112 protein-coding genes, 1 tRNA gene, 1 riboswitch and 1 other annotated feature (1 of these 115 only partly in view) are annotated in these 111,628 nt (G+C 65.6%); of the genes, 51 read left to right on the top strand and 62 right to left on the bottom strand.

Annotated features, from left to right (window positions below):
- Both rpoD and BES08_RS34595 read right to left on the bottom strand, forming a co-directional pair.
- Positions 1-720, bottom strand: the 5' portion of a protein-coding gene (gene rpoD, locus BES08_RS16710; RefSeq protein ID WP_036526135.1) for an RNA polymerase sigma factor RpoD. The gene continues 1,320 nt to the left of window position 1, outside the view; 720 of the gene's 2,040 nt are visible here — the first part of the coding sequence; it begins with the start codon at positions 718-720; the stop codon falls past the left edge of the window.
- A 359-nt stretch (positions 721-1,079) separates the two neighbouring features.
- On the bottom strand, positions 1,080-1,757 hold the full coding sequence (locus BES08_RS34595; RefSeq protein WP_069708985.1) for a cold-shock protein: 678 nt from the start codon (positions 1,755-1,757) through the stop codon (positions 1,080-1,082).
- A gap of 390 nt (positions 1,758-2,147) precedes the next feature.
- Positions 2,148-2,392: riboswitch (cobalamin riboswitch) on the top strand.
- Positions 2,393-2,563: 171 nt separating this feature from the next.
- Between BES08_RS34595 and BES08_RS16700 the strand changes: the two genes are divergently transcribed.
- Entirely contained in the window at positions 2,564-4,606 is a 2,043-nt protein-coding gene (locus BES08_RS16700; protein ID WP_069709313.1) for a TonB-dependent receptor, read from the top strand.
- Positions 4,607-4,850: 244 nt separating this feature from the next.
- On the opposite strand, the gene BES08_RS16695 is transcribed toward BES08_RS16700, so the two are convergent.
- The gene (locus BES08_RS16695; RefSeq protein WP_069708984.1) at positions 4,851-5,300 is read right to left on the bottom strand and encodes an Rrf2 family transcriptional regulator; all 450 of its coding nucleotides are present in this window, start codon (positions 5,298-5,300) and stop codon (positions 4,851-4,853) included.
- Positions 5,301-5,386: 86 nt separating this feature from the next.
- Between BES08_RS16695 and BES08_RS16690 the strand changes: the two genes are divergently transcribed.
- Positions 5,387-6,166 (top strand): class I SAM-dependent methyltransferase, encoded by a 780-nt coding sequence (locus tag BES08_RS16690; protein ID WP_069709312.1) that lies wholly within the window; start codon positions 5,387-5,389, stop codon positions 6,164-6,166.
- 143 nt (positions 6,167-6,309) lie between these two features.
- Here BES08_RS16690 and BES08_RS16685 read toward each other — a convergent pair whose 3' ends face one another.
- The 5 genes from BES08_RS16685 to BES08_RS16665 form a co-directional block, all read right to left on the bottom strand.
- A complete protein-coding gene (locus BES08_RS16685) occupies positions 6,310-9,444 on the bottom strand; it encodes an efflux RND transporter permease subunit (protein ID WP_069708983.1) in 3,135 nt (1,044 codons plus the stop codon).
- A 4-nt stretch (positions 9,445-9,448) separates the two neighbouring features.
- Positions 9,449-10,585 carry an efflux RND transporter periplasmic adaptor subunit gene (locus BES08_RS16680; RefSeq protein WP_069708982.1) on the bottom strand — a complete coding sequence of 379 codons (1,137 nt, stop codon included), beginning with the start codon at positions 10,583-10,585 and terminating at the stop codon, positions 9,449-9,451.
- Complete coding sequence (locus BES08_RS16675; protein WP_069708981.1) at positions 10,582-11,898, bottom strand: TolC family protein; 1,317 nt, start codon at positions 11,896-11,898, stop codon at positions 10,582-10,584. Before BES08_RS16675 ends, BES08_RS16680 begins: the two co-directional genes overlap by 4 nt.
- 1,375 nt (positions 11,899-13,273) lie before the next feature.
- Entirely contained in the window at positions 13,274-13,489 is a 216-nt protein-coding gene (locus tag BES08_RS16670; RefSeq protein WP_008832911.1) for a hypothetical protein, read from the bottom strand.
- Positions 13,490-13,554: 65 nt separating this feature from the next.
- The gene (locus BES08_RS16665; protein ID WP_036526131.1) at positions 13,555-13,761 is read right to left on the bottom strand and encodes a cold-shock protein; all 207 of its coding nucleotides are present in this window, start codon (positions 13,759-13,761) and stop codon (positions 13,555-13,557) included.
- Between the two features lie 227 nt (positions 13,762-13,988).
- Between BES08_RS16665 and BES08_RS16660 the strand changes: the two genes are divergently transcribed.
- Complete coding sequence (locus BES08_RS16660) at positions 13,989-14,420, top strand: acyl-CoA thioesterase (protein WP_069709311.1); 432 nt, start codon at positions 13,989-13,991, stop codon at positions 14,418-14,420.
- On the opposite strand, the gene BES08_RS16655 is transcribed toward BES08_RS16660, so the two are convergent.
- Positions 14,412-15,236 (bottom strand): transglutaminase-like domain-containing protein, encoded by an 825-nt coding sequence (locus BES08_RS16655; protein WP_069708980.1) that lies wholly within the window; start codon positions 15,234-15,236, stop codon positions 14,412-14,414. The genes BES08_RS16660 and BES08_RS16655 overlap by 9 nt on opposite strands.
- Positions 15,230-15,496 (bottom strand): antitoxin Xre/MbcA/ParS toxin-binding domain-containing protein, encoded by a 267-nt coding sequence (locus tag BES08_RS16650; RefSeq protein WP_069708979.1) that lies wholly within the window; start codon positions 15,494-15,496, stop codon positions 15,230-15,232. The genes BES08_RS16655 and BES08_RS16650 overlap by 7 nt, the downstream gene beginning before the upstream one ends.
- On the opposite strand from BES08_RS16650, the gene BES08_RS16645 reads away from it, so the two are divergent.
- On the top strand, positions 15,480-15,725 hold the full coding sequence (locus BES08_RS16645) for a hypothetical protein (RefSeq protein ID WP_156799894.1): 246 nt from the start codon (positions 15,480-15,482) through the stop codon (positions 15,723-15,725). The genes BES08_RS16650 and BES08_RS16645 overlap by 17 nt on opposite strands.
- Positions 15,726-15,808: 83 nt before the next feature.
- Here the strand turns inward: BES08_RS16645 and BES08_RS33660 are convergent, their stop codons facing one another.
- Positions 15,809-15,982, bottom strand: coding sequence for a hypothetical protein (locus BES08_RS33660; RefSeq protein ID WP_008827804.1), 174 nt, complete (start codon positions 15,980-15,982; stop codon positions 15,809-15,811).
- A 308-nt stretch (positions 15,983-16,290) separates the two neighbouring features.
- Here BES08_RS33660 and infA point away from each other — a divergent pair, with 308 nt between their 5' ends.
- The 3 genes from infA (at position 16,291) to BES08_RS16635 (ending at position 19,138) form a co-directional block, all read left to right on the top strand.
- On the top strand, positions 16,291-16,560 hold the full coding sequence (gene infA / locus BES08_RS16640; RefSeq protein WP_036526130.1) for a translation initiation factor IF-1: 270 nt from the start codon (positions 16,291-16,293) through the stop codon (positions 16,558-16,560).
- Between the two features lie 29 nt (positions 16,561-16,589).
- Positions 16,590-16,736 carry a hypothetical protein gene (locus BES08_RS32985; RefSeq protein ID WP_156799893.1) on the top strand — a complete coding sequence of 49 codons (147 nt, stop codon included), beginning with the start codon at positions 16,590-16,592 and terminating at the stop codon, positions 16,734-16,736.
- A 1,151-nt stretch (positions 16,737-17,887) separates the two neighbouring features.
- Positions 17,888-19,138, top strand: a complete 1,251-nt coding sequence (locus BES08_RS16635) for a tyrosine-type recombinase/integrase (protein WP_069708977.1) — start codon at positions 17,888-17,890, stop codon at positions 19,136-19,138.
- Here BES08_RS16635 and BES08_RS16630 read toward each other — a convergent pair.
- A complete protein-coding gene (locus tag BES08_RS16630; protein WP_069708976.1) occupies positions 19,135-19,686 on the bottom strand; it encodes a hypothetical protein in 552 nt (183 codons plus the stop codon). The genes BES08_RS16635 and BES08_RS16630 overlap by 4 nt on opposite strands.
- Positions 19,687-19,926: 240 nt before the next feature.
- Here BES08_RS16630 and BES08_RS32980 point away from each other — a divergent pair, with 240 nt between their 5' ends.
- The 3 genes from BES08_RS32980 to BES08_RS32975 all read left to right on the top strand — a co-directional run bounded on the left by BES08_RS32980 (position 19,927) and on the right by BES08_RS32975 (position 21,696).
- A complete protein-coding gene (locus BES08_RS32980; protein WP_156799892.1) occupies positions 19,927-20,565 on the top strand; it encodes a hypothetical protein in 639 nt (212 codons plus the stop codon).
- A gap of 55 nt (positions 20,566-20,620) precedes the next feature.
- Positions 20,621-20,812, top strand: coding sequence for a helix-turn-helix domain-containing protein (locus tag BES08_RS31885; protein ID WP_083274720.1), 192 nt, complete (start codon positions 20,621-20,623; stop codon positions 20,810-20,812).
- A gap of 251 nt (positions 20,813-21,063) precedes the next feature.
- A complete protein-coding gene (locus tag BES08_RS32975) occupies positions 21,064-21,696 on the top strand; it encodes a hypothetical protein (protein ID WP_156799891.1) in 633 nt (210 codons plus the stop codon).
- Between the two features lie 255 nt (positions 21,697-21,951).
- On the opposite strand, the gene BES08_RS34720 is transcribed toward BES08_RS32975, so the two are convergent.
- The 5 genes from BES08_RS34720 to BES08_RS16615 all read right to left on the bottom strand — a co-directional run bounded on the left by BES08_RS34720 (position 21,952) and on the right by BES08_RS16615 (position 24,887).
- Positions 21,952-22,362 carry an HNH endonuclease signature motif containing protein gene (locus tag BES08_RS34720; protein WP_156799890.1) on the bottom strand — a complete coding sequence of 137 codons (411 nt, stop codon included), beginning with the start codon at positions 22,360-22,362 and terminating at the stop codon, positions 21,952-21,954.
- On the bottom strand, positions 22,245-23,066 hold the full coding sequence (locus BES08_RS16620; protein WP_069709282.1) for an IS5 family transposase: 822 nt from the start codon (positions 23,064-23,066) through the stop codon (positions 22,245-22,247). The genes BES08_RS34720 and BES08_RS16620 overlap by 118 nt, the downstream gene beginning before the upstream one ends.
- 95 nt (positions 23,067-23,161) lie before the next feature.
- Positions 23,162-23,995, bottom strand: a complete 834-nt coding sequence (locus BES08_RS32970; RefSeq protein WP_156799889.1) for a hypothetical protein — start codon at positions 23,993-23,995, stop codon at positions 23,162-23,164.
- Positions 23,996-24,048: 53 nt separating this feature from the next.
- Positions 24,049-24,492, bottom strand: a complete 444-nt coding sequence (locus tag BES08_RS31875; RefSeq protein WP_197524401.1) for a DUF262 domain-containing protein — start codon at positions 24,490-24,492, stop codon at positions 24,049-24,051.
- Positions 24,493-24,796: 304 nt separating this feature from the next.
- A tRNA-Ser gene (locus tag BES08_RS16615) sits at positions 24,797-24,887 on the bottom strand.
- A 78-nt stretch (positions 24,888-24,965) separates the two neighbouring features.
- On the opposite strand from BES08_RS16615, the gene BES08_RS16610 reads away from it, so the two are divergent.
- On the top strand, positions 24,966-25,946 hold the full coding sequence (locus BES08_RS16610) for a peptidylprolyl isomerase (RefSeq protein ID WP_069708974.1): 981 nt from the start codon (positions 24,966-24,968) through the stop codon (positions 25,944-25,946).
- On the top strand, positions 25,943-26,269 hold the full coding sequence (locus BES08_RS16605; RefSeq protein ID WP_069708973.1) for a DUF1905 domain-containing protein: 327 nt from the start codon (positions 25,943-25,945) through the stop codon (positions 26,267-26,269). The genes BES08_RS16610 and BES08_RS16605 overlap by 4 nt, the downstream gene beginning before the upstream one ends.
- A gap of 71 nt (positions 26,270-26,340) precedes the next feature.
- On the opposite strand, the gene BES08_RS16600 is transcribed toward BES08_RS16605, so the two are convergent.
- Positions 26,341-28,434 carry a RelA/SpoT family protein gene (locus BES08_RS16600; protein ID WP_036526026.1) on the bottom strand — a complete coding sequence of 698 codons (2,094 nt, stop codon included), beginning with the start codon at positions 28,432-28,434 and terminating at the stop codon, positions 26,341-26,343.
- A gap of 316 nt (positions 28,435-28,750) precedes the next feature.
- Between BES08_RS16600 and BES08_RS16595 the strand changes: the two genes are divergently transcribed.
- From BES08_RS16595 to BES08_RS16570, 6 genes are all read left to right on the top strand, one after another.
- Positions 28,751-29,215, top strand: a complete 465-nt coding sequence (locus BES08_RS16595) for a PilZ domain-containing protein (RefSeq protein WP_197524400.1) — start codon at positions 28,751-28,753, stop codon at positions 29,213-29,215.
- Positions 29,216-29,325: 110 nt separating this feature from the next.
- Complete coding sequence (gene rutB, locus BES08_RS16590; RefSeq protein WP_069708971.1) at positions 29,326-30,054, top strand: pyrimidine utilization protein B; 729 nt, start codon at positions 29,326-29,328, stop codon at positions 30,052-30,054.
- Positions 30,055-30,056: 2 nt separating this feature from the next.
- Complete coding sequence (gene rutC, locus BES08_RS16585) at positions 30,057-30,440, top strand: pyrimidine utilization protein C (RefSeq protein ID WP_008827797.1); 384 nt, start codon at positions 30,057-30,059, stop codon at positions 30,438-30,440.
- A 220-nt stretch (positions 30,441-30,660) separates the two neighbouring features.
- Complete coding sequence (gene rutD, locus BES08_RS16580; protein ID WP_069708970.1) at positions 30,661-31,443, top strand: pyrimidine utilization protein D; 783 nt, start codon at positions 30,661-30,663, stop codon at positions 31,441-31,443.
- 3 nt (positions 31,444-31,446) lie between these two features.
- Entirely contained in the window at positions 31,447-32,517 is a 1,071-nt protein-coding gene (gene rutA / locus BES08_RS16575; protein ID WP_069708969.1) for a pyrimidine utilization protein A, read from the top strand.
- A 530-nt stretch (positions 32,518-33,047) separates the two neighbouring features.
- Positions 33,048-33,923, top strand: coding sequence for a helix-turn-helix transcriptional regulator (locus BES08_RS16570; RefSeq protein ID WP_231958059.1), 876 nt, complete (start codon positions 33,048-33,050; stop codon positions 33,921-33,923).
- A 155-nt stretch (positions 33,924-34,078) separates the two neighbouring features.
- Here BES08_RS16570 and BES08_RS16565 read toward each other — a convergent pair whose 3' ends face one another.
- The 5 genes from BES08_RS16565 to tsaD form a co-directional block, all read right to left on the bottom strand.
- Positions 34,079-34,702, bottom strand: coding sequence for a helix-hairpin-helix domain-containing protein (locus tag BES08_RS16565; protein WP_051586858.1), 624 nt, complete (start codon positions 34,700-34,702; stop codon positions 34,079-34,081).
- A 154-nt stretch (positions 34,703-34,856) separates the two neighbouring features.
- On the bottom strand, positions 34,857-35,579 hold the full coding sequence (locus BES08_RS16560) for an OmpA family protein (RefSeq protein WP_069708967.1): 723 nt from the start codon (positions 35,577-35,579) through the stop codon (positions 34,857-34,859).
- 31 nt (positions 35,580-35,610) lie between these two features.
- Positions 35,611-37,164, bottom strand: a complete 1,554-nt coding sequence (locus tag BES08_RS16555) for a lipopolysaccharide biosynthesis protein (RefSeq protein WP_069708966.1) — start codon at positions 37,162-37,164, stop codon at positions 35,611-35,613.
- On the bottom strand, positions 37,161-38,159 hold the full coding sequence (locus BES08_RS16550) for an NAD(P)H-dependent glycerol-3-phosphate dehydrogenase (protein WP_069708965.1): 999 nt from the start codon (positions 38,157-38,159) through the stop codon (positions 37,161-37,163). Before BES08_RS16550 ends, BES08_RS16555 begins: the two co-directional genes overlap by 4 nt.
- Positions 38,156-39,190: a tRNA (adenosine(37)-N6)-threonylcarbamoyltransferase complex transferase subunit TsaD gene (tsaD, locus tag BES08_RS16545; RefSeq protein ID WP_008830278.1), complete on the bottom strand. Its 1,035-nt coding sequence runs from the start codon at positions 39,188-39,190 to the stop codon at positions 38,156-38,158. The genes BES08_RS16550 and tsaD overlap by 4 nt, the downstream gene beginning before the upstream one ends.
- Positions 39,191-39,234: 44 nt before the next feature.
- Here tsaD and hemC point away from each other — a divergent pair, with 44 nt between their 5' ends.
- The 3 genes from hemC (at position 39,235) to BES08_RS16530 (ending at position 41,924) form a co-directional block, all read left to right on the top strand.
- Complete coding sequence (gene hemC, locus BES08_RS16540; protein WP_069708964.1) at positions 39,235-40,185, top strand: hydroxymethylbilane synthase; 951 nt, start codon at positions 39,235-39,237, stop codon at positions 40,183-40,185.
- Positions 40,186-40,311: 126 nt separating this feature from the next.
- Positions 40,312-41,022: a uroporphyrinogen-III synthase gene (locus BES08_RS16535; protein ID WP_069708963.1), complete on the top strand. Its 711-nt coding sequence runs from the start codon at positions 40,312-40,314 to the stop codon at positions 41,020-41,022.
- On the top strand, positions 41,022-41,924 hold the full coding sequence (locus BES08_RS16530) for an MICOS complex subunit MIC60 (protein WP_069708962.1): 903 nt from the start codon (positions 41,022-41,024) through the stop codon (positions 41,922-41,924). Before BES08_RS16535 ends, BES08_RS16530 begins: the two co-directional genes overlap by 1 nt.
- Positions 41,925-42,069: 145 nt before the next feature.
- Here BES08_RS16530 and BES08_RS16525 read toward each other — a convergent pair whose 3' ends face one another.
- Together BES08_RS16525 and argS are read right to left on the bottom strand one after the other, a co-directional pair.
- Positions 42,070-42,861 (bottom strand): SPOR domain-containing protein, encoded by a 792-nt coding sequence (locus tag BES08_RS16525; RefSeq protein WP_069708961.1) that lies wholly within the window; start codon positions 42,859-42,861, stop codon positions 42,070-42,072.
- A 3-nt stretch (positions 42,862-42,864) separates the two neighbouring features.
- Positions 42,865-44,613, bottom strand: a complete 1,749-nt coding sequence (argS, locus tag BES08_RS16520) for an arginine--tRNA ligase (RefSeq protein ID WP_069708960.1) — start codon at positions 44,611-44,613, stop codon at positions 42,865-42,867.
- A 472-nt stretch (positions 44,614-45,085) separates the two neighbouring features.
- On the opposite strand from argS, the gene miaB reads away from it, so the two are divergent.
- Complete coding sequence (gene miaB / locus BES08_RS16515; protein WP_069708959.1) at positions 45,086-46,432, top strand: tRNA (N6-isopentenyl adenosine(37)-C2)-methylthiotransferase MiaB; 1,347 nt, start codon at positions 45,086-45,088, stop codon at positions 46,430-46,432.
- Complete coding sequence (locus BES08_RS16510) at positions 46,429-47,121, top strand: alpha/beta fold hydrolase (RefSeq protein WP_069708958.1); 693 nt, start codon at positions 46,429-46,431, stop codon at positions 47,119-47,121. Before miaB ends, BES08_RS16510 begins: the two co-directional genes overlap by 4 nt.
- 79 nt (positions 47,122-47,200) lie before the next feature.
- On the opposite strand, the gene BES08_RS16505 is transcribed toward BES08_RS16510, so the two are convergent.
- On the bottom strand, positions 47,201-47,692 hold the full coding sequence (locus BES08_RS16505; protein ID WP_069708957.1) for an RcnB family protein: 492 nt from the start codon (positions 47,690-47,692) through the stop codon (positions 47,201-47,203).
- A gap of 268 nt (positions 47,693-47,960) precedes the next feature.
- On the opposite strand from BES08_RS16505, the gene BES08_RS16500 reads away from it, so the two are divergent.
- Positions 47,961-48,980, top strand: coding sequence for a PhoH family protein (locus BES08_RS16500; protein ID WP_036525997.1), 1,020 nt, complete (start codon positions 47,961-47,963; stop codon positions 48,978-48,980).
- A 122-nt stretch (positions 48,981-49,102) separates the two neighbouring features.
- On the opposite strand, the gene BES08_RS16495 is transcribed toward BES08_RS16500, so the two are convergent.
- The 4 genes from BES08_RS16495 to ybeY form a co-directional block, all read right to left on the bottom strand.
- Positions 49,103-49,825, bottom strand: coding sequence for a DUF2059 domain-containing protein (locus BES08_RS16495; protein ID WP_008831115.1), 723 nt, complete (start codon positions 49,823-49,825; stop codon positions 49,103-49,105).
- A gap of 225 nt (positions 49,826-50,050) precedes the next feature.
- Positions 50,051-50,935 carry a LysR substrate-binding domain-containing protein gene (locus tag BES08_RS16490; RefSeq protein WP_172705104.1) on the bottom strand — a complete coding sequence of 295 codons (885 nt, stop codon included), beginning with the start codon at positions 50,933-50,935 and terminating at the stop codon, positions 50,051-50,053.
- A 55-nt stretch (positions 50,936-50,990) separates the two neighbouring features.
- Entirely contained in the window at positions 50,991-51,908 is a 918-nt protein-coding gene (locus tag BES08_RS16485) for a hemolysin family protein (RefSeq protein ID WP_008831117.1), read from the bottom strand.
- Positions 51,909-51,915: 7 nt separating this feature from the next.
- Entirely contained in the window at positions 51,916-52,422 is a 507-nt protein-coding gene (gene ybeY, locus BES08_RS16480) for an rRNA maturation RNase YbeY (RefSeq protein WP_069708956.1), read from the bottom strand.
- 266 nt (positions 52,423-52,688) lie between these two features.
- On the opposite strand from ybeY, the gene BES08_RS16475 reads away from it, so the two are divergent.
- The 5 genes from BES08_RS16475 to BES08_RS16455 are packed head-to-tail and all read left to right on the top strand — an operon-like array spanning position 52,689 to position 57,136.
- Positions 52,689-53,852, top strand: a complete 1,164-nt coding sequence (locus BES08_RS16475; protein WP_069708955.1) for an aminotransferase class I/II-fold pyridoxal phosphate-dependent enzyme — start codon at positions 52,689-52,691, stop codon at positions 53,850-53,852.
- Positions 53,849-54,460, top strand: a complete 612-nt coding sequence (locus BES08_RS16470; RefSeq protein WP_069708954.1) for an alpha/beta fold hydrolase — start codon at positions 53,849-53,851, stop codon at positions 54,458-54,460. The genes BES08_RS16475 and BES08_RS16470 overlap by 4 nt, the downstream gene beginning before the upstream one ends.
- Positions 54,457-55,242, top strand: a complete 786-nt coding sequence (locus BES08_RS16465) for a methyltransferase domain-containing protein (RefSeq protein ID WP_069708953.1) — start codon at positions 54,457-54,459, stop codon at positions 55,240-55,242. Before BES08_RS16470 ends, BES08_RS16465 begins: the two co-directional genes overlap by 4 nt.
- Positions 55,239-55,871: a dethiobiotin synthase gene (bioD, locus tag BES08_RS16460; protein WP_069708952.1), complete on the top strand. Its 633-nt coding sequence runs from the start codon at positions 55,239-55,241 to the stop codon at positions 55,869-55,871. Before BES08_RS16465 ends, bioD begins: the two co-directional genes overlap by 4 nt.
- A complete protein-coding gene (locus BES08_RS16455; protein ID WP_069708951.1) occupies positions 55,868-57,136 on the top strand; it encodes an adenosylmethionine--8-amino-7-oxononanoate transaminase in 1,269 nt (422 codons plus the stop codon). Before bioD ends, BES08_RS16455 begins: the two co-directional genes overlap by 4 nt.
- A gap of 44 nt (positions 57,137-57,180) precedes the next feature.
- On the opposite strand, the gene tnpA is transcribed toward BES08_RS16455, so the two are convergent.
- The gene (gene tnpA / locus BES08_RS16450; protein ID WP_036530815.1) at positions 57,181-57,600 is read right to left on the bottom strand and encodes an IS200/IS605 family transposase; all 420 of its coding nucleotides are present in this window, start codon (positions 57,598-57,600) and stop codon (positions 57,181-57,183) included.
- A 418-nt stretch (positions 57,601-58,018) separates the two neighbouring features.
- Here tnpA and BES08_RS16445 point away from each other — a divergent pair, with 418 nt between their 5' ends.
- Entirely contained in the window at positions 58,019-60,193 is a 2,175-nt protein-coding gene (locus BES08_RS16445) for a TonB-dependent siderophore receptor (RefSeq protein WP_069708950.1), read from the top strand.
- A 149-nt stretch (positions 60,194-60,342) separates the two neighbouring features.
- Here the strand turns inward: BES08_RS16445 and BES08_RS16440 are convergent, their stop codons facing one another.
- The 3 genes from BES08_RS16440 to BES08_RS16430 all read right to left on the bottom strand — a co-directional run bounded on the left by BES08_RS16440 (position 60,343) and on the right by BES08_RS16430 (position 63,258).
- On the bottom strand, positions 60,343-61,380 hold the full coding sequence (locus BES08_RS16440; protein WP_069708949.1) for a DUF7064 domain-containing protein: 1,038 nt from the start codon (positions 61,378-61,380) through the stop codon (positions 60,343-60,345).
- A gap of 197 nt (positions 61,381-61,577) precedes the next feature.
- The gene (gene map, locus BES08_RS16435; RefSeq protein ID WP_008831600.1) at positions 61,578-62,408 is read right to left on the bottom strand and encodes a type I methionyl aminopeptidase; all 831 of its coding nucleotides are present in this window, start codon (positions 62,406-62,408) and stop codon (positions 61,578-61,580) included.
- A gap of 37 nt (positions 62,409-62,445) precedes the next feature.
- Positions 62,446-63,258, bottom strand: coding sequence for a DUF4163 domain-containing protein (locus BES08_RS16430; RefSeq protein ID WP_008831601.1), 813 nt, complete (start codon positions 63,256-63,258; stop codon positions 62,446-62,448).
- A 64-nt stretch (positions 63,259-63,322) separates the two neighbouring features.
- On the opposite strand from BES08_RS16430, the gene BES08_RS16425 reads away from it, so the two are divergent.
- The 4 genes from BES08_RS16425 (at position 63,323) to BES08_RS16410 (ending at position 67,747) form a co-directional block, all read left to right on the top strand.
- The gene (locus BES08_RS16425; protein ID WP_069708948.1) at positions 63,323-64,705 is read left to right on the top strand and encodes a leucyl aminopeptidase family protein; all 1,383 of its coding nucleotides are present in this window, start codon (positions 63,323-63,325) and stop codon (positions 64,703-64,705) included.
- Positions 64,706-64,807: 102 nt separating this feature from the next.
- Positions 64,808-65,113 carry an SH3 domain-containing protein gene (locus tag BES08_RS16420; protein WP_036525990.1) on the top strand — a complete coding sequence of 102 codons (306 nt, stop codon included), beginning with the start codon at positions 64,808-64,810 and terminating at the stop codon, positions 65,111-65,113.
- A complete protein-coding gene (gene argC, locus BES08_RS16415; protein WP_069708947.1) occupies positions 65,110-66,033 on the top strand; it encodes an N-acetyl-gamma-glutamyl-phosphate reductase in 924 nt (307 codons plus the stop codon). The genes BES08_RS16420 and argC overlap by 4 nt, the downstream gene beginning before the upstream one ends.
- Positions 66,034-66,114: 81 nt before the next feature.
- Positions 66,115-66,170 (top strand) — a sequence feature (sul1 is cis-regulatory element that is thought to sense ions involved in sulfur or methionine metabolism; They are found in Alphaproteobacteria).
- Between the two features lie 74 nt (positions 66,171-66,244).
- On the top strand, positions 66,245-67,747 hold the full coding sequence (locus BES08_RS16410; RefSeq protein ID WP_069708946.1) for a SulP family inorganic anion transporter: 1,503 nt from the start codon (positions 66,245-66,247) through the stop codon (positions 67,745-67,747).
- A 136-nt stretch (positions 67,748-67,883) separates the two neighbouring features.
- On the opposite strand, the gene BES08_RS16405 is transcribed toward BES08_RS16410, so the two are convergent.
- The 6 genes from BES08_RS16405 to BES08_RS16380 all read right to left on the bottom strand — a co-directional run bounded on the left by BES08_RS16405 (position 67,884) and on the right by BES08_RS16380 (position 73,857).
- On the bottom strand, positions 67,884-68,270 hold the full coding sequence (locus BES08_RS16405) for a DUF1801 domain-containing protein (protein ID WP_069708945.1): 387 nt from the start codon (positions 68,268-68,270) through the stop codon (positions 67,884-67,886).
- On the bottom strand, positions 68,267-68,899 hold the full coding sequence (locus BES08_RS16400; RefSeq protein WP_069708944.1) for a lysozyme: 633 nt from the start codon (positions 68,897-68,899) through the stop codon (positions 68,267-68,269). Before BES08_RS16400 ends, BES08_RS16405 begins: the two co-directional genes overlap by 4 nt.
- Before the next feature lie 285 nt (positions 68,900-69,184).
- Complete coding sequence (gene glnA / locus BES08_RS16395) at positions 69,185-70,594, bottom strand: type I glutamate--ammonia ligase (protein ID WP_008832115.1); 1,410 nt, start codon at positions 70,592-70,594, stop codon at positions 69,185-69,187.
- A gap of 106 nt (positions 70,595-70,700) precedes the next feature.
- The gene (locus BES08_RS16390; protein WP_008832116.1) at positions 70,701-71,039 is read right to left on the bottom strand and encodes a P-II family nitrogen regulator; all 339 of its coding nucleotides are present in this window, start codon (positions 71,037-71,039) and stop codon (positions 70,701-70,703) included.
- A 490-nt stretch (positions 71,040-71,529) separates the two neighbouring features.
- Complete coding sequence (locus tag BES08_RS16385; protein WP_069708943.1) at positions 71,530-72,363, bottom strand: arginyltransferase; 834 nt, start codon at positions 72,361-72,363, stop codon at positions 71,530-71,532.
- A gap of 237 nt (positions 72,364-72,600) precedes the next feature.
- A complete protein-coding gene (locus BES08_RS16380; protein WP_008832118.1) occupies positions 72,601-73,857 on the bottom strand; it encodes a threonine ammonia-lyase in 1,257 nt (418 codons plus the stop codon).
- Positions 73,858-74,075: 218 nt separating this feature from the next.
- Here BES08_RS16380 and BES08_RS16375 point away from each other — a divergent pair, with 218 nt between their 5' ends.
- Both BES08_RS16375 and BES08_RS16370 read left to right on the top strand, forming a co-directional pair.
- Positions 74,076-75,011 (top strand): NAD(P)-dependent oxidoreductase, encoded by a 936-nt coding sequence (locus BES08_RS16375; protein WP_069708942.1) that lies wholly within the window; start codon positions 74,076-74,078, stop codon positions 75,009-75,011.
- The gene (locus BES08_RS16370) at positions 75,008-76,699 is read left to right on the top strand and encodes an amidohydrolase (protein WP_069708941.1); all 1,692 of its coding nucleotides are present in this window, start codon (positions 75,008-75,010) and stop codon (positions 76,697-76,699) included. Before BES08_RS16375 ends, BES08_RS16370 begins: the two co-directional genes overlap by 4 nt.
- Positions 76,700-76,702: 3 nt before the next feature.
- Here the strand turns inward: BES08_RS16370 and BES08_RS16365 are convergent, their stop codons facing one another.
- From BES08_RS16365 to nagZ, 8 genes are all read right to left on the bottom strand, one after another.
- Entirely contained in the window at positions 76,703-77,017 is a 315-nt protein-coding gene (locus BES08_RS16365; protein WP_069709310.1) for a type II toxin-antitoxin system RelE/ParE family toxin, read from the bottom strand.
- Positions 77,018-77,030: 13 nt separating this feature from the next.
- Positions 77,031-77,276, bottom strand: coding sequence for a ribbon-helix-helix domain-containing protein (locus BES08_RS16360; RefSeq protein ID WP_069709309.1), 246 nt, complete (start codon positions 77,274-77,276; stop codon positions 77,031-77,033).
- A gap of 88 nt (positions 77,277-77,364) precedes the next feature.
- Positions 77,365-78,195: a twin-arginine translocase subunit TatC gene (gene tatC / locus BES08_RS16355; RefSeq protein ID WP_069708940.1), complete on the bottom strand. Its 831-nt coding sequence runs from the start codon at positions 78,193-78,195 to the stop codon at positions 77,365-77,367.
- A 22-nt stretch (positions 78,196-78,217) separates the two neighbouring features.
- Positions 78,218-78,631, bottom strand: a complete 414-nt coding sequence (tatB, locus tag BES08_RS16350) for a Sec-independent protein translocase protein TatB (RefSeq protein WP_008829338.1) — start codon at positions 78,629-78,631, stop codon at positions 78,218-78,220.
- Between the two features lie 20 nt (positions 78,632-78,651).
- Positions 78,652-78,894: a twin-arginine translocase TatA/TatE family subunit gene (locus BES08_RS16345; protein WP_008829337.1), complete on the bottom strand. Its 243-nt coding sequence runs from the start codon at positions 78,892-78,894 to the stop codon at positions 78,652-78,654.
- Between the two features lie 109 nt (positions 78,895-79,003).
- The gene (scpB, locus tag BES08_RS16340; protein WP_069708939.1) at positions 79,004-79,633 is read right to left on the bottom strand and encodes an SMC-Scp complex subunit ScpB; all 630 of its coding nucleotides are present in this window, start codon (positions 79,631-79,633) and stop codon (positions 79,004-79,006) included.
- The gene (locus tag BES08_RS16335; RefSeq protein ID WP_069708938.1) at positions 79,630-80,433 is read right to left on the bottom strand and encodes a segregation and condensation protein A; all 804 of its coding nucleotides are present in this window, start codon (positions 80,431-80,433) and stop codon (positions 79,630-79,632) included. Before BES08_RS16335 ends, scpB begins: the two co-directional genes overlap by 4 nt.
- 1 nt (position 80,434) lies before the next feature.
- A complete protein-coding gene (gene nagZ / locus BES08_RS16330) occupies positions 80,435-81,445 on the bottom strand; it encodes a beta-N-acetylhexosaminidase (RefSeq protein ID WP_008829334.1) in 1,011 nt (336 codons plus the stop codon).
- 194 nt (positions 81,446-81,639) lie between these two features.
- Between nagZ and BES08_RS16325 the strand changes: the two genes are divergently transcribed.
- Together BES08_RS16325 and BES08_RS16320 are read left to right on the top strand one after the other, a co-directional pair.
- Positions 81,640-82,041 (top strand): metallopeptidase family protein, encoded by a 402-nt coding sequence (locus BES08_RS16325; RefSeq protein WP_069708937.1) that lies wholly within the window; start codon positions 81,640-81,642, stop codon positions 82,039-82,041.
- 68 nt (positions 82,042-82,109) lie between these two features.
- Positions 82,110-83,870: a bifunctional metallophosphatase/5'-nucleotidase gene (locus BES08_RS16320; RefSeq protein ID WP_036525973.1), complete on the top strand. Its 1,761-nt coding sequence runs from the start codon at positions 82,110-82,112 to the stop codon at positions 83,868-83,870.
- 42 nt (positions 83,871-83,912) lie between these two features.
- Here BES08_RS16320 and BES08_RS16315 read toward each other — a convergent pair whose 3' ends face one another.
- Positions 83,913-84,584 carry a glutathione S-transferase family protein gene (locus BES08_RS16315; protein ID WP_008829331.1) on the bottom strand — a complete coding sequence of 224 codons (672 nt, stop codon included), beginning with the start codon at positions 84,582-84,584 and terminating at the stop codon, positions 83,913-83,915.
- 175 nt (positions 84,585-84,759) lie between these two features.
- On the opposite strand from BES08_RS16315, the gene BES08_RS16310 reads away from it, so the two are divergent.
- Positions 84,760-85,146, top strand: coding sequence for a VOC family protein (locus tag BES08_RS16310; protein WP_008829330.1), 387 nt, complete (start codon positions 84,760-84,762; stop codon positions 85,144-85,146).
- A gap of 141 nt (positions 85,147-85,287) precedes the next feature.
- Here BES08_RS16310 and BES08_RS16305 read toward each other — a convergent pair whose 3' ends face one another.
- Positions 85,288-86,232 (bottom strand): acyl-CoA thioesterase, encoded by a 945-nt coding sequence (locus BES08_RS16305; RefSeq protein WP_008829329.1) that lies wholly within the window; start codon positions 86,230-86,232, stop codon positions 85,288-85,290.
- Positions 86,233-86,364: 132 nt separating this feature from the next.
- Between BES08_RS16305 and BES08_RS16300 the strand changes: the two genes are divergently transcribed.
- Positions 86,365-86,994, top strand: coding sequence for a LysE family translocator (locus BES08_RS16300; RefSeq protein ID WP_069708936.1), 630 nt, complete (start codon positions 86,365-86,367; stop codon positions 86,992-86,994).
- A gap of 3 nt (positions 86,995-86,997) precedes the next feature.
- Here the strand turns inward: BES08_RS16300 and BES08_RS16295 are convergent, their stop codons facing one another.
- The 4 genes from BES08_RS16295 to metX all read right to left on the bottom strand — a co-directional run bounded on the left by BES08_RS16295 (position 86,998) and on the right by metX (position 89,923).
- Positions 86,998-87,687, bottom strand: a complete 690-nt coding sequence (locus BES08_RS16295) for a hypothetical protein (protein WP_083274717.1) — start codon at positions 87,685-87,687, stop codon at positions 86,998-87,000.
- 87 nt (positions 87,688-87,774) lie between these two features.
- Positions 87,775-88,386 carry a methionine biosynthesis protein MetW gene (gene metW / locus BES08_RS16290; protein WP_008829326.1) on the bottom strand — a complete coding sequence of 204 codons (612 nt, stop codon included), beginning with the start codon at positions 88,384-88,386 and terminating at the stop codon, positions 87,775-87,777.
- Positions 88,383-88,817, bottom strand: coding sequence for a GNAT family N-acetyltransferase (locus BES08_RS16285; RefSeq protein ID WP_069708934.1), 435 nt, complete (start codon positions 88,815-88,817; stop codon positions 88,383-88,385). The genes metW and BES08_RS16285 overlap by 4 nt, the downstream gene beginning before the upstream one ends.
- The gene (gene metX / locus BES08_RS16280) at positions 88,814-89,923 is read right to left on the bottom strand and encodes a homoserine O-acetyltransferase MetX (RefSeq protein ID WP_008829992.1); all 1,110 of its coding nucleotides are present in this window, start codon (positions 89,921-89,923) and stop codon (positions 88,814-88,816) included. The genes BES08_RS16285 and metX overlap by 4 nt, the downstream gene beginning before the upstream one ends.
- Positions 89,924-89,980: 57 nt before the next feature.
- On the opposite strand from metX, the gene hisC reads away from it, so the two are divergent.
- The 3 genes from hisC to BES08_RS16265 all read left to right on the top strand — a co-directional run bounded on the left by hisC (position 89,981) and on the right by BES08_RS16265 (position 92,913).
- Complete coding sequence (hisC, locus tag BES08_RS16275) at positions 89,981-91,108, top strand: histidinol-phosphate transaminase (protein WP_083274716.1); 1,128 nt, start codon at positions 89,981-89,983, stop codon at positions 91,106-91,108.
- Positions 91,105-92,019: a prephenate/arogenate dehydrogenase family protein gene (locus BES08_RS16270; RefSeq protein ID WP_069708933.1), complete on the top strand. Its 915-nt coding sequence runs from the start codon at positions 91,105-91,107 to the stop codon at positions 92,017-92,019. Before hisC ends, BES08_RS16270 begins: the two co-directional genes overlap by 4 nt.
- 114 nt (positions 92,020-92,133) lie before the next feature.
- Positions 92,134-92,913: a transglutaminase-like domain-containing protein gene (locus tag BES08_RS16265; RefSeq protein ID WP_069708932.1), complete on the top strand. Its 780-nt coding sequence runs from the start codon at positions 92,134-92,136 to the stop codon at positions 92,911-92,913.
- Here the strand turns inward: BES08_RS16265 and BES08_RS16260 are convergent.
- From BES08_RS16260 to ftsE, 4 genes are read right to left on the bottom strand one after another with little or no spacing between them, the layout of a single operon-like run.
- Positions 92,910-93,614: a lysophospholipid acyltransferase family protein gene (locus BES08_RS16260; protein WP_008829996.1), complete on the bottom strand. Its 705-nt coding sequence runs from the start codon at positions 93,612-93,614 to the stop codon at positions 92,910-92,912. The two genes, BES08_RS16265 and BES08_RS16260, sit on opposite strands and share 4 nt — an antisense overlap.
- Complete coding sequence (locus tag BES08_RS16255) at positions 93,611-94,150, bottom strand: YdcF family protein (RefSeq protein ID WP_008829997.1); 540 nt, start codon at positions 94,148-94,150, stop codon at positions 93,611-93,613. Before BES08_RS16255 ends, BES08_RS16260 begins: the two co-directional genes overlap by 4 nt.
- Positions 94,151-94,181: 31 nt before the next feature.
- Entirely contained in the window at positions 94,182-95,102 is a 921-nt protein-coding gene (locus BES08_RS16250) for a cell division protein FtsX (protein ID WP_036525963.1), read from the bottom strand.
- On the bottom strand, positions 95,099-95,812 hold the full coding sequence (gene ftsE, locus BES08_RS16245) for a cell division ATP-binding protein FtsE (RefSeq protein WP_008829999.1): 714 nt from the start codon (positions 95,810-95,812) through the stop codon (positions 95,099-95,101). Before ftsE ends, BES08_RS16250 begins: the two co-directional genes overlap by 4 nt.
- A gap of 150 nt (positions 95,813-95,962) precedes the next feature.
- Between ftsE and BES08_RS16240 the strand changes: the two genes are divergently transcribed.
- The 4 genes from BES08_RS16240 to BES08_RS16225 all read left to right on the top strand — a co-directional run bounded on the left by BES08_RS16240 (position 95,963) and on the right by BES08_RS16225 (position 101,065).
- The gene (locus BES08_RS16240) at positions 95,963-96,835 is read left to right on the top strand and encodes an MJ0042-type zinc finger domain-containing protein (RefSeq protein ID WP_069709307.1); all 873 of its coding nucleotides are present in this window, start codon (positions 95,963-95,965) and stop codon (positions 96,833-96,835) included.
- A 164-nt stretch (positions 96,836-96,999) separates the two neighbouring features.
- The gene (locus tag BES08_RS16235) at positions 97,000-98,265 is read left to right on the top strand and encodes an outer membrane beta-barrel protein (protein ID WP_069708931.1); all 1,266 of its coding nucleotides are present in this window, start codon (positions 97,000-97,002) and stop codon (positions 98,263-98,265) included.
- Complete coding sequence (locus BES08_RS16230) at positions 98,262-99,377, top strand: cell wall hydrolase (RefSeq protein ID WP_231958057.1); 1,116 nt, start codon at positions 98,262-98,264, stop codon at positions 99,375-99,377. The genes BES08_RS16235 and BES08_RS16230 overlap by 4 nt, the downstream gene beginning before the upstream one ends.
- A gap of 5 nt (positions 99,378-99,382) precedes the next feature.
- A complete protein-coding gene (locus tag BES08_RS16225; protein ID WP_069708930.1) occupies positions 99,383-101,065 on the top strand; it encodes an ABC transporter ATP-binding protein in 1,683 nt (560 codons plus the stop codon).
- A gap of 103 nt (positions 101,066-101,168) precedes the next feature.
- Here BES08_RS16225 and BES08_RS16220 read toward each other — a convergent pair whose 3' ends face one another.
- Positions 101,169-101,762 carry a polysaccharide biosynthesis/export family protein gene (locus BES08_RS16220; protein ID WP_069708929.1) on the bottom strand — a complete coding sequence of 198 codons (594 nt, stop codon included), beginning with the start codon at positions 101,760-101,762 and terminating at the stop codon, positions 101,169-101,171.
- Between the two features lie 260 nt (positions 101,763-102,022).
- Between BES08_RS16220 and BES08_RS16215 the strand changes: the two genes are divergently transcribed.
- Genes BES08_RS16215 through BES08_RS16205 form a run of 3 tightly spaced genes read left to right on the top strand, consistent with a single transcriptional unit; the run spans position 102,023 to position 106,773 of the window.
- Positions 102,023-104,176 carry a GumC family protein gene (locus BES08_RS16215; RefSeq protein WP_069708928.1) on the top strand — a complete coding sequence of 718 codons (2,154 nt, stop codon included), beginning with the start codon at positions 102,023-102,025 and terminating at the stop codon, positions 104,174-104,176.
- Complete coding sequence (locus BES08_RS16210) at positions 104,169-105,311, top strand: glycosyltransferase (protein ID WP_008830006.1); 1,143 nt, start codon at positions 104,169-104,171, stop codon at positions 105,309-105,311. The genes BES08_RS16215 and BES08_RS16210 overlap by 8 nt, the downstream gene beginning before the upstream one ends.
- 13 nt (positions 105,312-105,324) lie before the next feature.
- Positions 105,325-106,773 (top strand): O-antigen ligase family protein, encoded by a 1,449-nt coding sequence (locus BES08_RS16205; RefSeq protein WP_069708927.1) that lies wholly within the window; start codon positions 105,325-105,327, stop codon positions 106,771-106,773.
- 5 nt (positions 106,774-106,778) lie between these two features.
- Here the strand turns inward: BES08_RS16205 and BES08_RS16200 are convergent, their stop codons facing one another.
- Entirely contained in the window at positions 106,779-108,266 is a 1,488-nt protein-coding gene (locus tag BES08_RS16200) for a lipopolysaccharide biosynthesis protein (protein WP_069708926.1), read from the bottom strand.
- Positions 108,267-108,353: 87 nt separating this feature from the next.
- Between BES08_RS16200 and BES08_RS16195 the strand changes: the two genes are divergently transcribed.
- Positions 108,354-109,352, top strand: coding sequence for a polysaccharide pyruvyl transferase family protein (locus BES08_RS16195; protein WP_069708925.1), 999 nt, complete (start codon positions 108,354-108,356; stop codon positions 109,350-109,352).
- 8 nt (positions 109,353-109,360) lie between these two features.
- On the opposite strand, the gene BES08_RS16190 is transcribed toward BES08_RS16195, so the two are convergent.
- Both BES08_RS16190 and BES08_RS16185 read right to left on the bottom strand, forming a co-directional pair.
- Complete coding sequence (locus BES08_RS16190) at positions 109,361-110,500, bottom strand: acyltransferase family protein (RefSeq protein WP_069708924.1); 1,140 nt, start codon at positions 110,498-110,500, stop codon at positions 109,361-109,363.
- Between the two features lie 36 nt (positions 110,501-110,536).
- Positions 110,537-111,628 (bottom strand): glycosyltransferase family 4 protein, encoded by a 1,092-nt coding sequence (locus tag BES08_RS16185; protein ID WP_069708923.1) that lies wholly within the window; start codon positions 111,626-111,628, stop codon positions 110,537-110,539.

Here is a 111,628-nt window from a genome sequence, read left to right as displayed (position 1 = left end):
GACTTCCTCCGAGTTGTCCTCGCCGGAATCGTCATCGTCCTTGAAGGAAGGCCCGGCGGTGGCAGCGGAAATCTCGCCGTCGCCATCGCCCTCACCGTTTTCGGCCAAATTTTCGGGCTGCGGCTCCTTGGAGAGCATCGCGTCGAGATCGAGGATCTCGCGAAGCTGCATGTCGCCGTTGTTGAGCGCTTCGGACCAGCCGATGATCGCATGGAAGGTCATGGGGCTTTCGCAAAGCCCCATGATCATCATGTCGCGGCCGGCTTCGATGCGCTTGGCGATGGCAGCCTCGCCCTCGCGGCTGAGCATCTCGGCCGCGCCCATCTCCTGCAGGTACATGCGGACCGGGTCGTCGGAACGGGCGAGCGTGTCCGCCTTGCGGGTCTCGCCGGGGCGGCGCCGGGAATTGCCTTCGTCGAACCCGGTATCCGAACCGGAATCGTCATCGCCGCCATCGACGGCTTCCACGCCGTCTTCCTGCTCACCGTCCTCATCGTCATCATCGTCGTTCTCGACGATCTTGACGCCCATTTCCGAGATCGCGGCCATGATGTCCTCGATCTGATCGGTGGTCATCTGGTCCTGCGGCAGCGCGGCATTCAACTCCTTGACCGTGATGACGCCCTGGCTTTTGGCGCGCGCGATGAACCGCTGGACCGAACCCTTGTCCAGGTCGAGAAGAGGAGAGTCGTTGTCGCCGCTGCGATCGTCGTTAGTCATGCAATCCGTTGTCGTTATTGGCCTTTTCATGACGATGGTGACGCCAGGACAAGGCTAGGTTCTCAGATCATCAGCCTGATGATGCCGGTGAAGGGCGGCCTACAGGCAGGGATGAACCACTTCAGGTCTAAGGTTCAAGCAATGCGGCCGGACATCGGTTCCAGGAGGAAGCTGGTCCGCCCGCATGCTGCACGTTCGAATCAAGGAAACACGTCCCTCGTCCCGCAGTCGGCCTGTCGAAGGCAGCTTTGATCAAGGCCTTCGACATAAGCCGCTCGATGTCCGTCGCCGATCGCGATGCGATCGAGGAAAGCCCGAGATGAGGCCATGACCTCCTGCGGCAGCCATGGCCAGATCAGTCAGCGCTGGACCAGATTCACGGCCGACGCCTTGCCCCGGCGATCGATCTCGATTTCGAATTCGAGTTGATCGCCTTCCGAAAGGCCATGCAGACCGGAGCGCTCGACGGCGCTGATATGCACGAACGCATCAGGCTGACCGTCATCGCGGACGATGAAGCCGAAGCCCTTCATGCTATTGAAGAACTTGACGGTGCCGGTGGCCTTCTCGCCAGTGGACTGATTCTGAACAGGTGCGGCACTTCGCTCGCGACGTTCGGCAACGATGACCTCGCCCACGATGGTCAGTTCGGAAGCGGAAATCTTGCCGCCTCGCTCGACCAGCTGGAATTCCAGCTGCTGACCTTCCGCCAGCGTTTCGAGGCCGGCGGACTGCACGGCGCTGATGTGCACGAATGCATCGTCGCCGCCGCCTTCAAGCTGGATGAAGCCGAAACCCTTGTCGGGGTTGAAGAACTTGACCGTCCCACGGCCCTGACCGACAACCTGGCCCGGGCCGCCGCGCGAACCGCCACCGCCACCGCCAAAACCGCCGCCTCGCGATCCGCCGAAGCCGCCACGCTGGCCGCCACCGAAGCGGTCACCACCGCCAAAGCGATCGTTGCCGCCGCTCCAACGATCATCGCCGCCGCCGAACCGGTCGCGACCTTGGCCGCGATTTCCCCTGTCGAATGTCATCTTTTAAGTACCTTAAGCTAAGTCCGAGAAACCTATCCTCGCGAGTGAACGTAGCACGCAAGGCCGCAGAACCCGTTTCAGGGTGCAGGATGAAAGGCGATAGCAGCGCAACGACGTCTTGGCGACCAGAGTTCTGCGATCGGCTGCGATGCATGGCACGGAGGCGACTTTAGCACAGCGATGACCGAAATTTCACGCAATTCGACAATCGATCCGGCCGCCGCCGACCCTTGCCACGCGCTCGGAAGCAAATTTTGCTCCCCGGAGCGGCCCGTTAGCCCTGGCATCGCTAGTCGGGAGTTCAGGATACAGGCCGTACCTGGACGCCATACAGACAGGCTTGTGCCGTGAAACCGTTTGAGATAGCGCGCCATATCTGCCCTTCATTGGTGCAGACAAGATCGCGCTGGTGCCTCGAAAGAGGCTTAAAAGGGAACACGGTGAGAAGGCATGCCCTTCGAATCCGAGGCTGTCCCTGCAACTGTAAGCGGTGAGCGCGATGCATATGTGCGGTGGGGCAAAGGTTCCTGCCGCCAGTCACTGGGCCGGACGCTGCAACATGCGAGGCCTGGGAAGGCCTTGCATCGTCGCATTGACCCGTGAGCCAGGAGACCTGCCTGCGTCTGGTCGCTCATGCCGTGGTCCAGGGGGTGGCCAAGGCCCGGAATCATTCCGTTCGAGCGACGAACCAGCGGTGGAGGCCGCATCGGTTCGCGCAGACGGTCGCCCGCGGCGTCCGACCGCCGGCGCGCGTCGACCGTCTTGATGGCGGCAAGCCTCCCACCCAGTCGCAGGCGTCGGGGGGAATGATGATGAATTTGATGAAAAGCGCTGCGCTGGTGCGCATCGTGGCAGGCACCGCAATGGCGCTGGCGACGATGCCCGCCTGCGCCGAAGAGGCATCCGCCGGCGGCGCGGATGGCGGTTCCGGCGAAATCGTGGTGTTCGGACGCGGCGAGGCCAAGATCGGCACCGCCCATGCCGCCAGCGAGGGCAGCGTCGGCGGTTCCGACCTGCTGGTCCGTCCGCTTCTGCGGGTCGCCGAACTGCTTGAGGCGGTGCCCGGCATGGTAGCGGCGCAGCATTCGGGCAGCGGCAAGGCCAACCAGTACTTCCTGCGCGGCTTCAACCTCGATCACGGCACCGACTTCACGACTTATATAGATGGCGTGCAGATGAACCTGCGCAGCCACGGGCATGGCCAAGGCTATCTCGATCTCAACGGCCTGATCCCCGAGATCGTCGCCCGCGAAGACTTCCGCAAGGGGCCGTACCGCGCAGATGGCGGCGACTTTGCACTGGCCGGCGCGGCCTACATGACGACCATCGATGGGTTCGACCGCCCGTGGATCTCGGTAGAGGGTGGATCGTACAAGTCGGGGCGGCTGGCCGCCGGTGGCAACATCAAGGATGTGGCGGGTGGCAGTCTCACGCTGGTGGGGCAGGCCAAGCGCTATGATGGTCCCTGGCAGGAGGCCGAGCATCTGCGGCATTACTCCGGCTTTGCGAAGTACATCGCGTCCGCTGGCGAAGGCACCGTCGAAGCATCGCTCCACGCCTACCACGCCACTTGGCGGCCGACCGAGCAGATCCCCGAGCGGATCATCGGCAGTGCGCTGTGCCCTGACGAATTCTGCTCCCCCGATCCTTCGGCGCGTGGCCGCACAACGCGCTTCGTCGGCAACGTCGCGGTGCGACAGCCGAACTGGAGCGCTAATGTCTATGCCCAGTACTACGACTGGAACATGTATTCGAACCCAACTTATGCCGATCCGGACAGCACCAGCGCGCAGATCGACCAGTTCGACAAGCGCTGGGTCGTGGGTGTCACCGCGCGCAAGCAATGGGCTTTGGGCTCGACGCTGCAACTGAGCATTGGCACTGAAAACCGCTACGATCACATCGGCAACGTCGGGGTGAATCGTACCGAAACCCGCGCCTTTTTGTCCTCGTTGGGTCGATATCACGTCGAGGAACTGTCCGGCGCGCTCTATGGCGAAGCGACCTGGAAGCCGGTGCCCGGCCTCAGGCTAACCGGAGGCCTGCGAGGCGACTATTACCACTACGCCGTCCGCGCGCGCGACGCCATGGCGACCGAACTGGGAACCGGCAGCGGACACGATTCGATCGTCTCACCCAAGGTATCGGCAGCCTACGAGATCGTCCCGCAGTTCGAAGTCTATGCCAACTGGGGCCGCGGCTTCCATTCCAACGACGTGCGCGGTGCGGTGAACGTGGAATCGCCCGTGCCCGTTCTGGTGCGCGGCACTGGCAAGGAACTTGGCGGGCGCCTGCAACTGGGCACCGTCTCACTGACCGCGACGTACTGGTGGCTCGACGTGGGCAGCGAACTGCGCTTCGTCGGCGATTCCAACGCGGTGGAGCCGACCGGCGCCAGCAAGCGTCATGGCTACGAGGTGGTCGGGTTCTGGCGCCCGCTGCCGTGGCTGGCGCTCGACGGCAGCTATGTCGCCAGCCACTCGCGCTACGACAACGGAGATCGCATTCCCAACGCGGTCGAGAACGCGGTCTCCGCCGGCGCGGCGATCGTGCTCGATCCGTGGGAGGCGAGCGTGCGCGTCCGGCATCTCGGCCCCTACCCGCTGATCGAGGACAACTCGCTGCGCGACAAAGGCAGCACGATCGTAAACGCCCGCGCCGCATGGAAGGGCCGCAAGATCGAGATCTACGGTGAGGTGCTGAACATCTTCGACAGCCACGACAAGGATATCGCCTATTACTACGAATCCTACATCCCGGCGTTCGACACCAATGGCCCGGTCGAAGGACGTCTCAGCCGCGTGATCGAACCACGCACGTTCAAGATCGGCGCACGCTACACGTTCTGATCACCAGCCACGCCCTGTCCCGTCATTCGACGGGATAGAGCGTCGGTTGCCGCTTATCCGGGCCATGATCCGGGGATGCGTGCTACGCTTCGTGTACATCTACACCGTACCGCAAGAAGCGACGAGCGAGACCATAAGCGACATTGAGGCCTGTCTTGCGGCTGGCGCATGCAACCCGCCAACTGGCCTCAGCCTGCCGCTGGACCGGATCGTGGGGCGCATGCAGGGTTGGAAGAAAGGCCGATCAGGCTGAATGTGCACTCGCCATCTCGGAAGCGCTGCGCGCATCAAAGGTTCGGCCCAGGTCAGCGAGCTTCACAGCACCCAGCCGGGCGACCAGCAAAGCCTCCGCCTCCGAAAGCGCCTCCGCCAGCGCCTCGTTGACAGCCGCCTCAACCGCGCAATCAGGATTGGAATGCTCGCTGCCGATAGCAAAGATGCGTGGTCCTCCTACCGCTCGATGTACGTCGAGGAGCGACACGGTCTCCAAGTCTGCCGCGATGGCCCAACCGCCACCATGCCCTTTTTCCGAGCGCACATACCCTGCCTCGCGCAGACCAGCCATCGTGCGTCGGACGACAACGGGATTGGTTCCCAGCATCTCTGCGATAGTTTCGGACGTCATTGCCCCCTCATGCCGCGCCATATGGAGCAGCACGTGGAGCATTCGCGAAAGGCGACTGTCATTACGCATATTTCGATTCTTCGCATTCCAGCCGGATTGGCAAGCATCATGTTTCACGATACTTATTATGTTACATGATTCGTGGAGCGTTCGAAATGCGAGAGTTCGAGAACCCTGATCACTGGGATGCTGCCGCTCGGCACTATGAGAAGACTGCGCACCCCTTCACTGCTCGCTATGCCGAGGCGGCGGTTGCGAGAATATCCCTCGGGTCCGACAGCCACGTGCTGGACATAGCCGCAGGCACCGGTGCTTTGGCACTGGCTGCCGCGCGAACAGGCGCGAAGGTGCTGGCAACAGACTTTTCTCCAGGCATGGTCGCTCGTATCGCCGCCACCGGTCACCCCAATGTCGAGGCCAAGACAATGGATGGGCAAAACCTTGCGCTCCCAGACGGAGGGTTCGACGCCGTCTTCTCGATCTTCGGGGTCATCATGTTTCCCGACTGGCGCAAGGGGTTGGCCGAAATGGCCCGCGTTACGCGCCCTGGCGGCCACGGCATCGTGGCAACCTGGCAACAACGCGGTGCCGCGACCTTTCTTCTGCTCGGAGATATCCGTCGAAAGCTCTTCCCCGGCCGTGATGGCATGGCAATGCCGGAAGCCGTCGGCGTCCTCAGCGATCCGGGGAACTTCGCTCGCGAAATGATCCTTGCGGGCTATCGCGATCCCCGGATCGAGCCAGTGACGCATGATTATGAGCTCGACGTCGGGGCACTCGACGATCCCGATACATTGTTCGGCATGTCGCCCGACTGGACGAGCCTCAATGATGGGGAAAAGGCAGAAGTTATTACCGAGGTCAGGCAGATGGCGGGCGAACGCTCCGTATTGCCGATCCCTTCAACCGCGCTGATCGTGGTCGCTCAGCGTTGATATGCCGGGATCGTGCGCGACTGGTCGGGATTGGAGAGCGCCGTACTCGACCCTTTTCGGGGGTCCAGCGATCAAGCTCCGCCATACAGATGTATGGCCATCGGCAGTTGCTAGTGCAGCGAGGGCCAAGCGAAGACTGAAGATCAAATATCTGCATGCTTCTCCTGCCTCTTCTCTTCTCCGGAGAGCCAGAGCAGGGACATCGGCAGCAGCAGGAGCATGAATGCGGTGGCGGAGATGATGCCGCCCACGATCACGCAGGCGAATGGTCGCTGCGTTTCGGAACCGATGCCGGTGGAGAGCGCCGCCGGCAGCAGGCCCAAACCGGCCATCAGCGCCGTCATAAGGATCGGCCGCAGGCGGTCGATGGCGCCTTCAAGCACGGCCACGCGATAGGCATCGCCGTTCTCGTAGCGGTGCGTGATGTGCTCCAGCATGACGACACCGTTCTGCACCGATATGCCCGCCACGGCGATGAAGCCGACCGCTGCGGACACCGACATGTGGAGCCCCGCCATCGCCAGCGCCGTGACGCCGCCGACCGTGGTGAAAGGCACCATCGCAAGGATCAGCAAGGCGGAGCGCACCGAGCGGAATGCACCGAAAAGCAGGATGAAGATGCCGAACAGCGCGATCGGCACGATCACCTCCAGACGCTGCATGGCGCGCTGCTGGTTTTCGAACTGGCCGCCCCAGGTCATCTGGTAACCCGACGGCAACTTGATCTTGTCCTTCACCGCCTTCTGCGCATCGACCACGAAGCTGCCCTGGTCGCGCCCGTCGACGTTGGCCTTGATCGCCACGTTGCGACTGCCGTTCTCGCGGCTGATGCGCGATGCACCGACCTGAACCGAGACTTGCGCGATTTCACCCAGCGAGATCGTGCCGCCCTGTGGCAGCGGCACCTGTAGATGCGAGAGATCATCCACCGCGTTGCGCTGATCCGGGGCAAAGCGCACGACGATGTCGAAGTTGCGATCCGCTTCGTACGCGGTGCCGACCGTCGCGCCGCCGAAGGCGGTGGCGATGGCGGTGTTGGCATCGTCTGCGTTGAGGCCGTAACGAGCCATCGCATCCCGGTCGAGCACGGCGCGCACTTCGGTCTGGCCGCCAATCTTCACGGCATCCACGTCCGACGCGCCCGGCACCGCAGCCACCACCCGCGCGGTCTGCTCGCCCAGTTGCTCCAGCACGTTGAGGTCCGGCCCGGTGATCTTCACCGAGATTTCGCCCTTCACGCCCGAAAGGCTTTCCTCGACGCTGTCTTCGATCACCTGGCTGAAATTGGTGGGTACGCCGGGGATCTTGTCCACCTGCTTGCGCATGTCATCCTCAAGCGCGGCCTTCGAGCCGAACTTGGAACGCCATTCGCTGCGCGGCTTGAGGTCGATCAGCATCTGCAGGCTGGACGGTCCCTTGGGGTCGGTCCCGTCGTCCGGGCGGCCGGTCTCGGAGCCGACATGCGCTACTTCCGGGTAGGAAAGCATGATTGCGCGCACACGCTTCTCGACCTTGCGCGTGGTCTCCATCGAGGCCGAGGGCGTGAGCTGGACGGTGAGCCAGATGTTGCCTTCGTCCAGCTTGGGCAGGAACTCAGAACCCAGACGCGGGATCATCAGGAAGGCCAGCACCAGCGCCAGCCCGGAGGCCACAACCACCGCCTTGGTGCGCGGCAGCGCTTTCTCCACCGTGCTGCGATACCCATCGCGCAGACGGTCCATCCAGACGATGTGCTTTTCCGCCATGTCGTAGCGTTCGACAAGGAAGCTCAGCACCGCCGGCAGGAACGAAAGCGTCAGCACCAGCGCCGCGCCCAGCGCAAAGGACAGCGTCAGTGCAACCGGCGAGAACATCTTCCCTTCCACGCGCTGGAAGGTGAAGATCGGCACGAAGGCCATGATGATGATGGCCTTGGAGAACAGGATCGGCCGCGCCAGGTTGGCCACCGTGTTGCGCAGCACCTGGTTGCGCCGGATTCTGTCCGGCTGCACGCCCCCGTGCCGCGCCGCTTCCAGCGACAGCGCGACCATCAGCGCCTCCACCAGCACAACGGCAGAGTCGATGATGATGCCGAAGTCCACCGCGCCCATCGAGATCAGGTTGGCGGGCACGTTCACCGTATTGAGGCCCGCGAAGGCCGCCAGCAGTGCCAGCGGAATGATCGCCGCGACGACCAGCGCCGCGCGCCAGTTGCGCAGGAACACCAGCAGCAACACCGTCACCAGAGTGGCGCCGACGACGAGGTTTTCCGCCACCGTCTCCACGGTCTTGTCGAGCAGCTTGGTGCGCTGGTAGGTCGCGCGGATCTGGATCGGCGGCTTGCCCGTGCGCTTCGCATCGGCCTGGAACTGCGCGTTCATCTTGTCCACCGCGTCGCGCACGCCCTGCACCACCACGGCGGCGTTCTGGCGCTTGACCATGGTGACGATGCCTTCGCTGACATCGTCCTTGTGGTCGTAGGCAACCATGCCGCTGCGTTCGGGCGTGCCGATCTGCACGTCGCCCAGATCGCGCACGCGCACGGTATTGCCGTTCTGCGCGCGGACCACGGTATTGCCGACATCGTCGATCGACTTGTAGAGGCCTACCCCACGTACCACGACGACTTCGTCGCCGCGCGGGATCACGCCGCCGCCAACGTTTGAGTTCGCCTTGCCCACGGCGGTCTGCACGTCGGCCACGGTGACGCCGTAGCGCTTGAGCAGATCGGGGCGGACGAGGATCTGGTACTGCTTGATGCTGCCGCCGAAGCTGGTGACATCTGCCACGCCAGGCACCATGCGCAGCGTCGGACGTACCACGAAGTCCTGAATCGCGCGCGCTTCGTAGAGCGGCATGTCCGCCGGCTTGTCCAGCACGTAGCGATAGACTTCGCCGACCGCGGTGGACAGCGGCGCCAGACTGGGCGTTACGCCGGCGGGCAAATTGGCGTCCCGCAGCTTTTCCAGCACCTGCGAGCGGGCGAAGTAATCGTCCGTGCCGTCGTTGAAGATCAACGTGACCACTGACAGCCCGGTGATCGAGACCGAGCGGATGTCGTTCACGCCCGGCGTACCCGCCAGCGCGCGCTCGATCGGCAGCGAGATGGACCGCTCCATCTCCTCCGGCGCCTGCCCGGCCTGCTGGCTGATGACCACGACCTGCACGTCCTGCACGTCGGGGAAAGCCTCGATCGGCAGGCTCATCACCGCGCGGCCGCCGACGATGATCAGGGCCACGACCATGACGATCACGAAGATCCGCTTCTCGACGACGAAGCGGGCCAGTCTTTCCAACATCGGATCAGCCCCCGGAAAGCTGGGCGTTGAGCAGCAGCGCACCTTCGCCGACGATCCGTTCGCCGTTGCGGATGCCGGACGTCACGTAGGAGAAGCTGTCTCCGCGTTCGCCCACTTCCACCAGAACGCGGCGGAAGCGACCGGGCGCCTCCACGCGGAAGATGTAGTTCTTCATGCCGGATTCGAAGATCGCGGCATTGGGAACCTTGATCGCGCGGCGGCCGTCGTCAGTGACGAGGCGCGCACGGGCGTACATCTCGGGCTTGAGCGCGAGGTCGGGATTGCCGACTTCGGCGCGCACCTGCACACGGCGCGTGGCCGGGTCTACCGCGAGGCCGATCTGCGTGATCTTGCCGGTAAAGCGGCGGCCGGGCCAGGCCGGTACGTCGAATTCCACCGCCTCGCCGATGCGTGCGCGGCTGCTCGACGCCTCGGGAACGTCGAGGAACAGCCACAAGGTGCGCGGGTTGGACACGGTGTAGAGCGGGGTCTGTCCGGCGCCGACCTGCTGGCCGGGATTGATCTGGCGGTCGATGACGTAGCCGCTGACCGAACTGGTCAGCGCCAGCGCATCGCCCGCGCCGCTCCCCAGGTTGCGCAGGCGCAGGCGCGCACGCTCCAGTTCGGCCCCGGCCCCGGCGGCATCGGCCTGCGCGCCTTCGAGATCGCGGCGGGAGATCGCGCCCCCGTCGAACAGCATGTGCGAGCGGGCCATCTCGCGCGCCTTGCGAGTGCTTTCGGCCTGGGCGGTGAGCAGATCGGCGCGCGCCTGGCCGAGATCGGGCGCATCGAGATAGGCCAGTGCCTGCCCGGCCTTCACCCCTTGGCCGATGTCGGCCAGAACCTGCGTCACCCGCCCGGCCACCGGCGCGCCGACGCGGCTGGTCTGCGATTCGTCGAGTGCAAGACGCGCGTTCATGTCGGCCGAGATCGGCAGCGGGCTGGTGGTGGCGGTGACGATCTGCACGGTGTCGAGTTCGGCCGAGCCCGGCGCATAGCTGATGAGGTCGGGCGACTTGCTCGGCGCGGCGGCGGGCGGCGCATCGGACTGGCCGCAGCCGGCAAGCGGGGCGGTCAGGGCGGTGGCCAGCAGGGCTGCGCCAAAGGCTCGGCCAAATGCTGCGGGGGCAGAAGCCCTCATCGATCGTCTCCGGTGGTTTCGCCAGTGGTTTCGGCAGCCTGAAGCTGCGCGATGGCATGGGCTTCGTCGGCACGAGCATCGACCGCGCCAAGTTCTACGGCCCGCAGCGAGCGGCGGGCATCGAGCAGTTCGAGCAGCGACGTCGCCCCGTTGGTATAGGCGAATTCGGCGACGCCCGCGGCATCGCGCGCGGCGGGCAGTTGCCGTTCCTCGATCTCACGGCGTCGTTCGCTGGCCTGGGAAAGCGACTGGCGGGCGATGGTGATCTCGGCCGTTGCCACGGCCGCCGCCTTGCGCGCCTCCGCCTCGGCCTGGACCAGCGCGGTGCCGGCGGCGTCCACTTCGCCGCTGTAGCGGTTGCGCACCGGCAACGGCACGGAAACGCCCACGCCGACGCTGCTGCCGACGCCGAGGTCGTCCATAGCGTGTTCGTACTGCATGCTGACGGTCACGTCGGGATGGCGCAGCGCATGCGCGCCGTCGAGGCTGCGCCGGGCCGCCTCGACGCGCGACTGCGCCGCCAACACGTCCGGACGACGCAAGGCCAGAAGGTCCGCTGGCTCCGTACTGGCGGCGGCGGGCACATCGACCCATTCACCGCCTGTAGCAATGTCGGGCGCATCCCGTTCCCGTCCGATCAGGGTGGCGAGGCCGAGCCGCGCCACCTGCAGCGCGATCGCCGCCTGCTGCGCGTCGGTCTTCGCGCGGGAGGCTTCAACCGCCTGACGCGACAGGTCCCCGCGCGAGATCGAGCCCGCGTGCTCCTGCGTATGCGCCATGTGCTGGCTGTCGGCATAGCTGGCCGCAATCGCCGAAAGGATGGCGCTACGCTGCTCTGCCGCCTTGAGGTCGAAATAGGCGCCGTACACGGCCTCGCGCATGTCGCGCCGCGCGCTGGCTAGGTCGCCTGCCGCGGCATCGATCAACGCACGCGCTTCGCCGGTCCGGGCCTGCCGCTTGCCGCCGCGCTCCAGCGGCAGGTCGATGCCGACGACGGTGTCCGCCACCGAATCCAGGGGGCGCCTGCCGATCCGCCCCGGACGCAGCTGCACCGCGCTGAGATTGAGGTTCGGGTTGGGCGCGGTATCCGCGATCCGCAGGTTGGCCTGCGCAGTCTTCAACGCCAGCCGGGACCGGATCACATCGATGTTGTCGGTCTCGGCAGCGGCCATCGCCGCGTCGAGACTGAACGCGGTCTGCTGCGACGGAGCGGGCGATGCTGCAAGTGCGATGGGGGTGATGAACGGCAGCGGTGCAAGGCAGGTCAGTGCGCATGCCAGCCACCGCTCACGAACGACCTTGAACGGCGTCATGAACGATGAGTGTCCCTCGGATTTGCGCGGGATTTATCGGCTTCGAAAGACAAGTTCCAGCGAAGTCTGCACCGATCTGCATGAAGATTTCGTAATCTTTTGGCAATGCAGCATACACCCTCCATTTTCCCGCCTGGAGAATACTTGAAATTCAGCCCCGCCAGGCAATTGTCCCCTCTGACAACATTCCACAAGGCAATGCACATGTCATCGCGTTACCGACCGATGCCGGCAAAGCGGATGCAATTCTTGCAGGCATGAAGCTATCCGATTGCCGGCACACGCAAAATGCGCATTTTACGCGGTTTTCGAACTGCCCAAGCGGTGGTGGCCGGCGGAGACGTAGCGGAAATGGCGCAGATCGCTGCCTGGTGAGCCGGTGGCAGCACGACCCAGCCAATCACCTCCGCCTGTCCGGGACCGCCGCGGATTGTGGAAAAGGAGGGGAGCTTTTTTCCCTCTAACCATGAGAGGGATAGCCCATAGCCTGACTTAGGTGGATGCTCGCTACCGCTTCGGTCAGGATGAGGTCGTGCCCGTTGCCGACCGCTTGCGCATGGCCACCCGTGCACCAGTGCGCACGAATGACTGTATTCATGACTGCTGCGTGGAAAGAGCATCAATACGGCTGAGATGCATATAACGCGGAGCTCACCGCCGCGCGCACGAGATTGGAAAAAGGCTTTCTGTAAAGGTTTGCGCGACTATCTTCGCAAGAATGCAGGCGAGACCGTCACAAGCATCAATCTTGAGAACCCCATGGCGGCTGCCAGTGATCAAGACCTGCGCGCGACCTTCAAGGAATGACTCTTCGGGGACCAAACGGCGTAAAAGATGAGTTCCTCTTCGCCGCAAACGCCCAAAATCTCCGCAAACTGCCAAGTTGATCCCGGTCCCCGCGCAGGCGATGCCCGGCTGAGCGCCCGAGCCCGACTGACCTCTCGTTCAAACCCCGAACTACGCGATGCCATTTTCAACACTATCGATCGACTGCGGAGATGCAGCTATGCGTCCCGTTGTGGACGTTAAACGACCTCCACTTGCGATGCTCTGGTGCAGTCCATCCGCTTTCCTGTCCTGCAGGCCCAAAAATGACCCAAAAGAGACTGGCGGCTTTAAATTGAAGACGGCGAACATGTGCCATTATCGAGATGGCAATACGGACCCCACCTCTTCAAGAATGCGGCAGCCGGCTAGAACACCTTCGCCACCGGCATTGATCGACGTCTATATTTTTTCCGAAAGACGGCGCGCGCGACTGGCACAGCGCTTCGTCCGCTGGAGATTTCATCAGACGATTATCGCCCCGACCATGGCAAGCACACGCCATTCACCAAGAATTCGTGCAGGCTGATCATACGGAAATATAATACTGTTACTGACCGTTGACTTCTGCGACATCGGGAACGCTTTCACCGATGTGCAAGGCTTTCACTTTCCGAGCATCCTCGGTTTTCTGAGCGCGATCAGCCAGTTCGGTCCATGCAGACACCGCGCGCAGGCAGCGGTCTCGCACTTGAGGGAGTCTTGCGGCATCGGCCGCAATCGTCTGGAGATCGGCTTGCTCGCGATAAAATGCCAGCGACGACATAAATGTACTCCTGCCTCCGGCGGAAGATTGGCGAACCTTCGTAAAGGTCCGCCAATCCAGTTTGTTCAGGCCGACTGGAGATTGACGGCCGAAGTCTTGCCGCGACGGTCGGTTTCCAGTTCGTAGGACACGCGCTGATCCTTGTTCAGGGTGCGCATGCCTGCGCGTTCGACCGCGCTGATGTGAACGAAGGCGTCATCGCCGCCCGTTTCGGGAGCGATGAAACCGAAGCCCTTATCGGCGTTGAAGAATTTTACGGTGCCGGTGATCATATGGGTATCCTTTGCCCAATGCAGTATGACGGGCATGCGCCAACAGCGGCACATCCCGGCTTCGTGAGGCTAGTAAAGGACAAAGGGGAGCCTTGGCGGCCCAATATCCGTCGCAGGCGACGTTTCAGCCCGGCTCTTGTAGGCGCATCTGAAAAAATAGATAGGCTGAATTGGAATCTCGTCCAAAAACGAATCCGGAATGTCATAGCTATGTGATAGATAGCATCATGAATTCCGCGCAAATGCACAGTTGTCCCTTGAAGATCGAGATCGACCACATCGACTTCATGGGGCACGTCAATAATTCTATATATTTGCAATGGGTGCAGGCAGCCGTCATCGAACATTGGCAGAGAGTGGCATCGCCTGCCGCCGTTGCAGCTTATTTATGGATCGCGCTCAAACATGAGATCACGTACCGCAAACCGGCATTCCTTCGCGACCAGCTGACGGCCAATGTAGTGCTGGAGCAGGTCCGCCGGGAGAGCGCATTCTACGAAACGACGATCCGGCGCGGCAGCGAAGTGATTGCCGAGGTGAAATCGCGCTGGTGCTGCGTCGATGCGGTGTCGCAGCGTCCGGTCCGGGTGACAGCCGCCGTAATGGCATGCTTCTTTCCTGGAGCCTCCGAGGAGCAAGCCGCTCCAGCGTCAAGATGAAGCGAGGCCCAATCTGTCTTCGTCCGTGTAGATGTCGAACCGGGAAAGTGTGACGGGTCCGAAGGTCATCGTCAGCGCCGCATCGGCTGCGTCACGTCCTCGCGCCATCAATATTCGCCCGCTGCGAGGGCGGTTGTGCCTTGCATCGAAGACATACCAGCGATCGCCCAGCCACACTTCGAACCAGGCCGAAAAATCCATGTCTCCCAGCGGCTTTAACAAGTCCATGTCGCCGAGATAGCCGGTGCAGTAGCGTGCAGGCAGGTTCATACAGCGGCACAGCGTGATCGCCAGATGCGCGAAATCGCGGCAGACACCTTCGCGCTCCTCGAACACATCCCACGCTGTCTTTGTCGACCTTGCCTTCATGTAGTCGAAGCGGATGTGACGATGTACAAAATCCACGATGGCCTGGACCAATGCCCAACCCGGCGGGGTGCTGCCGAACAGGTCCCACGCCATTTCGCTCAGGCGATCCGTTTCGCAATAACGGCTGGCCAGAAGGTAGAGCATGACATCGTCCGGCAAAGCCTCGATCGCTGATTGCGAGGCTTCCGGTTCGACCGGATCGGGGTCGAAATCATCCTCGATGACGAAGCCGCAGGACAGCGTCAGGCCGCCGGTCGGAATGGTGAGACGGGTACAGATGTTGCCGAAGCTATCGACGTAATCATAGATCGGGACGTCAGGCATCGTGAACAGTCGCTGCGGCGTGCGCAGATCCTTGTTGCGCGAAGAATGGACGCTCAGATGCGCCAGCATCGGCACAGACTGTTCGCATGTGAAGGCTATATCGTAACCCGCGCGGATCAGCATGCGGGCTTCAGGTCCGCAAGGGCGCGCTCCACCCGGTTCAGGCCCTCCGCTGATTCCACGGCGAGATCAAGCGGTCGCCCGCCAAGCTTGCCGCAAGCCGTGTTGAGATAGGCGATAGCCTCGTCCCGGCCTCCAAATGTTTCGAGCGCCAGCTTCGTCACCTGCCCCTGGCGGCTCGCCGCATCAGGGGCTAGCTTCGGGCGATCCGACCATCGCATTTTCGCGCGAGCCGGCGGGGCGGGTTTGTCTTCGCTTTCCATTCAGGATTTCCTATTGATACGGGCGTATCCGACGCGCAGCGACCTTCCGGAGCAGATTGGTTACCTGCAGCTGGCCGATGAGAGAGGCGCTTGCCATCTCAAGCATGGTCCCTTCGTGATCGGGACCGGGGCCGCGAAGAAAATCCCGCGCCGCCACCCGACCCCCGAGAAGAGCGAACGCGAGATCGGCTATTTCGCTGCGCCGCAAGAAGATCGGATCATCTCTTGAAATCCGGCTCCATTGGCGTCCGCACGTCGGGATGCCCGCCGAGCGCGACCTTGGGCGGGCCAAGTGATTTGGCGACGACCAGTTCATGACCATTGCGGGTAAGCTGAGACACCCATGTCCTGTCGCAGCCGGGCGATCCTGGTTTCATAGTGGCGGACCAGATCGAACCGCGCCCCGGCATCACGGCTGCCCTTGCTGCGGCTGGCGAATTCCATCAGCGCAATCTGATGATGATAAAGTAGCTGATTGAGGTCCATGCAGACTCTCCTTTTGCGGGAGCGCGCTTGGTCTCTCAGTCACCGATGTGCAAAAATGGCCGGCAATATTTACCTTCTACAGGATTTCACGCCGATCGGCGAGTGCATTACCTGAATTGAGGATATATTTAAAAATCCGCACCCTCATTGAAAAATCGATTTTTGTATGTATATGGACATCGCTGCGTCGTTTTTGACGAATTTTCGCCTGCATCGCGCAGGTGTTTTTCAGACATCAGCCTGGCTCTCATGACCGCCGTTTTGCGCATGCATGTCGGCGGGTGCCCTCGTATTCGGGATAGCATGGATTGGCCAAGGAAGAATTACTGACGATGGAAGGTTTTATCGAGGAAATCCTCCCCGATGGGCGCTTCGCGGTTCTGCTCGACAACGAGCACAAGATCATCGCCTACACGGCGGGCAAGATGCGCAAGTTTCGCATCCGCTCGGTGGTGGGAGATCGGGTGCATGTCGAAATGACGCCTTACGATCTTTCGAAGGGCCGAATCGTGTTTCGTGAAAAGACGCCGGGACAAGGCGGAGGGCCGCCAAGACGGCGCAGCGGATTTAGAAGATAAATGCGGAAAAGTCCGCACCACAGGAAAACATGCATATCAATATCCAAGGCGCGCAAAAGCGCCCCGAAAATACCATCTACCATCCAGCGGCCGGGCATAATGGACTGATCCGGTTGCCCTCGGGTCTTCTGAGCCGGGATCATTTGCAGCGTCTCGTCGCCGCAATGGTCGATTGATCAGACCCTCCCCGATCTCAATCGGGGATGAGTTACGGCTTGCGGGCGAACCGGATCACATGGCGAAAGCCTTTGTTGTTCGCCCGCGCCCTAACCGGCGTCCCAGTTGTTGATCGGCGTGCGAAAAGGAACCCCGTTAGCGGGGTGATCGGCGTCCAACGGGCCCCTCATTTCGATGGTTTAGACCACTGGATCACGGCAGTCTGGTTTTCCAGACTGCGAGATCGAGATATTAGTGGTGGAAACATTATGCTGTAGAAATGCAGCGCCCGCCGGCTCATCTGTCGGCGGGCGCATTCATTCAGGCTGCCGCGCGCTGCATCATCGCCCGACCGTCATAGGCCTCAAGGACCAACTCTTCACCGTAGCAGCCAAGGACACTGGCAATGCTGCTTGTGAATGCGACCTCGCCCGGTTGCTATGACTGCGACCCCGTCTGCCGCGACACCCGCAATCCAGCCGCTTCGACCACACGATTGATCTCGACCGCATCCTCATCCCCGGCGACAAGAGCGGCGTGGAACTCATCAAGCCGGTTGATCGCTCGACGCGCACGATTAGCAGCCACGAACATCGCCGCCTCGTCTGCTCATGCGTCCAGGTCTGAATGGCGCCGACCGCGGCGGCTGACTGTGCTTGCTGCGACATACTGCTTCCTTTCGGGAAGCAGACCGGTCAGTCGGCCGGCCCCGAAGGCTCTCATCCTGGAAGACCTCGATCGGCCCGATGGCGATGGAGCGTGGCGGATCGGACGCGAAGTGCATCGAGGCGTCCGCATTGGTTCGCGCTTGGCCCTTTCCAGCCCCATGGTGCGCAAGGATGCGCAAGGGCGCCCAATGCGCGGTGTGGGACCGAAGTGGAGAGCGGCTATCTCAGCCTTCCCGCATTTCCCATGTTTTTCAGATGATTGGTTCGGATCAGTTGGCGGAGCGGGAGTCCGCCAAACTATAATCCATCTTCAATCCGGTTTGTCCAATATATCTCTGAATTTTACTGTTTTTATGAGAACCGCCTCCTTAGCGCGTCCGGACGCATCCCATTGCGTTCCCATAAAACCACGCTACTATCGGGGAACGTTTTTGGGAACGCCATGCTCGTGACGCCATTGGACTGATCGTTAGGCAGGTTCGATTCCCCGACAGGGAGCCACAATGCCCAAAAAACTTAGCAACGCGCTCACACCCTTGGCGGTGAAGAATGCAAAGCCAGGCCGCCATGCTGATGGGGGCGGATTGCATTTGCTGGTTAAGGAGAGCGGGGCCCGCTCTTGGGTCTACCGTTTCATGCTCAATGGGAAGTCACGCGACGTAGGGCTTGGCCCGGCTGGAACGGGCGGCATTTCCTTGTCGCACGCTCGCGACGCTCGCGACGCGCTTCGCCTGAAAGTGAAGGCTGGGATTGACCCCATTGAGGAGCGCCAACGGGAGGCTAATGAGGCCCTTGCGGCGTCTCAGGCCGCTCAGGTAGCCGGAATGACGTTCAGGGCCGTTGCCGAGGCGCATATTGCCGCCAACGAGGGCAGCTGGCGCAATGATAAGCACCGTCAACAATGGCGCAATACGCTCGCAACCTATGCATACCCGGTCATGGGCGATTTACCTGTTGCCGACATTGGCACAGCCCACGTGCTGAAAATCCTTGAGCCGATTTGGCAGGACAAGCCAGAGACTGCGAGCCGGGTTAGAGGTCGAATAGAAATCGTGCTCGATGCTGCGAAAGCTCGGGGCTATCGAGTGGGCGAAAACCCGGCGCGCTGGCGAGGCCATATCGGACAAATTCTTCCCGCTCGTGCGCGCCTAACGCGCGGTCACCATAAGGCGCTGCCCTATGGCGAAATTCCCGGATTTGTCGAAAGCCTACGTAAGCGTGCCGCTATGGCAGCATCAGCACTGGAATTTGTCATACTGACAGCAACTCGCACGAGCGAGGTGTTGAGCGGGACATGGGCCGAGGTCGATTTGGAGAGAGGCGTCTGGACGATACCAGCCGCACGCATGAAAGCTGGGAAGGAACACCGAGTTCCCCTAACTTCCCGGGCGACTGACATACTGAAGGAATCCAAACTAGCAGAGTCGGAATGGCTTTTCACGGGCGATAGAGGTGGAAAACTATCCGGCATGGCGATGAACATGCTGCTTCGCCGGATGGGAACCGATGTGACCGTTCACGGCTTCCGGTCAGGATTTCGCGATTGGGCCGCAGAAAGCACTGCCTACTCTCACGAAGTTTGCGAGATGGCATTGGCACATGTGATCGGCAACAAGGCGGAAGCGGCCTATCGGCGCGGCGACCTGTTCGAAAAGCGACGCCGTTTGATGACGGATTGGGCAGCGTATTGTGCATCGCCCTTGCGTGCCGATAGTAATGTCATCGCGATACGAAGTGCCGACCTAACGCCCTAGTCTGGGGTGATTTCGCGTGTTTCGGCAGTTGAATATTCCTCGTTGGATGCTTCGCGCGCAGCAGCATCACTAGCGAAGCGCACGGCATCATTTACGGCGCTTTCAGCTTCTTGTGCAGCAACGATGGCGGCGCGCGATGCGTCGTCATCCGACGGATATTTCTCCAACGATCGCGGTTTGGGCGTCCCTCGTTGTCCTTGGTCTTGATCCCAATCAGACCAATCAGAAGTGGAAGTGGGTTGAGGCAGCGAATGCTCCGCTATCGCCTCCTGACGGACCACATCATTGGCCTTTGGCCCGCTGAAGAAAACTAGGTAAGCTAGAACGAGTGCCCCGACGGCTAAAAGCCCCCAGAGATACTTCACAGCAAAAAAGGCAATGGCCGCCGAGATACCCGACGCAATCCACCCGAGGCCAAAACCAAAAAGAAACCCATATACCGATGCGCAGTAAAACCAGCCGCCGAGGAATATGATGATGGCCGACAACCCGCCTAAGAGATTGCCAACGCCAAAATACAGCTCGCCCTCTGTTGTCGCCCCGCTCATTTATCCCTCACGATCCCCGGCTTGGAGCCGGGTGGTTCGTAACGTGCGAGCACGGGGCAGCACGCCTCCCGTATTTCCTACGAGAGGTCTTTTATTCCGGGAGCCGCCCGACAAGAGCGGTTCCGTGCTCAGCACATCATTGTGCGCCACTAAGGCTTACGAGACCCGAGCGGCATGACCGCTATGGCATGAGATCGCGTACTATGCGAGCCCAATCCAATCATTCAGCAAGGGTATGCCGTGACCGATTCCGCTCCCGATCAATTGGCAGCCCTGCGCGAAAATTTAGTCGGGTGCGCTGACAAATACCTAAATGGCGATTTGCCAGCCCAACGGCTGGCCGTCGCAAATGCTCTCGTGAATGTCGCGCAGTACCTTGAGGCCCACGACTTCCCGCCAGACGCCCTGTTGCCAATCCTACGCCCTGCCGTCGCCCTGGTGGCGCGAGAGAACAATGCGCTAGACCAGATGTTCGTTCAGCGATCGCGTAACGGCAGGCCCGGCAATACGAACGAAGAATTTTTGCGCTTTGGCATCCTTGCGGGTTTCGCGAATGCCTGGCTTCAAATGCACAAGGACGATGGCCGCACCCAATCCGTCAAGCTTACCGCTGCCGCTCGCAAAATGAGCGGCGGCTGGTTCGGTCAAGTCAGCCGAGCAAAACTTGAAACTGCGCGTGAGATCGTCAGTCGAGAGCCGAAAGATCATCTGGCCGTAGAGACCGCGCGGTGGTTCGATAGTTTTTTCAACCACGCACTTGCTGTGCTGGGGCCAAACCAAGCTTTTCCTCTGATGGTCCGCCATTTTAGCGATCATCCTGCGGGGCGCGTCATGGATATCTTGAAAACCCCTCCTGTTTCGCCGACCGGCGAAGGATGAAAATCGTCCTGCAACGTCCGAGTAATCACGCTCATGACCTTGCGAGGATGAGAGTATGCAAACACCAATTGCCGTCACTATCCCCGAAGCCGTTCGGCTCTCCGGAATCAGTCGCACAGCGATTTACGAGGCGCTTGCTCGAGGCGATATCTCAGCGCGGAAGGCGGGTCGGCGGACGCTAATCGGCTACGACGAGCTTCAAACATTCCTGACGAGCCTCCCGCAATATCGATCGGGGCGCGGGTAACATCCCAGAAGCCAATAGCCTCGCCTTGCAAGCGCCCAAAACGAAAATTCGAGACGACTAATCCTCACTTTGAAATTTTCGTTGCTCCTCGTTGTCTTGAAGAAGCTGCCCGTAAACCGCGACATCCGCTGCTTCGCAGTGCTTCGGCGAGCAACACTACTCTTAAGTAGTACCGCGCGGACGCGCGAGGGTCAGGTGAGAATCTTCTAGACAAAATCCGAAATCATCTGATCCATTGGGAATTTTAGAACATGCCCAGTCTATCTTTTATATCGATCGAAAGCGGAGTTCCGATAAAAAAACTCAAACATTTGGCACGATATGGCCTTGATGCTGATGCACTCGATTTTGAAATCGATCGAAATCATCAAAAGGCGATCGACGATTTGCGCGGAAAACGGCTTTCAGCTTACGTTCTCGCATACGCATACGTGTGTAAGATCAACGAATCTTTGGATAGCTACGCGCGGCTCGACGATTTGACCGAAATTGCAGGCGTCAGAGGGTTCGAGATCTCTGGCGAATTATCAGCAATTTCTTGGCGATCCATTCGAAGTGAAAAACTTCTTGGCGCAAAGCAATGGATAGATCGATCGAGTGCTCCTGCTAACATTGGATGGGATCTGCCCGCGCTGGAGCGAATATCAGGATGGTGTAAAACAGTTATATGCAACTCGCAGTTCGATAGCGTAGACTACAGATACTTATCTGTCCGACTTCTAGCATCATTGCCCCTGAATGACATGCCGGACTATCCGAAGAAAGTTCAAACGAGTATAAATCGATTAAAATTTTCGGGAATTCTCGACGGGTGGTGGCGGCCTGACAAAGATATTTCAGGCAAGTCGAGCGATATGTTTTTCCGACCGCAGTTTGATCTCTAGTTTCTCAGCGCATAGCGGCTTCAAGAAACTGAAACACCTAATCGTAATATCTTACTGTTCAGCAGTATAGATTACCGATCAGCTGCTTTTGCAGCGCGGGAGCGTTGACCGGCAAGCGGACCCCTCCCCGGGCAGCGTAGCGCAGGAGGCGTCCGCTTCGTCAATTACACGGAAAATTCCGCTATTTCTGTTGTACCTACAAAGACGACGTCTTAGAGGTAGCTTTCACTAGGATGCAATTACCATGCTTCTAGATCAAACATCGGCTTGAGCAAAACCGCGCTTGGCGCCATTCTCCTTATAAGTCGTATTGCAGTACGGATGAGCGACCTGAGCGTTGCCGGAATGAGCCCCCCCACCATCTGCCTTGCGTTCAATATGGTCAGTAGTGATTGAATTTCTGTGGAGGAGCCCGCCACATATTCCACAGCGCGCTCCATTTTGGGTAAGCTCGCTGACGAATGCCGCGGACTTTGTGCTTGTGCTAAAACTCCGTTTGCCGCTGCTATTTTCTCTTAGTGTCTGATTCAAAATTGCGGGCGTGGCAATCAGGGCCTTGCGATGCGGCGAGCATATAGCTGGATGGATGCGATAAAGAGCCAAGCTGTGGCGGACGCGATGGTTTCCTCGAAGTCCTTTGCCAGACGCCGGTTGCGGCTCAGCCATGCGAGCGTTCTTTCGACGACCCATCGTCGCGGCAAGACCTCGAAGCCCTTGGCAGTATCGGACCGTTTGATGATTTCGACGGTCCACTTTCCGATCCGGCGCAGGGCCTCCCTGAGCTTGTTTCCGGCATAGCCGCCGTCTGCAAACACGTGACGCAGCCAGGGGAAGCGCCTGACGATTTCTCCAAGGACCAGCGGTGCCCCGTCCCGGTCCTGAATGTCGGCGGCGTGCACAACGGCATGGACAAGATTTCCATCGGTGTCGGTCAGGATGTGCCGTTTGCGTCCTTTGATCTTCTTCGCTGCATCGTAACCGCACAGGCCACCGCTTTCGGTCGTCTTGACCGACTGGCTGTCGATCACGCCAGCGCTGGGAGAAGCCTCTCGCCCATCAGCTTCTCGGGCCATCATCAACAAGGTGTGGTTTATCGTCAGCCACAGCCCGTTGTCTCGCCACAAGTAGAACCAATGCCGCACGCTCGACACCGGCGGAAAGCAAGGCGGCAGCATCCGCCATGGCAGGCCTCCGCGCAGTAGGTACAGAATTGCCTCGACGATGCGTCGTAATGGCCATTTGCGGGGCCGTCCGACACGAGACGCAGGTGGAAGCAATGGCTCCAGCAGCGCCCACTCGGCATCCGTCAAATCGCTTGGCAAAGCTAGCCCTCTTCGCGCATGAAGGGCGCGAGTGGTATCGGTCCACATCGTTGAATCCATGGTAGTTTTTGGCGAAACCCATGAATCAATGACAGGCCAAAGCGTCAAGCTAACTTGCTGATACCACTCAACTTATTTTCCGATCAGGCTCTTACTGGTGCAGGAGCGGCAAAAAACCGGAAGCGATTATCACCAGCCATCTCTGTAATAATCTCGGCAGCCTCTTTACCAGCCCACAGCCCTTCCAAAGCCAGCGTCATAAAATCCTCCAAAGCGGGCCGACTTCGATGACCCGCCCCCAAATTTTTGACGATCAAAGTGAACGCCTCTTTGCGAGCGACCAAAAAGTCTTCGAAGGATCGCCGGACGCGAGTGAATTCATCTAATTTCCCTCTCCCAGCGAGCTTTTCAAAGGTTTGGAGTGCCGCGAGGAAAGCAACTGGCTGAAAAGCCCCACCCCGAGTGTAGAAATATATTAACGGATGAAGACCAAGAGAACCGGGCGACGTGGTGGTTATTCGCTCCAATCGCCTCCGGACTTTATGAAGAAACTCAACAGTTTTTGCCCCGTCGTTATCGTCTATCAACGGATCTTTAAGACCAATTCCATTTACCAAATTAACAAGTTCGAAAATGAACGGCAAAGAACTGTAGCCTCTTCCCCCAACTTGAACATCAGAGGTTTTGATGGGCGCACCGCCCATTGGCGGTAAATAAAGGGCATCATGAATGAACTTTCCCGAATTTTCGATTTCCTGCTGGATATCGCTGGAAAACTCGCTCCAGTATTTGTGACCTGCACCTGCGCGGCTGATAGCGCGCGTGGCGATCGCTGTTGCCGATCGCCGCCCCCTCAATATCCGCTTCTCAATAGGATCAACGGGGCTGGGCGCTTGATTGATCTTGAAGAATGAGTTTTCTGCCCCGAGTGCATCGCCAGCAGGAACCCACTGCGCCACAAACGAATTAGAGTTCATCATCCCTACGCGTTCGCGGATTTTTTCATTAGAAAACAGAGTTTTGCTAGAATCTACATATGAGGCGAAGGTGCCAATATTAGATTCGACCAGCTTTCTTGTTTGTTCAGCGAGCTTTTTTGCTCTTCGGGTATTTGGTTTTGGAAGTAGTTAAGTGAGCGTGATTTATCGCCATAATCGTCATAAATCCACGCCAATAGCGCGCTTAGTCGGTGAGCACCGTCAATTACAAATACGTACTGCCCGGACCGCCAAAGAATAATTGCAGGAATTAGGTCACCATCGAGAAACGCAGCGATCAAATCAACGATCTTTTGCGCCGTCCAATTGCTAGTTTCGCGCTGGAAATCGGGTTTCCTTAAACTCCCTGCAAAAAAATCCTCCCGAAGCCTACCCATACCGATTGTTCCGATGGGCGTGCCTTTATATGGCGTAGTAGGTGCGGCGAAATCCTCGCGTGGAATCAATGCGTCCAGATTTACGCCGTTGGCAGCCATGCCTTCGTTCTCCAATGAGCAGTTACCTAATTTCAGGCATAGCTCAGCCCCCATCTCTCGGAAAGCGGGATCACCAGGGCGGGAAAACTTTGAAAAATTGGTTTTGTCGCAAAGGTCGCGATGGACCCAGGTTCACGCGATTGCGCTCGAACCATCCCCCCCGCCCCCAGGCAAAAATCTCAAAAAAGAAGGTTCCAGATCGCTCGGCTAGAACAAATCGATTGTCTAGCAACATCGTTATCGGGGAGCGGTTATGGGAACCGGGCTTCGATTCTCAATTTAATCGTTCTATTTCAACGACAGTTGGCGGAGCGGGAGGGATTCGAACCCTCGATACGCTTTTGGCGTATACTCACTTTCCAGGCGAGCGCCTTCGACCACTCGGCCACCGCTCCGCATGCACTGGTAAGGAGGCCGCCACTAACGAGTCCCGCGGGGTTTCGCAAGCGGTGTGGTGATGGCATGAAGCCTTCATGCGCACTTTCTTTTCCGCCGTCGCACTTGCCGCTCTTGCCACGCCTTCGCTGGCGGCCGGGGACAAGCCGGTCACGCCCAATGACGTCGTCGATACCGCTCCCGCTTCCGACTGGCAGCGTATCGCGCCGGGCGACCTGATGGTCATGGATCTTGCGCCCGACGCCAAGGGCGGGTCGCGCCGCGTGGTGATACAGTTGATGCCAGCGCCGTTCTCGCAAGGGTGGGTCGGGAACATCCGCAAGCTGGTGGCCGCGCACTGGTTCGACGGGATCGCAGTCGTGCGAGTGCAGGACAACTATGTCGTGCAGTGGGGCGATCCCGATGGCGAGACGCCGGGCAAGGCAAAGGCTTTGCCTGCGGGATTGGCGAAGCCAACCGAGAAGGGCTACGTAACGCCGCTCGACGAAAGGTTGCGATCGAGCTTCATGCAGCGCAGCGCGCAAGAGCCCGGACAACCTGCGACGATCCCAACCAATCCGGATTCCTATCTGCGCAACGGCCTGACGCTGTTCGATCACGGCTGGCCCATCGCGGCAGATGGCCGCACAGGCTGGCCCGTCCACTGCTACGGCATGGTCGGCGTTGGCCGCAATCTCTCACCCGATACCGGCACCGGCGCCGAACTCTACACCGTGATCGGACAAGCGCCGCGTCAGCTGGACCGCAACATCGCACTCGTCGGGCGGATCATCGCGGGGATGGAGCACCTGTCGTCGCTACCGCGCGGTACAGGTGCGCTGGGCTTCTATGAAACGCCTGAAGAGCGCACGCCGATCGTCTCCGTGCGGATGGGCAGCGACCTGGCGGACCTGCCTGCCTACGAATACCTCTCCACCGAGAGCGCGAGCTTCGCCGCCTACGTCGACAAGCGCGCGAACCGGAAGGACAGCTTCTACATCCAGCCCGCGGGCGGGGTGGACGTCTGCAATGCACCCGTGCCGATCCGGCCCGTGAAGCAGGACGCGACGAAGCCATGAGCGCACACAGCGAGCACCTGCGGCACGCCGGCCGTCTGTGGCGCTGGACCGGAGGGGCGAATAACGGCACCTGGCACTTCCTCACCATCGATGGCGCGGCGGGCGAGACGCTGTCCGGCACGGCGATCATGCGCAAGCTGGAAGGCACCGCGCGCGGGTTCGGCTCGCTCAAGGTCAAGGCGCGGATCGGCGCGACCGAGTTCGCAACCTCGGTGTTTCCGAGCAAGTCCGACGGCGGCTGGCTGCTGCCGGTGAAGGCCGCCGTGCGCAAGGCCGAAGGGATCGGAGAAGGCGATGACGTCGAGGTTTCGCTGACGTTCTGAGGGAGTAGCCCCCTCCACCACCCGCTACGCGGGCGGTCCCCCTCCCCGAGCAAGCTCGGGGAGGAATTTGGTCAGATGCGTTCAGCGTCGGCCACCGCTTCGCTGGCGCGCAGGGCGCCGACGATGCGGGTGAGGTGCGCGAGGTCGGAAACCTCGAGGTCCACCTCGTAAGTGCCGAAGGGCTCGTCGCGCTGGGTCATCTGCAGGTTGGTGACATTGGCGCGGTTGCTCGCAAGGATCTGCGTGACTTCGGCGAGCGTACCCGGGCGGTTGTAGAGGATAAGCTGCAGGCGTCCGACCGCGCCTGTGGTGCGCTCGCCCCATGACAGGTCGAGCCAGTCGGCATCGACGCCGCTCGCCAGCGTCATGCAGTCGATCGCGTGGACTTCCACCTTGTGATCCGGGCGACGCAGGCCGACGATGCGGTCGCCGGGGACCGGGTGGCAGCATTCCGCCAGCTCGAAGCCGACCCCCGCCGTGAGACCACGGATCGAGATCGCGCGTTCGGTGCGGGTCCATTCGGGGTCTTCGGGCAGTTCCGCCGTGCTGCCTGGGACCAATGCCTCCATGACCTGACGGTCCGACAGGCGGCCCGAACCGATCGCGAACATCAGGTCTTCCTCGTCGCGGAGGTCCAGGCGCTCGACCGCGTGGGCAAGCGCCTTCTTGCCGAGGCGCTGCGGCAGGCGGCCGGCGATCTCGTCGTAGAGCTTGCCGCCGATCTCGGCGACTTCGGCGCGTTCCTTGGCGCGGACGGCGCGGCGGATGGCGGCGCGGGCCTTGCCGGTGACGACGAAGCCCAGCCACGAAAGCTGCGGCTCCGAGGTGGTGCTCTTGATGATCTCCACCACGTCGCCGTTCGCAAGCTGCGTGCGCATCGGCACGTGCCGGTTGTTGATCTTCACGCCGACCGCTGCGTTGCCGAGATTGGTGTGCACCGCATACGCGAAATCCACCGCCGTCGAACCCTTGGGCAGCTGGAACAGCGCGCCCTTAGGGGTGAAGGCGAAGATGCGATCCTGGTAGATCGCCATCTTGGTGTTCTCGAGCAGTTCCTCGGCGTCGTGGCTGGCGTCGACGATCTCAATCAGGTCGCGCAGCCAGCCGACCTGCCCGTCGGGCCGCGCGCCGCCCTGCTTGTAGGCCCAATGCGCGGCGAGGCCGAATTCGTTGAGCCGGTGCATCTCGCGCGTGCGGATTTGTACCTCGATACGCATCGAGCGCTGGAAGATCAGCGCCGTGTGCAGCGACTGGTAGCCGTTCGACTTGGGCGTCGAGATGTAGTCCTTGAAGCGCCCCGGGATCATCTGCCACGCCTGATGCAGCACGCCGAGCGCGCGGTAACAGTCGTCCACGCTGTCCGTCAGAACGCGGAAGGCCATGATGTCGGTGATCTGCTCGAAGTTGACGTGGCGCTCGGCCATCTTGCGCCAGATCGAATAGGGGTGCTTCTCGCGGCCGGAAACCTCGACGTTGAGGCCCGCCTCGGCCAGCACCTGCTTGATCGACAGCGCCAGTTCGTCGACCTGCCCGCCCTCTTCGCTGCGGATCTGCGCAAGGCGGCCGGTGATCGTGGCGTAGCCTTCGGGTTCCAGCTGTTCGAAGGCGAGCAATTGCATCTCACGCATGTATTCGTACATGCCCACGCGCTCGGCGAGCGGGGCGTAGATATCCATGGTCTCGCGGGCGATACGGCGGCGCTTGTCCTCCTTCTTGATGTAATGGAGGGTGCGCATGTTGTGCAGGCGATCGGCCAGCTTGACGAGGAGAACGCGCAAGTCCTCGCTCATCGCCAGCAGGAACTTGCGCAGGTTTTCCGCCGCGCGTTCGCTCTCGGTCATCACCTCGATCTTGGAGAGCTTGGTGACGCCGTCGACCAGCCGCGCGACGTCGGGGCCGAACAGCTTGTCGATCTCCTCGATCGTGGCGAGGGTGTCTTCGACAGTGTCGTGGAGCAACGCGGTGATGATGGTCTGCTGATCGAGCTTCAGCTCGGTCATCAGGCCCGCCACTTCGACCGGATGGCTGAAATAGGGGTCGCCACTGGCGCGTTTCTGGGTGCCGTGCTTCTGCACGGTATAGACGTAGGCACGGTTCAGGAGGGCCTCATCGGCCTCCGGAGCGTATTCCTTGACGCGTTCGACGAGTTCGTACTGGCGGAGCATGTCGGCTTGTCATGTCAGGTTTTACTGCACCGCGACAAGAGGGCGGTGACTAAAATGCAGATTTTGCAACGGAAGAACCCGGAACAGACCGGCACCCGGAGGCACCATAACGGCACCCAAAGCATCCCTACCGCCAATTCAATCGTTTTCACAGGGCAACTTACGTAAGGGATTTGTTAACCATCCGGGAACTGTGCGACTGCACAATAAACGCGAACCGGCTGGCGCATCGTTCTCACCCCCCACCGCAGCGCCGCCGGTTCGACCGCGCTAGATGATGCACCGGGGACACGAATGCGAAGAGGTAGCCGATCCCATGGCGGACATCGATGATTTCGCGAGCAGCGAGCGACCCGAGTGGCTGAAAGCGCTGGCGCGGCGAGCCTCCGTCTCGTCGGAAGCCGCCGCCGGCCAGGGCGCGCAACAGCAGCGCGCGCCGCGTGTGCGGACGCTGATCAAGGCCGTCATCGGCGGCGAGGGGCGAACGGGCGAGGACGTCATCGTGCGCAACGTCTCGCCCGGCGGCATGTGCATCGCCTCGCGCACCTTGCAGCCGAGCACCGGCGAGATGCTGCGCGTCTCGCTGCCCGGACAGGCGGACCTGCAGGCGCAAGTGCGCTGGGTCGGCAAGGGCGAGTTCGGCGTGCTGCTGACCGGCGGCAGTGGGCTCGACCTCGATCGCATCCAGTCGTCCAACCGCCAGCGCAACGCCGGCTTCGCAGCGGCGCTGGAGCGCCTGCTGGGCGTCAGGCCGCAGGAGCCGCGCCCCTCGGCCGTGTGAGGGCCGGGTTTTCCCCGTCCACCTCCGCTCGCAAGGGCGATTCCCCGTAAAGCTATCAGGCGCTTAACAGCCACCTTGACCACCCCGGACCTGTGCTCGATAGTATCGGGGTGAGCGAGATCATCGTCGACCCGTCCCCCGGTTCCCACTCCTCCGCAGTGCTTCCTGCGCGGCCCGAGGCCATCCGGCTCGATCCGGCGACAACCGCCGTCATCGTCGTCGACATGCAGAACGCTTATGCCTCCAAAGGCGGCTACGTGGACGAGGCGGGCTTCGACGTCGGGCCCGCCGCCGCCACTATCGGCCATATCGCCGAAGTGCTCGACACCGCCCGCGCGGCCGGGATGACGGTGGTGTTCCTGCAGAACGGCTGGGACGCCGACTATGTCGAGGCAGGCACGCCGCTCTCGCCCAACTTCCACAAGTCCAACGCGCTCAAGACCATGCGCAGGCGCCCCGAACTCTCGGGCAAGTTCCTCGCGCGCGGCGGCTGGGACTACGAACTGGTCGATGCGCTGACACCGAAGGACGGCGACCTTCGCGTCCACAAGCCGCGCTATTCGGCCTTCTTCAACTCGCAGCTCGATTCCGTCCTGCGCGCGCGCGGCATCCGCACGCTGGTGTTCACCGGCATCGCCACCAACGTCTGCGTCGAATCGACCCTGCGCGACGGCTTCCACCTCGAATACTTCGGCGTGCTGCTGGAGGATGCGACGCATCACCTCGGCCCCGACTTCATCAAGGAGGCCACCGCCTACAACGTCGAGAAGTTCTTCGGCTGGGTCAGCACGGTCGCCGATTTCCGCACTGCCGTGAGCCAGCTTCCACCAAAGGAGTGACGATGCCCTTCGAAGCCGTGAACCCGTCCGAGTTCCCCACCCCGATCGCGCCCTATTCGGCCGGGGCGAAAGCGGGTAACGTGCTCTACGTCTCGGGCATGCTGGCGCTGGGCGAAGGCGGCACTGTCCTGCATGTCGGCGATGCGGCGGCGCAGACCCGCCACGTGCTGGAGGCGATCCGGATCACCGTGGAGGCCGCGGGCGGCACCATGGCCGACGTCGCCATGAACCACATCTTCCTCAAGGACATGGCCGACTACGCCGCGTTCAACGCCGTCTATGCCGAGTACTTTCCCGGCGACAAGCCTGCGCGCTACTGCATCAAGACCGACCTCGTGAAGCCCGACTGCCTCGTCGAGATCGCGTCGGTGGCGCATCTGGCATGACCCTTCGACAGGCTCAGGGTGAGCGGAGACAGCGCAGGCTACCAAAGACCTTGAATCGTCATTGCGAGCGCAGCGAAGCAATCCAGGGCGGCGCAAAACTGCCCTGGATTGCTTCGCTGCGCTCGCAACGACGAGGGAGTGGTTCGGTTCAGTGGCATCGCCCCCTAACCCCGCTCAGGCTGAGTGCTGAGCCTGTCGAAGCATCGAAGCCCCGTCGCGCATGAGCACTGCCGCCGGCCTCCACTACGAGTTCCACGGCCCCGAAGGCGCGCCCACGCTGATCCTGTCGAGCGGCCTCGGCGGCAGCGGCGCCTACTGGCAGCCCAACCTCGCCGCACTCTCCGCGAACCACCGCGTCCTGACCTACGACCAGCGCGGCACCGGCCGCAGCGATCGCGCGCTGCCGGAAACGACCTCGATCGAGGACATGGCGCAGGATGTCATCGCGCTGATGGATGCGCTCGGCATCACGCGAGCACACTTCGTCGGCCACGCGCTGGGCGGGATGATCGGGATCGAGACCGCCCTCGCCTCCGGCCGGATCGACAAGCTGGTGGTGATCAACGGCTGGCGCACCCTCTCCCCGCACACCCGCCGCTGCTTCGAGGCCCGCCTCGCCCTGCTGCGTCATGCCGGGAACGAGCCGTTCCTGCGCGCGCAGCCGCTGTTCCTCTACCCGCCCGACTGGATCGCCGCCAACGACGCGCTGCTCGAGGCTGACCTTGCGCACCACATCGCGGGCTTCCCCGGCGCGGAGACGATGGAAAAGCGCATCGCCGCGGTCAGCGCCTATGCCCCTGCGGCCGAGCGGCTGGCCAGGCTGGGCGAAACCCTCGTCATCGCCACGCGCGACGATTTCCTCGTGCCTTGCGCGGCCTCACTGGACCTTGCCGGACCGATCCCCGCGGCCGACGTCGCCACCTTTGGATGGGGCGGCCATGCCTGCAACGTCACCGATCCCGCGGGCTTCAACCGCCTCGTCGTCAAGTTTCTGGAGAGCTAGTCCATGCAAGTCGGCGTCTTCGTGCCCATCAACAACAACGGCTGGCTGATCAGCACGACTTCGCCGCAGTACATGCCCAGCTTCGATCTCAATAAGGAGATCGCGATCCGGGCCGAGAAGCACGGGCTCGACTTCCTGCTCTCGATGATCAAGCTGCGCGGCTTCGGCGGCAAGTCGGAGTTCTGGGAATACGGGCTGGAGAGCTTCACCCTGATGTCCGGCCTCGCCGCCGTGACCGAGAAGATCAAGATCTACGCCACCTGCCCGACGCTGATCATCCCGCCCGCCTTCGCGGCGCGGATGTGCAACACCATCGATTCGATCAGCCACGGCCGCTTCGGCCTCAACCTGATCACCGGCTGGCAGCCGCCCGAGTACACCCAGATGGGCCTTTGGCCGGGCGAGGAGCACTTCCGCAACCGCTATCAGGTGCTGGACGAATATGCCCGCATCCTGCGCGAGTTGTGGGAGACCGGCCGCTCCGACTTCAAGGGCGAGCACTACACGATGGACGACTGCCTCGTGCGGCCGACCCCGCAGGGTGACATGAAGATCATCTGCGCGGGCTCCTCGGACGCGGGGCTGGCGTTCTCGGCCAAGTGGGCGGACTATGCCTTCTGTCTCGGCAAGGGCGTGAACACGCCGACCGCCTTCGCCTTCAACAACGAGCGGCTGGCGAGGTTCATCGCCGAAACCGGGCGCGACGTGCAGGTCTTCGTCCTCGTCATGGTCATCGCCGCCGAGACCGACGAGGAAGCGCAGGCGAAGTGGAAGCTCTACAACGAAGGCGTCGACATCGACGCGATTTCGTGGCTGGCAGACCAGGGCGCCAAGGACACCGTCAACACCGACACCAACGTACGCCAGCTGGCGGCGCCGGAAGGCGCCGTGAACATCAACATGGGCACCCTCGTCGGCAGCTACGAGACCGTGGCGCGAATGCTGGACGAGATGGCGCAAGTGCCCGGAACCGGCGGCGTCCTGCTGACCTTCGACGACTTCGTGGAAGGGGTGGAGAACTTCGGCACCCGCATCCAGCCGTTAATGAACAGCCGCGCGCATATATCCGGTTGAAGCGCGAAAATCCGTTTGGCGGCCACCTGACACGCAATGTCGCAAGGTGGGTTTCCGGGTTCCCGCGAATCACGTCAAAGTGCCGCCACCCCCACAAAGAAAGCCCGGGGCCTGCAACCAGGCCCCGGGTAGTTTGGTAAAGGATCGCATTAGAATTACCGATCCTTCGGGTCGCATCTACGCAGATGCCCGAAATGGTGATTCGGCGCATACCATGATCATGGTATCGCCCCTCGATCCGCCCCGTTTTACATGGGCTTGCGTAAAGTTGACGCGCAGTTCACATTGTTTCCCGGTCGCAGTCGGGGGGCAGGACCATACGAATCGAGGAACTGGGGGCGCTCTTCGCGCGCGCTCCATTCGAAGAGGCCGGTTGGGACGGCGCACTGAAGGCTCTGGCCAGCGCGACGGGTTCGGCGCGGGCGCAGCTTATCGCCATCGGTGAAAGCCACACGCTCTTCAACTGGGTCACCGACATCTCCGAAGGCTATATCGACGATTTCCTCGCGATCGGCGGGCATCGGCCCGACGTGAACTACCGCGTCGCCGCGGGCCGGGGGCCGGGCGAAGTCGTGTGGGAGCATCACTACGACGCAATTCGCGCCGCCGCCCCCAACGAAGCCTACAACCAACACGTCCAGCGCTGGGATGCCGAACATGGCGCGCAACTGGTGCTGGCGGACGACCCCGGCGCCTTCTTCGGGCTCGCCGCGCTCCATTCGGCCAGCGACGGACGCACGACCGAGGTTCAGCGTCAGGCGCTTCACGACGCCGCGCCCCATGTCATGGCCGCGATCCGCCTGCAGGCCGCCATCGAGCATCAGGGCGCGGACATGCTGCGCGGCTCGCTCGACGCGATGCGCACGGCGGCGGTCCTGCTGGATGCGACGGGTCGGGTTCGCGCGGTGACGCAGGCGGCCGAGCGGCTGCTGTCGCCCGATACCCTGCAAGTGCGCGCGGGGGCCTTGCGGGCCGTGCGCCCGGATCTCGACCGGTTGCTGCAGATGCGGATCGGCGTCGCCCTCGCCAGCCGTCAGGCGATGCCGTCCGAACTGTGGATGCAGTCGGTGCACGGCCCGCTGCTGGTCGAGATCTGCGCCCTGCCCCGGCAGCACTGGAATTTCGGCTTCGCGCCCAGTGTGATCGTCACGCTCAAGGCGCCGCTCGGCTTCACCGGGGATCAGGGCGGCCGCCTCTCCGCCGCGCTCGAGTTGACGCGGGCCGAGGGAGAGATCGTCGCGCTGCTGGCGCAGGGCCATTCGCGGCAGGAAGTCGCCCGGATGCGCAGTGTCAGCGCGCAGACGGTGTCGAGCCAACTGCGCACGATCTTCCAGAAGGCCGGCGTCAACCGCGAGGCCGAACTCGTCTCGATCGCCCGCGCCGTGATCGAGATGGGGAGTCGTTAGAGACTCTGTCTGGAAAATGCCCTGACGGGCATTTTCGCTGCGGCACCGGCCCACGCCCCCACCCGACCTCCCATCTATGGTACACTCGTGGGAGGTCGGGTGGGGGCGTGGGCCGGTGCCGCCAAATCCGCCTGCGGCGGATTTGCAGAAAATACTCAGAGCTTCCCGAACTGTGCCTCGTAAGCGCCGGTATCGCCGCTCGACAACAACCGCGCCTGCTCCACCCAGCTGTCGCGGCGCGGGCGGCCCGCGAAGGCCCCGAGCTTGGTGTCGAGGTCGTCGAGGTCGGCATCGCTCCATGCCGCGATCTGGGCGTAGCTCGTTACGCCCAGCGCATGGAGCAATGTCAGCATCTTGGGGCCGAGACCCTTGATCTTGCGCAGGTCGTCCGCCGCGACTTCACCCTCGGCCGTCTCCACGACCGGCGGGGCCGGAGGAGCGGGCGTCGGGTCGGGCTCGGCGGCGATGGTCTGCGGGGGCTCGTGCGCCGCATCGTTGTGGCGCGCCTCGTCGGCCTCTTCCTGCGCGGCAACGGCGATGACTTCGCCGATGCCCGCCATCGTCCCGGCCATCGCCGGCGGGTCGATGTGGTACTGCGAGGCGGGCGGCGCGTCGTCTATCAGCGCCTGGTTGCGCTGCGCGGGCGCCGCGCCCTCGTCGAGCACGTCGGGGCGATGCTCGCGCCGCGCCGGCTTCGAGCCGTGGATGAAGACCCAGTAGGCCACCACGATGCCCACGAGCAGCGCGACGATGAAGACCAGCCAGTTCGCCTGAACCATTTCCAGCACGTCAGTTCACCTTCCTGCGATTCCATATTGCGGCGCCGATGCCGAAGCCGATCCCGTAGGACAGCAGCACCGAGACGGCCATTTCCAGCCATAGCGGCAAGGCAGCGTCCTTTCCTAGTCCCTCAAGTCCAACATTCAGGGTCCATCATTCAGGCCCCGGCGTATCGATCGGCGTCGGCTTGACCGGCGCGGTGTAGAGCACCGAGAACTCGATGCGCCGATTGGCCGGGTCGAGCGGGTCCAGCCCTTCCACCGGCCGCGCCGAGCCGAGGCCTGCCGCACGCAGGTTCGTCGCCGGGATGCCGCGCGCGATCAGCGCCGAACGCACCGCCTCCGCCCGCGCCTGCGAGAGCGCGACATTGACCTTCTGGTTGCCCGAGGCGTCGGTATGCCCGGTCACCGCGATGATGCTGCCCACGCAAGGCCGCAGCGAGCGCGCCACTTCGCCCAGCAGCCGCTCGCTCGACGGTTCGAGGCGCGTGCTGGCCTCGCCGAAACGGATGGTGCGGGTTTCGAGGATGCGCTCGACGTCGTCCTGGCAATGGGCCGAGACGCTGCGATCGTCGCCGTCCCGCGCCCAGCTCACCCCGGCGATCCCCGGCACCGCGGCGATGGCGGCGGCGACAGCCTTGCGCGTCGCGGGCGAAAGGTCCCTGCCGCCGGAGAGCACCGGGTGGCGGGTCAGCCAGCCGTAGCGGTCGCGGAAATTCAGCGTCACGCCCTTCCCGCCCACAGCATCGCGCGCGGCCGAAGCCTGCCGGTCGAGGTCGCCGATGAACGCAAGCCCCCGCGCCCGGGTGACGGCGAAGGACATGACCAGGCACAGCGCGGCTCCGGCGACGATCAGCGATGCGCGGCGGGGATTCATGTAGGCAACCTAGAGAACCGAAGCCGGGCTGTCAGCCGGGCAGTTGCTCGCCAAGCGGAGTTTCGACCTTCTTCGCCTTCTGGAACAGCCGCCGGTCCTCAGGCCCGAACGCCTTCTTCCAGATGACGAGGAAGTAGGAACCCATGATCGCCGGGATCCCGAAGGCCAGCGCCGCCCACTCGGGCAGGAAGCGCACCGCGAGGAAACCGATGACGACGGCCGGCAAAGCCGCCCAGACCAGCGCCCAGCGCCAGTTGTTGATCGGCTCCTTGAGGATGCGCGCAAGCATCACCGACTTGACGATCGAGGACAGCCCCAGCGCCAGCATCAGCGCGCAGGCGGCAGCGGCGGCCTGGAACAGCGGATTGAAGCCGAGCCGCTGCATCAGCAGGATACCGAAGAGCGTCAGCGCCGCCTGCAGCGCGATGGTCCCGATCGAGACCCACAAGTTGCGCAGCCGCGCAACGTAGATCAGCGCCGCCTCGCTCACCACGGCGGTGGCGGCGACCACCTCGGCGGCGAGCAGGAAGGCCAGCGCCCCGGTGCCGCCGACGAACTCGCGTCCGACGAGGCCCATCACGCCGTTGCCGGGAATGCCCAGCGCCAGTGCGATCCCGGCTTGCGAGGCGGTGATCCAGAATCCCACCTGACAGACCTGCCGGGCGATCGCGGCATAGTCCTTTTCCTTCAGGTTGCGGGTGATCACCGGGCCGAGCACCGGCTCGAAGCTGGTCTTGAGCTTCTGCGGCAGGCTCGCGACCTGCTGCGCGGCGTAATAGACGCCGACCGCCGAAGCCGGAGCAAGGAAGCCGAGCAGGAAGATGTCGACGCGCCGGGTGCCCCACTCGATGGCGTCGGCCAGCGCGATCGGCAGCGAGCGCAAGGCCAGCTTGCGCATCGCGCCCGGCCGTGGCTTCCACCCGCGCGGCAGGCCGTATTCGCGGAAGAACGGGATGAACGCGGTGATCGCGGCGGCGTAGATCGAGGCGATGTAGGCGATGGACAGCCCGCTTTCGGGTGCCAGCCAGATCATCGCGCCCGCCATGATCGAGATCGTCCAGGGCTCCACGATCGCACGCGACCACACCGTCGGCGTCACCCGCAGACGATAGGCGAGCGCGGCCAGCCAGATCTCGGTCATCGTGAAAGGCGGCAGCGCGATCACCATCAAGCGGTCGATCTGCGTGTAATGGCCACCCGGGAACAGCACGCCCGGCACGAACCAGAACAGCAGGGCGGCGGTGCAACTGGCGATGATCGCGAGGATCGAGCCGTCGGCGATCACGTTGGCAGGCCGCACCTGCCCCTCGGTCTCCGACAGCCGCTGCGCCAGCCCGCGCTTCTCGCCCATCGTGCAGAGCATCGAGGTCAGCTCGATCAGCACCAGCGCCGAGGCGAAGCGGCCCAGCGCGGCCGGTCCGTAGGACGCGGCGCGCCCGGCGATGAACAGGAACGGGATGCGCGCGGCGAGCCGCAGGAAGAATCCGAACAGGTTGGTGCGCCCGCCCTTGGCGAGAGCGGCGATGTCGTCGCGCTCCTTGTCGCCTTGCGGTGCGTGGGCGGGATCGCCGTATGGCGTGCTCAAGAAAGCGGCTCCTGCTCGTCGCGCAGCGGGCGCGACAGGAGATCGCTCACGACCGCGCTCGCCGGAGCCTCGCCCTTCAGCAGCCGTTCGACCGCCTCGACGATGGGCATCTGGATGCCGTCACGGCGGGCGAGGTCGGCGAGCACCGGCGCGGTCGCCGCGCCTTCGGCCACGCTGTTCTTGCCCGACAGCGCCTCGGCGGCGGTCAGCCCCTTGCCCAGCGCGAGACCGAGCGAGAAGTTGCGGCTGGAGGTGGAGGAACAGGTCAGTACCAGATCGCCAAGGCCGCACAGGCCCGACAGCGTCTCCGCGCGGGCGCCTCTCGCCAGCCCGAAGCGCAGCATTTCGGCATAACCGCGCGCGATCAGCGCCGCGCGGGCGTTCTGGCCGAGGTTCAAACCCTCGACCACACCGCAGGCAATGGCGAGCACGTTCTTGACCGCACCGCCGATCTCGGCGCCGACGACGTCATCGGAATAATAAGGCCGCAGCGCCGGGCGGGCGAGCAGCGGCGCCAGCCGGTCCCACTGCGCACGCCCGCCACCGCAGGCGAGCGTCACGGCGGTCGGCAGCCCGGCGGCGACTTCATGCGCGAAGGTCGGGCCGGAGAGCACCGCCAGTCGCTCGGGCGCGCAGGCGCTCGCGGCGACGTCGGCCATCAGGCGGCCGGTTCCGGCCTCGATACCCTTGGCGCAGAGCACGAGATCCCGGTCGCCTGCAGGCAGGCCCGCGATCACCGAGGCGAGGAACTGAGCGGGCACGACCACCAGCAGCGCCGGAAGTGCGGCGAATTCGCCCAGGTCGCTGGTGGCGCGGATGGTGGACGCCAGCGCGGCGCTCGGCAGGTAGAGGCCGTTGCGGCGGTCGCGGTTGATCTCCTCGACCAATTCGGTCTCGCGCGCCCAGAGCAGGACGTCGCTGCCGTCGCTGGCGAATGCCTGCGCCAGCGCCGTGCCCCATGCGCCTGCGCCGATAACACCGATCTTCGCGCTCATGCCTTCACTCCCGCACCGCGTACCGCCTCGGCCTCCGGATCGAGCGGCCAGCGCGGGCGCGCCGCCACGTCGAGCGGGTCGGACTGCCCGCGTTCGAACCGCTCCACACCGGCCCAGGCGATCATCGCCGCATTGTCCGTACACAGGCTAAGCGGCGGTGCGATGAAAGGCAGCGAATGGCTTGCCGCCAGCGCTTCCAGCGCGCCGCGGATCGCCTTGTTCGCCGCGACGCCGCCCGCGACGACTAGCGCGTTCACCGGCCCGCACTTGGCGAGCGCCCGGCGGGTGCGGTCAATCAGGCAGTCGATCGCGGCCTGCTGGAACGAGGCGGCGATGTCGGCATCGGTGTACTCGCCCGACTGCTTCGCCCGCAGCACCGCGCTCTTGAGCCCGGCGAAGGAGAAGTGCGGCTCGGCCGAACCCTTGAGCGGGCGCGGCAGCGGCACTTTCTTCGCATCGCCCTGAAGCGCCAGCCGCTCCAGCGCCGGGCCGCCGGGATAGCCGAGGCCGAGGACCTTGGCGGACTTGTCGAAAGCCTCGCCCAGCGCGTCGTCGATGGTTGTGCCGAGGCGGCGGAACTGGCCCACGTCCTCGACCAGCAGAATCTGGCAGTGCCCGCCCGAGACGAGCAGCAGCAGGTAGGGATAGGCGAGACTGGCATCGGCGAGGCGCGGCGACAGGGCGTGCCCTTCGAGATGGTTGACCGCGATCAGCGGCTTGTCGGTGGCCATCGCCAGCGCCTTGGCGGTGACGAGGCCGACCATGACTCCGCCGATCAGCCCCGGCCCGGCGGTCGCGGCGATCGCGTCAACCTGATCGAGCGTCATCCCGGCATCGGCCAGCGTCGCCTCGATCAGCGGGGCAAGCCGCTCGGCATGGGCGCGCGCGGCGATCTCCGGCACGACGCCGCCGAAAGGGCGGTGCTCTTCGTCCTGCGAGGCGATGCGCTGGGCGAGGATCACCCTGCCGTCGGTGACCAGCGCCGCCGCCGTCTCGTCGCACGAGGATTCAATGCCGAGAACTATGCTCATCCGGCCTTCCCCTGAACGACAATGCCCGGTAGCACAAGCCGCCGATGACCAACGATAAACAAGACCAGACCTTCCGCCCTGAGCGTTACAAATTGGGCACACGCCGTTCGCCGCTGGCGATGGCGCAGGCCCATGAGGCGCGAGACCGGCTCGCCCAGGCGCACGGAATCGATCCGGCGCATATAGAGATCGTGGCCGTCACCGCCAGCGGCGATCGCATCCAGGACCGCGCGCTCGCCGAAATCGGCGGCAAGGCGCTGTGGACCAAGGAACTCGACGCCTGGCTGGCGAGCGGCGAGATCGACTTCGCGGTCCACTCGGCCAAGGACGTCGAGACGATCCGCCCCCAGGCTTTCACGATCGGCGCCATCCTCCCGCGTGAGGACGTGCGCGACGTGCTGGTCGGCGCGGAAAGCATCGCCGCGTTGCCGCCCGGCGCCGTCGTCGGCACCAGCGCGCCGCGCCGCGCCGCGCAGCTGCTCCACGCCCGGCCCGACTGCAAGGTGGTGACCTTCCGCGGCAACGTCGCCACCCGCCTCGCCAAGCTGGCGGCGGGGGAGGCCGACGCGACGTTCCTGGCGGCGGCGGGCCTCGTGCGGCTGGGCGAGACCGGCACTGGCCACCCGCTCGCCGCCGAGGATTGGCTGCCCGCCCCGGCGCAGGCCGCGATCATGATCGAGTGCCGCGCCGACGACGAACGCACCCGCGCCTTCCTCGCTGCCGTGGACGACGCGCCCAGCCGCGCGCAAGTGCTCGCTGAACGGGCGCTGCTGGCGGGCCTCGGCGGCAATTGCCACAGCCCGATCGCGGTGCTGACCCGCAACGAGGGCGGCCATCTCGTCATGCGCGCCGCGCTCTACAGCCCCGATGGCGCCGAGCACGTTAAGGGTGAGGCCCGCTTTCCCGCCGACGACGCGGAAGGTCCGGGGCGGCTGGCGGCAGACCTGCTTGCCCGCGCGGTTCCTACCATCACGGTGCATTTTGCCGGAGCGTGAGCCTTTCGTCGTCCCGGACTTGATCCGGGACCGGTGGCCGGGACTCGCCCACCTTGCAGCGCGCGCGGCGAGTTCGCGGCTAAAGACTGCCAGCGGTCCCGGATCAAGTCCGGGACGACGAATGCGATGATCCTGATCCTCCGCCCCGAGCCCGGTGCCTCGGCCACGCTGGCAGCAGCGCGTGAACGCGGGCTGGAGGCACTGGCCTTCCCGCTGTTCGCAGTGCGCCCCCTCGCATGGGAGCCGGTCGCGCGCGACGCCATCGACGCGCTCCTGCTCGGCAGCGCCAATGCGCTGCGCCATGGTGGGCCTCAGCTGGCGGCCTATCGCGGCCTGCCCGCCTACTGCGTCGGCGAAACCACGGCTCAAGCCGCGCGAGAGGCGGGCATGGAGGTCGCCGCCACCGGCCACGGCGGCCTGCAGAACCTGCTCGGCGTACTCCAGCCCGGACACCGCCGCCTGCTACGCCTCGCCGGGCGGGAACGCACTGCCCTCGACGTGCCGGGCGACATCGCGATCGTCACGCGCGAGGTCTACGCCAGCGAGGCCCTCCCCCCTTCGCCCGCGCTGATCGCAGCATTGGCCAGCCCCGCCCTCGCCCTGCTCCACTCCGGAGAGGCGGCCCTGCGGTTCGCACAAGTCTGCAACGATGCGGGAATCCCGCGCGGGCGAATTCGCCTCGCCGCGATCGGCCCGAGGGTCGCCGCGCGCGCCGGGGAAGGCTGGGCGCAAGTGCGCAGCGCTGCGCGGCCGGACGACGCCGCATTGCTGGCCTTGGCGCAGCAGATGTGCCAAGACACCGGCCTACGGACAGCAACCGCGACGACAAGGACTTGATGCAGGACATCCCTTCCGCCCCTCCCGGCGTTCCTCCGCAGCGCCGCTCGGCGGGCATGACGCTGTTCGTCGCGCTCATCGCCTTCGTGATCGGCGCCGGGCTCGTCGCCTGGCTGGCGACGCGCGGCTACCTGCCGACGCTTCTCGACGCCGCGAACACCGCGACGCTGACGACGACACCCGAACCCGGCCCCAAGCCTGCGCCGCCCGCCGCCCAGATGTCGCAGATCGCCACCGTCGAGGGGCGCCTCGCGATGATCGAGGACCGCATGTCGCGCATCGATCTGCAGACCAGCGCCGCCGCCGGCAACGCGGGGCGCGCCGAGGGCCTGCTGATCGCCTTCGCCGCGCGCCGCATGGTCGATCGCGGCGAACCGCTCGGCTACCTCGCCGACCAGCTGCGCCTGCGCTTCATGAACGCCCAGCCGCGCGCGGTGCAGACACTGGTGGATTTCGCCGCCAACCCGGTGACCATCGACGCGCTGAGCGCCCGGCTGGAAGCGCTGTCGCCGGAACTGACGGTCAGCACCGCCAACCGCAGCCTGTGGGAGCGGACGCGGCAGGAGATCACCTCGCTCTTCGTGGTACGCCGCGATTCGGCCGCGCTCGCCAATCCAACCGCCCGGATCGAACGCGCCCGCCTGATGCTCACCGCCAAGCGCATCGATTCGGCCATCGGCGAGGTCGAGCGGCTTCCCGGCGCCGAAGCGGCCGATAACTGGATCGCCGATGCGCGCCGCTACGAAGCCGCGCAGAAGGCGCTCGACCTGCTGGAGACGACGGCGATGCTGGAGCCGAACAGGCTGCAGGATTCGACCGGGCATTCGGTCGATCAGCCCAGCCCGCTCGCGCCGACCGCGCCTGCCGAGGAGCCCGCGCCGGAGGCTTCGGAGGGGGTTTGACCCTTCGACAACCTCAGGGTGAGCGGAGATAGTGCAAACCTCCCAACCCCAATCTTCGTCATTGCGAACGTAGCGAAGCAATCCAGGGCGGCGTTAAACTGCCCTGGATTGCTTCGCTACGTTCGCAATGACGAAAGGGGGTATGTCAGTTCTTGACCTGACAGCTCATCCCTGCGGCCTTCATACCCGAGCACAAGGCCCGCGCCGCCGCGCCGTCGCCGGGGACGGCCTGTAGGCGGTAGACGGTGCCGATGTCCGCCTTGCCCTGAACCACGCGGTGACTCATGCTGCCGAGCGGTTCGTACTGCGTCTTGAGCGTGTTCCATCCGGCCTCCGCCGCCTCCTTCGAGGCATAAGCGCCGACCTGCACACCGACACCGCTGACCACCGGAGCGGCCGCGGAAGCCTTGTCGGTCGGCTTGGCTTCGGCAGGCTCGGCAGTCGTGCGGAAGCCCGGCGCGGGCGTATCGTCGCTCTTGTCGATCTGGACCGGGCGCGACTGGCCCTCGGCCACCGCGAAGCTGGTGTCGCCGGTGCCCTCGACGACTTCGCCGCCGGGGTTGTCGGGCTTGACCTTGTAGGGGGCCTTGGGCGCGGCGATCACGCCGCCGTCTGCGACCAGCGGCTGCTCGGGACGGCTCTTGATCGCCCAGACCACACCGCCCCCGATGACCACCAGCGCGACGAGGCCGAGCGCGCCCAGCAGCACACCCTGCCCGATGCCGGAGCGCTCTTCCTCATAACCCTCGTCGTCGCCTTCCAGCCAAGGGAGGCGCACGTCCTCCTCCAGCTGCAACTGCTGCGCGGTGGCGCCGAACGCGGCCGAGGCGGAGGCATCGCCGTCCTCCTCGAAGTAGGGGCTGCCCTGTTTGCCCGAACCGAACACCGGGTTCTTCTTCTCTGGTTTCGGGAAATAGCCGTCGTCAGCGCCTGCCATGGATCACATTTCCTCCACCGCCTCGACCCCGAGCAGAGCCAGGCCGTTGCGGACAAGTTGCCCGATCTGCGCCGCCAGGAAAAGCCGCGCACCCGTCAGCTTTGCATCCTGCGCGTTAACAAACCGCTTTTCCACCCTGTCGTTGCCGAGGTTCCAGTAGCCATGGAACGCCGCCGCGACGTCGCCGAGGTAGAAGGCGATGCGGTGCGGTTCGCGCGCGGCGGCGGCGGCCTCGACGATGCGGGGGAACTGCGCGGCCAGCTTGACCAGTTCCAGTTCCTCTTCACCGAGCAGTTCGACGTGCTCGCCCGAGGGGGTGAAGCCGCCCTCGGCCAGTCCCTTGCGCAGCGTCGAGTGGACGCGGGCATTCGCGTACTGGACGTAGAACACCGGGTTGTCCTTGCTGGCTTCGACGACCTTGGCGAAGTCGAAGTCCATCTGCGCTTCCGGCTTGCGGGTCAGCATGGTGAAGCGCACCACGTCCTTGCCCACTTCGGTCACGACTTCGGCCAGCGTGACGAAGTTGCCCGAACGCTTGGACATCTTCACCGGCTCGCCGTCGCGAAGCAGCTGGACCATCTGCACCAGCTTGATCTCGAACGGGGTCGGCTCGCCATCCGCGCCGGTCATGGCGGCGACGGCAGCCTTGATGCGCTTGACGGTGCCCGCGTGGTCCGCACCCCAGATATCGACGAGGGCGTCGGCGCTCTGGGCCTTCTGGAAGTGATAGGCGAGGTCGGCACCGAAGTACGTCCAGGTGCCGTCCGACTTCTTGATAGGGCGGTCCTGATCGTCGCCGAACGCGGTGGACTTGAACAGCGGCAGTTCGACCGCTTCCCAGTCCTCCAGCGTCTTGCCCTTGGGCGCTTCGAGCACACCGTCGTAGACGAGGCCCTTGGCGCGCAGCCAGGCTTCGGCCTCGTCGGGCTTGCCGCTGGCCTGCAGTTCCGCCTCCGACGAGAACAGGTCGTGGTGGATGCCAAGGAGCGCGAGGTCGTCCTTGATCATCACCAGCATCGCGGCGACGGCCTTCTTCTGGAACAACGCCAGCCATTCCGACTCGGGCGCGGCGGCGTATGTCTCGCCGAACTCGGCGGCGAGTTGCTGGCCTACGGGCACCAGGTATTCGCCCGGATAGAGCCCCTCGGGGATCGCGCCGACGTCGTGCCCGAGCGCCTCGCGGTAGCGCACGTGCGCCGAGCGGGCGAGCACCTGCACCTGCCCGCCGGCATCGTTGACGTAGTATTCCTTGGTGACCTTGTGGCCCGCGAACTCCAGCAGCGTCGCCAGCGCATCGCCGACGACCGCGCCGCGGCAGTGGCCCATGTGCATCGGACCGGTCGGGTTGGCCGAGACATATTCGACGTTCACCGTCGTCCCGCCGCCCATCGTCGAGCGGCCGTAATCCGCGCCGAGATCGGCGATCGCGCGCAGTTCGGCCAGCCACGTGGCGGAGGAGAGGCGCAGGTTGATGAAGCCCGGCCCTGCGATCTCGGCAGACGTCACCGAAGCGAGCTTCGACAGTTCCGTTACCAGCGCCTCGGCCAGATCGCGGGGCTTCAGGCCGGCGGGCTTGGCCAGCACCATCGCGGCGTTGGTCGAGAGGTCGCCGTGCGAGGGATCGCGCGGCGGCTCGACCGTGATCGCGCCTCGCTTGAGGCCGCCCGGCAGCGTGCCCGCTGCTTCCAGCGCATCGAGCGCGGCGGAAAGGTGGCCTGCGAAGGCGGCGTAAAGGGTCTGCGTAGTGCTCATGACGCGCGCGGATAGCCCAAGTATGGAAGAAGGGAAACAGGGCGCTGCAAGGTGACAGGTTTACACCGTTGACACGGTCCAGAGGGGAAAGGTGTCACCTTGGGCCGGAAAGTGTCACCTTGCGGGGGTAAGGTGACACATTTTGCGGGGAATGTGTCACCTTGTGAGGGGGATGTGTCACCTTGCGGTGTAACCCTGTGCGGCCGTGGAGGTTCGGGCGGGGCATGGGAGTAATCTATCGGAGCGGGCGGTCTGTAGGAAAGCGGGCGAGCCGTAAGCGCCCCGTTGCACATCTTGTGTATCCTCCCTGTTGCGAAGCAATGGGGAGGGGGACCGCTCGCGTAGCGAGTGGTGGAGGGGGAGGAACCCCTCCGTCAGCCCTGCGGACTGCCACCTCCCCATCGCTGCGCGACAGGGAGGATAAAAGGCAGTCCCCCTGTCCAAACCCACCCTTTTGCGCTAACGGCGCGCGATGCAAACGACTGCGACTCCCCGGACCTACCGCGTCAAGAGCTTCGGCTGCCAGATGAACGTCTACGACGGCGACCGCATGGCCGAACTGCTCGCCGAACAGGGCATCACCGCCGCGCCGGAAGGCGAGGAGGCGGACCTTGTCGTGCTCAACACCTGCCACATCCGCGAGAAGGCGGCGGAGAAGGTCTATTCCGACATCGGCCGTCTCGTGAAGAACTGGGACCGCGAGGATGGGTCGGCACCCATGATCGCCGTCGCTGGCTGCGTCGCGCAGGCCGAGGGCGAGGAGATCATGGCCCGCGCGCCCGCCGTGACGATGGTCGTCGGCCCGCAGGCCTACCACCGCCTGCCCGAGATGGTCCGCGCCGCCAGCGCGGGCGAGCGCGTCACCGATACCGACATGCCCGCCGAAACCAAGTTCGACGCCCTGCCCCGCCGCAAGCGGTCCGGCCCCACGGCGTTCCTGACCGTGCAGGAAGGCTGCGACAAGTTCTGCACCTATTGCGTGGTGCCCTATACCCGCGGCGCCGAAGTCTCGCGCCCTTATGCCGCGCTGATCGACGAGGCGAAGCTGCTGGTCGAGGCCGGCGCGCGCGAGATCACGCTGCTCGGCCAGAACGTCAATGCCTGGACCGGCGAGAACGCCAAGGGGCAGACAGTCGGCCTCGACGGTCTGGCGCGCGAACTGGCGGCGATCCCGGAACTGGCGCGCATCCGCTACACCACCAGCCATCCCAACGACATGACGCAGGGCCTGATCGACGCCCACGGCGAGAACGCCAAGCTGATGCCGTTCCTCCACCTGCCGGTGCAGGCAGGGAACGACCGCGTGCTCAAGGCGATGAACCGCAGCCATACGGTCGAGAGCTACCTCAAGATTCTCGACCGGGTGCGCGCGGTGCGGCCGGACATCGCGCTGTCGGGCGACTTCATCGTCGGCTTCCCCGGCGAGACCGATGCCGAATTCGAGGATACGCTGAGGCTGGTCGACGAGGTCGGCTATGCGCAGTGCTTCAGCTTCAAGTATTCGCCCCGCCCCGGTACGCCTGCCGCGACGATGGGCGACCAAGTCTCCGCCGCCGTGATGGACGAGCGGCTGCAACGCCTCCAGTCCGCACTCAACCGCGACCAGCTGGCGTTCAACGCCGCGACGGTCGGCAAGACCTGCGACGTGCTGGTGGAGCGCAAGGGCAAGCATGCCGGACAGTGGCTCGGCAAGTCGCCGTGGCTGCAGTCGGTCCACTTCATCGGAGAGGCAGAGGTCGGCCAGATCGTGCGCGTCGAGGTCACCAGCGCCGGGCCGAACAGCCTGGGTGCGGTGCAGATCGGCATGATGGCCGCGTGAGGCGCCAGCCACTGATCCTCGTCCCCGGCCTTTCGTGCGACACCGCCTTGTGGGAGGCACAGGTCGCGGGCCTTGCCGACGTCGCCGAAACGATCGTCGCCGACACCCTGAGCGACGACAGCATCGCCGCGATGGCCACGCGTCTGCTCGATGCCGCGCCCGAACGCTTCGCCATCGCCGGGCTGTCGATGGGCGGCTACGTGGCGATGGAAGTCGCCCGCCGCGCGCCAGAGCGGGTCACCCGGCTGGCGCTGCTCGACACCAATGCCCGCGCCGACAGCGCGGAGCAGGCGCAGCTGCGCCGCTTCGCCATCCGCACCGCGCACGATCGCGGCTTCGAGGCAGTGATCCGCGGCAGCCTGGCGCAACTGGTCCATCCCGAAACCGATCCCGCCATCGCCGAGGCGGTGGTGCAGATGGCGCTGCGCGTGGGGTTGCCGACATTCGAGAACCAGCAGGCGGCGATCATCGGCCGCATGGATTCGCTGCCCGGCCTTGGCGCGGTATCCTGCCCGGCGCTGGTCGTGGTGGGCGCGCAGGACTTGCTGACGCCGCCTTACTATGCCGAGGAAATGGCGGCGGCGATCCCCGGTGCGGTGCTGCGCCTGATCCCCGACTGCGGCCATATGGCGACGATGGAACAGCCCGAAGCGGTCAACGCCGCCCTGCGGGACTGGCTGGCGGCCTGACACGGCAAACGGCCCCGGAACCGAAGTCCCGGGGCCGCACTCGCACTTCCCGTGGCTCGGGGAAGACGGGGAAGCGATCTTACCAGAAGAAGCCGTTGTGGACGGTCACCACGCGGCCCGAGCGGGCGTTGATCATGACTACGTCGTTGCCGTAGCGGACCCAGCGGTGGCCGGCGCGCGGGGCGGGCAGGCGATAGCGGGCATAGTCACGCACCCAGTAGCGGTCGCCGTAGTAGGCGGGCTGGAAGCGGTAGCCGACGGTCACCGGGCGATAGCGATAGCCGCGCGGGCCGACGTAGGCGGGGCGGCGGTAGTCGTTGCGATGCGACTGGCGATAGTCGCGCCAGTCCTCGCGCAGCTCCTGGCGCGAATCGCGCAAGTCGCGGCGGGCATCGCGGACGTCGCGGCGATCGCCGTTGCGCTGGGCCTGGCGCAGGTCGCGCTCGTCCTTGCGGACCTCGCGGGCGCTGTGGCGCACTTCGCCGGCGCTCTGGGCAGAAGCCATGCTGGGAATCGCAAGCGTGGGCAGCGCGACGCCGGCGGCCATGGCGATCATGAAGAACTTGCGCACCGTTATTCTCCTTCTCTTCCTGTCAGGGGCCGTCTGGCGGCCTTCTGTTCGTGAAACTGCACAGGCGCTCCTGAACGACCCGGGAATGCCGCGTGCAGCGTGGGGACATAAGTGTCGCACCCTTGCGACAGTTGCATGCCGGAGCGCCGAAACGCGCAGTTATCCCCGACGAAACGCAGGAAATTTTGCAGAAACCTCCTTGCGGGGCGCGCCCTGTGGAGCCATCTTCACGGTAGAACGAGACATCAATCTCGCATGAAAGGAGCACATGGCCCGCAAAGCAGCCCGTGCCGTCGATCCGGCACAATTCCGCCCCGAAACCCACCGTCGGGCGCGTGTCGAAATAGATTTCGACGAACCTGTGTTGCTGGGAGCCCTGTTCGGGCAATTCGATTCAAATCTGGTGCAGGTGGAGAACCGCCTCGGCGTGTACATCTCCGCCCGGGGCAGCAAGATCCAGATCGAAGGGCCGGACGATGCCGTCGCCCGCGCGCGCGACACGCTCAAGGGCATGTATCACCGGCTGGAGATGGGGCAGGCGCTCGATTCCGGCGCCATCGAATCGCTGATCGCCATGAGCACCGAACCCACCCTCGAAGGCATCATCACCGGTGACGCGGGCGCGCCGCCGATCATGATCCGCACCCGCAAGAAGACGATCGTGCCGCGTTCGGCGACGCAGATCGACTACATGCGCCAGCTCGCCAAGTCGGACGTCATCTTCGCGCTCGGCCCGGCAGGCACCGGCAAGACGTACGTGGCGGTGGCGCAGGCGGTCAGCCAGCTGATGACCGGCTCGGTCCAGCGCCTGATCCTGTCGCGCCCGGCGGTCGAGGCGGGCGAAAAGCTGGGCTTCCTGCCCGGCGACATGAAGGACAAGGTCGATCCGTACCTGCGTCCGCTCTACGACGCGCTCTACGACTGCATGCCGCCCGAGCAGGTGGAACGCCGCCTCGCCAACGGCGAGATCGAGATTGCCCCGATCGCCTTCATGCGCGGCCGCACGCTGGCCGATGCCTTCGTCATCCTCGACGAAGCGCAGAACACCACGCGCGAGCAGATGAAGATGTTCCTCACCCGCTTCGGCCAGAACAGCCGCATGGTGGTGTGCGGAGACCCGCGCCAGGTCGACATCCCCGGCGGCGACCGCCATTCCGGACTCGCCGACGCGGTCGCTCGGCTGGAGGGCGTGGACGGCATCGCGGTGACCCGCTTCACGGCGGCGGACGTGGTGCGCCATCCGATCGTCGGCCGCATCGTCGAGGCTTACGAGGGGCCGGACGCTTAAGAGAAAGGCCCACCCCCGACCCCTCCCGCAAGCGGGAGGGGAGTAGGTTGTGATTGCCCTCCCGCTTGCGGGAGGGCCGGGAGGCTTGGCCCACAGGGCCTAGCCGGACGGGGTGGGCTTTGTTACTCCACCTCCTTCTTCGCCTCGCCCTCGTCCAGCTCCTTGCGCGAAATGCCGAGCAGCCCGGCCAGCTTGTCCTTCTCGGCGCTCTTGAGGTCCGCGTACTTGCGCGGGGCAGGCAGATCGGCGGTGGAGGCCTTCACCTTGTCGATGATCGCCGGCATTTCCTTCATCAGCCGAGGCATCAGCGCCTGCATCCTGTTCATGACCTCGGGCGACATCATGATGATGTAGGAATCCGCCGCGTAGGCCTTGCCCGTCGGCGTGGCGAAGAAGGCGTTCATCTCCTGCAGCTGCTTCGCGTCGAACCGTCCGGCGTAGGCGCTCGCCAGACCGTCGCGGATGTCGGGCTCGAACTGGGTCATCAGGCCCATCATGTCGGTCATCATCGTACGGGTGGTGGCCGACATGCGCTGCTTGAAGGCCGGGTCGTAGATCTCCATGATCTGCGCCATGGTGCCGCTGCCCAGCTTCTCGGTATCGACGCCGCTGATCCCGGCAAGGTCCTTGAGCGGCATCTGCATCATGGAATCCATGATGGAATCCATCATCTTGTCCATCGTGCCGTTCATGATCCGGCCATAGGTCCCGAGCGGGAACACGTAGTCGACCGTCTGCTTCGCAGCGGCAAGACGCGCCGGGTCGGCGGCAGCTACGCGCTCGGCCGCAAGAACAGGCGAAGCCGACGCCAGCAGGGCGGCGCAAGCGGTAAGGACGAAACGCATCTGAGATACTCCCACAGGTCCGCTCGAACGGGACGCCGCAGGGCATATCCCGTTCGCCACTATGGGAAAAATGAAAATGATGGTTGGTCGCAGATGCCAGATCGTGCGCCTCGCCGCGCGGGCTTCGACAAGCTCAGCCTGAGCGGGACCGGGAGGTTCGCACCAACTCCGCTCGCCCTGAGCTTGTCGAAGGGCCTCGGATCAGCTCCGCGACGACCCGAAAGGTCAAAGCCCCGCTTGCAGCAACCACTCGTGGAAGATGCGCACCGGCCGCGCTTCCAGCGACTTGGGGCGACACACGAACCAGTAGCGGTACGGGCTCTCCACCTCGATGTCGTAGACCCGCGCCAGCCGCGTATCGTGCGAGCGGCGGAAATGGTCGTCGTGCATGATCGCGATGCCCAGACCCTGCGCCGCCGCCTCCAGCACCAGCTGGCCGGAATCGAAGCGGTCCACCGAGGCCGGGTCGAGATCGGGCAGGTCGATCGCGCGCTTCCACGCATCGAGGCTGTCGGGCAGATCCTGATGGATCAGGAACGTCTGGCGCGACAGCTTCGCCTCGTCCGGCACCGGGCCCAGTTCCTCGGCCAGCGCCTGCGAGGTGATCGCGTAGACCTTGTTGTGATCGAGCTGCACCCGGTAATACTGCGGGTCCGGCTCCTTCGCGAGGATGATCGCGGCGTCCAGCGTATCGCCGACGCGGTCTTCCAGATGCGCGCCGGTATCGATGTCGATGTGCAGGCGCGGATGCAGCTTGCGCAGTTCGGGGAGGCGCGGGAACAGCCGCTGGCCGCCGAACAGCGAAGGCACGCCCAGATGCAGGCGCAGCACCTGGCCGCGATCGATCTGCGCCTCCACCGCCTCGGCCAGTTCTTCCAGCTTGGGCGCGATGGCGGTGTAGAACGCCTGCCCCTCGTCGGTCAGCTTCATCGCCTGGTGCTGGCGGGTGAACAGCCGCTTGCCGGTGAAGTCCTCCAGCGCGGCGACGCGGCGCGACAGGGCCGAGGGACTGAGCGCCAGCTCGTTGGCCGCCGCCTTGGCGGAACCGAGACGCACCACGCGCACGAAAGCTTCGAGCGCACGCAGGGGAGGTAGACGACGTACTGGCACTATTGCGGTCTTTTCACTCGGTTATGGCCGCCGCCGGAGGGTCCGGCGACAACGGTTATTCGGCCTCGCTCTCCAACTCTTCCACGGGCGGATGCAGGCGCAGGCGCGTCACGCGCCGCTCGTCGCCGTCCGTCACCTCGATCTTCCAGCCACTTTCGTGGTCCAGGACCGCGCCCACTTCGGGCACTTGTCCGGCCAGCACGAAAGCCAGGCCGCCGAGAGTATCAACCGCTTCCTCGACTTCGGCCAGCCGCGGGTCGATCCGCTCGGCCACATCGTCCAGTTCGGCTCGGGCGTCCGCGTCCCACATACCTGCGTCGATTGCAACCAGCAATTCCTCGGGCGCATCATCGTGCTCGTCCTCGATCGAGCCGACGATCTCTTCCACGAGGTCCTCGATGGTGATGATGCCGTCGGTGCCGGTGTACTCGTCGATCACGACCGCAAGGTGGATGCGCTGGGCGCGCATGTCGGCCAGCACATCCAGCGCGCCGCGCGATTGCGGGACGTAGAGCGGCTGGCGCATCAGCGTCGTCCAGTCCTCGGGCGGCGGCGCGCTGCGGGCCAGCAGCGGGAACACGTCCTTGATGTGGATCATGCCCTTGATGGCGTCGAGCGTCTCTCCGTAGACCGGCATGCGGCTGTGGCCGTGCTCGGCGAAGGCTTCCACCACTTCGGCCCAGCTGGCCGAGGCGGGGATCGCCACGATCTCGCTGCGCGGAATGGCGACGTCGTCGGCATCGTGCTCGCTGAAATGCAGGAGGTTGCGCAGCATCTGCCGCTCAATCGGCGAGAGATCGCCGGTCAGCGCACCGCTGGCCTCACCTTCGTGCTCGTTGATGACTTCCTCAAGCTGGGCGCGCAGCGACTGGTCGCCCTCTGCGTGGAAAAGCCGCTTGAATGCACGCCAAAGCGTGTTGGTACTGTCCCCTTCTCCGAAACCGGAGTCGGCGTGGCGGCCATTGTCGGCCATCGTACGGTTAAATCCCTGTTGCTGCAGTGCGGTCCCCATATGGGTCGGGAATGCCTAAAACTGCAAGTGCCTTTGTTTCGAGCGCTTCCATCGCCTCGGCATCCTCGTCAGACGTCTCGTGATCGTGGCCCGCCAGATGGAGCAGGCCATGGATGATGAGATGCGTGGCGTGGTGCGCGACCGGAATACCCTTTTCCGCCGCTTCTCGCGTGCAGGTCTCGCAGGCGAGTGCCAGATCGCCGAGCATTTCGGGCGGGCCGTCCTCGTCCAGATCGAACAGGGCCTCGCGCTCCAGCATGGGGAACGAGAGCACGTTGGTCGGCTTGTCCTTGGCGCGCCATTCGCGGTTGAGGACGTGGACTTCGGCGTCGCTGGTGAACAGCAGGCTGGTGGTGAGACGCTCGTTGTCGAGTTCGGGCGCGAGGGTGACGAGGGCTTCCAGCGCCGCCTGCGCGAGATCGGCCCAGTCGGTCGCGGCGTCCCAGGGTTCTTCGATGTCGATTTCGAGGTCCATGGAATGCGCCTTATCGCGCGGGGTGGCCGGGGTCGAGTGGTTCCGCCGTCGCCAAACCCCGTCATTGCGAGCGTAGCGAAGCAATCCAGGGCGGCGTAAACCGCCCTGGATTGCTTCGCTACGCTCGCAATGACGAAAAAGGGATCCGGCAAGGCCCCGTGGGAGAGAGGAAACGATCGCCGAAACCTCGCCGGACGCCCCTTCATACTTCCCCCCGGACAAACCGCCCATTGTGCCAAGGACCCGCTTGCCATACCGGGCGAGGCATGAGCCGGCTCGATTCACACCTCGAGGCAGCGCTGGAGCGCGTGACCCGCGCCGGACAGCGCCGGACCTTGCGCGCCACGACCCTGCTGCCCGGCGGCCGGATCGAGCGCGCCGGGCGCACGATGCTCGACTTTTCCAGCAACGATTACCTCGGCCTCGCCCGCCACCCGCTGCTGGTGGAGCGCTCGGCCAAGTGGGCCGCGCGGGATGGTTCCGGCTCCGGCTCCTCACGGCTGGTGACGGGGACGAGCGCGGCGCACCTTGCCCTCGAAGCCCGCATCGCCGAATTCAAGCACTGCGAGGCGGCGCTGATCTTCGCCAGTGGCTGGCAGGCCAACGCGGCGGCGATCCCGGCGCTGCTCGCGGCCATCCCGGGCGTGGCCATATTCACCGACCGCCTGATCCATGCCTCGATGCACGCGGGAATCGCGATGGCGGGCGTGCGCCAGCACCGCTTCCGCCACAACGACCTGGGCCACCTCGAAACCCTGCTGGCGGAGAAAGGCGCGGATGCCCCCGCCCGCCTGATCCTGACCGAGAGCGTGTTCTCGATGGACGGCGACCGCGCCGACATGGTGCGCCTCGCCGATATCGCCGAGCGCCACGACGCCGCGCTGTTCGTCGACGAGGCCCATGCCACCGGCGTGCTCGGCCCCGAGGGGCGCGGGCTTTCGGCGCTGGTGCCGGGCAAGGTCGACCTCGTGATGGGCACCTTCAGCAAGGCGCTGGGCGGCTTCGGCGCCTACGTGGCCGGATCGCGGGTGCTGATCGACTACCTGACCAACGCCGCGAGCGGCTTCATCTTCACCACCGCCCCGCCGCCCGCCGTGCTGGGCGCGGTGGACGCCGCGCTGGACCTGCTGCCGGGCATGGATGCCGAGCGCGTGCACCTCGCCGCACTGGGCGACCGGCTGCGCGCAGGGCTGGCCCGCCTTGGACTCGACCACGGCGCGTCCTCGACCCAGATCGTGCCCGCCGTGATCGGACCGGAGAACGAGGCGATGGCGCTCTCCGCAAGGCTGGAGGCGGCAGGTTTCCTCGCCTCCGCGATCCGCCCGCCGACGGTGCCGGCCGGCACCAGCCGCCTGCGCCTCGCCCTGCGCGCCGGGCATTCGGAGGCCGACATCGACGCCCTCCTCGCCGCGATCGAGACACATCGGTGAAGCTGCTGTTCGCCCACGGCTGGGGCTTCGATCGCCATTTCTGGGAACCGCTCGCCGCGCTGCTGCCCGAGTGGGCGCACGTCAGCGACGACCGCGGCTACTTCGGCACGCCGCATGAGCCTGCCGTCGAAGGCCCCTGCCTCGCAATCACCCATTCCTTCGGCACCATGCGCGTCCTCGCCGCCCCGCCGCCGGGCCTCATGGGAATCGTGGCAATCAACGGGTTCGAGCGGTTTACCGCCGTTCCGGGCCGACCGGGCGTCCCGGTACGCGTACTCGACCGCATGCTCCGCCGCTTCGAGACCGACCCGCGCGGCGTGCTGGCCGAATTCCGCAAGACCTGCGGCTCCACCGAGGCCTTCGGAGAAATCGACCCCGAAGCGCTCGCCGCCGACCTCCTGCGCCTGCGCGACGCCGCTCCTTCCCTGCCGGACGTGCCGGTACTGGCGATCCACGGCGGCGCCGACCCGCTGCTCCCGCCCGAGATGCGCGCCGCCACGTTCACCGGAGCACAGGTCCGCCGCATCGACCACGAAGCGGGCGGCCATCTCCTCCCGCTGCAAGCTCCGCAGTTTTGCGCCGCCGCCATTCGCGGGATGCTCGCATGAGCCGCCGCGAGCGTATTCGCAGCGCCTTCGCCGCCGCACCCGACTACGACGGCCACGCCCGCATCCAGCGCGAGGTCGCCACGACCCTCGCCGCGCGCATCGCCGCGCTCGACCTTCCGCCCGCCCCGCGTGTGCTGGAGATCGGCTGCGGCACCGGCTTCCTGACCTCCGCCCTGATGGATCAGGGCATCGGCGGCGACTGGCTGGTCACCGACATCGCGCCCGAAATGGTGGAGCGTTGCCGCGCCGCGCTTCCCGCTTCCGACGACCGGCGCACCCTGCATTTCGCCACCCTCGACGGCGAGCACGGCACGCCCGAGGGCGCGCCCTTCGACCTCATCTGCTCAAGCCTTGCGGTGCAGTGGTTCGACGATACGCCCTCCGCCCTCGCCCGCCTGTCGCAGTGGCTGGCGCCCGGCGGGCACCTCGTCGTCACCACGCTGGGACCGCGCAGTTTCCACGAGTGGCGCGCCGCGCACGAGGCCGAGGGGATAACTCCCGGCACCCCCGCCTACCCCCCGGTGGAGGCCTTCGCGACACTCTCCCCCGAGACGCTGCTGGTCGAGGACGTGACCGAAACCCACCTCGATCCGCGCGCCTTCGTACGTGCGGTCAAGGCCATCGGCGCAGGCACCTCCGCGCCTTCGCACCGGCCTCTCAACCCGGCGCAGCTGCGCGCGGTGATGGCGCGGTTCGCCCAAAGCGGATGCAACGTCACTTACGAGGTGGTGACCTGCCACTTGCGCCGCGCCCCGACATTTCCTTACGTGAGCCCCCAATGACCCAGCACACCCTGATCGTCACCGGCACCGATACCGGCATCGGCAAGACCGTCTTCGCCGCCGCGCTGGCGGGGGCGATGGGCGCGCATTACTGGAAGCCGGTGCAGGCGGGGATCGAGGAGGAAGGCCCCGACGCCCAGCGCGTCGGCTTCCTCGGCGGACTGCCCGAAGGCAAAGTGCTGGCCGAGGCCTATAGCCTGACCACGCCCTGCTCCCCCCACCTCGCCGCCGAGATCGACGGGGTGACCATCGATCCGCTACGCCTCGCCCTGCCCAAGATCGACGGCCCGCTGGTGGTCGAGGGCGCGGGCGGCGCGCTGGTGCCGATCTCGCGCACCGAGACTTACGCCGACCAGTTCGCCCGCTGGGGCGCGCCGGTGGTGCTGGTGGCGCGCACGATGCTCGGCACGATTAACCACTCGCTGCTCTCGATCGAGGCCTTGCGCACGCGCGGTGTGGACGTGCTCGGCGTGGCCTTCGTCGGCGATGCGGTGGAGGACAGCGAGGCCACCATCTGCGCGATGGGCAAGGTAAAGCGCCTCGGCCGCCTGCCGCGTGTCGATCCGCTGACGCCCGAGACGCTGGCCGCCGCATTTGCCGCAAACTTCCGCCTGGAGGACTTCGCGTGACGCTTCCGCCCGCTGCTTCCCCTGTCTGGCACCCCTTCACCCAGCATGGCCTCGGCGAGCCGATCCCGCTTGTCACCCATGCCGAAGGCGCGCTGCTGCACACGGCGGACGGGCGCACGGTGATCGACGCGATCTCGTCCTGGTGGGTGACCACCCACGGCCACTGCCACCCGCGCATCATGGCCGCCGTGGCCGAGCAGGCCCAGAAGCTCGACCAGCTGATCTTCGCGGGCTGGACGCACGAACCCGCCGAGCAGGTCGCCGCCGGGCTGACCGCGATCATGCCGAGCGAACTGACGCGGGTATTCTTCTCCGACAGCGGCTCCACCAGCGTCGAGGTCGCGCTCAAGATGGCGCTCGGGTACTGGCATGCGCAGGGTGAAGCGCGCCACCGCATCGTGGTGATGGAGCATTCCTACCACGGCGACACCATCGGCGCGATGTCGGTGGGCGCGCGCGGGGTGTTCAACCAGCCTTACGCGCCGCTGCTGTTCGACGTCGGCCGCATTCCCTACCCCGCCGCCGGGGCCGAGCAGGACACCCTCGACGCGCTCGAAGCCCTGTGCCGCGAGGGTGACATCGCCGCGCTGATCCTGGAGCCGCTGATCCTCGGCTCGGGCGGCATGCTGGTCTACGGCCCGGAAACGCTGCGGGCGATGCGCGAGATTTGCAGCAAATACGGCGTCCTGTTCATCGCCGACGAGGTCATGACCGGCTGGGGCCGCACCGGCACCCTGCTCGCCTGCGAACAGGCCGACATCGTGCCCGACATCCTGTGCCTGTCCAAGGGACTAACCGGCGGATCGCTGCCGCTGGCCGTAACGATGGCGACCGAGGAAATCTTCGCCGCGCACTGGTCCACCGACCGGGCGAAGATGTTCTTCCATTCGTCCAGCTACACCGCCAACCCGCTGGCCTGCGCCGCCGCCGCCGCCAACCTCGCCATCTGGGCCGATGAGCCGGTGCGCGAATGCATCGACGACCTCGCCCGCCGCCAGTCGGCCTGGCTGGAGAAGCTCGGCCGGTTCTGCCACTTCGACAACCCGCGCACGCTCGGCACGATCGCCGCGCTGGACATGCGCACGATGGGCACCGGCGGCTACATGGACAGCCTCGCGCCCGAACTCATGGCCTTCTTCCGCAGCCGCGACATGCTGCTGCGCCCGCTGGGCAACACCGTCTACGTGATGCCGCCCTACTGCATCACCGACGACCAGCTCGACGACGTGTGGAACGCCATCGGCGAGGCCGTCGTCTCGTTCTGACGACCGTGATCGCCTGAATGACTGACCGGCTGACGCCGGTAGGATCATGCGGCGGGGCTGAAGCCATCCTTGTGGGTATGCTTTTCGAGATACCGCATGATGATGTCATCGGTGATGTTGCCGGAGGTAGTCGAGAAGTAGCCGCGTTGCCAGAAGCGTTGCCCCCAATACCGCTTGCGGATGTGCTCGAACTCCTGCTGGATTTTCCGTGACGATCGCCCCTTGGCACGGCGGACGAAATCGCTGACGGAAACGTGCGGCGGGATTTCGACGAACATGTGCACGTGGTCCTTCGACAGTGCCCCATTGATGATCGTCACGCCCATCTCGGCGCAAACTTGCCTGATAATTTCCCGGACCCGCAGGCGCACGTCGCCATGGAGCACCTTGAAGCGATACTTGGGTGCCCAGACGAGATGATAGCGATGATGGAATGTCGTGTGACAACCGCTCTTGTAGCGCATAGCCTGTAACCTCGGGAAAAACGGAAGACTTACGCCCTTCAGGCGGTCTTCCGTTTTTCCCGAGGTTACAGGCTTGCACGCGAGTCTACGGCTGAAGCCAGTATCCGACTGGAAGTCGGAGGGGTTCCTCCCCGAAAGAGGACTCTAAACAAACCCACTTCGTCATTGCGAGCGAAGCGAAGCAATCCAGTGCGGCGTAGTTCTACCCTGGATTGCTTCGCTTCGCTCGCAATGACGAGGTGGGCATCAATCGAGCATACCCCCGCAACACCCTTTCGCGACCTCGTCGCGCGATCCTGCCGCCACATTTGCGACCAAATGAAATTGTCGCGCAATATTGCTATTGCGAATGATACTCATTCCCGTTAGCGGCGCCTGCAAACGAGTGCGTGAAATCCGCAAGCAGGGGGATTACCAAATGAAGTTCAAGTTCGCTCTCATGTTGGGGTGTGCAGGCGTCCTGGTCGCCGCTCCCGCCGTGGCCCAGACCGCAGGTGAGGAAACCGATGGCGACCAGATCGTCGTCACCGGCAAGTACACAATCCAGAACAAGATCGACACCGCCACCGGCCTCGGCCTGTCGGTTCAGGAAACGCCGCAGTCGGTCTCGATCGTGACCGCGCAGCGCATCCTCGACCAGAACCTGATCAGCGTTAAGGATGTGATCGTGAACGGCGTGGGCGTCGCCGTCAGCGAAGTCGACGACGTGCGCAACTCGTTCTTCGCGCGTGGCTTCGAGATCCGCAACACCCAGGTCGATGGCGTCCCTGCCGCATGGACCCTCGCCGGCGGCAACGGCGAGACGAGCATCGACGTCTCGATCTACGAGCGCGTCGAGATCGTGCGCGGCGCCACCGGCCTGCTCTCCGGCGCGGGCGACCCGTCGGCCTCGGTCAACCTCGTGCGCAAGCATGCCGACGCCACCGAGCTGACCGGCTATGCCAACGCCAGCATCGGCAGCTGGAACACCTGGCGCCTTTCCGCCGACGTCGGCGGCGCGCTGACCTCGGACGGCCGCGTGCGTGCCCGCGTCGTCGGCCGCTACGAGGAAGGCGAGTATTTCATGGATATCCAGGACCGCAAGAAGTGGGTCCTGTACGGCGTGGTCGAGGCCGACCTCACCGACTCCACGCTGGTCCGCGCGGGCATCAGCCACCAGGACACCAAGCCCAAGGGCGCCAGCTGGGGCTCGCTGCCCACGTTCTACACGGACGGAACCACCACCGACCTGCCGCGCTCGCAGACCACGGCGGCGAACTGGACCTACTGGAACAGCACCAACCAGAACATCTACGCCACCGTGCGCCAGGGCTTCGGTGACAACTGGAACCTGACGGTCAACTACAACCGCCTGAAGAACACCGGCGATACCCAGCTGCTCTACATGTACGGCGGCGTCGACAAGGCAACCGGCACGATCGAGTCGAGCAACCCGTACAAGTCCAAGGGCCTCAGCGTCCAGAACAGCTTCGACGCGCAGTTGAAGGGTGAATTCAACCTGTTCGGCCGCGATCACGAGATCGTCCTGGGCGCGCTGCACAGCGTCCTGAAGCGCCACACCGACAACTATGTCGCGCCTTACACGGAGAACAATCCGGCCTGGGGCACCGGGCTGAATTCGTGGGCCACCAACACGCCGCTCATCGGCCAGAAGGGCCTGCCCTTCCCCGAGCCCGTCTGGGGCACCACCGCCGTGCGCAACGAACAGGAGCGCATCGAGCAGACCGGCTACTACGGCGCACTGCGCATGAACATCGCCGATCCGCTCAAGGTGATCGTCGGCGGCCGTATCTCCAGCTGGAGCCAGAAGGGCTTCGCCTGGAGCGGCACCAGCGACTACGGCGATGACAACGTGTTCATCCCCTACGTCGGCGCGCTCTTCGACGTGGCGTCGAACCACCGCATCTACGCCAGCTACACCAAGATCTTCCAGCCGCAGAACTTGCGCGATCGCGACCTGAATCTGCTCGCCCCGCTCAACGGCAATGCCTACGAGATCGGCCTGAAGAGCAACTTCTTCGGCAACGCGCTGCAGACCTCGATCGCGCTGTTCCGCATCGAGCAGGACAACGTGGGCATCACCGACGGCGCGCCGATTCCGGTCGAAGGCAGCACCCCGATCCAACCGTACCGCGCCGCGCAGGGGGTCACCAGCAAGGGCTTCGAGATCGAGGCCACCGGCGAGCCGATGCCGGGCTGGAACCTCAACGCCAGCTACAGCCAGTTCAAGGCCGAGGATGCGAACGGCGTGATCGCCAACTCCGACCAGCCGCGCAAGCTGCTGAAGATCTTCACCACCTATGATCTTTCCGGCCTGCTGGACGGCCTGACCGTGGGCGGCGGCGTGAACTACCGGAGCAAGGCCTACACCGACGGGCTCAACCCCTACACCGGCGCGGCCTTCCGCTTCCAGCAGGGCGGGTACACGCTGGTCAGCCTGATGACGCGCTACAACGTCAGCGAGGCACTGCAGATTCAGGGCAACCTGGAGAACCTGTTCGACAAGAAGTATTACAGCCAGATCGGTTCGTTCAGCCAGTACCGCTACGGCGCGCCGCGCAACTTCACGATCAGCGCGAACTACAAGTTCTGATCGGGGCCTATTTCTGATCGGGAGCAGGCGCCCACCCCGCTGCGATTAGGCAGCAAGCTGCCAAGTCTCGCGGCCCTCCCGCAAGCGGGAGGGCTATGCTTCTCCCCTCCCGCTTGCGGGAGGGGAGGGACGGAGGTGCGCCTTCCCCACTACAACTCCATTACGCTGGGCTTGCTCGACCGTTCGATCATGCCCGTCGCGCGCTTACCATCCCACGTATAAACCGCGTGCGCCTGCTGGACGATCGGCCAGTCTTTGGGCCAGTCCGGCGGCAGCACATGCCCGCCGCGAGAGCGGGTATTGGCGAAAGTCCGCCCCGCAATCTTCACCCGGCGCCCGTCCACCGTCTCCAGCACGCAGGACACGTCCTCGCCGCCGGTCACCAGCCGCCGCAGCCAGGGGATCACCACCGGCCGCGCGCCGGTGCGCACCCCGTCCTCGATGATCCAGCCTTCCGAGTAGCTCGGCGGCTCACCCTCGCGCACAGGGTAGGAATTGAACCCGAACGCGCGGCCGTCCGGGAACACGGCGGACTGCCAGCAATGCCCCCAGAATCCCGCGAAGGCGCGGAAACCCGTTCGGCGGATGCGCAGGCCATTGCCGCGAAACGCGCGCTCCTCGCCATCAATGACGAGGGTGCCGCTGCAGCGGAACAGCTGCTCGTAGCGCGGGCTCATGTAGTCGCCCTGCTTGCCGCCGAGCGCCTCGGCTGCTTCGGGCAGGATCGTGCCCGGCTCCCAAGGGATCGCGGCCATCTCCATGTCGACGGTGAAGGCGACCTTGCTCCACGCGGTTTCGGCGAAATCGGGGTTGTCGAGGATTTCCTGCGCGCTGGTCCGCGCCACCGGCCCATCGAAGGCAGCCGTCCAGCGGCGAAACGGCTCCGCGCATTCGAAGCGTACCGGGCCAGTCCCGCGCACCGAGGGCCTGCCTTGAGCGTCGTAGGGGGAATGCGGCTCGCCCGCGCCGCGCCGCGACCACAGGCGCCCGTCGGCGAAGGCGATGTCGAGCCACAGTTCGTGCCGGTCCCACTGCGCGCCGACCGCCTCGACGCCCACGCGCATGGCGAAGAGGCCGTTCTCCTCTTCGATCCACACGTTGACCGCATCGCGGATGCCGTCGTCGGGCTTTTCGGCCACGACGAATTCGCGCTCGACCGGGATACCGCCCGACAGGTCAGCCACCATCACTCTCCCTCCTCGTTTCGAGGGAGACTGTCACGCCATACGCGCCGGGTCATCCACGAGGCCCGCGCCGGGGCGATACCTCGTCATCCCGGACTTGATCCGGGACCGCAGGCAAATCTTGAGGCGATAGCTCGCAGGGACGCGCAGCAAGGTAAGCCGTTCATGGCCAGCGGTCCCGGATCAAGTCCGGGACGACGTCAGGCGTAAGGCGGCTTGTGCAGGCCCTTGGGGCTGGTGGTGAAGATCTCGCAACCGTCCTCGGTGATGCCGATCGAGTGCTCGAACTGCGCCGAGAGCGACTTGTCGCGGGTCACCGCCGTCCAGCCGTCGTTCAGCAGCTTTACCGGCGGCTTTCCGAGGTTGATCATCGGCTCGATGGTCATGAACATGCCCGGCTTGAGCAGCGGGCCGGTGCCGGGGCGACCGGCATGGACCACTTCGGGCGCGTCATGGAACAGGCGGCCGAGGCCATGGCCGCAGAACTCGCGCACGACGCCGTAGCGGTTCGCCTCGGCATAAGCCTGGATGGCGGCGCCGATGTCACCCACACGGTTGCCGGGCTTCGCCTGCTCGATGCCGATCATCAGGCACTCGTACGTCACGTCGACCAGACGGCGCGCCTTCAGCGGCACGTCGCCGACCAGGTACATACGGCTGGTGTCGCCGTGCCAGCCGTCCAGCAGCGGGGTGACGTCGATGTTGACGATGTCGCCGTCCTTGAGCGTCTTTTCCGACGGGATGCCATGGCAGACGACGTGGTTGATCGAGATGCAGCACGAATGCGCATAGCCCCGATAGCCCAGCGTCGCCGGGACCGCCCCGCCCGCGAGGGTCAGTTCGCGCACCTTGTCGTCGATCTCGGCGGTGGAAACGCCCGGCTGCACCATCGGCGCGATTTCGTCGAGGATCTTCGCGGCGAGCGCGCCGGCGCGGCGCATGCCCTCGAAGCCGTCGGGGCCATGCAGCTTGATGGTGCCGTCGCGCAGCAGCGCTTCTTGGCCGGGCTCTACGATCTGGTATTCGGTCATCCGCCCCAGATAGCGCATCCGGGGTGAAATTGCGAGATCAGGGTTTCACCGAGAAGGCCGAGCGATACTGCGGCTTGAGCGCGGCCATCACCTTGCCCGTCACCGGCACCGTCACTTCATAGCTACCTTCCGCGTAAGGCCCCGCCTCGTAAGGCGCAACGAGCACGCCGATGCGATCGAAGGTCTTGCGGTTTGTCGAACCCAGGATCAGCGTCTGCGCGGTCGGGTCGATGCATTCGGTGAACATCTGCCCGCTGTCGCGCTGGACCGGCTCGCCCCGCTTGCCCGCGCGGGCCTTGTCGAGCCCGTCGCAGAACGGCGTGCGCAAGGCATCACGCAGCGCGTCCTGGCTGGTGAACAGGTCCATCGGCTTGCGCGCCGTGTCGGCGCCGCGATCCCACAGCAGGGTATCGAACCCGCTCATCCCGTGCGCGCCGCCGCTGTACTGGTACATCTCCGAGGACAGCGACAGCCATCCCGGCAGGTCGGTCACGACCTTCCAGTCCACCTGCATCGAATGCGCGTGATAGGGGAAGCCGTCCTTGGTCATCTCCGCCTTGTCGCTGCGTGCGGAGGAGACCAGTTCGCCCTTGGTATCGTCCAGCTTCCTGTCGAGCATCGCCCGCAGGCCGGGTAGCGCCGCCGCCGCGTCGGGATAGGAATAGCCGAACTCGTAAAGGTCGTTCTCCTCCTTTTCCGAGCGCCCCTTCACGGCGGGCGCTTCCGAGGGCGCTTCGGTGGAGGCCATCGGCAGTGCCTCTTCGCTGGCCACCGCCGTGGCGCTCGGCTGAGGATCGCTGTCGCCCGATCCACTGCACGCAGCGGCGGCAAAGGCCAGAACAACAACCATACCGGAGTATCGCATCAAAATTCCTCTCGCACTCAGGCTCGGGTGGAGGCTAGAGAATCAGGCCATGAGCGACAAGAACGCATTGATCCAGCCCGATCGCGGCCAGCAGGCCGTCTCCATCCATCTCGTCGACAAGGACGGACTGGAGAAATTCACGAAAGGCCTCACCGTTCCCCAGCGCGCCGTGCTGGAGGCCGCTCGCTTCGACGCAAGTGCCGGGGAATACGTCATTCTCCCCGAGGGCGACGGCTGGAGCGTGGCCGCAGGCGTGGCCGACGCCGGAACGCTCGGCGGCTGGTGCATGGCGAAACTCGCCGAGAAACTGCCCGCCGGGACCTACCGCCGTGCTGGCGGCGAGCCGGGCGCGGCGATCTTCGGCTGGATTCTCGGCCAGTACAGCTTCGACCGCTACAAGGCCGACGCCGAGGACCACGGCCCGCGCCTGCTCCTGACCGGCGAACCCGCGCAGATCGCCGCTCTCACTGCCGAGGCCGAGGCGGTCATGCTGGTGCGCGACCTCGTCAACACTCCGGCCGAAGACATGGGGCCTGCCCAGCTGGAGGCCGAGGCCGAAGCGCTGCACAAGGCCTTCCGCGCCGAGATCCGCGTCACGCGCGGCGAGGTGCTGGAGCGCGACTTCCCGATGGTCCACGCGGTCGGCCGCGCCGCGGGCCGCAGCCACGCGCCGCGCATGATCGAACTGGAATGGGGCGACCCGAAGAACCCGCGCATCGCCGTGGTGGGCAAAGGTGTCTGCTTCGATTCGGGCGGCCTCGACGTGAAGCCCTCCGCGGGCATGCTGCTGATGAAGAAGGACATGGGCGGCGCGGCCCACGCCCTCGCCCTCGCCCGCCTGATCATGAGCGCCAACCTCCCGGTGCGCCTGCACGTGCTGGTCCCGGCGGTGGAGAACGCCATTTCCGGCAACAGCTTCCGGCCCGGCGACGTCCTGCGCAGCCGTGCCGGGATCACCGTCGAGATCGGCAACACCGACGCCGAAGGCCGCCTGATCCTGGGCGATGCGCTCACCCGCGCGGGTGAGGCGGGCCCTGAATTCATCATCGACTTCGCCACTCTGACAGGAGCAGCCCGCGTCGCGGTCGGCCCCGACCTCCCCGCCCTCTTCACCCGCGAGGATGCGACGGCCGACGCCCTGCTCGCGGCGGGCAAGACGGTGGACGACCCGTGCTGGCGCCTCCCCCTGCACGAAGGCTACCGCGAGTACCTCAAGTCCGACGTCGCCGACATCAACAACGCCGGGTCCAGCGGCTTCGCGGGCGCGAGCACGGCGGCGCTGTTCCTCGACCGCTTCGTCCCCAAGGGCGTGGAATGGGCGCACTTCGACACCTTCGCCTGGCGCCCCACCGCGAAGGCGGGCCGTCCGAAGGGCGGCGAAGCGCTCGGCCTTCGCGCGGCATGGCACATGCTGAAAGCGCGCTATGCTTGAAAGAATCCCGTGTCTCGGGTAGGCGCGCCCATCTTTGACTTTGGAGACGCACCCGCGTTGGCATCTGTGGATTCGTATACTCGCCCTGACCAGACGGACGGCATGCTCGCCATGACCGGACCGAGCGTGAGCGCGGATCCCGGCTGCCTGCCCGTGCGCGGCGACCTTGCCCACATCAAGCTGGCGGGCCGCTACTTCGTGCCGCACTATGCCGTGCCGATGCCGCGCGCGCTCAAGTCCGGCGCGATCCTGCGCGTCTTCGGCCGCGACGATGCGGAAGTCATCGCCGACCTGCCTGCGGGGGAAACCTTCAACGTGCTGGATATCGCGGGCAAGTGGTCCTGGGGCCAGCTCGGCGAGGACGGCGCGGTCGGCTACGTGGCTCTCTCGGATCTGGAAGCGGCATGACCACCAGCGTCTTCATCGACGGTGCGGCGGGCACCACCGGCCTCGAAATCGCCGACCGGCTCGCCGGGCGCAGCGAGTTCTCGCTGATCACGCTCAGCGATGATCGCCGCAAGGACGACGCCGCGCGGGCCGAGGCGCTGAACGACGCCGACGTCGTGATCCTCTGCCTGCCCGACGATGCCGCCAAGGCCGCCGTCAGCATGATCGCCAACCCGCGTACCCGCGTGATCGACGCCTCCTCCGCCCACCGCGTCGCGGCGGGCTGGACTTACGGTTTTCCCGAGATCGTCGGCCATGACACGGTCGCGCAGGCCCGTTTCGTCAGCAATCCCGGCTGCTACCCCACCGGCTTCATCGCCCTCGTCGCCCCGCTGGTGCGCGCCGGGCTGCTGCCTGCCGACTGGCCCTACGTGTGTCACGCCGTCTCGGGCTATTCGGGCGGCGGCAAGGCGCTGATCGCGCGCTTCGAGGACGACACCGACATCGCCTTCCGCGCCTACGGCCTCGCGCTCGGCCACAAGCACGTGCCCGAGATGAAGGCGCAGACGGGCATCGGCCACGATCCGATCTTCGCCCCCGCCGTGGTGCCCGCCCATCGCGGCATGCTCGTCGAAGTGCCGCTGCACCTCTCGATGATGCCGCAAGCCGGATCGCCCGACGCCCTGCGCGCCGCTCTGGCCGAGTTCTACGCCGGCAGCAAAGTCGTGAAGGTGGAGACCGACCAGCCCGACGAACTGCTGCTGCGCGCCTCGATGGAGCCTGTCGATACCCTTACCCTGCGCGTTCTGGGTGCCAAGGACGGCACGCAGGCACGCCTCGTCGCGATCCTCGACAACCTCGGCAAGGGCGCGAGCGGGGCTGCGGTGCAGAACCTCAACATCATAGCCGGTCTCGACGAGACGGCGGGCCTGCGCCTTTGATGGCCCCTGCCCTCCCCGACATGGGGAGGGCACTCAAGCCTTGCAAACTGATGGCCCGCTGCTCTAACAGAGCAGCAATCGCAAGGACCCGGTGCAATTCCGGGTGGCTATTCCGGCCGCCGATCCGCCGGACAACATCACACATGACCTGAAACCTCAGCGCCCATTTGGCGCCCGTGGTCCTGCCATCGTGCCTTGTTGTGGAATTTCCATGTCAGACAAACTCGCCCGCTACGCCCGGCAGTGGTTCTCCGGTGCCGCGACCGCGCGCCGCGACGTCCTCGCCGGCATCGTCGTCGCCCTCGCGCTGATCCCCGAGGCGATCGGCTTTTCGATCATCGCCGGGGTGGACCCGCGCGTCGGGCTCTATGCCTCGGTCGCCATCGCGATCGTCATCGCCCTCGTCGGCGGACGCTCGGCGATGATCTCGGCGGCGACGGCTTCCGTTGCCGTTCTGGTCGGCCCGCTGGTGCGCGACCACGGCGTCGAATACCTCTTCGCCGCGACCATCCTGATGGGTGTCTTCCAGGCCATCGCCGGACTGCTGCGGCTCGACCTCGTGATGCAGTTCGTCTCGCGCTCGGTCATCACCGGGTTCGTCAACGCGCTGGCCATCCTGATCTTCATGGCGCAGTTGCCGCAACTGACCAACGTGGGCTGGCAGACCTATGTCATGGTCGCGGGCGGTCTCGCGATCATCTACCTGTTCCCGCGCGTCACCAGGGCCGTGCCTTCGCCGCTGGTGGCGATCCTGGTGCTGACGGCGATCTCGATCGGCATCGGCCTGCCGGTCAATACCGTGGCCGACATGGGCAAGCTGCCCGAGGGCCTGCCCAGCTTCGCCCTGCCCCATGTGCCGCTGACTTTCGAGACGCTGCGGATAATCGCCCCCTACGCGCTGACGATGGCGGCGGTGGGCCTGCTCGAATCGCTGCTGACCGCGCAGATCGTCGACGACATGACCCAGACCGACAGCGACAAGCGCGCGGAGTGCGTCGGCCAGGGCGGCGCCAACGTGGTGGCGGCCCTCTTCGGCGGCATGGGCGGCTGCGCGATGATCGGCCAGTCGGTGATCAACGTGACCTCGGGCGGGCGCGGGAGGCTCTCCACGTTCGTCGCGGGCGCGTTCCTGCTGTTCCTGCTGGCGGTGCTGGGGCCGTGGGTCGGCCGGGTGCCGATGCCCGCGCTGGTCGCGGTCATGGTCATGGTTTCGATCGGCACCTTCAGCTGGGCCTCGATCGCGAACCTCAGGCGCCATCCGCCGACCTCGTCGGTGGTGATGCTGGTGACCGTCGGCGTCGTCGTGGCGACGCGCGACCTTTCGCTCGGCGTGCTGGCGGGGGTGCTGCTGTCCGGCGTATTCTTCGCAGGCAAAGTCCAGCGCATGTTCGCGGTGGAGCGCGGCGAAGAGAACGGCATCGCCACCTACCGCGTCTCGGGCCAGATCTTCTTCGCCTCGGTGGACCGCTTCATCCGCGCCTTCCAGGACGAGGCGCAGGAAGAGGCGGCGGCCGGGCACATCGTGATCGACGTCTCGGCCGCGCACTTCTGGGACATCTCGGGCGTGGGCGCGCTGGACAAGGTGGTCGAGCGGCTGCAGCGCGACGGCCGCAGCGTCGAGGTGGTCGGCTACAACCGGGCGAGCGCGGACATCGTCGACCGCTTCGCCCTCCACGACAGGACCGGCGTGGAGACGGGCGCGGTGCCGGGCTGAACCTTACCGCTTGTCCCGAGGGGGCTTCGACAAGCTCCAGCCTGACCGGGTTTGAGAGGTTTACCCATTCCCCGCTCACCCTGAGCTTGTCGAAGGGTCGGGCACAGCCGGTCGAAGTCCCCTCGCGGGGACGCTGTCACCGCTTCTTCTCAGCCCCGTTCAACGCGGCGGCGTCGCGCAGCAACGCCGAAAGCGCCGCCTCGTCGATCGCGTCGCCTTCATGAATGTCGATGGCGCGGCGCACGTTGCCCTCGAGGCTGGCGTTGAACAGGCCCGCCGGGTCGGGCACCGAGGCGCCCTTGGCGAACGTCAGCTTGACCGCCGCCTTGTAGGTCTCCCCGGTGCAGACGATGCCGCCGCCCGCATACCACGTGGGCACGCCGCGCCATTTCCATTCCTCGACCACCTCGGGCAGCGCGGCGTGGACGACGGCCCGCACTCTTGCCAGCGCCTCCCCGCGCCAGTCGCCGAGTTCGGCAATGCGTTCGTCGATCAACTGAGCGGGGGTTTTCGTGTCGGTCATGCTGTCCCGTAGAGTTTCGCTTCGTCCGCGCGCCGGTTCTTGAGGCCGGTCATCGGCTTGCCGTCGTTGTAGATCCACTTGCCGAACTGGGCCTGCGCCCCGGCGAAGTCACCCGCTTTGTGCAGCTTGCCCAGCGACGAACTTGTGATCTTGCCGGTGTTGTAATGGAACGAGACGAGCGCGTCGAACTGGTTCTGCGAGGTCGCGGCAGAGCCGATGAAGGCGGCCACTTCCTTCACGTAATCGACCATGTCGACGTCGAAACGCGCATCGCACTGCGCCTGCGTCCAGACGACGCCCTTTTTCACGTCGGAGCCCGTAGAGCCCCAGCCGATCGTCCAGGGCTTGCCGTCGACGCTGCCGGGGTCGGGATAGGCCGCGAAGGTGCCGTCCGCGAGGCGCTTCGCGCAGCCTTCCCACTTCTTGATGAGCTTGGCCCCGGCGGCGCCCAGCACGCGCCCGGTCGCCGCAGCGGGGCTTGCGGGGGCTGCGACCGGCTCGGGGGCGAGGCTTGCGGTCAACGCGCCGGTAGAAAGGTCGATGGCCTTGTCCAGCGCGTTGACTTCGGCCTGTGTGAACGAACGGTCCAGCATCTTGCGGACGGCATCAAAGATCGGCTTGCGATTCATGTACGTGCCCTTTCGCTACAGACGGCGCACGCAGTATCGCGTGCAGAACAACTACACTTCGCGCGCCCGAATAGGTGTGAATACGGCGGAAACGCCGCCAGATACGGTCCCGTCTCTTGCGGGGTACGCATGAGGTACATCCACGTCGGTGCTGTAGGAAAGCGGATTCTTGAGGAGGAGCGGCGCTATCCGGAATTGTCATTAGCCCCGGAACGCGAAAGGGGCGCCCGGATTGCTCCGGACGCCCCCTCTCGGCGAACTGGTCGCCAGCGCTGATCGGATGGATCAGGCGCTGTAGTACATGTCGAACTCGACGGCCGACGGCGTGGTTTCCCAGCGCAGCACTTCCGGCCACTTGAGTTCGAGGTAGGCTTCGATCTGGTCCTCGGTGAACACGCCGCCTTCGAGAAGGAAGGCGTGGTCGGCCTGGAGGGCGTCCAGAGCTTCGCGCAGCGAACCGCAGACGGTCGGCACTTCGGCGAGTTCGGCCGGCGGCAGATCGTACAGGTTCTTGTCCATGGCTTCGCCCGGGTGGATCTTGTTCTTGATGCCGTCGAGGCCGGCCATCAGGAGCGAAGCGTAGCACAGGTAGGGGTTGGCCATCGCGTCGGGGAAGCGGAATTCCACGCGCTTCGCCTTGGTGCCCGCACCGTAGGGGATGCGGCACGAGGCCGAGCGGTTGCGCGCCGAGTAGGCGAGCAGAACCGGTGCTTCGTAACCCGGGACCAGGCGCTTGTAGCTGTTGGTGGTCGGGTTGGTGAAGGCGTTCAGGGCCTTGGCGTGCTTGATGACGCCGCCGATGAAGTACAGGCAGGTCTCCGACAGGCCGGCGTAGCCGTTGCCGGCGAAGGTGTTCTCACCCTCGTTCCAGATCGAGATATGCGTGTGCATGCCCGATCCGTTGTCCTTCATGATCGGCTTGGGCATGAACGTTGCGGTCTTGCCGTAAGCCTGTGCGACCATGTGCACGACGTACTTGTAGATCTGCATGCGGTCGGCGGTGGTGACCAGCTTGCCGAAGGTCAGGCCGAGTTCGTGCTGGGCAGCCGCCACTTCGTGGTGGTGCTTGTCGCAGGGCAGGCCCATTTCGAGCATGGTGGTGACCATCTCGGCGCGGATGTCCACGGCCGAGTCGACCGGAGCGACCGGGAAGTAGCCACCCTTGGCACGTGGGCGGTGGCCCAGGTTGCCGGTGTCGTATTCCTTGTTGGTGTTGCCCGGCAGTTCGATGTCGTCGATCTTGAAGCCGTTGCCGTCGTAGCCGTCGTAGAACTTCACGTCGTCGAACATGAAGAACTCGGCCTCGGGGCCGACGAACACGGTGTCGCCGAAGCCGGCCGACTTGACGAACGATTCCGCACGCTTCGCGGTCGAGCGCGGGTCGCGGGCGTAGAGTTCACCGGTCGAGGGCTCGACGATGTCGCAGAACAGGATCAGCATCGGGGTGGCCGAGAACGGATCGGTGTAGACCGCGTCGAGGTCGGGCTTGAGGATCATGTCCGACTCGTTGATGGCCTTCCAGCCCTCGATCGACGAACCGTCGAACATCAGGCCGTCTTCCAGCTCATCCTCGCCGAGGACGGTCGAAACCATGGTCAGGTGCTGCCACTTGCCCTTGGGGTCCGTGAAGCGAAGATCGACCCACTCGATCTCCTCGTCCTTGATCTTCTTGAGGACGTCCTTTGCACTAGCCATTTTCTTGGTTCTCCAGCGTTACTCTTCCGATCCCGAAAGAGGATAGGGTTGGTCTTGTTGCGGGAATGCGACGGCCCCCACCGTCGCAGCCCGATTTCTGCGATCCTTAGAGCGCGTCGTCGTCGCGCTCGCCGGTGCGGATGCGCACGGCGGTCTCGACGGGGACGACGAAGATCTTGCCGTCGCCGATGCGGCCGGTCTGCGCGGCGTCGGCGATCGCCTCCACCACGCGCTCGGCCAGAGCGTCGGGCACGACGACCTCGAGCTTAACCTTGGGGAGGAAATCCACGACGTATTCGGCGCCGCGGTAAAGTTCGGTGTGGCCCTTCTGGCGCCCGAAGCCCTTGGCTTCGGTGACGGTGATGCCCGAGACGCCGACTTCGTGCAGCGCTTCCTTCACTTCGTCGAGCTTGAACGGCTTGATGATGGCTTCGATTTTCTTCACGCCTGCCTGGACCCCTGCACTTGCACCCGGACTGTATCTTGAGGGAACCGGTCCGGGAACCAGAAGCCTCGCGCGCGATTCCCATCAAGAATCGTGCCAATGCGGTGGCGCTACTGATAGGCCGAGTGTGCGCCTGCGAAAAGACCGCATTTGGGTGATTTACCCGGTCAGTAAACAATCTGTCGCATATGATGCGCCGGATTTGGGAAATGTTGTGTTCAATATTCAGGCAAGTGGTGCCTGAAAATTGTGCATCAGCACAAACGTAACAGTGCCGTTGGCCCGCCCGGAAGAGCGACGCACTTTGACATGAAACCCAGCCTGTCATTGCGAGCGAAGCGAAGCAACCCAGGGCAGCACTACGCCGCCCTGGGTTGCTTCGCTTCGCTCGCAATGACGAAGTGAGTTCAGTCAGGTTTGTCCGACCACGACGCCATCAGGTTTCCAAAACGGGGATGACCGGCGATTGCCCGCCACATAACCTCCGCCCTCATCCCTTGGTGACGGAGGGCATCCCGTCCTTGGGGCCGGTGGCGGCATCGTCGCGGCGGGGGCTGGCGACGGCGGCGGCGATCAGACGGTCGTGTTCGGCGGTGCCGATGCGTTCCCACCCGGCGCGGCCGAGCTTTTCCATCGGGCGATAGCGCACCTTGTACTGCATCCTCGCCGAACCCTCGACCCAGTAGCCGAGGTAGACGAAACCGAGCCCCATCTCCTGCGAACGGCGGATGTGGTCGAGGATGATGTAGTTGCCCAGCCCCTGCCGCGCGCTTTCGGGATCGTAGAACGAGTAGATCATCGACAGCCCGTCGCACTGGCGGTCGGTCAGGCAGGCGCCGACGAGGCGACCGGGCACGACGCCGTCCATCGACGGCTCGCGGTATTCGATGACATAGCTGGTGACCGGCGTGTGCTCCACCATGTCGGCGAAGTCGACTTCGTCCATCGTCGTCATGCCGCCTTCGGGGTGACGCGCGGCGAGATAGCGCTGGAGCAGTTCGAACTGCTCGCTGGTGGACCAGGGGCGGCAGACGGTGGCGACGAGATCCGAATGCGCCTCAAGCGTGCGCTTCTGCGTGCGCGAGGCGCGGAATTCGGACGCCACGACCCGCACGGAGACGCAGGCGTTGCAGTCGATGCAGGAGGGGCGATAGGCGACGGTCTGGCTGCGGCGGAAGCCGATGCGGCCCAGTGCATCGTTCAGCGAATCGGCGTGCGGTCCCTTGAGTTCGGTGAATACCTTCCGCTCGCTACGGCCCGGCAGGTACGGGCACGGAGCCGGGCTCGTCACGAAGAAGCGGGGAAATCGAACGGGAGCCGTCACCTAACTGGATCTTCCTCTAGCGTTGCGGCCGGCCTTATGTCCGTCTGCTTTCCCAAATATGCATAGCGCTGCAGCGCCTTGCGAGTCTTTTAACCACAAAAACCGACCGGTCTGCGGTGAAATCGCGCCGGACTGGCGGTATCGCCCCATCGCCGTACCAATTCGGGGCGATGGGGCGATGTAATCGTTACCTCGAACGATATACCTCCATATCGCCCGAAGCCAGCCTCTTTCGAATCAATCTGTCTCGACCAGCTTCACTTCGTAGCCTTCGCGGCGCAGCCCGGCGATCAGCGCCTGCAGCTGCTCCTTGTCGCGCGCCTCGCACTCGATCTCGGTGACGAGACCCTTGGCGGGCAAGTGCGTGAAGATGCGCTGGTGGAAGACTTCGATGATGTTGACGTTGTGCTCGTGGAAGATCTTGGCGACCTTGAACAGCGCGCCCGCGCGGTCCTGCAGCCCGATCTTGAGACGGGCGAGGCGGCCCGAGCGGGCGAGGTCGCGCAGCAGCACGTTCGCCAGCAGGCGGGTGTCGATGTTTCCGCCCGACAGCACGAGGCCGACCTTGCGGCCGACGAACAGCTCGCGGTTGTTGATCACGGCGGCAAGGCCCACGGCGCCCGCGCCTTCCACCAGCGTCTTCTCGATCTGCAGCAGCAGCGCCAGCGCGCTCTCGATCTGCGATTCGCCGACCAGCAGGAATTCGTCGAGCAGCGAGCGCAGCACCTTGGAGGTCATCAGGCCCGGCGCGATCACCGCGATGCCCTCGGCCAGCGTGTCGCCGCCGATCGGCAGGCTGGTGCCCTTGAGCAGGTTGTACATCGAGGGGTAGAGTTGTGCCTCGACGCCGATCAGGCGGATGCCCGGATTGATGTCCCGCGCCACGGTGCCCATGCCGGTGGACAGGCCGCCGCCGCCGACCGGCAGCACCAGCGTGTCGAGTTCCGGCACGTCCTCCAGCATTTCCAGCGCCACGGTGCCCTGCCCGGCCGCGACATTGGGCTCATCGAACGGGTGGACGAAGGTGAGGCCCAGCTGCCCCTCCAGCTTGCGCGCGTGGGCATAGGCCTCGTCGAAGCTCTCGCCCTCCAGCACGACCTTGCCACCCACGCTCTCGGTCTGCATGACCTTCACCGTCGGCGTGGTCTTGGGCATGACGATGGTGACGGGCACGCCAAGGCGCGTGCCGTGGTAGCTCAGGCCCTGCGCGTGGTTGCCGGCCGAGGCGGCGATGACGCCGCGCGCCTTCTGCTCCTCGGTCAGCAGCAGCAGCGCGTTGAGCGCGCCGCGCTCCTTGTAGGCGGCGGTGAACTGCAGGTTCTCGAACTTGAGCCAGATTTCGGCGCCGGTGATCGCGCTCAGCGTGGAACTGTAGAGCGTCGGCGTGCGCACGACCTTGCCCGAAATTCGCTCCGCCGCCGCGCGTACGTCGGCTGCGGTCAGCGGGGCGTCTTCGAGGCCCGCGGGAGCGATGTTGAGCAAAGTCTGGTCCATAGACCCGCGCGCCTACCGGAAACGGCGCACAATTGAAAGGACGTCGTCCCGGACTTGATCCGGGACCGCTGGCCGTGAACAGCCCACCCATCGGCGGGGTGGCTTGCCGAATGGCCCATTCCTAAAGATAGCCATCGGTCCCGGATCAAGTCCGGGACGACACGAGTTTCGCTACCTTCGCCGGTTTGCTTTTGGCCAAAAGGCGCTAAGAACGGGCCATGACCGAAGAGACCGCCTCCGAAGCCCCCGCCGCCCCGGCCGTACCCCCGCGCAAGGTCTCGATGATCGGCCTCGGCACCATGGGCGGCGCGATCGCGCGCCACATCGCGCAGGCCGGGCACGAGCTGACGATCTACAATCGCACGCCCGAACGCGCACGCAAGTGGCGCGACGCCAACCCCGGCCTCGCCCACCGCATCGCCGCCAACCCGGCCCACGCGGCGCAGGACGCTGACGTGGTCATCACCTGCGTCGGCAACGACGACGACCTTGCCGACGTCGTGCTCGGCCCCAACGGGGTGTTCCGCATGCTCAAGCGCGGCGGCACTTTCATCGACCACACCACCGTCTCGGCGCGCATCGCCCGCCAGATCTCGGTCGAGGCGCGCGACCTCAAGATCCACTGCGTCGACGCGCCGATGACCGGGTCGCAGATCGGCGCGGAGAACGGCACCCTCACCCTGATGTGCGGCGGGCGCGACGATGCGCTCGAAGCCGCACGGCCGATCATGGAGAGCTACTCCAGCCGCATCGTCCACGTCGGCAAGGCGGGTTCGGGCCAGATCGCCAAGATGGCCAATCAGATCTGCATCGCCGGCAACGTCGCGGCTTTGGCAGAGGCGGTGCGCTTCGCGCAGGCCTCGCACCTCGACATGGACAAGGTCTACGAGGCGATTTCGGGCGGCGCCGCGCAGTCGTGGCAGATGGACAACCGCTGGAAGACCATGGACGCGGGCGAATTCGACTTCGGCCTTGCGATCGACTGGATGCGCAAGGATCTGGGCCTCAGCCTCGAGGAAGGCCGGGGCCTGGGCGTCTCGCTGCCGGTGGCGGCGCTGGTCGATCAGTTCTTCTCCGACGTGCAGGCCACGGGCGGCGGGCGGCTCGATACGAGCGCCATCATCAAGCGGCTCCCCCAGAAGGGTAAATCGTGAAGTTTCGGATTGCGGCAGCGGCCACGCTGCTTTCGGGTACGGTGCTGGCATCTCCCGCCGTCGCCGACGTGCTGGTGGACAACGTCGAGGGCGTCACCCCTGACGGCAAGGGCGGCGTGGAGCGCTTCGAGGGCTTCCTGATCGACCCGCAGGGCAAGATCGCGCAAGTCTTCCACAAGGGCGACAAGCGGCCCAAGAAGGTGGACTACAAGGTCGATGGCAAGGGCCGCATCGTCGTGCCCGGCATGATCGACGCGCACGGGCACGTCATGGCGACCGGCTTCGCGAGGATGACGCTGGACCTGTCGATGGCGAAGTCGCTCGACGAGGCCCTTTCGCGCATCGCTGCGTGGACCGCCGCGCATCCCGAAGCGCCGTGGATCCTCGGCGGCGGCTGGAACCAGGCGAGCTGGGGGCTGGACCGCATGCCGACCGCCGCCGAACTCGACAAGGTGACCGGCGGCAAACCCGCCTGGCTCACCCGCATCGACGGCCACGCCGGCTGGGCCAACTCCGCCGCGCTGGCCGCAGCGGGCGTGACCGCGTCCACCGCCGATCCGGCAGGCGGCGAAGTGCTGCGCGTCGCAGGCTCCAAGGCCCCGGCGGGCGTGCTGATCGACGCCGCCACCGCGCTCGTCGAGAAGAAGCGCCCCAAGCCCCGCCCCGAAGATGCCGACACCGCCTTCGGCGAGGCGCAGTTGCAGTTCCTGGCGGCGGGCGTCACCACCGTGGCGGACATGGGCACCTCGATCGAGGACTGGCAGACCTTCCGCCGCGCCTCCGACAAGCACCAGCTGCGCATGCGCGTGGTCGCCTACGCGGGCGGGATCGAGGCGATGACACTGATCGGCGGCCCCGGCCCGACGCCGTGGATCGACGACGACCGGCTCAAGATGAACGGCGTGAAGCTCTACCTCGATGGCGCGCTGGGTTCGCGCGGGGCGTGGCTCAAGGCGCCTTACGCCGACGATGCTGCCACCAAGGGCCTGCCGCAGATGAGCCAGACCCAGCTCGGCAATCTGATGAGCCGCGCGGCGATGGACGGCTTCCAGGTCGCGGTCCACGCCATCGGCGACGAAGCCAACGCCACGGTGCTCGATTCGATCGAGGAACTGTCGCAGACCTACAAGGGCGACCGCCGCTGGCGCATCGAGCATGCGCAAGTGGTCGATCCCGCCGACATCCCGCGCTTCGGCCGCAATGGCGTGATCGCCAGCATGCAGCCGCAGCACGAGGCCTCGGACCGCGTGATGGCCGAGGCGCGTCTCGGCCCGCAGCGGCTGGCGGGGGCCTATGCGTGGAAGTCGATCGCGGCGACCGGTGCGAAGCTGGCCTTCGGCTCCGACACGCCCGTAGAGCCCGCGCATCCCTTCGAGGGCCTCGCGGTGGCGATCAGCCGCACCGGTGCCGACGGCCAGCCCACCGGCGGCTGGCAGCCGCAGGAAGTGCTGACCCGCGAGGCGGCGCTGGGCGCCTACACCACGGGCGCCGCATACTCGCTGTTCGCCGAGGACCGCCTCGGCCGCATCGCGCCGGGCCTGCGCGCGGACTTCCTGTTCGTGGACGAAGACCCGATGACCGCCGAACCGCAGGCGCTGCGCGGCACGCATGTGCTGGAAACGTGGATCGGCGGGCGGCTGGCGTGGTCGGCCGCGCAGGACGGCGGCAAGGCAGGGGTTCGGCGGTAACCTTCAGGCTCCGCTGTCTTCCCGAAAGCGGTCCATCAGGTGCATCCGTTCGTGCAGGATGGTGACGATGCCCACCGTATCGTCACCAAGCAGCCTCCAGTAGACGTAGTGGTGCTCGTGACGGCAGTAGTAACCGTCCACGCCGAATTCGACCGGAATGGCGCGCCATGGCTGGTCGCACCGCGCGATCCGCTCGAAGCAGGCGAACAGGCCGCGAATGTAGGCTTCCGCCTGCGCCTCGCCCCATGTGTCGCGTGTATATACGAAGATTTCGTCGAGCCGCCGGCCGGCGATCGCAGAGACCGTGAAGCCGGCCATTTCAGCCGCCATCTCAACTGGGGCGATTGCGTGCGATCACCGCTTCCGCATCCAGCGGAGCATAACTCGATTCGGGCGCGGCGAACGCCCGGTGCAGTTCGGCTTCGAGCCGCTGAAACTGCTCCGCTTCGAGCCGCGTCTTGTCCCGCCGGATCAGGTCGCGGACATATTCGCTGACGTTTTCGTAGGAGCCATGCTCGCCCACGTTGGCGGCCACGAATTCGCCCAGCGCGCCGCCGATCCGGACGTTTAGGGTCATGGGCTTGTTCATCACGCGCACCTTTCGCCCCAATATAGTGGAATATCGTGGACGCTGGCAAGCGAGCCCGGCGTCACTCCGCCGCCCATTACTCCGCCGCAGCGTGCCCGGCAGCCTTGGCCGCTTCCTCTACGGCTTTTTCCTCGCGCGCGCGGTCCTTGGCGTCGCGGCGTTCGGTGAACCACATCAGGATCAGCGTGCCTTCCCACAGCAGCAACAGCGGCACCGCCAGCAGAAGCTGCGAGACGACGTCGGGCGGGGTCGCCACGGCGGCGACGATGAAGATGCCGACGATCGCATAGCGCCGCGCGCCCACGCACTGCGCGCGCGTCACCATGCCGGCCCGATTGAGCAGCATCAGCAGCACCGGCAGCAGGAAGCTGATCCCGAACGCCAGGATGAACTGCATCACCAGCGCGAGGTAGTCCCCCGTGCCCGGCAAAGCCTCCAGCTTGAGGCCGCCCTTCTGGCCCTCGAACGTGAGGAAGAAGTGGAACGCGGTGGGCATCACCACGTAATAGGCCAGCGCCGCGCCCATCGTGAACAGCACCGGCGTCGCGATCAGGAACGGCAGGAACGCCTTCTTTTCCTTCGCGTAGAGGCCGGGGGCGACGAACTGCCAGATCTGGTTGGCGATCACCGGGAAGCTGACGAAGAACGCCGCGAACATCGCGATCTTCACCTCGACGAAGAAGGCTTCGTAAAGCTTGGTGTAGATCAGCTTGCCTTGTCCGGGCGGAAACGCCTCGGTCAGCGGGCGGACGAGGAACGCGAAGATGTCGCCCGCGAAGTAGAAGCACACCGCGAAGGCCAGCGCGAAGGCCATGAAGGCGCGCAGCAGACGGCCCCGAAGCTCGATCAGGTGATCGAGCAGCGGCGCCTGGGTGTCGTCGATATCGGAAATGCGGAAGGGCTGCATGGTTTCTGCCTCAAGCCACGGATCAGGGCGGCGGGGGAGGCAGGTGCAGCTCGGCCTGCCGGTTTTCGGTCTTCACCTCTGCGGATTTCTCGGGCGCGTCATCGGCAACGGGCGATACCGCAGGTTCAGGCTGCGAAAGGGCAGGTTCCGAAACGGCGGGCGCCTGCATGTCGTCGGCAGTAGGATTCATCGAGGGGAGCTGCGGGCTCGCCTTCATGATGGCCTCGTTCTGCTCGCGCCACTTGCGCTCCATTTCCTCCAGTTCGGCCTCGCGCACCATGGCGTCGATGCCGGACCGGAAATGGTTCGACATCTTGCGCATCTTGCCGATCCAGCGGCCAGCCGTGCGCAGCGCCATCGGCATGTCCTTGGGACCGATGACGACGACCGCCACGATGACGATCATCAACAGTTCGGATGCACCGACGTCGAACATCCCCGATCAGCCCCGAGCGCTCAGGCCTGTTCGTTCTTCACTTCGGTCGCGGTCGGCGCCGGATCGGCCTTCTGCGACGAGATCTGGGCGGCGGGAGCCGAGGCTTCCTGGGCCTTCTTGGCCTCTTCCTCGTTCATGCCGTCCTTGAAGCTCTTGATGCCCTTGCCGAAGTCACCCATGATTTCCGAAACGCGGCCGCGTCCGAACAGCACGAGCACGATCACGAGAACGATCAGCCAGTGCCAGATCGAGAAGCTACCCATAACCTCAACTCCAAAAGCGCGGTCGATTCCGACCGGTCATAGGGGGCATGTAGGCGCTTTGATGCCAAGTTGCCAGCCCGTCATGGTTATGTCCTTCACCGGTCGCACGTCAGTCATCTTCGGAATCCGCGTTGTCCGGTATGCGAGGATTCTTGCTGCCCAGCGCCGTCTCGATCATGTCCTCGTCAACCGGGTCGAGCAGGCCCGCCGCGCGCAATTCGTCGATGCCCGGCAGTTCCTTCAGCGAGCCCAGCCCGAAGTGGTCGAGGAACGCGGGCGTCGTCGCGTAGATCACCGGCCGCCCCGGCACCTCGCGGCGACCGGCGACGCGCACCCAGCCCGCCTCCATCAGCACGTCGAGCGTACCCTTGGCGGTCTGGACGCCGCGAATGGCCTCGATCTCGGCGCGGCTGACGGGCTCGTGGTAGGCGACGATCGCCAGCACCTCGGTGGCGGCGCGGCTGAGGCGGCGCACATCCTCCTTCTCGCGGCGGAGCAGGTGCGCGAGATCGGGCGCGGTCTCGAAATGCCAGCGCCCGCCGCGCTCGACGAGGTGGATGCCGCGTCGCTCATAATGGCGCTGCAGATCGGCGAGCGCAGGGCGGACCTCGCCGCCCTTCTCGCCGAAACCGAGGTGGAGCGCGACCTGATCCGCGGTAAGCGGTTCGGTGGAGGCGAAGAGGGTCGCCTCGACGGCGCGAAGGACATCGTCGGGGGCGCTTTGGACGTCTTGTGTCACGTTTGAGTGCCTTTGAGTGCCCTTAGGCGCAGGGGGCCATACGTCTCGTCCTGCGCCAGTTCGGCCTTGCCGGTACGGGCCAGTTCGAGCGCCGCGACGAAGCTCGAAGCCAGCGCGGAACGGCGCAATTGCGGGCTTTCCCAGCTGCCATGCGCTGCCGGAAGGAAGTCGCGCAGTTCCATCCAGTCGATCGCCACGCCGAGCATCGAGGCGACCCGGGCGATCGCGGTGTCGAGCGTCATCACCATCCGCTCGCGCACCATGTGCACCACCGGCTGCGAGCGGATTTTCACGTCACCGTAAGCTCTTACGAGGTCGAACCACTCGACCTGCCAGCGCGACTTGCGATCGACGCGCAGCCCCTCCGGCGCACCCCGTTCGAACACATCGCGCCCCAGCCGGTCGCGTCCCATCAGCCGCGCCGCAGCCTCGCGCATCGCACCCAGGCGCTGCAGGCGCATCTGCAGGCGCAGGGCCATTTCCTCGGGGCTCGGGTCCTCCTGCTCGTCGCGCGGGAGCAGCAGCGCGGACTTCAGGTAAGCCAGCCACGCCGCCATCACGAGGTAATCGGCCGCCAGTTCCAGCCGCAGCGCCTCGGCCTCCTCGATGTACGTCAGGTAGGCATCGACCAGTTCGAGGATCGAGATGCGCAGCAGATCGACCTTCTGCCGCCGCGCGAGGTCGAGCAGCAGGTCGAGCGGCCCTTCCCAGCCGTCTATCTCCAGATACAGCTTGTCGGCCTGAGCGCCCTGGCGGTCCTCGCCGTCCCAGTCGTCGAAGAGGCCGGGATTACTGGCCACGTCAGGCCGCCCGCAGCGCCAGCAGGGCGTCGCGCTTCGCCAGCAGTTCGGCGTGATCGGCCGCTGTCGCGGGGCCGGTTCCGGCCAGCGCATGGTCGAGACGGGCGGCGGTTTCCTCGGCCATGACCGGCAGGGCCTTGGCGATGCCGACCATGTCGTCCATCTTCGCCCAGCAGTTGAGCGCGATGTCGCAGCCGGCCGCGATCGCCTGCGCCGCCAGTTCCGGCACGCTGCCGGAAAGGGCCTGCATATCGAGATCGTCGGTCAGCAGCAGACCCGAAAAACCGATGGTCTTGCGGATGATCTCACCAATCACGAAAGGCGAGAGGGTGCCAGGGTTCTCGGCATCCCACGCGGTGTAGCGCACGTGCGCGGTCATGCCGATCGGCGTCTTGGACAGCGCGCGGAACGGGGCGAGATCGCGTTCCAGTTCCTCGGCCGAGGCAGTGACGGTGGGCAGTTCCTTGTGACTGTCCGCCATCGCGCGGCCGTGGCCGGGGATGTGCTTGATGCAGCCCGCGACGCCCGAGCGTGCGAAACCGTCGAGAATCGCGCGGCCCAGCGCCGCTACCCGCATCGGCTCTGCACCCAGCGCGCGGTCGCCGATGACGTCGTGGGCTCCGGGCTGACGCACGTCGAGCGAGGGGTGGCAGTCGACGCTGACGCCGACTTCGGCAAGGTCAAGGCCGAGCGCCTGCGCATTGACGCGCGCCGCCTCAATGGCGCTGGCGGGGGCGAGATCGTAGAGCCGGTCGAAGGCTTCGCCGGGCGGGTAGGCGCTCCAGGTCGGTGGCTTCATTCGCGCGACGCGGCCGCCTTCCTGGTCGATGCAGACGAACAGGTGCTCGCGCCCGTGGATGGAGCGCAGTTCGTCGGTCAGGGCGCGGACTTGCGCGCGGCTTTCGACGTTGCGGCCGAACAGGATGTAGCCCGCCGGATCGGCGTCGCGGAAGAAGGCGCGTTCGTCGTCGCCGAGGGTCAGGCCGGAGAGGCCGAAGATTGCCGGAACCATGCGTGTTTTGGTCGCAGAATGGCGGCGGTTTCGCAAGAATGGGGGACGATGCGGGTGTGGATGGTGTGATGCCCACCCCGTTCGGCCAGGCGGTAAACCGCCAAGCCTGCCGGCCCTCCCGCCTGCGGGAGGGCGATCCTGTGTTGCTCCCCTCCCGCTTGCGGGAGGGGCCGGGGGTGGGCATACCTCCACCCATGACCCGCACATTCGGCCCTCCCCCCTCCGCCGCCGAGTTCGAGCGCCTCGCCCACGCCGCCTTCGCGCGGATTCCTGCGCCCGTCGCGCAGCACCTCGACGGGATCACCGTCCACATCGAGGAATTCGCGGACGAGGAAACGCTGGGCGCCATGGGCATCGAGGATGCCTGGGAACTGACCGGACTCTATCACGGCCGGTCGATGGACACCGATTCGGTGTGGATCTCGGGCGAATTCCCGCCGCGCATCACGCTCTATCGCCAACCCCTTCTCGCCGAATGGTGCGAGACCGAGGTGGATCTGGAAGACCTCGTCGCGCATGTGGTGATCCACGAGGTAGGCCACCATTTCGGCCTGTCCGACGACGCCATGCATGCGCTGGAGGATCAGGTGCGCTGACAATTCGCACAGGCCGTCGGCGAAATTGTCCCTTGGCCCGTCATATTGCAGTGCGATAGAGCCGGGTCATGACTTCCCCCCGTCTACGCGCTCTGCCGCTCCTCGCTCTCGCTTTCACCGCTGCCTGCGCTGCACCGCAGGCAACCCGCCCGGGAGCGCCCGTCACGGCGGCCACCCCGGTGGAAGTGGGCATCATCGCCATCAACGACTTCCACGGCGCGCTGGAGCCGCCCAAGGCGTCGGTCGAGGCCCCCGGCCCTGATGGCAAGACGGTCAACGTGCCCGCAGGCGGCGGCGCGTGGCTGGCATCGGCGGTCGATTCGCTCAAGGCCGAACACCCGAACAACGTCGTCGTCGCGGCGGGCGACCTCACCAGCGCCTCGCAGCTGGCCTCCTCGCTCCACCTCGACGAGCCGGCGGTCGGCGTGATGAACCGCATCGGGCTGGAGTTCAACGCGGTCGGCAACCACGAGTTCGACCGCGGCTGGATGGAACTCCAGCGCCTCCAGAACGGCGGCTGCGAGAAGAACACGCGCCTGCAGCCCTGCCAGCTCGAGCAGTTCAAGGGCGCCAGCTACAAGTATCTCTCCGCCGCGACCTACAGGGACGACGGCACGACGCTGTTCCCCGCCACCGGCCTGAAGACCTTCGGTGAGGGCGCGAGCAAAGTGACCATCGGCTTCGTCGGCCTGTCGCTCAAGTCGATCCCCACGCTCGTCCAGCCCGACATGGTCAAGGGACTGACCTTCGGTGACGAGGCCGAGGCGATCAACAAGGCGATTCCCGTGCTCAAGGCCGAGGGCGCCGACGCCGTCGTCGTGCTGATCCACCAGGGCGGCAAGACCACTGCCAAGGACCCCAATTCGTGCGAGGGCTTCGCGGGCGACATCCAGCCGATCCTCGACAAGCTGAACCCCGGCGTCGATCTCGTCGTCTCGGGGCACACGCACTGGCAGTACGTGTGCCAGTACGGCCAGTCGGGCGACGGCTCCCCCATCCTGCTGACCAGCGCGGGCGTCTACGGCAAGCTGGTGACCGACATCACCCTCACCATCGACCCCGCCAGCCACAAGGTCATCGCCAAGAAGGCCCGCAACGTGATCGTCCAGTCGCCGGGCTACACCAGCGGCCGGGGCGACGTGCCGAATACCACCGCCTACCCGCAGTTCCAGCCGCGCGCGGACGTGGCCGATTATGTAGCGGGCTACGTGAAGGATGCAGCCGGGCTGATCCAGCGCCCGGTCGGCAAGATGTCAGGCCCGGCGGCGAAGGGTAGCAGCGAGAGCGCCAGCGGCGGCGACCTTGGCAACGTGGTTGCCGATTCGCAGCTCGCGGGCACCCAGGCTGCGGGCGCGCAGATCGCCTTCACCAACCCCTTCGGCATCCGCGCCCCGATCGACCCGGCGCCGGACGGCACCGTCACTTTCGGGCAAGTCTACGCGACGCAGCCCTTCAACAACGAGCTGGTGACGATGACGCTGACCGGCGCGCAGGTCCGCGCGGTGATCGAGGACGGGCTCGACGACGCGGGCGACAAGCAGGCGCTGGCGCCCTCGGCCGGGCTGAAGTTCTCGTACGACATGCGCCGTCCCTCGGGCAGCCGCGTGGTGTCGCTGACGCTGAACGGCAAGCCGCTCGCCCCTGCCGCGAAGTACCGCGTCACCGTGGTCAACTTCCTCGCCGAAGGCGGCGACGGCTTCGCGACCTTCAAGCAGGGCACCGAGATCACGCGCGGCATGATCGACAACGAGGCGTTCCAGCAGTGGCTCGCCGCCGTGCCGGTGCGTCAGGTGCCCAAGGAAGAGCGCACCGTTCGCCTCGACAAGTAATGCAAGCCCGGTCCCTGCGGCCTTCGCGGGGACCGGAATCTATCAAGCATCGACTTCGGCGTAGTGGCTGGGCGGCTGGATCACTTCCATGCGCTCCGACAAAAGCGGCCGAAACGAGGGCCGCGACTTCATGACCAGATACCAGCCGCGCGCCTGCTCGTGGCTCGACCAGTCGAGGCCGCCGAGATAGTCCGCCACCGACAGCTGCGCCGCCGCGGCGAGGTCCGCCAGCGTCATCGTCGCACCGGCAAGCCAGGGCCGGTTGTCGATCAGGTAGTCGATGTAGTCGAGGTAGTCGTGCGCCAGCTTCATCGATTCGCGCAGCGCCTTGGCATCAGGCGCCTGGCGGAACACGAGGCGTTTCTTCATCCGCTCCAGCAGCAGCGGGCCGGAAACGTCGTTGTAGAAGTTCTCGTCGAACATCGCGATCAGGCGGCGGATCTCGGCCCGCTGCTGGGCGGTCCCGCTGATCAGCGGATAGCGATCCACCGTCTCCTCGAAGTATTCGCAGATCGCGCGACTGTCCGACAGCACGAGGCCCTTGTCGGTTTCACGGATCACCGGCGTGCGTCCGGCCGGGTTCATCGCGAAGAGGCGATCCTCGCCTTCCCACGGTCGCGCGGTCTGGAGTTCGTACGCGATGCCCTTTTCTGCCATGAGCAGCCGGACCTTGCGACTGAAGGGGCAGAGCGGGAACTGATAGATGTGCCACATGGCGATCCGGAATGCCGAAAGGGCACGGCCCCGTCCATTTCACGGAGGCGGGAATCAGGTGGATAAGTCCGCGCTCCATCCGTTGCGCGATATCTCGCGCCCCTGCGCCTCCGCTCGTTGACCCCTGCCCTGCGCGCCGACACTCTCTCCGCAAACGGGAAAGGGAGAGGAAACCGTGCTGCTCAAGTCAATCCGCCTGGGGTCGAACGACCTTGCCAGGACCCGCGCGTTCTATGACGCGACCTTCGGTGCGCTGGGCCTCGCACCCTGCTCGACGCCGGACCAGTACCCGATCGTGATGTGGGACCTTGGCGGCGTGCGCTTCCTGCTCGGCCCGGCGCGCGACGGCGAGGCGTGCACGCACGGCAATGGCGGCACGATCCTGTTCGACGCGCCGGATCAGGATGCGGTCAGGACTTGGCACGCGGCGGGCCTGGCCAACGGCGGCACCGACGAAGGCGCCCCCGAGGCCAAGCCGCAGGCGCGCGGCGCCTTCGGGGCCTACCTGCGCGACCCCGACGGCAACAAGCTCGGCGTCTATTCCGGGCTGAGCATGGGCTGAAGTGTGATCGCCTGCGACTATGCCGCCGTCATCCCCGCGAAGGCGAGAACCCATCTCCCGATGCTTCATGTTGCACGGGCATCAGTTGGGTCCCCGCCTTCGCGGGGATGACGAAAATTGGAAGCATGTCGAAGAGGGTGATCACGCCGCCCGCTCCACCACGACCATCGTGAAGGTCGAGGTTGCCGAGTGGCGGCGTTCGCCGTTCATCAGGTTCTCGGCCCAGAGTTCGACGCGGATGAGCACCGAATCGGGGCCTGCCATGACGACCTCGGAGATCAGCTCGATCATCTCGCCCTCGCGGATGGGGGATTTGAAGTCGATGCGGTCGGACGTACCCATGATCATCGGGCGGCGCATGTGGCGGCTCGACGCGATGAAGGCGGCGCGTCCCATCATCTTGAGCGCGTCTCCTCCGAACAGCGAGCCGTAGTGGTTGGTCTGCGCCGGGAACACCATGTCGACCATGTGCAGCCGCCCGGTCTCGACCGAAGGCGCGGGCTCGGGCAGCGGCGGGAACGGGAGCTTCGTATCCGGTCCCTTGGGCGCGACGAGGACGAAAAGGCCGCGCGTGCAAAGGCGGCGCTCGCCGGTGAGCGGGTTTTCGGCGACCAGTTCCACTTCGACATCGACCGATCGGGTGCCGACGCGGGTGATCAGGCCGGTCGCCTCGATCAGGTCACCGATGCGGCCGGGGTTCTCGAAGTCGATGCGCTCGGTCCGCGCGGTGACGAAAGGCGCGCGGGCATGGCGGGCGGCGACGAGGAAGGCGATCTTGTCCATGTGCGCCAGCGCGACGCCGCCGAACAGGGTGCCATGGTGGTTGGTGTCGCCGGGAAACACGGCGTCGATAAGCTGCACCGCGTGCGCGGCGGGAGTGGTCTTCAGGGTCATGTCATACTCGTCGATTCGGGTCACGGTCGCCGGACGCCCTCCCGAATACGAATGGGATACGCGGCCGTCGGCCTGGTCGGGAATCGTCTCCACGGGATGGACGACCGGCTCGGCATGGAGGGGGCGATGCTGCGCCCTTGGCCGGTCTGTCAGCTGCGGGCGCGGCGAGGCGCCCGGCAGAAGGCGGCGCACCTCGCAGCCGGGCAGGCTCCGGTCAAGCGAAAGGGCAGCGATTATCTTGCAGCTTGTGCCACTGGTGTTGCCTTGTCCGCACCTCGGGCATAAGCCGCGCCTTCTTCAATCCCGTGCAAGGACCTGCGCACCGTGACGCTTCATACCTGGTGGCTTTTCGTCGCCGCCGTCTTCGTGGTTTCCGGTACGCCGGGGCCGAACATGCTCCACGTCCTGTCGCGCAGCGTCGAGATGGGCGCGCGGCGCAGCACGATCGCGATGGCGGGGTGCCTCTGCGCGATCTTCCTGCTGATGGGTTCCTCCGCCGCCGGACTGACGACGCTGCTGCTGGCGCTCCCGGGTTCGTTCGAAGTGCTGCGCTATGCCGGTGTGGCCTATCTGGTGTACCTCGGGGTGAAGTCCTGGCGCTCGCCCGTGGCACCGCTCGACCCCACCGAGGGCGAACTGCCGCCCGCTCCTTCGAGCCTTGCGGTGTTCCGGGGCGGCTTCACGATCGCCATCAGCAATCCCAAGGCGATCCTCTTCGCGGCAGCCTTCTTCCCGCAGTTCATCGACCCCACGCTGCCCAAAGTGCCGCAGTTCGCAATCCTGCTCAGCACGTTCGCCGTCATCGAAACCGGGTGGTACTGCGCCTATGCGCTGGGCGGCCGTTCGCTGGCGGGCTACCTCACGCGCCCCGCAATCAAGCAGGCGTTCAACCGGGTGACCGGCGTGTTCTTCATCGGCTTTGGGCTGGCGCTGCTGAAAGCGCGGCCGCACTGACGCTCACTTGATCTCGCGGGTGACGTTGCCTGCGGGATCGAGCAGCCTCACCCCCGGCGTCCCGTCTGCACCCACGCCCAGTGTCAGGCGCGGGCGGCCTTCGGCATCGCTCAGCACCAGCGATGCCTCTCCCTTGGCATCGCGGCCGAGCCAGATGCGCCGGGCCGACTCGAAGCCTGCCTCGGTCAGCAGCCGGTCACGCTCCGGTCCCGGCGCCATGTCGCGCAGGCGGCGCCCCGCCGCCACGTCCATAAGCCTGTCCGGGCGGTCGGTGACGATGACGCCGACACGGCGCGCCTTGCCGTCCTCGGTGCTCACCATCTGCAGCGTCTGGTCCTGGTGGTAGCGATCGAAGGTCAGGCTGCCGCCGTTGGTCGGCACGCCGTTCTTCATCCCGCCGTCGAAAACGAGGCCGCCATTCTCGTCGCCCTGATCGTTGAAGAAGATCATCCCCGCTTCCTGCCGGTTCGGGTGGGGATGCTCGACCCCGCCAAGGATCAGGCCGGGAATGCGGGCCTTGCCGGAGATCGTCATGCGCAAGGTGCCGTCGGGTTCGCGCACGTTGATGCGCTGGACGTCGATGGTGTCGAATTTGGTGGCAGGCGCCGAAACGGCGGTGAGGCCGAGCCACACCGCCGCCAGCGTCATCACTGCAGCATAGGCTCCGACGGCTTTCGAAGCGTCAATTCGCAAGGATCGTCTCCCGGAAGAGCGCGGGCAACCCGGCCCGCCGGTTCCGAGAGAGAATCATGCCTCGCCCAGCAAGGCAACCCTCGCGGCTCAGCCCCCGCGCGAGAGCAGGAACACCGCGTGCTCGGCGCGGAAGTTCGCCGCCGCCGCGCTGCACTGGGTATCGCCTGAAAGGAACCAGCGTCCCTCCACCGTGATCCCGCGTTCCTGCAGCAGCGCGCGGAAATCGTTCACCGTCAGGTGGTGGATGTTGGGCGTCTCGTACCAGGCGATCGGCAGCAGGCGCGTCACCGGCATGCGGCCATTCCACAGCAGCGAGGTGCGGACCCGCCAGTGCGCGAAGTTCGGGAAGCTGACGAAGGCCTTGCGGCCGATGCGCAGCAGTTCCTCCAGCACCATGTCCGGCCGCATCGTCGTCTGCAGCGTCTGCGACAGGATCGCGTAGTCCACCGACTTGTCGGGATAGAACGCAAGGTCCTTGTCGGCATCGCCCTGGATCACCGAGAGGCCCTTGGCCACGCAGGCGCCTACGTTCAGCGCGTCGATCTCCATACCGCGCGTGGCGCAGCCTGAACCGTCGCGCAGGGCCTGCATCAAGGTGCCGTCGCCGCAGCCGACGTCGAGCACGCTGGAATCCAGCGCGACGTTCTCGGCGATGATCGCAAGGTCCGGGCGCAGGCCGGTCTTCATCGCGGGGGTCATGACGCCACCTGCAACTGCGCGGCGAAGGCGGCCGAGAGACGCTCCATCAGCCGCTCGGGCCGCATCAGCGGATTGAAGCCGAGCGCGGCGTAGACACCGTGCGCGTCGGCGGTGGTCAGCGCGAAACGGCGCACCGTCTGATAGTCCGGATGGTCGAGGAACCACTGCACCATGCGTCGGCCGAGGCCCGCCCCACGTGCAGGCTCATCCACCCAGACGTCGGCGAGCCAGGAGAAGCTGGCGTAATCCGTGATCATGCGGGCGAAACCCACTTGCCCGTGTTCGGGGTGATAGGCCCCGAGACAGTGCGAGCCCGCGATCTGGCGCTCGACCTGTTCGATCGCGATGCCGGGCGTCCAGTAGCTGGAGGCGAGCCAGCCATGCACGCGCGCCACGTCGAGGCGGGTCTTGTCGTCGGAAAGAACGATCATCCGATGAACCCCTGCACCACGCGGTCGAGCGCGGGCACGTCGAGCAGGAACGAGTCATGCCCGAACGGTGCGGAAAGCTCCACGAAGCTCACCGGCAGGCCCGCTGCGTTGAGCGCGTGAACGACATTGCGCGATTCCGCCGTGGGATAGAGCCAGTCGGTATCGAAGCTGACGAGGCAATACCGCGCTTTCGACTTCGCGAAGGCATTGGCCAGCATGCCGCCGTGCTCTTCGGCGAGGTCGAAATAGTCCATCGCGCGGGTGATGTAGAGGTATGAGTTCGCATCGAAGCGGTCGGTGAACGACAGCCCCTGATAGCGCAGGTACGATTCGATCTGGAAATCCGCGTCGAAGCCAAAAGTCTTCTCCTCGCGGTTCTGCAGGCGGCGGCCGAACTTCTCGGTCAGGCCCGCTTCCGACAGATACGTGATGTGCGCGGCCATGCGAGCGACGGAGAGTCCCTTCTCCGGCCCCTTCCCGAAGGCGTAGTAATCGCCCTCGCGCCATTCGGGGTCGGCCATGATCGCCTGACGCCCGACTTCGTGGAATGCGATGTTCTGGGCCGAATGCCGCGCAGTCGAGGCCAGCACCAGCACCGCGCGCGTACGCTCCGGGAAGTTGGCGGCAAGGCTGAGCACCTGCATCCCGCCCATCGATCCGCCGACAAGCGCGTGAAGGCTGTCGATCCCCAGAGAATCGAGCACAGCGATGTGCCCCCGTACCATATCGCGGATGGTGATGACCGGGAAGCGCATGCCCCAGGGCGTACCGTCCGGGCCGTCACTGGCCGGGCCGGTCGAACCCATGCACGAGCCGATCACATTGGCGCAGATCACGAAGAAACGGTCGGTGTCGATCGGCTTGCCGGGGCCGACCATGCGCACCCACCAGCCGGGCTTGCCGGTCTTGGGGTGGTTCGACACGACATGCTGGTCGCCGGTCAGCGCGTGGCAGATCAGGATCGCATTGTCCTTGGCCGCATTCAGCGTGCCGCAGGTCTCGTAGGCGATGCGCGCGCAGGGCAGCATCTGCCCGCCATCGAGCAGCAGCGGCATGTCGAGGTCGAGGTGGCGGTTCTCGATGGGGGGATTGAGCACGGTTGCCATGATCCGAGCCCCAATAGAGGCTCAATCGGGCTCTGTCATTAGCCGCCATGGTGCGTTATGGGGCCGGCCGTCATGAGCGAAACGATCACCACTCCGAAAGCCCCGACTCCCAAGCCCTGGATCGAGGCGATCCACGCCTATGTGCCCGGCAAGTCGAAAGGCAAGGACGGCCGCCCGCTCATCAAGCTCTCCGCCAACGAGAACCCGCTGGGCACCAGCGAGGCCGCGCTGGCCGCGAAGGCCGCCGCGCCCGCGCTCTATCCGGACCCCGACAGCACCGCCTTGCGCACCGCGATCGGCGCGCGCCACGGCATCGATCCGGCGCGCGTGGTGATGGGCACGGGCTCGGACGAACTGCTCAACCTTGCGGCGCAGGGCTATGCGGGCCTCGGCGACGAGGTGATCTACGTGCGCTACGGCTTCTCGGTCTACGACATCGCCGCCCGCCGCTGCGGCGCGACGCCCGTGGTCGCGCCCGATCTCGACTACGGCACCGACGTCGATGCGCTGCTGGCGCTGGTGACGGAGCGGACCCGCGTGGTCTTCGTCGCCAACCCCAACAACCCGACCGGCTCGTACCTGCCCAAGGGCGAGATCGCGCGCCTGCACGCTGCCCTTCCCTCCGACGTGCTGCTGGTGCTCGACCAGGCTTACGGCGAATATGTCGCGCCCGAGGACGAGGACGGCGCGCTGGCGCTGGCCGCCGTGCATGACAACGTGCTGGTGACGCGCACGTTCTCCAAGATCTTCGGCCTTGCGGGAGAGCGCATCGGCTGGGGCACCGGCGCGCCGGGTATCATCGCCACGCTCAACCGCATTCGCGGGCCGTTCAACGTCTCCTCCACCGGGCAGGCGATGGCCGAGGCGGCGCTGGCCGACGCCGCGTTCGTCGAAGCCAGCCGCCTCCACAACCGCGACGAACGCGCCCGTTTCGTCGCGAAGCTGGAGGCGCTCGGCAACCACGGCCTGCGCCCGCTGCCCAGCCAGGCGAACTTCGTGCTGACCCTGTTCGAAGGCGCCCTCACCGCCGAAGCGGCGTTCGATGGCCTCGCGGATCGCGGCTACATCGTCCGCTGGCTGCCTGGACAAGGTCTGCCGCAGGCGCTGCGCATCACCATCGGCAAGAGCGCGGACATGGACGCGATCGCCGATGCCCTGCGCGAAATGGCGGAAGCCGCGAAGTGACCTTTGCCAGCATCGCCATCATCGGCTTGGGCCTGCAGGGCGGCTCGATCGGCCTCGCCGTACGCGAATTCCTGCCCGAGGCACGCACCACCGGCTTCGACCTCAGCCCCGAGCACCGCGCCCGCGCCGCCGAGCGCGGCCTCGTCGACAAGGTCTGCGCCACCGTCAGCGAAGCGGTGCGCGAGGCTGATCTCGTGATCTTCTGCGTGCCGCCAGGCGCGATGGGCATCGCCGCCGAGCAGGTGCGCGGCGCCCTGCCCGCGACCGCACTGGTCAGCGACGTCGGCTCGTCCAAGCAGGCCATCGCCAAGGCGCTGGGCGAGGCCCTGCCCGACCACGTCGTCATCCCCGCGCACCCCGTCGCCGGCACCGAGAACTCGGGGCCGGACGCAGGCTTCGCGCACTTGTTCCGCAACCGCTGGTGTATCGTCACCCCGCCTGCCAAGGTGGACATGGTGCGGTTGTCGCAGCTCGTCGGCTTCTGGGAAGCGCTGGGCGCCAACGTCGAGATCATGACGCCCGAGCACCACGATCTCGTGCTCGCAGTCACCAGCCACTTGCCGCACCTCATCGCCTACACCATCGTCGGCACGGCCTCCGATCTGGAAGACGTGACGCAGAGCGAGGTCATCAAGTATTCGGCCGGCGGCTTCCGCGACTTCACCCGCATCGCCGCTTCCGACCCGACGATGTGGCGCGACGTATTCCTGTCCAACAAGGACGCGGTGCTGACGATGCTCCAGCGCTTCACCGAGGACCTGACCGCCCTCCAGCGCGCGATCCGCGTCGGCGACGGCGAGCAGTTGTTCGATACCTTCGCTCGCACGCGCGCGATCCGCCGCTCGATCATCGAGGAAGGCCAGGACGACGCGCGGCCGGACTTCGGCCGCGGGGATCACGAGGGCCGGTAAAGCACGTCATCCCAGCGAAGGCGGGGATGACGGCCACTTTGTTTATCGGGGCTTGGAGCTACCGGGCATCTCGTGCTTTGAGCGGGCGAACCTCCTGCTCGAGAGCCCGACGCCATGCAGCTATCCATCCAAACCATGCTTGAATACGCCGTGCCCGGCCCCGTCGACGTCCTGCTCCAGATCGAGGCGGCGATCATCCCCGAGCAGCGCGTTCTGCACGCTCACATCGAGCTGCCGCCGCTCGAACATTTCGCCCGCGTTCCCGCGCAGGCCTGCATCGGCGAACGCATCTGGCTGCGCATCTCCGCGCCGCTGACGGTCCGCTACGAGGCCACGGTAGAGGTCGATCGCTTTCTCGCCCCCGTGGACGGGCTCCCGGCCGTGCCCCCGCACAGGCTGCCGGGCGAGACGGTCGATTACCTGATGCCCTCGCGCTACTGCACCTCCGACACGTTCCACGACTTCGTGGAGAGCGAGTTCGCCGGATTGCAGGGCGGCGCGCGCGTCGGCGCGATCCGCGACTGGATCGCGGGCACGCTGACTTACGAACCGGGCTCCAGCGACGCCTTCACCACTGCCGCCGACACGTTCCAGAGCCGCAAGGGTGTCTGCCGCGACTACGCGCACCTGATGATCGCGTTGGTCCGCGCCAGTGCCATCCCGGCCCGCTTTGCAAGTGCCTACGGCATCGGCGTCGAGCCGCAGGATTTCCACGCCATCGCCGAAGTCTTCCTCGACGGCGCCTGGCATCTCGTCGATGCCACCGGGATGACCACGCCCGACCGCGTCGCCAAGATCGGCGTCGGGCGCGACGCGGCGGACGTCTCGTTCCTCTCCAGCTTCGGCGAGGTGGAAATGCTCTCGCAGACCGTCCGGGTCAGCGCGGCGCGCTAGATATTCAGCGCATTGATCGCGGCGTGGACGCGCGCCTCGACCTCGTCTCGCGGGAGGCCGGGGGCGATGCGTTCGCCGACGCGCAGGGTGATGGTCCCCGGCTTCTTCCAGCGGCGGTGGTAAAGCCGCCCGCTGTCGACAGCCACCGGCACCACCGGCAGCCCCAGCAGCTTGTAGAGACCCGCGAAGCCCGACTGCAGCGGCGGCCGCTCTCCCGTCTTCACCCGCGTGCCTTCGGGGAAGATCGCCAGCGGCCGGCCCTGCGCGGCGAGACCACGCGCGCTCGACACCATGGTGCGGAGAGCCTTGGCGCCCTCGCCACGCTCCACCACGACCGCGCCATAGCGGCGCAAGGCCCATCCCCAGCCGGGAATTTCAGCCAGTTCCGCCTTGGGGAAAGGGGCCGGACGCTGCATCTGCGCGGGCAGGTCGATCGCCTCGTAGAAGCTCTCGTGCTTGATCGCGACGAGCACGCCCTCGTTCGGCAGTTCCCCTTCGATGACAAGGCGGATGCCAAGCAGCCAGCGGGCGCACCAACGGTGGAACAGGCCCCAGCCGCGCACGGCGCGGCGCAGCGGCTCCTCGCCGAACAGCGACCCCACGAAACATGCGGTGACCATCACGATCGTGCCAGGATAGAACACGACATAGAACAGCAGCGAACGCACAACGTCGAGCGGGTTCGCCCTTTCGGAATTCATCGCAGGGCTTCCCAGAGGTTGAGCGCGGCACGGGCCAGCAGCTTGTGATATTCGAGGAACAGCGTGCTCAGGCTGGGATGCGAGGGCACGCCGTCCAGTTCCAGCCGCACGTCGTCGGGAAATTCGCGCGCGATCTCCAGTGCGGCGCGGCGCATGTGCCAGTCTGCCGTGACGAGGCGCACGGACTTGGCATTGTGTTCGGTCACCCACTGCACCGCCTCGACCGCGTTGGAGCGGGTGTCGTAGGCCCGGTAGCCCAGCGTCACGCAGCAGCGCATCAAGCGCGCGGGTACGCGGAACTGGTGCGCGAATTCGCGGGGACGCACCTCCCGATCGACGCCGGAGACGAGCATGTCCGGCGCTTTGCCCGCCTCCAGCACCTTGACCGCATGCTCGATGCGGCCCTGGCTGCCGGTGAGGACGATGATCGCGTCGGTCTTCACGCTCGCGGGCAAAGGCCCGGGCAGGGAAACGGCGAACCACAGGAACCCGAAGGCCCAGAGCAGCACGACAGAGGCGGTGAAGCGACGAAACATAGATGAATAGCTATATAGGGGTTTGCGCCGGTTACAGCATCTTTCGCAGGGCGTGCAGCACGGTGAGCCGCGCCGTCAGCATGGCGAGCAGCGTCGCCAGCACCGGCACCACCGCAAGGATCAGCCAGTCGCTCCACACCAGCGCGCCGCTGTCGACCAGCCCCGCACCCAGCCCCTCGAACCGTCGCCCGAGGGTGAGGATCACCACCATCGCCAGAGCGAGTCCCACCGCGCCGCCGCCGGCTGCGTCATAGCCGATCGAGCGCTGAAACACCCGCGCCACTTGCGCGTCGGTGCCGCCGAGCAGGTGGACGATCTCGATCGTGTCGCGGTTCGCGCCCAGTGCCGAACGTGCCGCCAGCAGCACCGCCGCCGCCAGCGCGCCCGCCAGCAGCGCGACGATCACCATCGCCAAGACCTGCAGCGACACCATCGCGTCGAACACCGGCCTCAGCCAGTTCGACTGCGCATCGATCCGGGCAGACGGCGCCACCGGCGTCACCCGCTTCGCGATCGCGGCCAGTTGCGCCGCGCTCGCAGGGCCGTTCAGGCGCACGTCGATGAGCGCCGGAACTGGGATCGCCGAGCCGGTCGCCGCCGCGATGCCGGTGCCCAGCCAGGGTTCGATCAGCGCGTCCAATTCCGCCTGCGGAACCTGCCGCAGCCCCGCGACGCCGGGCATCGTCTTGATCGCCTCGACCGCGCGCGCGGCTTGCGCTTCACGCACGTCAGCCCGCGGCTCGATGATCTGCACGGTGACGCCGCCGTCGATCTCGGCCTTTGCCGCCGAGACCGCATTGCCAAGCGCCAGCCCGGCCGCGAGGGCGATAGCGGTCATCGCCACCATGATCGCGATGACCCAGGGCATCGGCCCGGACATGCGTCCCTGCGGGATCAGCTCGACCCGGCTTCCGGCGGTGAACCATCGACCCAGAACCGACGAGCGCCTCACGTCAGCTTCCTTGGCGGATAGCGCAGCGCGCCGGTGGGATCGGAAAGCCGCCCCTTGTCCAGCCGCATGATGAGGCTGTCGGGCACCTTGCGCAGCAGGTCGAGGTCGTGGGTGGCGACCACCACCGTCGTGCCCTGCCGGTTGAGCATCTCGAACAGGCGGATCAGCTTGGCAGCCATGTCCGGATCGACGTTACCGGTAGGCTCGTCCGCCACCAGCATGGCGGGGCGGGCGATGACGGCGCGGGCGATGGCAACGCGCTGCTGCTCGCCGCCCGAAAGCGTGGCGGGGCTGGCGTCGATACGGTCGGTCAGACCCACCCATTCGAGGATGTCGCGCACCGGCCCGGCGATGTCCTTCTCGGCATGGCCCGCCACGCGCAGCGGCAGCGCCACGTTGTCGAAGGCGGACAAGTGCTCGATCAGGCGAAAGTCCTGGAACACCACGCCGATCCGCCGCCGCATCACAGGGAGCCGGGCACGCGGAAGAGTGATGGCGTCGGTCCCGAACATGCGGATCGCCCCGCGCGAGGGCCGCTGCGCAAGGTAGAGCAGCCGCAGCAGCGAAGTCTTGCCCGCGCCGCTCGCGCCGGTGAGGAAATAGAACCGCCCCGCATGGAGCGTGAACGTCAGGTCGCTCAGCACCTCGCGATCGGTGCCGTAGCGAAGGCCGACATTGTCGAAGTGGATGATTTCCCCGTCGCTGGTCATGCTCGTCAAGGATCGTGTTGCACAGTCGGACCGAACGGGCGACCTTCATGCCTATAGCCATCCATGCATGTGGAAAAAAGAGCGTCATGGCGCGAACCCACAGGCGAGGCGCTTGTCGCGCGCGAGCAAGCCGTGCTTATGAATGCGATCATGATCATCGCCTGCCCTGCCTGTTCCACGCGCTACGCTGTCCCCGACAGCGCCATCGGCGTGGAAGGTCGGACCGTGCGCTGCGCCAAGTGCCGGCACAGCTGGTTCCAGGAACCAGCTGAACTGGAAACCGAAGGCGCTTTCGCCGCGCCGGTCGAGGCCGAAGCGGCCGTCAGCCCGTCGCCGGTACATGCCGCGCCCGTGCAGCCAGCTCCGGAGCCGGTTTCCCAGCCGATCCCTCAGGCTGCAGCACGACCGGCGCCGCGCCCCGCCGTCGTGGTTCCCCGCGCCCCGGAACCGGCTGCCGAGGCCCCGCGCTCCGAACCGATGCCGCCGCCGGCACCCTCGCGGCGCCCCGGTCCGGTCTACTACGACGACACCTCGATCAAGCCTTATTCCGACGAAGGCCCATCGAGCTTCGACTTTTCGCCCCCGTTCCGTCCGCGCCGCAACTGGTCGCGGATCGGCACGTTCGCCGCGATCGCCTTCGCCGTCGCGACGCTGGGCCTTGCCGTCGCCGTCGCCGTGGGCGGGCTGCCCGACTGGCTGCCGATCCCGCGCGCGACGTTCAGCCAGGCCCAGCCCGACCTCAAGCTGGACTTTCCGCGCGGCCGCCAGGATCGCAAGCCGCTGCCCGACGGCACCGAGTTCTTCAGCGTGAGCGGCACGATCACCAACATCGGCGCCGAGACCCGCAAGGTGCCCTCGCTGCTGGTGGTGCTGCGCGACCGGCGTGAAACCGTGGTCTATGCCAAGGAAGTCGTACCCGCGAAGAACCGTCTCGCCCCGGGCGAGACGATCACCGTCAACGAAGCCCTGACCGACATCCCCAAGTCCGCCGCTGCCGCCGAGATCGGCTGGAAGCCCGACTGACCCCCGCGCCCCTCCCCGCCGGGGAGGACGCGCCAATGCCGTGACAAATCGTTCATTTGCCGCGCGCGCGCCGTGCCCGCAAACACCGTCAAGAGGGCATTAACCCTCACGGGGGCACGAATCTTGAAGCGCGGGCGACCTTGAGGCGAAGAGCGGCAAAGGAAATGCGTCGGTCCGGATCGAAACCGGCGCTGGTGCCATGCCTTCTGGGCCTGATCGGCGCTTGCGCCGCGCAGGGCGCGCAGGCGCAGGACGCCTCGGCAAGCGACGCGGCGATCTCCGTCCAGAAGCGAGCGCGCCCCGAACTCGATCCGGTGCCCGTCCGCTTCGGCAGCTTCGAAGCACTGGTCTCGACCGAAGCTCGCATCGCCTATGACGACAACATCTATGCGGCCCGCAACGACAAGACCGGGGATGCCCTCGCGACCCTGAGCACCCGCCTCTCGGCCCATTCCACCTGGAGCCGCCACGCCGTCTCCCTGGATGGCGATGCGGCGCTGGTCCGCGGGTTTTCGCAGCCCAACGAAGATACCGAAACCTACGATGCACGATTTGGCGGGCGCCTCGATCTCGGCACCCTGACACGGCTTGCGGTGAGGGCGGGATATTCCCGCGCCTTCGAACCGCGCGGCTCGATCGGCGACACCACCTTGCGCGGCCCGCGCATCGCCTACAACGCGCTGGAACTCGGCCTTGATGTCGAGCACACGGCAGGACGCCTGATCCTGGGCGCTCGGGCCGGGCTCGACGGCTACCATTACGCAGCCTATCGCGCGGGCGGCGCCCAGATCGCTCCTGGCGACCGCGACTATCGCACCTGGAATGCCGGGGCCAGCGCGGGCTATGCCATCGCACCCGGCGTGGCTACTTTCATCGAGGGCAGCTACAATCAGGCCCGCTACCCCGGCGATACCGGCGCATTCGACCGCAGTTCCAGCGGCTGGTCGCTGCGCGGCGGGCTTGGTTTCGGGGTCACGCGTCTGGTCCGTGGCCGCGCCGCGATCGGCTACCAGGATCAACGCTACGACGACCCGGCCTTCCCGCGTATCAAGGGACTGGACTTCAGCGCCGGCGTGGAATGGAGCCCCACCCGTCTGATGACCTGGGCGCTGGAAGCACGCCGGTCGATCCAGCGCTCGCCACTCGTCGGCGTCGCCGGCATTCGGCAAAGCCGCTATGGCATTCGTCTCGACTATGAAGCTCGCCGCAACCTGATCCTGTGGGGGCGCCTCGACCGCACGGTCAGCGAGTATGCGAGCACCGCGCGCAACCAGACCGACCTTTCCGGCGGCCTGGGCGCCGACTGGCTGCTTGGCCGCAAGTTGCGGCTCGCGGCGCAGGCAGGGCTCCAGCGCACCCGCAGCGACGGCACCGGAGGCCGCGAATTCGATCGCAGGCGCATGTCGGTGTCCGTCAGGTATACGCTGTGACCTCCTCGGCAATCCCCGGCAAGGCGACGCAGAACGGGTCGCTGGCGTGGAGGATGGCGATCGCGGCGGCGCTGGCCATCGCGATCCTCGCTATCGCTCGATCGCCCTTCTCGCCCGCACCGATGCCCCGCCCGGCAATCACGAATGCCGCCGTCAGCGCGCCCCGGCCTCTGCCGCCGGATGCAAGGCCGCAGCCCGCACCTTCCGCCGAGGACGCGCGGACATCCAACGACCGCCTGCCGATAGCGGACCCGACCCCGCTGGCAGCCCGGCCCTTCACTTTTGCCGGTGACGACGAATCCCGCCTCCGCGCCCGCGATTGCCTCGCTGTGGCAGCGTTCCACGAAGCGGGCGACGATCCCGCCGGCGAACGCGCCGTCGTCCAGGTCGTGCTCAACCGCGTGCGCCATCCCGCGTTTCCGGACAGTGTCTGTGCGGTCGTCTTCCAGGGATCGGAGCGGAAGACGGGTTGCCAGTTCACCTTCACCTGCGACGGCGCGCTTGGCCGCATTCCGCCGCCCGCCGCCCTCGTTCGCGCGCGCGCCATCGCACAGGCAGCCCTGACGGGTGCCGTCGAGCCGCACGTCGGCCTCGCGACGCACTACCACGCGGACTACGTGGTGCCTCGTTGGCGCGATGGAATGGTCAAGCTGGCCCGCCAAGGCGTCCATCTGTTCTATCGGTGGCCGGGCTACTGGGGCTCTCCCGCCGCCATGCGCCGTACGCCTCCAGCAACAATCGAGCCGCGCATCCCTGCCATGGCCGCGGCTTCGGGGTCACCCGCACCTGCCGCGGAACGTCCGGCCGATATCGGCCTCCTGCCGGCCCTTGCGCGGCCGCTGCCGCTGCCGCTTGCAATCCCGGCTGCGCTGGACTTTGTCCTCGACCCCCAGGCTGCCACCGGAACGTTCGCGCTCAAGGCGCTCTCGCTTTGCGGGCGTTCCGCAGATTGCCGCGTCGCCGGGCGGATAGCGCAGGACGTCGGCTTCCTCTACGTGCGCCGCGGCGGCAGCGAAGGTGCCTACTGGGACTGCGCGCGCTTCCAACGGGCGGACCAAGCGCAGTGCCTGCCGGAAGGCCCGGCGCTCCAACGCCTGCTCGCCGCCAGTTGAAGCGCATGTACACGGCCCGCCGTTCCATCGAAGAAGCCCACAAACCGGCGTCGGATGCCGATGGCCCGACGCAGATTCGCCTGATCCTTGCCCTCGCGCGGCCGCATGCCCGCGCTCTGGCGCTTGTCGCGGCACTGACCCTGGCGGGCTCGGGAACGACCCTTACCATCCCCTGGCTCGCGGGAACCCTTGCTGGACATCTCGTGGAAGCCGGCTCGACCGGGACCGTGCGGCTCGTCGCCCTGCTGGTCGGAGCGATCGTGGCATCCGCCGCGCTGGGGGCGGTAGTGCAGATCGTATCGGGCGAAACGGCTGCGCGCATTCTCGCCGACTTGCGCTCAAGTCTCTATGCGCATCTCCAAAGGTTGCCGATGAGCTGGCACGTCGCGCACCGGCACGGCGACGTGCTTGCTCTGATCACCAGCGAGGTCGCCCATCTCGGCCATTTCCTGACCGGTACGCTGGTCGCGATACCGCCCCTGCTGGTGACTGCCGCAGGCGCCGCATTGCTGATGCTGCGGATCGACCCTGCCCTTGCCCTGCTGGTGCCGGTGCTGGTGCCCACTTACGTCATCCTCCTCAAGCTGGTCGGCCGCCGTCTTCGGGATCTGGGGGCACGCGAACAGGAAGCGGAAGCCCGTGTCCTCGCTCTCGCCGAGGACAATCTCGGCGTCATCGCCGCCATCAAGACGTTCACGCGCGAAGAACCGGAACATGCCCGGTATCGCCGGCGGGTAGATGCCGCCCGCCGCGTGTCGGTACGCCTCAACCGGATGGAAGCGCTGGTGGAGCCGGTGGGCACGCTCGTGGCCGCGCTGGCCGCGCTGGCGCTGTTGCTGATGGTCGGCGATCACATTCATCGAGGCCGCCTTGCCACGCAGGAACTGTTCTCCTTCCTGTTTTACGCCGCCCTGCTCACGCGGCCCGTGGCCGCTCTGGCCGAAAGCTGGAGCCAGGTGCAGGTGACACGCGGCATCCTCGCGCGCATGGCCCAGGTGCTCGCGGCCGGCGCCGAACCCGGCTATGCCCCGGCTGCGCGCCTCCCCCACCTGAATGGAGAAATCCGCTTCGAAGGAGTCGATTTCGCCTATCCCGGCCGACCGCCGGTGTTGAGCGGCTTCGACCTCACCATCGCACCGGGCGAGAAAGTGGCCATCCTCGGCGGGAACGGCATCGGCAAAACTACACTCGTCGCCCTGTTGCTGCGGCTGTACGATTGCCGCTCCGGCCGCATCATGCTCGACGGCCACGACATCACCGGCGTTGCAGTGGAAACCCTGCGCCGCCAGATCGCCCTCGTACCGCAGCGCCCCGAACTTGTCAGCAGCACCGTGCGCGAGAACATCGCCTTCGGCCGCCACGGGGCGAGTGCGGCCGAAATCGAGGCGGCTGCACGCCGCGCCGATGCCTACGACTTCATCCAGGCGCTGCCGCAAGGCTTCGATACCGGGATCGGCGATCACGGAGTGCGCCTGTCCGGCGGCCAGGGCCAGCGCATTGCGCTTGCCCGCGCGCTGCTGAAGGACGCCCCGATCGTGATCCTCGACGAAGCGACGTCGATGTACGATCCGGAGGGCGAAGAGCGCTTCGTTGAAACATGCGCCCGGATTCTCCATGGACGCACGGTACTGCTCATCACGCACCGGCCGGCCAGCGTGACGCTGGCAGACAGGGTGATCCGCCTCTGAACTGAACAACCCAAAATCGCGCGAGCCCGGCCATTCCGGCCGAGCCCGCAACAATTGAACACTTGTTTTTGTCTTTGCTTACCCGAAGGACCCGTCGAAAGGGTCAGAAGTAACGCTCAAGAACGCGTATCGTATCGCCCGGCATGACCACGACGATCTGTCCGGCATTGATTTGGACCGACTTCTCCGCCGCGCCGGGCATTCGGCGAAGGTTCACCCGCCCCGCATTGGCGCGGTAGCTGAACCCGCCCGCAGCCGCCACCGCCTGCTCGATCGACATGCCAGCAACGTAAGGATATTGCCCCGGCTTCTGGACTTCTCCCAGAATATAGTACGGTCGATAGTTGAGAACTTCGACGCTGACTTTCGGATCTGTCATGTAGCCGTCCGCAATGCGGAGGGTAAGGGCGTGCGACAGGTCTTCCACTGTCTGCCCGGCCGCATCGACCATGCCGACCAGCGGAAACGCGATCTTGCCCGCGCTGGACACGGCATATTCACCCGAAAGATTGGGTTCGTTGTAGACCGTCACGCGCAGCTTGTCGCCCGCGCCGAGACGATAGGTATCGAGCCCCAAGCGCGCTTCGGCGGCGCTCATCGGCGCTGTGCCCGTTGCGGCGCAACCCTGTATCGACAGCGCCGCGCCGCAGATTGCCGCTATATCGATTATGCGGCGGTACGGATTGCAGATCCTCATCACGTGCCCGAATCTCCTTCCCCGTGCGTCGCACATCGTGTGGCGATCAGACCCCCGCGCGATGGAATACTCCAATTACAAAAATGAAATTCAAAATATTCGGCAATTTTGTAGAATAATTTTTGAATATTTCAAAACTGAAATCGTTACATTTTTGTAAACTTCCGACATATACTTGCGCCACTCAAACAAAAAAGCCGAAACTGCACCCGATTCCGACGGGCCGATGAAGTGGCACGGAAAACAGGGGTGGCATCAGAGTGAATCAACCTATCGTTCTTGCGCCCCCGCCGGGGGTCATCGTTCCGCCGGTTCGGCCGGGCGCCGCCGAAACCCCGGACCGGATCGATCCCGGCATCCTGATCGCATTCCTTCGCCGCCGCTGGCCCATCATGCTCGGAATGCTTCTCGCATCCCTGGCCGCCGGTTTCGCCCTTACCGCGACGCGGACCCCCACTTACCTCGCGACCGCCGAGATTACGCTCGACCCCAAAGTGGAGCCCATCGCCCCGCTGACCGACGAGGATCGCCTCGCGGCCCAGGGAGGCATGGGCGAGACCTGGATAGACACGCAAGTCGAAGTGATCACATCAAGCGACAACGTCGCCGCGGTCGTCGATCGACTTGCCCTTCCCCGCCGCTTCGCCAGGGACGACCGCACTGCTGCGCAAGCGCGGCAGGCAGCGATCGACTATGTCGCGGGCGGCGTATCCGCCTTCCGCTCGGGTGCGACCTACACGCTTTCCGTCAGCTTCGAGAGCGAAGATGCGCAGGAAGCCGCGCGGATCGCCAACGCCTTCGCCGCCCAGTACACCGAAGGCGGCGTGACCGAGAAGGAAGCCGCAGACACCCGCGCCTTACGCGAGATCGGCGCGCGCATGGCCAAGGCAAGCACGCAGGCCTCCGCCGACGCCGCCGTCCTCTCGCACTATCGCCTCGCGCACGACCTGCCAAGCACCAGCGACCGCTCGCTGACCGAGCAGGAAATCTCGGCCTACAACCAGGAGGTCACCTCGGCACGGGCGCAGGCAGCCGAAGACGCTGCTCGCCTGGCGACCGCCCGCCAGCAACTCGGCTCGGGATCGAGCGGGGAGGATGTGGGCGAATCGCTCGGCTCTCCGGTGATCGCCTCGTTGCGACAGCAGCAGTCCGCCTATGCTGCCGAAATAGCATCTCTTTCCAGCAAGTACGGACCGCGCCACCCGGACCTCCAGCGCGCGCGAAGCCAACTCGCTTCGGTGGATGCCCAAATCGCCGAGGAAATCGGCCGGGTGGTTTCGAACCTTTCCGCCAAGGCGGCAGTATCACAGCGGCGCCTTGGTTCGCTGTCCGGCTCGCTGCGTGCATCGGAAGGTGCGCTTCGCCGCGACAACGTGGCGATGGTTGATCTGCAGGACCTTGAGCAACGCGCGCAGGCTTCGCGCCAGCTCTACGAAAGCTATCTGGGGCGATACAAGGAACTCGCCGCCCGCATAGGCATTCGCCAGCCGCAAGCCCGGGTGCTCCATCCCGCTCAGCCAAGCGACAGGCCGGCCCGCCCCGATATCCTGCTCAACATGGTACTGGCCGGTGCCATCGGTCTGGGTCTGGGCCTTGTCTGCGCCATCGCGGCGGAACTGATGTTCAGCGGCTTCACGACCGGCGAGGAGATCGAACGACGCCTCGGCTTGCGCTACTTGTGCTCGATCCCCGAACTTGGTTCCGTGGCCAGCCGCAAGGCGCGCGGTGATCCGGTCGATGCGGTGGTCGAACAGCCGCGCTCCGCTTTTGCGGAGGCGTTTCGCAACCTGCGCGCCTCGATCGCCTTCGCTGTCGAAAGTCCCAGGATCATTGCAGTGACGTCGGCCCTTCCCGCAGAGGGCAAGACCACCGTGGCCCTGTGTCTCGCCCGGTCGATGGCCGGGGCCTCCGATGCGATACTCCTGATCGACTGCGACGTGCGGCGCCGCGGGGTCAGTCGATGGATCGGCGGCACGCGCGAAATCGGCCTGCTGGAGGTGCTGCGCGGCGATGCCAGGCTGGAGGACGCGATCGTCATCGACCCGCGCACCGGGCTTTCGATCCTGCCTCTCAGCGCCGCACGCGAGGAAGACCACGCGCTGCTCACGGGTCCTGCCATGGATGCGCTGCTGGCCGCTGCGGGACAGGGATTCGACGCCGTCATCATGGACACCGCGCCGGTGCTGCCGATGGCCGATGCCCGACTGCTGCTGGGCAAGGCCGACGCGGCAGTCATCGCCGCGCGCTGGCGCCGTACCCCGGAAGCCGCGATCCGGTCGCTGCTGAGGCTGCTCCCGGAAGGCGCGGTCGGCCTCGCCGGCGCCATCCTCACCCGCGTGGACGTACGCAAGCAGGCCGCCTTCGGCCTCGACGAGAACGCGTTCTACAAGGCGTACAAGGACTACTATGCTTAACCTGCGACCGGTCCCGGAAGACGGCGACGACGGCCTTCTCGACCACGTTCGCCAGCGCTTCCGCAAGGTGGCGATCGTGCATTACTGGCTGGTCACGATGCGCGGCGGCGAGCGGGTGATCGAGCGATTGCTGCGGCTTTTCCCCCAAGCCGACATTTTTACCCACGTCTACGATCCGGCGCGCGTCTCTCGCACCATCGCCGGGCGCAAAGTGACCACCAGCTTCATCCAGAAGCTGCCCGGAGCACGCAGGCACTACCAGAAATACCTGCCGCTCATGCCCATGGCGCTCGAGGAACTGGACCTGCGGGGCTACGATCTGGTCATCAGCAGCGAAAGCGGCCCGGCGAAAGGCGTCATAACCGATCCCGACGCCATGCATTTGTGCTATGTCCATTCGCCGATGCGCTACTTGTGGGACCACTACCACCAGTACCGCGAAGGGACGGGGCCGCTGAACCGCGCGGTGATGCCGTTCCTGTTCCATCGCCTGCGTACCTGGGACGTGGCATCGGCATCGCGCGTCGATCGCTACGTCGCCAATTCGCATTTCATCCAGCGCCGTATCGAACGCGCCTGGCGGATGCCTTCCACGGTCGTCCATCCGCCGGTCGACGTAGACCTTTTCGCCGCCTCCCACGAGATCGACGATAGCTACCTGTGGGTCGGGCAACTGGTGCCCTACAAGCGCCCGGACCTTGCGGTCGAGGCTTTCAACCGCCTGGGCCTGCCATTGACCGTGGTGGGTGACGGGCCGATGGCAGCAAGCCTGCGGCGAATGGCAGGCTCTACCGTGACGATAATCCCCCGCCTCGACTTCGCCAGCCTGCGCCGACACTACGCCCGCTGCCGCGGCTTCGTCTTCACGGCCGAGGAGGATTTTGGGATCGTCCCGGTCGAAGTAATGGCTTCGGGCCGGCCGGTGTTGGCCTTCGGCAAGGGCGGCGCGCTCGACACCGTCGTCGATCGCCAGACCGGCCTGTTTTTCGACCGACAGACCGTCGATTCATTGAGCGAAGCGGTATCCCGGTTCGAGGACTGGTTGCCGTCCTTCGACCCGGAACTCGCCATGATCCAGGCACGCCGGTTCGCGCCCGCCGCATTCGACGCCGGCATCCTGCGATCGTTGATCTGACGGAAACACGGGCATGGAACTGACCGTCATCGGAACGATCGAACTGTTCGTCGCGCTGGCGCTGTTCGCCTTCGGAACCGTGCGCGCGCTGTTCGCGCTGGTGATGGGGGCGACATTGCTCGGCGGCTCGGCGGCCCTCAACCTTACGGCGCTGGGGGGCTCGTCGATCTCGCCGGCACACTTCGCGCTGGGATTCCTGTTGCTGCGCTGCCTGGCCCCGGGAGGCGTGAGCGGTGCCAATCTGGCCGCCGCAGTGCGCGGCAACACCTGGCTGATCGTCTTCGTCGCCTACGGGGTCCTCGCCGCCCTAGTGCTGCCGCGCATCTTCGCCGGAGAGATCGACGTAACCCCGCTGCGAGGCCAGATCCGCGCCCGCTACGGCACCCAGCTCGCCCGGATTCTTGCCGCAGAACCCCTGCGTTTCACGACCCAGAACCTGACGACCGCCGCATACATGACGGGCACGATGACGATGGCATTGGCGGCTTGTGCGGTATTGCGGCACCGGCCGCACGGCGGGCGAACGCTGGCCCGGATCGGCGCGCTGATCGGCATCGCGCACGCCCTTTCGGGTTTCGCCGGGGTGGCGCTGCGCGGAACCCCGGCAGAGGCCCTCTTCCACTTCTTCCGCAACGGCAACTACGCCCAGCTCGATCATGAATGGGGCGTGCGCATAAACGGTCTGTGGCCCGAGGCATCCTCCTTCGCGAGCTTTGCCGTCGTCTGGTTCGTATTCACCTTCGAATGCTGGCTACGCCGCGTCGATCCCCGATGGAACGGCCCGGCCGCGCTGCTGCTCGGCATCGCGCTGATCACCAGTACGTCATCGACGGCCTACGTCGGATTGGCGCTATTCGCTGCCGTCATGGTGCTGCGCATCGCGACAACGCCGCACCTGCTGCCTCCTGACCGGCTTGCATGGCTGTCTCTCGCAGGCCTTGCGGCGATCATCGCGGTCAGCGCCTTGCTGGTGCTGGAACCCGCGCTCGCCGCATCGATGCAACGACTTCTGGAGCACATGACGCTGGACAAGGCCGATTCCTTTTCCGGTCGGCAGCGGTTGTTCTGGGCGGGACAGGGCCTAACCGCGTTCGTCGCCTCGCACGGGCTGGGCATCGGACCGGGTTCGTTCCGCTCGTCGAGCCTCATCACCGCGATCCTCGGCTCGACCGGCATCATCGGCGCCTGTACATTCGTGCTGCATGTGGTCCGCGCCTTTGCCCCGCTCGCCGCATCGACCTGGAGCCGCAGTTGCGACCGAGACCGCGATGTCGGCGCGGCTGCCGCGTGGTCGGTGCTCGTGGGGGTGGGCGTGGCTTCGGTGTCTTCTCCAAGCTGCGATCCCGGGCTTACTTTCGCCGTCCTTTCCGGGAGCGCCATCGCACTGCGCGCCGGTCGCGGCGACAGGTCGAGGGTTGCAGCGCGCGCGGATCAGCCGCTTTCCCGTGTCGGTGCGGCCTGAATCAATCAGGACGTTCGCCTCGCAGGCCTGAGGCCGCGCAGGAAGGTCGCCAGTTCCATCCGGCGTGAACGGCCCATCAGGGCCAGCAGCACGCCTACATAGACGAGCACTCCCTGAGTCACAAGAAACACCATGCGAGCAAGGGCCGGGAGACTCCTGGGTCCGCCATCGACCGGCATGGTATCGCCAGTACCCCACACGACGATCGCCATGACCACCGCCGCACCCAAGGGCGGGGCTATGCCAGCAAGCACCTCGATCGCGCGCACTCCGGTCGCCCGCTGCAGCAGCCCGAGTTGCAGCGCCAGCGTGACATAGGCCCGCAAGACATATGCCGCCGCGAACCAGACCAGCCCGTATGGGGCGGCAGCGAGGCAGAACAACACGGTCAGGACAAGCTGGATTCCCGCCAACCTGGCCATGACGCCCGCCTTGCCGAGGACCGTCAGTGCCGGATCGGCGAAGAAATTGAGCGCAAACGGCGGGGCCAGCAGGCACAGAACCCTCGCAACCGGCACGCTTTGCACCCATTGCGGACCGAACAGCAAAGGTATCAGCGCATCGGCCAGCACACCGATCCCGGCTATCGCGGGAAAGGCGATTGTCGCGGTCGCCGAAACCATTCTTACGTAGCCGCGCCGAAACACGGGCAAGTCATGCTGCAACTTCGCCAGCGTCGGCACGGCTACGCTGGCGAACGGGCTGATCACCCCTTGCGCGACGACCTCGATCGACTTCCATGCCGTACGGTAGACGCCTACGGCCGCCGGCCCGATACTGTGGCCCAGAATCATGTCCTGCGTGCGGTTGAGCGCCACCAGCAGCAATTGCGAGCCGGCGACGCCCGCTCCCAGCCGCCATTGCGCCCGCAGCGTCGTCCAGGAAAACTGCAGACCCGGCTTCCAGCGAAATGCGTGCCAGGCGACGAGGGTGCCTATCGTCTCGCTTGCAAAACGCTGCGCCACCAGCGCCCAGACTCCCCAACCCGCATGTGCTGCCAGCAGGGCGAGCGTGCCCCCGATCACACCCGCGCCAAGCGAACGGATCGCCAGCGCGCGATGGCCGAAGGCGCGAAGCGTGCGGCTCATGTGCGAGGCCCCTGCTGCAGAAACCGGCACCACGCATCCAAGCGCCGCCACGACCGGCGCCGCCGAGGGACTGCCCATCGCCTCGGCCAACGGATGGCGCAGCACCACACAGGTGATCGCGACCAGCAGCGCCATGCCCAGGTTGCCCCAGAACACCGTGTCGGCGAGACGCGCGGTAATCTCCGGAGCACGGTAGAGACTGCTCACCAACCCGCCTTGCGCGATGATCTTGCCCACTTCCGCCACGGCAAGACCGACGATGAATACACCAAAGGTCGCCGGATCCAATCGATGCGCCAGCGCCGCGAAAATGACGAAAGCGAACACCTGATCGCCACCGAAGCGGACGATGCTCCACCCCACAGCGCCGGCAGCGCGGCGGCTCAACCTGCTTTCGCCGGCCATTTCCGGATTTCTTGCCATACCGGACTTGCATAGAATTGCCGCAGATGCGAGACAATACTGACTCTGCTTAATCGGGAATTGAATTACGTGAATACTCGATTAAATTCTTTTAATCCCCTGATCGTCGAACTCGAAAATCAACTTTCGGAAACAATATCACTTTATTCTTCTCCGGATTTTGCACTCCTTGACTTTCCGAACCATGCCAACGTCGGCGATTCCGCGATCTGGCTGGGAGAACTGCGACTGCTGGGAAAACTTGCCGGCGCAGCGCCCGGTTATGTCTGTGCATTCGACAATTTCGATGAGGAGGCGATGCGCGCCGCAGTTCCCGAAGGCACCGTGTTCCTGCATGGGGGCGGCAATTTCGGCGATATCTGGAACCATCACCAGACGTTTCGCGAGGATGTGATCGCCCGCCTTGGCGACCGCCGTATCGTGCAACTGCCACAGTCGATTCACTACGGCGACCCGGAGCGGATCGCCCGCACCGCACGCGTGATAGCGGCGCACCCCGACTTCACCCTGCTGGTCCGCGACCTTCCCTCGCTCGACCTCGCCCGCCGCCATTTCGACTGCGCGGTCAAGCTCTGCCCGGACAGCGCCTTCGCCATGGAGGAGCGGGAGGGCGCGCCTGCTTCCATCGACGTGCTGGCCATGCTGCGCACGGACAAGGAACGATCGGATACAATCGGCCTGCCTGCCGACATCACTGTCGAGGATTGGCTGATCGACGATACCGCCGCCGTGCGACGTGCCAAGGCAGCCGGGATCATGCGCGCGTGGACGTCGCTTTCGCCTGCCAGCGCACGCGCGTCGGCTTACGAGGCAGCGGCGCGGCACCGGGTCGAGCGCGGATTCCGGCAACTCGCCCGAGGACGGGCAATCGTCACCGATCGGCTCCACGTCCACATTCTGTCGCTGTTGCTGGGGCGCCCCCATGCGGTTCTGGACAACCATTACGGCAAGATCGCGCGCTTTCTGGAAGCCTTCACGCAAGGTTCCCCGCTGGTCCATCGCGCAGAGGGGATCACCGATGCAGTGGACTGGGCAAGGACGACCGGCGACCGGCGCGTGGGTGCCTGAGGCGGCGCCTACCCCGCTGGCCGGTAACGCGGCACCCGTTGTCCGATACGGCGCAGTGCCGCGTCGATCGCGGCATGAAGAGGTGGCTCGAACCATAAGGCGATGGCGACGGCAACGGCCGCCGTCCCTGCGAAAGCGAGGATGACCGCCGGAACCACGCCCAGCCTTGCCGCCGCCAGCAGGATTGTGCCGCCGACATGGATGTGGATGAGATAGAGCGGGTAAGTGGCGAGCCCGGCAAGGCGCAGCACGCCGCCGAACCGGCCGATCCGCGCCGCCACTTGCGCTCGCCAGAGGAACGAAGCCGCGATCAGCGCGGCCAGGCAAAGCCAGAGTGCATAGGCCCATGGCCATTGCGCCGACAAATCGGTGCGTGCTCCCATCTCCCATTCGGCGGCGGTGCGCACCTGCACCGAAGCGGCAACGATGCACGTCGCCGCAAGGCCGAGATGACGCCGCCCCAAATCTCCCTCACCCATACGGGCGCAGAGCATCCCGAGCGCGAAATAGACGCCGTGCTGCAGCAGGAGCAGTTCAGCCAGCCGCCCGCCGGGTTCGATCGCATCCGATGCGGCGACGAGCCAATAGGCGCCGCTGGCTATGCCCAGCGCCCACACCAGCGCGTGCATCGCGCGCTCCGGCGCCCCCGAAAAGAGGACCACCCCGACAATGGCGTAGAAGGCCAGCTCTATCGGAATGGTCCAGAACTGGCCGACGATCCATGGCCCCCATGGGACGAATGCGATCGTCTTCAGGCTCAGCACTACCGCCTGGGCGGTTGCGGTGCCGAACACGAACACCGCAGTGGGCAGCGCTATGGCCACGGCGATCAGCACCGCCGGCAGCAGCCGGGCGGCGCGGCGGCGGGCGAAGCGCCTCGCGCTCACGCCCCGAGCGGAATAGGCGATGACCGATCCGGAGACCACGAAGAAGACCTGCACGCCCACCCAGCCGCACCAGGTCAAGGCATATCCCGCTGGAAAGGCATCGGAACGGCCAAGTGCGCCATGCAGGCTGCTGCCGTCCAGCGCCCAGGCCTTGAAGCCGAGATGATAGAGCACGACCAGGCTCGCGGCGGCAAAGCGTACGAGGTCGAGCCCGTAGACGGGCTGCCTGCGACCGGCGTTTTGGGCACGCACTGCACTCATGACACGATCATCGCCGGGCTCCCTTGCAGGGACAAATTAACTCCTGGTCATGGCTGCCAGAAGTCCCCGAGCCTGATCGCGCCAGGAATAGCGCGCGGCACGCTCGAAACCGGCGTGGCGCAGGGCATCGGCCTGCTCGCGATTGTAAAGGACTCGCCGCACTGCGGCAAGGATGTCCGTGCTGTCGTGCGGATCGCAATAGAGCGCGGCAGAGCCGCATCGCTCGGTTATCGAGGGGATCGCCGAGGCGACTACCGGGCAGCCGAGACTCATCGCCTCAACCGGGGGCAGCGGCGACGCCTCGTAGAGCGATGGGAACAGCAGACAACCCGCGCGTCGATAGTATCCCGCAAGGGTTTCGAGATCGGGAACCTGCCCGATGAAATCGATCATGGATTCGACGTCGGAGGCGACGCGGGCGCGGATCGGCGCGAGGATTTCATTGCCGCCGCCCACCAGCACGGTGCGCACACCGTCTTCGCGTGCCAGATATTGCGCAACCTCGATCACGCGCTCGACGTTCTTCCTGCGCGATAACGATCCGACATAGAGAACCATGCGCTCCCGCTCGCCATGATCCACGCGCTCCACCCTGTCGCGAATCCAGGCGCCGTTCTGCAAGGCGACCACGCGAGCGCCGCGATGCAGGCGACGTAAACGCTCCGCCTCCGTATCGCAGACCGTGAACACCGTGTCCGCACCGCGCAGCATCACCGGCAACAGCGCCCCGTGCGCGGCGCGGTAGCGCAGCGAGTAGGCCTGGGGCAACGAAAGGTACGACACATCGTGGATCATCACCGAAAGGCGCTGCCTTCCGAGTGCCGAGGCGAGCGGAACGGTATTGCCGAGGCACAGCAGGCGCCGGCCAGCGGCCATGCGCGGCAGCACGAACTGCTCCCAGGCATGCCCGCTGGCGCCGCCGCGCCGTTCCACCGGAATATGACGCAAGCCCAGCCCGGAGATGTCCGCATTCGGTTCGCAGGCAAGCGCAAGATGCAGGGGCGTCTCTCCGGCACCGCGCAGCCGGTCCATTTCGGCGACCAGTTCGCGCGCGACCCGCTGCACCCCGGTCACCGGTTGCATGAGGAACCGCCCATTGATCAGTATCGCATCGCCGCACTGCGACAT

The organism is Novosphingobium resinovorum, assembly GCF_001742225.1.
Lineage (GTDB): Bacteria > Pseudomonadota > Alphaproteobacteria > Sphingomonadales > Sphingomonadaceae > Novosphingobium > Novosphingobium resinovorum_A.
Note: the sequence above shows the minus strand (reverse complement) of the source record. Positions and strands in the feature narration are given on the sequence as shown.

What these genes read in the sequence shown, in the direction of transcription:
- BES08_RS34595 (WP_069708985.1), bottom strand. Translation starts at nt 1,757, where the DNA reads ATGACATTCGACAGGGGAAATCGCGGCCAAGGTCGCGACCGGTTCGGC.
- BES08_RS16700 (WP_069709313.1), top strand. Translation starts at nt 2,564, where the DNA reads ATGATGATGAATTTGATGAAAAGCGCTGCGCTGGTGCGCATCGTGGCA.
- BES08_RS16695 (WP_069708984.1), bottom strand. Translation starts at nt 5,300, where the DNA reads ATGCGTAATGACAGTCGCCTTTCGCGAATGCTCCACGTGCTGCTCCAT.
- BES08_RS16690 (WP_069709312.1), top strand. Translation starts at nt 5,387, where the DNA reads ATGCGAGAGTTCGAGAACCCTGATCACTGGGATGCTGCCGCTCGGCAC.
- BES08_RS16685 (WP_069708983.1), bottom strand. Translation starts at nt 9,444, where the DNA reads ATGTTGGAAAGACTGGCCCGCTTCGTCGTCGAGAAGCGGATCTTCGTG.
- BES08_RS16680 (WP_069708982.1), bottom strand. Translation starts at nt 10,585, where the DNA reads ATGAGGGCTTCTGCCCCCGCAGCATTTGGCCGAGCCTTTGGCGCAGCC.
- BES08_RS16675 (WP_069708981.1), bottom strand. Translation starts at nt 11,898, where the DNA reads ATGACGCCGTTCAAGGTCGTTCGTGAGCGGTGGCTGGCATGCGCACTG.
- BES08_RS16670 (WP_008832911.1), bottom strand. Translation starts at nt 13,489, where the DNA reads ATGTCGTCGCTGGCATTTTATCGCGAGCAAGCCGATCTCCAGACGATT.
- BES08_RS16665 (WP_036526131.1), bottom strand. Translation starts at nt 13,761, where the DNA reads ATGATCACCGGCACCGTAAAATTCTTCAACGCCGATAAGGGCTTCGGT.
- BES08_RS16660 (WP_069709311.1), top strand. Translation starts at nt 13,989, where the DNA reads ATGAATTCCGCGCAAATGCACAGTTGTCCCTTGAAGATCGAGATCGAC.
- BES08_RS16655 (WP_069708980.1), bottom strand. Translation starts at nt 15,236, where the DNA reads ATGCTGATCCGCGCGGGTTACGATATAGCCTTCACATGCGAACAGTCT.
- BES08_RS16650 (WP_069708979.1), bottom strand. Translation starts at nt 15,496, where the DNA reads ATGGAAAGCGAAGACAAACCCGCCCCGCCGGCTCGCGCGAAAATGCGA.
- BES08_RS33660 (WP_008827804.1), bottom strand. Translation starts at nt 15,982, where the DNA reads ATGGACCTCAATCAGCTACTTTATCATCATCAGATTGCGCTGATGGAA.
- BES08_RS32985 (WP_156799893.1), top strand. Translation starts at nt 16,590, where the DNA reads ATGCATATCAATATCCAAGGCGCGCAAAAGCGCCCCGAAAATACCATC.
- BES08_RS16635 (WP_069708977.1), top strand. Translation starts at nt 17,888, where the DNA reads ATGCCCAAAAAACTTAGCAACGCGCTCACACCCTTGGCGGTGAAGAAT.
- BES08_RS16630 (WP_069708976.1), bottom strand. Translation starts at nt 19,686, where the DNA reads ATGAGCGGGGCGACAACAGAGGGCGAGCTGTATTTTGGCGTTGGCAAT.
- BES08_RS31885 (WP_083274720.1), top strand. Translation starts at nt 20,621, where the DNA reads ATGCAAACACCAATTGCCGTCACTATCCCCGAAGCCGTTCGGCTCTCC.
- BES08_RS32975 (WP_156799891.1), top strand. Translation starts at nt 21,064, where the DNA reads ATGCCCAGTCTATCTTTTATATCGATCGAAAGCGGAGTTCCGATAAAA.
- BES08_RS34720 (WP_156799890.1), bottom strand. Translation starts at nt 22,362, where the DNA reads ATGGCTGAGCCGCAACCGGCGTCTGGCAAAGGACTTCGAGGAAACCAT.
- BES08_RS16620 (WP_069709282.1), bottom strand. Translation starts at nt 23,066, where the DNA reads ATGTGGACCGATACCACTCGCGCCCTTCATGCGCGAAGAGGGCTAGCT.
- BES08_RS32970 (WP_156799889.1), bottom strand. Translation starts at nt 23,995, where the DNA reads ATGAACTCTAATTCGTTTGTGGCGCAGTGGGTTCCTGCTGGCGATGCA.
- BES08_RS31875 (WP_197524401.1), bottom strand. Translation starts at nt 24,492, where the DNA reads ATGGCTGCCAACGGCGTAAATCTGGACGCATTGATTCCACGCGAGGAT.
- BES08_RS16610 (WP_069708974.1), top strand. Translation starts at nt 24,966, where the DNA reads ATGCGCACTTTCTTTTCCGCCGTCGCACTTGCCGCTCTTGCCACGCCT.
- BES08_RS16605 (WP_069708973.1), top strand. Translation starts at nt 25,943, where the DNA reads ATGAGCGCACACAGCGAGCACCTGCGGCACGCCGGCCGTCTGTGGCGC.
- BES08_RS16600 (WP_036526026.1), bottom strand. Translation starts at nt 28,434, where the DNA reads ATGCTCCGCCAGTACGAACTCGTCGAACGCGTCAAGGAATACGCTCCG.
- BES08_RS16595 (WP_197524400.1), top strand. Translation starts at nt 28,751, where the DNA reads ATGGCGGACATCGATGATTTCGCGAGCAGCGAGCGACCCGAGTGGCTG.
- rutC (WP_008827797.1), top strand. Translation starts at nt 30,057, where the DNA reads ATGCCCTTCGAAGCCGTGAACCCGTCCGAGTTCCCCACCCCGATCGCG.
- rutD (WP_069708970.1), top strand. Translation starts at nt 30,661, where the DNA reads ATGAGCACTGCCGCCGGCCTCCACTACGAGTTCCACGGCCCCGAAGGC.
- rutA (WP_069708969.1), top strand. Translation starts at nt 31,447, where the DNA reads ATGCAAGTCGGCGTCTTCGTGCCCATCAACAACAACGGCTGGCTGATC.
- BES08_RS16565 (WP_051586858.1), bottom strand. Translation starts at nt 34,702, where the DNA reads ATGGTTCAGGCGAACTGGCTGGTCTTCATCGTCGCGCTGCTCGTGGGC.
- BES08_RS16560 (WP_069708967.1), bottom strand. Translation starts at nt 35,579, where the DNA reads ATGAATCCCCGCCGCGCATCGCTGATCGTCGCCGGAGCCGCGCTGTGC.
- BES08_RS16550 (WP_069708965.1), bottom strand. Translation starts at nt 38,159, where the DNA reads ATGAGCGCGAAGATCGGTGTTATCGGCGCAGGCGCATGGGGCACGGCG.
- tsaD (WP_008830278.1), bottom strand. Translation starts at nt 39,190, where the DNA reads ATGAGCATAGTTCTCGGCATTGAATCCTCGTGCGACGAGACGGCGGCG.
- hemC (WP_069708964.1), top strand. Translation starts at nt 39,235, where the DNA reads ATGACCAACGATAAACAAGACCAGACCTTCCGCCCTGAGCGTTACAAA.
- BES08_RS16535 (WP_069708963.1), top strand. Translation starts at nt 40,312, where the DNA reads ATGATCCTGATCCTCCGCCCCGAGCCCGGTGCCTCGGCCACGCTGGCA.
- BES08_RS16530 (WP_069708962.1), top strand. Translation starts at nt 41,022, where the DNA reads ATGCAGGACATCCCTTCCGCCCCTCCCGGCGTTCCTCCGCAGCGCCGC.
- BES08_RS16525 (WP_069708961.1), bottom strand. Translation starts at nt 42,861, where the DNA reads ATGGCAGGCGCTGACGACGGCTATTTCCCGAAACCAGAGAAGAAGAAC.
- argS (WP_069708960.1), bottom strand. Translation starts at nt 44,613, where the DNA reads ATGAGCACTACGCAGACCCTTTACGCCGCCTTCGCAGGCCACCTTTCC.
- miaB (WP_069708959.1), top strand. Translation starts at nt 45,086, where the DNA reads ATGCAAACGACTGCGACTCCCCGGACCTACCGCGTCAAGAGCTTCGGC.
- BES08_RS16500 (WP_036525997.1), top strand. Translation starts at nt 47,961, where the DNA reads ATGGCCCGCAAAGCAGCCCGTGCCGTCGATCCGGCACAATTCCGCCCC.
- BES08_RS16495 (WP_008831115.1), bottom strand. Translation starts at nt 49,825, where the DNA reads ATGCGTTTCGTCCTTACCGCTTGCGCCGCCCTGCTGGCGTCGGCTTCG.
- BES08_RS16485 (WP_008831117.1), bottom strand. Translation starts at nt 51,908, where the DNA reads ATGGCCGACAATGGCCGCCACGCCGACTCCGGTTTCGGAGAAGGGGAC.
- ybeY (WP_069708956.1), bottom strand. Translation starts at nt 52,422, where the DNA reads ATGGACCTCGAAATCGACATCGAAGAACCCTGGGACGCCGCGACCGAC.
- BES08_RS16475 (WP_069708955.1), top strand. Translation starts at nt 52,689, where the DNA reads ATGAGCCGGCTCGATTCACACCTCGAGGCAGCGCTGGAGCGCGTGACC.
- BES08_RS16465 (WP_069708953.1), top strand. Translation starts at nt 54,457, where the DNA reads ATGAGCCGCCGCGAGCGTATTCGCAGCGCCTTCGCCGCCGCACCCGAC.
- bioD (WP_069708952.1), top strand. Translation starts at nt 55,239, where the DNA reads ATGACCCAGCACACCCTGATCGTCACCGGCACCGATACCGGCATCGGC.
- tnpA (WP_036530815.1), bottom strand. Translation starts at nt 57,600, where the DNA reads ATGCGCTACAAGAGCGGTTGTCACACGACATTCCATCATCGCTATCAT.
- BES08_RS16445 (WP_069708950.1), top strand. Translation starts at nt 58,019, where the DNA reads ATGAAGTTCAAGTTCGCTCTCATGTTGGGGTGTGCAGGCGTCCTGGTC.
- BES08_RS16440 (WP_069708949.1), bottom strand. Translation starts at nt 61,380, where the DNA reads ATGGTGGCTGACCTGTCGGGCGGTATCCCGGTCGAGCGCGAATTCGTC.
- map (WP_008831600.1), bottom strand. Translation starts at nt 62,408, where the DNA reads ATGACCGAATACCAGATCGTAGAGCCCGGCCAAGAAGCGCTGCTGCGC.
- BES08_RS16430 (WP_008831601.1), bottom strand. Translation starts at nt 63,258, where the DNA reads ATGGTTGTTGTTCTGGCCTTTGCCGCCGCTGCGTGCAGTGGATCGGGC.
- BES08_RS16425 (WP_069708948.1), top strand. Translation starts at nt 63,323, where the DNA reads ATGAGCGACAAGAACGCATTGATCCAGCCCGATCGCGGCCAGCAGGCC.
- BES08_RS16420 (WP_036525990.1), top strand. Translation starts at nt 64,808, where the DNA reads ATGCTCGCCATGACCGGACCGAGCGTGAGCGCGGATCCCGGCTGCCTG.
- argC (WP_069708947.1), top strand. Translation starts at nt 65,110, where the DNA reads ATGACCACCAGCGTCTTCATCGACGGTGCGGCGGGCACCACCGGCCTC.
- BES08_RS16410 (WP_069708946.1), top strand. Translation starts at nt 66,245, where the DNA reads ATGTCAGACAAACTCGCCCGCTACGCCCGGCAGTGGTTCTCCGGTGCC.
- BES08_RS16405 (WP_069708945.1), bottom strand. Translation starts at nt 68,270, where the DNA reads ATGACCGACACGAAAACCCCCGCTCAGTTGATCGACGAACGCATTGCC.
- BES08_RS16400 (WP_069708944.1), bottom strand. Translation starts at nt 68,899, where the DNA reads ATGAATCGCAAGCCGATCTTTGATGCCGTCCGCAAGATGCTGGACCGT.
- glnA (WP_008832115.1), bottom strand. Translation starts at nt 70,594, where the DNA reads ATGGCTAGTGCAAAGGACGTCCTCAAGAAGATCAAGGACGAGGAGATC.
- BES08_RS16380 (WP_008832118.1), bottom strand. Translation starts at nt 73,857, where the DNA reads ATGGACCAGACTTTGCTCAACATCGCTCCCGCGGGCCTCGAAGACGCC.
- BES08_RS16375 (WP_069708942.1), top strand. Translation starts at nt 74,076, where the DNA reads ATGACCGAAGAGACCGCCTCCGAAGCCCCCGCCGCCCCGGCCGTACCC.
- BES08_RS16365 (WP_069709310.1), bottom strand. Translation starts at nt 77,017, where the DNA reads ATGGCCGGCTTCACGGTCTCTGCGATCGCCGGCCGGCGGCTCGACGAA.
- BES08_RS16360 (WP_069709309.1), bottom strand. Translation starts at nt 77,276, where the DNA reads ATGACCCTAAACGTCCGGATCGGCGGCGCGCTGGGCGAATTCGTGGCC.
- tatC (WP_069708940.1), bottom strand. Translation starts at nt 78,195, where the DNA reads ATGCAGCCCTTCCGCATTTCCGATATCGACGACACCCAGGCGCCGCTG.
- tatB (WP_008829338.1), bottom strand. Translation starts at nt 78,631, where the DNA reads ATGTTCGACGTCGGTGCATCCGAACTGTTGATGATCGTCATCGTGGCG.
- BES08_RS16345 (WP_008829337.1), bottom strand. Translation starts at nt 78,894, where the DNA reads ATGGGTAGCTTCTCGATCTGGCACTGGCTGATCGTTCTCGTGATCGTG.
- nagZ (WP_008829334.1), bottom strand. Translation starts at nt 81,445, where the DNA reads ATGGTTCCGGCAATCTTCGGCCTCTCCGGCCTGACCCTCGGCGACGAC.
- BES08_RS16325 (WP_069708937.1), top strand. Translation starts at nt 81,640, where the DNA reads ATGACCCGCACATTCGGCCCTCCCCCCTCCGCCGCCGAGTTCGAGCGC.
- BES08_RS16320 (WP_036525973.1), top strand. Translation starts at nt 82,110, where the DNA reads ATGACTTCCCCCCGTCTACGCGCTCTGCCGCTCCTCGCTCTCGCTTTC.
- BES08_RS16315 (WP_008829331.1), bottom strand. Translation starts at nt 84,584, where the DNA reads ATGTGGCACATCTATCAGTTCCCGCTCTGCCCCTTCAGTCGCAAGGTC.
- metW (WP_008829326.1), bottom strand. Translation starts at nt 88,386, where the DNA reads ATGACCCCCGCGATGAAGACCGGCCTGCGCCCGGACCTTGCGATCATC.
- BES08_RS16285 (WP_069708934.1), bottom strand. Translation starts at nt 88,817, where the DNA reads ATGATCGTTCTTTCCGACGACAAGACCCGCCTCGACGTGGCGCGCGTG.
- metX (WP_008829992.1), bottom strand. Translation starts at nt 89,923, where the DNA reads ATGGCAACCGTGCTCAATCCCCCCATCGAGAACCGCCACCTCGACCTC.
- hisC (WP_083274716.1), top strand. Translation starts at nt 89,981, where the DNA reads ATGGGGCCGGCCGTCATGAGCGAAACGATCACCACTCCGAAAGCCCCG.
- BES08_RS16265 (WP_069708932.1), top strand. Translation starts at nt 92,134, where the DNA reads ATGCAGCTATCCATCCAAACCATGCTTGAATACGCCGTGCCCGGCCCC.
- BES08_RS16260 (WP_008829996.1), bottom strand. Translation starts at nt 93,614, where the DNA reads ATGAATTCCGAAAGGGCGAACCCGCTCGACGTTGTGCGTTCGCTGCTG.
- BES08_RS16255 (WP_008829997.1), bottom strand. Translation starts at nt 94,150, where the DNA reads ATGTTTCGTCGCTTCACCGCCTCTGTCGTGCTGCTCTGGGCCTTCGGG.
- ftsE (WP_008829999.1), bottom strand. Translation starts at nt 95,812, where the DNA reads ATGACCAGCGACGGGGAAATCATCCACTTCGACAATGTCGGCCTTCGC.
- BES08_RS16240 (WP_069709307.1), top strand. Translation starts at nt 95,963, where the DNA reads ATGATCATCGCCTGCCCTGCCTGTTCCACGCGCTACGCTGTCCCCGAC.
- BES08_RS16235 (WP_069708931.1), top strand. Translation starts at nt 97,000, where the DNA reads ATGCGTCGGTCCGGATCGAAACCGGCGCTGGTGCCATGCCTTCTGGGC.
- BES08_RS16225 (WP_069708930.1), top strand. Translation starts at nt 99,383, where the DNA reads ATGTACACGGCCCGCCGTTCCATCGAAGAAGCCCACAAACCGGCGTCG.
- BES08_RS16220 (WP_069708929.1), bottom strand. Translation starts at nt 101,762, where the DNA reads ATGAGGATCTGCAATCCGTACCGCCGCATAATCGATATAGCGGCAATC.
- BES08_RS16210 (WP_008830006.1), top strand. Translation starts at nt 104,169, where the DNA reads ATGCTTAACCTGCGACCGGTCCCGGAAGACGGCGACGACGGCCTTCTC.
- BES08_RS16205 (WP_069708927.1), top strand. Translation starts at nt 105,325, where the DNA reads ATGGAACTGACCGTCATCGGAACGATCGAACTGTTCGTCGCGCTGGCG.
- BES08_RS16200 (WP_069708926.1), bottom strand. Translation starts at nt 108,266, where the DNA reads ATGGCCGGCGAAAGCAGGTTGAGCCGCCGCGCTGCCGGCGCTGTGGGG.
- BES08_RS16190 (WP_069708924.1), bottom strand. Translation starts at nt 110,500, where the DNA reads ATGAGTGCAGTGCGTGCCCAAAACGCCGGTCGCAGGCAGCCCGTCTAC.
- BES08_RS16185 (WP_069708923.1), bottom strand. Translation starts at nt 111,628, where the DNA reads ATGTCGCAGTGCGGCGATGCGATACTGATCAATGGGCGGTTCCTCATG.